Annotated in this window: 92 protein-coding genes and 1 tRNA gene (1 of these 93 running past the window's edge); 40 read left to right on the top strand and 53 right to left on the bottom strand. The window is 60.0% G+C overall.

The annotated features are described in order from the left end of the window. Window positions 1-305: 305 nt before the first annotated feature. The 4 genes from ABD903_RS02925 to ABD903_RS02940 form a co-directional block, all read right to left on the bottom strand. On the bottom strand, window positions 306-1,577 hold the full coding sequence (locus tag ABD903_RS02925) for an adenylosuccinate synthase (RefSeq protein ID WP_345221241.1): 1,272 nt from the start codon (window positions 1,575-1,577) through the stop codon (window positions 306-308). Next, the gene (locus ABD903_RS02930; RefSeq protein ID WP_345221243.1) at window positions 1,578-1,928 is read right to left on the bottom strand and encodes an STAS domain-containing protein; all 351 of its coding nucleotides are present in this window, start codon (window positions 1,926-1,928) and stop codon (window positions 1,578-1,580) included. Further along, a complete protein-coding gene (locus ABD903_RS02935; RefSeq protein ID WP_345221245.1) occupies window positions 1,925-2,395 on the bottom strand; it encodes a Fur family transcriptional regulator in 471 nt (156 codons plus the stop codon). Before ABD903_RS02935 ends, ABD903_RS02930 begins: the two co-directional genes overlap by 4 nt. Before the next feature lie 77 nt (window positions 2,396-2,472). Continuing rightward, the gene (locus ABD903_RS02940; RefSeq protein ID WP_345221247.1) at window positions 2,473-4,680 is read right to left on the bottom strand and encodes a RelA/SpoT family protein; all 2,208 of its coding nucleotides are present in this window, start codon (window positions 4,678-4,680) and stop codon (window positions 2,473-2,475) included. Between the two features lie 248 nt (window positions 4,681-4,928). Between ABD903_RS02940 and ABD903_RS02945 the strand changes: the two genes are divergently transcribed. From ABD903_RS02945 to clpX, 4 genes are all read left to right on the top strand, one after another. After that, window positions 4,929-5,013 (top strand) — tRNA-Leu (locus tag ABD903_RS02945). A gap of 134 nt (window positions 5,014-5,147) precedes the next feature. Then, the gene (gene tig, locus ABD903_RS02950) at window positions 5,148-6,473 is read left to right on the top strand and encodes a trigger factor (protein WP_345221249.1); all 1,326 of its coding nucleotides are present in this window, start codon (window positions 5,148-5,150) and stop codon (window positions 6,471-6,473) included. Window positions 6,474-6,604: 131 nt separating this feature from the next. Next, entirely contained in the window at window positions 6,605-7,309 is a 705-nt protein-coding gene (locus tag ABD903_RS02955) for an ATP-dependent Clp protease proteolytic subunit (RefSeq protein ID WP_345221250.1), read from the top strand. A gap of 208 nt (window positions 7,310-7,517) precedes the next feature. Continuing rightward, window positions 7,518-8,744 carry an ATP-dependent Clp protease ATP-binding subunit ClpX gene (clpX, locus tag ABD903_RS02960; protein ID WP_345221252.1) on the top strand — a complete coding sequence of 409 codons (1,227 nt, stop codon included), beginning with the start codon at window positions 7,518-7,520 and terminating at the stop codon, window positions 8,742-8,744. Between the two features lie 74 nt (window positions 8,745-8,818). Here clpX and lpxB read toward each other — a convergent pair whose 3' ends face one another. The 4 genes from lpxB to ABD903_RS02980 form a co-directional block, all read right to left on the bottom strand. Then, window positions 8,819-9,931, bottom strand: coding sequence for a lipid-A-disaccharide synthase (lpxB, locus tag ABD903_RS02965; protein WP_345221254.1), 1,113 nt, complete (start codon window positions 9,929-9,931; stop codon window positions 8,819-8,821). 92 nt (window positions 9,932-10,023) lie between these two features. Beyond that, on the bottom strand, window positions 10,024-10,440 hold the full coding sequence (locus ABD903_RS02970) for a 6-pyruvoyl trahydropterin synthase family protein (protein ID WP_345221256.1): 417 nt from the start codon (window positions 10,438-10,440) through the stop codon (window positions 10,024-10,026). A gap of 135 nt (window positions 10,441-10,575) precedes the next feature. Beyond that, window positions 10,576-11,577: a FecCD family ABC transporter permease gene (locus ABD903_RS02975; protein ID WP_345221258.1), complete on the bottom strand. Its 1,002-nt coding sequence runs from the start codon at window positions 11,575-11,577 to the stop codon at window positions 10,576-10,578. Next, window positions 11,574-12,476, bottom strand: a complete 903-nt coding sequence (locus ABD903_RS02980; protein ID WP_345221260.1) for an ABC transporter substrate-binding protein — start codon at window positions 12,474-12,476, stop codon at window positions 11,574-11,576. The genes ABD903_RS02975 and ABD903_RS02980 overlap by 4 nt, the downstream gene beginning before the upstream one ends. 145 nt (window positions 12,477-12,621) lie before the next feature. Between ABD903_RS02980 and rfaD the strand changes: the two genes are divergently transcribed. Both rfaD and ABD903_RS02990 read left to right on the top strand, forming a co-directional pair. Further along, window positions 12,622-13,587: an ADP-glyceromanno-heptose 6-epimerase gene (gene rfaD, locus ABD903_RS02985; RefSeq protein ID WP_345221262.1), complete on the top strand. Its 966-nt coding sequence runs from the start codon at window positions 12,622-12,624 to the stop codon at window positions 13,585-13,587. A gap of 105 nt (window positions 13,588-13,692) precedes the next feature. Beyond that, a complete protein-coding gene (locus ABD903_RS02990; protein ID WP_345221265.1) occupies window positions 13,693-15,093 on the top strand; it encodes an FAD/NAD(P)-binding protein in 1,401 nt (466 codons plus the stop codon). Between the two features lie 87 nt (window positions 15,094-15,180). Here ABD903_RS02990 and ABD903_RS02995 read toward each other — a convergent pair whose 3' ends face one another. Then, complete coding sequence (locus ABD903_RS02995; RefSeq protein WP_345221267.1) at window positions 15,181-15,417, bottom strand: hypothetical protein; 237 nt, start codon at window positions 15,415-15,417, stop codon at window positions 15,181-15,183. Window positions 15,418-15,624: 207 nt separating this feature from the next. Continuing rightward, window positions 15,625-16,623: a zinc-binding dehydrogenase gene (locus ABD903_RS03000; RefSeq protein WP_345221268.1), complete on the bottom strand. Its 999-nt coding sequence runs from the start codon at window positions 16,621-16,623 to the stop codon at window positions 15,625-15,627. 139 nt (window positions 16,624-16,762) lie between these two features. Here ABD903_RS03000 and ABD903_RS03005 point away from each other — a divergent pair, with 139 nt between their 5' ends. Continuing rightward, the gene (locus ABD903_RS03005) at window positions 16,763-17,236 is read left to right on the top strand and encodes a MarR family winged helix-turn-helix transcriptional regulator (RefSeq protein WP_345221270.1); all 474 of its coding nucleotides are present in this window, start codon (window positions 16,763-16,765) and stop codon (window positions 17,234-17,236) included. 161 nt (window positions 17,237-17,397) lie between these two features. Here the strand turns inward: ABD903_RS03005 and ABD903_RS03010 are convergent, their stop codons facing one another. Next, window positions 17,398-17,808 carry a thiol-disulfide oxidoreductase DCC family protein gene (locus ABD903_RS03010; RefSeq protein WP_345221272.1) on the bottom strand — a complete coding sequence of 137 codons (411 nt, stop codon included), beginning with the start codon at window positions 17,806-17,808 and terminating at the stop codon, window positions 17,398-17,400. A 239-nt stretch (window positions 17,809-18,047) separates the two neighbouring features. On the opposite strand from ABD903_RS03010, the gene ABD903_RS03015 reads away from it, so the two are divergent. Beyond that, window positions 18,048-18,392, top strand: a complete 345-nt coding sequence (locus ABD903_RS03015) for a hypothetical protein (RefSeq protein ID WP_345221274.1) — start codon at window positions 18,048-18,050, stop codon at window positions 18,390-18,392. A gap of 146 nt (window positions 18,393-18,538) precedes the next feature. Here the strand turns inward: ABD903_RS03015 and ABD903_RS03020 are convergent, their stop codons facing one another. Continuing rightward, window positions 18,539-18,739, bottom strand: a complete 201-nt coding sequence (locus ABD903_RS03020) for a hypothetical protein (RefSeq protein ID WP_345221275.1) — start codon at window positions 18,737-18,739, stop codon at window positions 18,539-18,541. Between the two features lie 24 nt (window positions 18,740-18,763). Further along, complete coding sequence (locus ABD903_RS03025) at window positions 18,764-19,150, bottom strand: hypothetical protein (RefSeq protein WP_345221277.1); 387 nt, start codon at window positions 19,148-19,150, stop codon at window positions 18,764-18,766. An 81-nt stretch (window positions 19,151-19,231) separates the two neighbouring features. Here ABD903_RS03025 and ABD903_RS03030 point away from each other — a divergent pair, with 81 nt between their 5' ends. Both ABD903_RS03030 and ABD903_RS03035 read left to right on the top strand, forming a co-directional pair. Further along, a complete protein-coding gene (locus ABD903_RS03030; RefSeq protein ID WP_345221279.1) occupies window positions 19,232-20,770 on the top strand; it encodes an HTTM domain-containing protein in 1,539 nt (512 codons plus the stop codon). A gap of 50 nt (window positions 20,771-20,820) precedes the next feature. Then, a complete protein-coding gene (locus ABD903_RS03035) occupies window positions 20,821-21,930 on the top strand; it encodes an MBL fold metallo-hydrolase (protein WP_345221280.1) in 1,110 nt (369 codons plus the stop codon). 109 nt (window positions 21,931-22,039) lie between these two features. Here ABD903_RS03035 and ABD903_RS03040 read toward each other — a convergent pair whose 3' ends face one another. After that, window positions 22,040-22,798 (bottom strand): Dph6-related ATP pyrophosphatase, encoded by a 759-nt coding sequence (locus ABD903_RS03040; protein ID WP_345221282.1) that lies wholly within the window; start codon window positions 22,796-22,798, stop codon window positions 22,040-22,042. A 191-nt stretch (window positions 22,799-22,989) separates the two neighbouring features. Between ABD903_RS03040 and ABD903_RS03045 the strand changes: the two genes are divergently transcribed. Beyond that, window positions 22,990-23,529, top strand: a complete 540-nt coding sequence (locus tag ABD903_RS03045) for a hypothetical protein (RefSeq protein WP_345221284.1) — start codon at window positions 22,990-22,992, stop codon at window positions 23,527-23,529. 73 nt (window positions 23,530-23,602) lie between these two features. Here the strand turns inward: ABD903_RS03045 and ABD903_RS03050 are convergent, their stop codons facing one another. The 5 genes from ABD903_RS03050 to ABD903_RS03070 all read right to left on the bottom strand — a co-directional run bounded on the left by ABD903_RS03050 (window position 23,603) and on the right by ABD903_RS03070 (window position 30,230). Continuing rightward, entirely contained in the window at window positions 23,603-24,238 is a 636-nt protein-coding gene (locus tag ABD903_RS03050) for a flavin reductase family protein (RefSeq protein WP_345221286.1), read from the bottom strand. Window positions 24,239-24,380: 142 nt separating this feature from the next. Next, a complete protein-coding gene (locus tag ABD903_RS03055) occupies window positions 24,381-24,626 on the bottom strand; it encodes a hypothetical protein (protein ID WP_345221288.1) in 246 nt (81 codons plus the stop codon). Window positions 24,627-24,861: 235 nt separating this feature from the next. After that, window positions 24,862-26,676 (bottom strand): DUF885 domain-containing protein, encoded by a 1,815-nt coding sequence (locus ABD903_RS03060; RefSeq protein WP_345221290.1) that lies wholly within the window; start codon window positions 26,674-26,676, stop codon window positions 24,862-24,864. A 171-nt stretch (window positions 26,677-26,847) separates the two neighbouring features. Then, entirely contained in the window at window positions 26,848-28,152 is a 1,305-nt protein-coding gene (locus ABD903_RS03065; RefSeq protein WP_345221292.1) for a T9SS type A sorting domain-containing protein, read from the bottom strand. An 800-nt stretch (window positions 28,153-28,952) separates the two neighbouring features. Continuing rightward, window positions 28,953-30,230, bottom strand: a complete 1,278-nt coding sequence (locus tag ABD903_RS03070) for a tol-pal system protein YbgF (protein ID WP_345221293.1) — start codon at window positions 30,228-30,230, stop codon at window positions 28,953-28,955. 273 nt (window positions 30,231-30,503) lie between these two features. On the opposite strand from ABD903_RS03070, the gene ABD903_RS03075 reads away from it, so the two are divergent. Continuing rightward, window positions 30,504-31,220 carry a 3-ketoacyl-ACP reductase gene (locus ABD903_RS03075; RefSeq protein WP_345221295.1) on the top strand — a complete coding sequence of 239 codons (717 nt, stop codon included), beginning with the start codon at window positions 30,504-30,506 and terminating at the stop codon, window positions 31,218-31,220. Between the two features lie 206 nt (window positions 31,221-31,426). Then, window positions 31,427-31,603, top strand: coding sequence for a hypothetical protein (locus ABD903_RS03080; RefSeq protein ID WP_345221297.1), 177 nt, complete (start codon window positions 31,427-31,429; stop codon window positions 31,601-31,603). A gap of 142 nt (window positions 31,604-31,745) precedes the next feature. Here ABD903_RS03080 and ABD903_RS03085 read toward each other — a convergent pair whose 3' ends face one another. Genes ABD903_RS03085 through ABD903_RS03100 form a run of 4 tightly spaced genes read right to left on the bottom strand, consistent with a single transcriptional unit; the run spans window position 31,746 to window position 38,949 of the window. Beyond that, on the bottom strand, window positions 31,746-34,205 hold the full coding sequence (locus tag ABD903_RS03085) for a hypothetical protein (RefSeq protein ID WP_345221298.1): 2,460 nt from the start codon (window positions 34,203-34,205) through the stop codon (window positions 31,746-31,748). Window positions 34,206-34,212: 7 nt separating this feature from the next. After that, window positions 34,213-35,373 carry a DUF4249 domain-containing protein gene (locus tag ABD903_RS03090; RefSeq protein WP_345221300.1) on the bottom strand — a complete coding sequence of 387 codons (1,161 nt, stop codon included), beginning with the start codon at window positions 35,371-35,373 and terminating at the stop codon, window positions 34,213-34,215. 1 nt (window position 35,374) lies between these two features. Further along, on the bottom strand, window positions 35,375-38,179 hold the full coding sequence (locus tag ABD903_RS03095; protein WP_345221301.1) for a TonB-dependent receptor: 2,805 nt from the start codon (window positions 38,177-38,179) through the stop codon (window positions 35,375-35,377). Window positions 38,180-38,181: 2 nt separating this feature from the next. Continuing rightward, on the bottom strand, window positions 38,182-38,949 hold the full coding sequence (locus tag ABD903_RS03100) for a hypothetical protein (RefSeq protein ID WP_345221302.1): 768 nt from the start codon (window positions 38,947-38,949) through the stop codon (window positions 38,182-38,184). Between the two features lie 547 nt (window positions 38,950-39,496). Here ABD903_RS03100 and ABD903_RS03105 point away from each other — a divergent pair. The 4 genes from ABD903_RS03105 (at window position 39,497) to ABD903_RS03120 (ending at window position 45,609) form a co-directional block, all read left to right on the top strand. After that, on the top strand, window positions 39,497-39,919 hold the full coding sequence (locus tag ABD903_RS03105; RefSeq protein WP_345221304.1) for a BLUF domain-containing protein: 423 nt from the start codon (window positions 39,497-39,499) through the stop codon (window positions 39,917-39,919). A 357-nt stretch (window positions 39,920-40,276) separates the two neighbouring features. After that, on the top strand, window positions 40,277-41,278 hold the full coding sequence (locus ABD903_RS03110; protein WP_345221305.1) for a glycosyltransferase family 2 protein: 1,002 nt from the start codon (window positions 40,277-40,279) through the stop codon (window positions 41,276-41,278). 293 nt (window positions 41,279-41,571) lie between these two features. Next, the gene (locus ABD903_RS03115; protein ID WP_345221307.1) at window positions 41,572-44,706 is read left to right on the top strand and encodes a serine hydrolase domain-containing protein; all 3,135 of its coding nucleotides are present in this window, start codon (window positions 41,572-41,574) and stop codon (window positions 44,704-44,706) included. A gap of 219 nt (window positions 44,707-44,925) precedes the next feature. Continuing rightward, the gene (locus ABD903_RS03120) at window positions 44,926-45,609 is read left to right on the top strand and encodes a hypothetical protein (protein WP_345221309.1); all 684 of its coding nucleotides are present in this window, start codon (window positions 44,926-44,928) and stop codon (window positions 45,607-45,609) included. Between the two features lie 153 nt (window positions 45,610-45,762). On the opposite strand, the gene ABD903_RS03125 is transcribed toward ABD903_RS03120, so the two are convergent. The 4 genes from ABD903_RS03125 to nagB form a co-directional block, all read right to left on the bottom strand. Next, a complete protein-coding gene (locus tag ABD903_RS03125; RefSeq protein ID WP_345221311.1) occupies window positions 45,763-46,944 on the bottom strand; it encodes an acyltransferase family protein in 1,182 nt (393 codons plus the stop codon). Window positions 46,945-47,014: 70 nt separating this feature from the next. Continuing rightward, complete coding sequence (locus tag ABD903_RS03130; RefSeq protein WP_345221313.1) at window positions 47,015-48,337, bottom strand: RagB/SusD family nutrient uptake outer membrane protein; 1,323 nt, start codon at window positions 48,335-48,337, stop codon at window positions 47,015-47,017. A gap of 33 nt (window positions 48,338-48,370) precedes the next feature. Beyond that, the gene (locus tag ABD903_RS03135) at window positions 48,371-51,571 is read right to left on the bottom strand and encodes a SusC/RagA family TonB-linked outer membrane protein (protein WP_345221315.1); all 3,201 of its coding nucleotides are present in this window, start codon (window positions 51,569-51,571) and stop codon (window positions 48,371-48,373) included. 341 nt (window positions 51,572-51,912) lie between these two features. Then, window positions 51,913-53,829 (bottom strand): glucosamine-6-phosphate deaminase, encoded by a 1,917-nt coding sequence (gene nagB / locus ABD903_RS03140; protein ID WP_345221317.1) that lies wholly within the window; start codon window positions 53,827-53,829, stop codon window positions 51,913-51,915. A 335-nt stretch (window positions 53,830-54,164) separates the two neighbouring features. On the opposite strand from nagB, the gene ABD903_RS03145 reads away from it, so the two are divergent. The 3 genes from ABD903_RS03145 to ABD903_RS03155 all read left to right on the top strand — a co-directional run bounded on the left by ABD903_RS03145 (window position 54,165) and on the right by ABD903_RS03155 (window position 60,293). Beyond that, window positions 54,165-57,290 (top strand): SusC/RagA family TonB-linked outer membrane protein, encoded by a 3,126-nt coding sequence (locus ABD903_RS03145; RefSeq protein WP_345221319.1) that lies wholly within the window; start codon window positions 54,165-54,167, stop codon window positions 57,288-57,290. A 99-nt stretch (window positions 57,291-57,389) separates the two neighbouring features. Then, complete coding sequence (locus ABD903_RS03150; protein WP_345221320.1) at window positions 57,390-58,949, top strand: SusD/RagB family nutrient-binding outer membrane lipoprotein; 1,560 nt, start codon at window positions 57,390-57,392, stop codon at window positions 58,947-58,949. Between the two features lie 45 nt (window positions 58,950-58,994). Continuing rightward, a complete protein-coding gene (locus ABD903_RS03155) occupies window positions 58,995-60,293 on the top strand; it encodes a hypothetical protein (RefSeq protein WP_345221322.1) in 1,299 nt (432 codons plus the stop codon). Between the two features lie 78 nt (window positions 60,294-60,371). Here ABD903_RS03155 and ABD903_RS03160 read toward each other — a convergent pair whose 3' ends face one another. The 6 genes from ABD903_RS03160 to ABD903_RS03185 all read right to left on the bottom strand — a co-directional run bounded on the left by ABD903_RS03160 (window position 60,372) and on the right by ABD903_RS03185 (window position 65,213). Beyond that, window positions 60,372-62,165: a family 10 glycosylhydrolase gene (locus tag ABD903_RS03160; protein WP_345221324.1), complete on the bottom strand. Its 1,794-nt coding sequence runs from the start codon at window positions 62,163-62,165 to the stop codon at window positions 60,372-60,374. 80 nt (window positions 62,166-62,245) lie between these two features. After that, on the bottom strand, window positions 62,246-62,893 hold the full coding sequence (locus ABD903_RS03165; RefSeq protein WP_345221326.1) for a M15 family metallopeptidase: 648 nt from the start codon (window positions 62,891-62,893) through the stop codon (window positions 62,246-62,248). Next, window positions 62,890-64,179: a serine hydrolase gene (locus tag ABD903_RS03170; RefSeq protein WP_345221328.1), complete on the bottom strand. Its 1,290-nt coding sequence runs from the start codon at window positions 64,177-64,179 to the stop codon at window positions 62,890-62,892. Before ABD903_RS03170 ends, ABD903_RS03165 begins: the two co-directional genes overlap by 4 nt. Before the next feature lie 70 nt (window positions 64,180-64,249). Further along, window positions 64,250-64,519: a hypothetical protein gene (locus ABD903_RS03175; protein ID WP_345221330.1), complete on the bottom strand. Its 270-nt coding sequence runs from the start codon at window positions 64,517-64,519 to the stop codon at window positions 64,250-64,252. 12 nt (window positions 64,520-64,531) lie between these two features. Continuing rightward, window positions 64,532-64,762 (bottom strand): hypothetical protein, encoded by a 231-nt coding sequence (locus ABD903_RS03180; RefSeq protein WP_345221331.1) that lies wholly within the window; start codon window positions 64,760-64,762, stop codon window positions 64,532-64,534. Window positions 64,763-64,853: 91 nt separating this feature from the next. Continuing rightward, window positions 64,854-65,213, bottom strand: a complete 360-nt coding sequence (locus tag ABD903_RS03185) for a hypothetical protein (protein WP_345221333.1) — start codon at window positions 65,211-65,213, stop codon at window positions 64,854-64,856. A gap of 99 nt (window positions 65,214-65,312) precedes the next feature. Between ABD903_RS03185 and ABD903_RS03190 the strand changes: the two genes are divergently transcribed. From ABD903_RS03190 to ABD903_RS03200, 3 genes are all read left to right on the top strand, one after another. Beyond that, window positions 65,313-66,110 carry a rhomboid family intramembrane serine protease gene (locus tag ABD903_RS03190; RefSeq protein ID WP_345221335.1) on the top strand — a complete coding sequence of 266 codons (798 nt, stop codon included), beginning with the start codon at window positions 65,313-65,315 and terminating at the stop codon, window positions 66,108-66,110. A 113-nt stretch (window positions 66,111-66,223) separates the two neighbouring features. After that, window positions 66,224-67,153, top strand: a complete 930-nt coding sequence (locus ABD903_RS03195) for a T9SS type A sorting domain-containing protein (RefSeq protein ID WP_345221337.1) — start codon at window positions 66,224-66,226, stop codon at window positions 67,151-67,153. Window positions 67,154-67,315: 162 nt separating this feature from the next. Next, window positions 67,316-68,461, top strand: a complete 1,146-nt coding sequence (locus ABD903_RS03200; RefSeq protein WP_345221339.1) for an esterase/lipase family protein — start codon at window positions 67,316-67,318, stop codon at window positions 68,459-68,461. A gap of 316 nt (window positions 68,462-68,777) precedes the next feature. Here ABD903_RS03200 and ABD903_RS03205 read toward each other — a convergent pair whose 3' ends face one another. The 4 genes from ABD903_RS03205 to ABD903_RS03220 all read right to left on the bottom strand — a co-directional run bounded on the left by ABD903_RS03205 (window position 68,778) and on the right by ABD903_RS03220 (window position 74,044). Then, window positions 68,778-69,443 carry a hypothetical protein gene (locus ABD903_RS03205; RefSeq protein WP_345221342.1) on the bottom strand — a complete coding sequence of 222 codons (666 nt, stop codon included), beginning with the start codon at window positions 69,441-69,443 and terminating at the stop codon, window positions 68,778-68,780. 34 nt (window positions 69,444-69,477) lie between these two features. After that, window positions 69,478-69,756 (bottom strand): hypothetical protein, encoded by a 279-nt coding sequence (locus ABD903_RS03210; protein ID WP_345221344.1) that lies wholly within the window; start codon window positions 69,754-69,756, stop codon window positions 69,478-69,480. A 354-nt stretch (window positions 69,757-70,110) separates the two neighbouring features. Further along, entirely contained in the window at window positions 70,111-70,983 is an 873-nt protein-coding gene (locus ABD903_RS03215; RefSeq protein WP_345221346.1) for a hypothetical protein, read from the bottom strand. 610 nt (window positions 70,984-71,593) lie between these two features. Then, a complete protein-coding gene (locus ABD903_RS03220) occupies window positions 71,594-74,044 on the bottom strand; it encodes a glycoside hydrolase family 31 protein (RefSeq protein WP_345221348.1) in 2,451 nt (816 codons plus the stop codon). Between the two features lie 149 nt (window positions 74,045-74,193). Here ABD903_RS03220 and ABD903_RS03225 point away from each other — a divergent pair, with 149 nt between their 5' ends. After that, window positions 74,194-75,213: a glycosyltransferase gene (locus ABD903_RS03225; protein WP_345221350.1), complete on the top strand. Its 1,020-nt coding sequence runs from the start codon at window positions 74,194-74,196 to the stop codon at window positions 75,211-75,213. 30 nt (window positions 75,214-75,243) lie between these two features. After that, window positions 75,244-75,735 carry a YdeI/OmpD-associated family protein gene (locus tag ABD903_RS03230; protein WP_345221352.1) on the top strand — a complete coding sequence of 164 codons (492 nt, stop codon included), beginning with the start codon at window positions 75,244-75,246 and terminating at the stop codon, window positions 75,733-75,735. A 116-nt stretch (window positions 75,736-75,851) separates the two neighbouring features. On the opposite strand, the gene ABD903_RS03235 is transcribed toward ABD903_RS03230, so the two are convergent. Beyond that, window positions 75,852-77,927 (bottom strand): alpha amylase C-terminal domain-containing protein, encoded by a 2,076-nt coding sequence (locus ABD903_RS03235; protein ID WP_345221354.1) that lies wholly within the window; start codon window positions 77,925-77,927, stop codon window positions 75,852-75,854. Between the two features lie 128 nt (window positions 77,928-78,055). Here ABD903_RS03235 and ggt point away from each other — a divergent pair, with 128 nt between their 5' ends. The 4 genes from ggt (at window position 78,056) to ABD903_RS03255 (ending at window position 84,757) form a co-directional block, all read left to right on the top strand. Then, window positions 78,056-79,831, top strand: coding sequence for a gamma-glutamyltransferase (gene ggt / locus ABD903_RS03240; RefSeq protein WP_345221356.1), 1,776 nt, complete (start codon window positions 78,056-78,058; stop codon window positions 79,829-79,831). 112 nt (window positions 79,832-79,943) lie between these two features. Beyond that, window positions 79,944-82,979 (top strand): TIM-barrel domain-containing protein, encoded by a 3,036-nt coding sequence (locus tag ABD903_RS03245; protein WP_345221358.1) that lies wholly within the window; start codon window positions 79,944-79,946, stop codon window positions 82,977-82,979. Window positions 82,980-83,084: 105 nt separating this feature from the next. After that, complete coding sequence (locus ABD903_RS03250; protein ID WP_345221360.1) at window positions 83,085-83,540, top strand: hypothetical protein; 456 nt, start codon at window positions 83,085-83,087, stop codon at window positions 83,538-83,540. Between the two features lie 98 nt (window positions 83,541-83,638). Continuing rightward, window positions 83,639-84,757, top strand: coding sequence for an acyltransferase family protein (locus ABD903_RS03255; RefSeq protein ID WP_345221362.1), 1,119 nt, complete (start codon window positions 83,639-83,641; stop codon window positions 84,755-84,757). A gap of 18 nt (window positions 84,758-84,775) precedes the next feature. Here the strand turns inward: ABD903_RS03255 and ABD903_RS03260 are convergent, their stop codons facing one another. Continuing rightward, on the bottom strand, window positions 84,776-85,303 hold the full coding sequence (locus ABD903_RS03260) for a GNAT family N-acetyltransferase (protein ID WP_345221364.1): 528 nt from the start codon (window positions 85,301-85,303) through the stop codon (window positions 84,776-84,778). A gap of 85 nt (window positions 85,304-85,388) precedes the next feature. Between ABD903_RS03260 and ABD903_RS03265 the strand changes: the two genes are divergently transcribed. Continuing rightward, window positions 85,389-86,792: an alpha-amylase family glycosyl hydrolase gene (locus ABD903_RS03265; protein WP_345221366.1), complete on the top strand. Its 1,404-nt coding sequence runs from the start codon at window positions 85,389-85,391 to the stop codon at window positions 86,790-86,792. Between the two features lie 58 nt (window positions 86,793-86,850). Here ABD903_RS03265 and ABD903_RS03270 read toward each other — a convergent pair whose 3' ends face one another. Continuing rightward, window positions 86,851-88,455: an N-acyl-D-amino-acid deacylase family protein gene (locus tag ABD903_RS03270; RefSeq protein ID WP_345221368.1), complete on the bottom strand. Its 1,605-nt coding sequence runs from the start codon at window positions 88,453-88,455 to the stop codon at window positions 86,851-86,853. 238 nt (window positions 88,456-88,693) lie between these two features. On the opposite strand from ABD903_RS03270, the gene ABD903_RS03275 reads away from it, so the two are divergent. Then, on the top strand, window positions 88,694-89,644 hold the full coding sequence (locus ABD903_RS03275; protein ID WP_345221370.1) for an aldo/keto reductase: 951 nt from the start codon (window positions 88,694-88,696) through the stop codon (window positions 89,642-89,644). Between the two features lie 108 nt (window positions 89,645-89,752). On the opposite strand, the gene ABD903_RS03280 is transcribed toward ABD903_RS03275, so the two are convergent. The 3 genes from ABD903_RS03280 to ABD903_RS03290 all read right to left on the bottom strand — a co-directional run bounded on the left by ABD903_RS03280 (window position 89,753) and on the right by ABD903_RS03290 (window position 92,770). Continuing rightward, window positions 89,753-91,522, bottom strand: a complete 1,770-nt coding sequence (locus tag ABD903_RS03280) for a T9SS type A sorting domain-containing protein (RefSeq protein ID WP_345221372.1) — start codon at window positions 91,520-91,522, stop codon at window positions 89,753-89,755. A 269-nt stretch (window positions 91,523-91,791) separates the two neighbouring features. Further along, window positions 91,792-92,187 carry a hypothetical protein gene (locus ABD903_RS03285; RefSeq protein ID WP_345221374.1) on the bottom strand — a complete coding sequence of 132 codons (396 nt, stop codon included), beginning with the start codon at window positions 92,185-92,187 and terminating at the stop codon, window positions 91,792-91,794. Window positions 92,188-92,257: 70 nt separating this feature from the next. After that, window positions 92,258-92,770: a carboxypeptidase regulatory-like domain-containing protein gene (locus ABD903_RS03290; protein WP_345221376.1), complete on the bottom strand. Its 513-nt coding sequence runs from the start codon at window positions 92,768-92,770 to the stop codon at window positions 92,258-92,260. Window positions 92,771-93,049: 279 nt separating this feature from the next. Between ABD903_RS03290 and ABD903_RS03295 the strand changes: the two genes are divergently transcribed. Further along, a complete protein-coding gene (locus ABD903_RS03295; RefSeq protein ID WP_345221378.1) occupies window positions 93,050-93,781 on the top strand; it encodes a LytR/AlgR family response regulator transcription factor in 732 nt (243 codons plus the stop codon). Between the two features lie 103 nt (window positions 93,782-93,884). Here ABD903_RS03295 and ABD903_RS03300 read toward each other — a convergent pair whose 3' ends face one another. Continuing rightward, window positions 93,885-96,944 carry an ATP-binding protein gene (locus ABD903_RS03300; protein WP_345221380.1) on the bottom strand — a complete coding sequence of 1,020 codons (3,060 nt, stop codon included), beginning with the start codon at window positions 96,942-96,944 and terminating at the stop codon, window positions 93,885-93,887. 255 nt (window positions 96,945-97,199) lie between these two features. Here ABD903_RS03300 and ABD903_RS03305 point away from each other — a divergent pair, with 255 nt between their 5' ends. Further along, on the top strand, window positions 97,200-99,902 hold the full coding sequence (locus ABD903_RS03305) for a PAS domain-containing sensor histidine kinase (protein ID WP_345221382.1): 2,703 nt from the start codon (window positions 97,200-97,202) through the stop codon (window positions 99,900-99,902). Window positions 99,903-99,933: 31 nt separating this feature from the next. On the opposite strand, the gene ABD903_RS03310 is transcribed toward ABD903_RS03305, so the two are convergent. The 3 genes from ABD903_RS03310 to ABD903_RS03320 all read right to left on the bottom strand — a co-directional run bounded on the left by ABD903_RS03310 (window position 99,934) and on the right by ABD903_RS03320 (window position 104,068). Next, window positions 99,934-101,313 (bottom strand): DUF885 domain-containing protein, encoded by a 1,380-nt coding sequence (locus ABD903_RS03310; protein WP_345221384.1) that lies wholly within the window; start codon window positions 101,311-101,313, stop codon window positions 99,934-99,936. Window positions 101,314-101,414: 101 nt separating this feature from the next. After that, window positions 101,415-101,813, bottom strand: coding sequence for a DUF3224 domain-containing protein (locus ABD903_RS03315; protein WP_345221385.1), 399 nt, complete (start codon window positions 101,811-101,813; stop codon window positions 101,415-101,417). 104 nt (window positions 101,814-101,917) lie between these two features. After that, window positions 101,918-104,068 carry an FUSC family membrane protein gene (locus ABD903_RS03320; protein ID WP_345221387.1) on the bottom strand — a complete coding sequence of 717 codons (2,151 nt, stop codon included), beginning with the start codon at window positions 104,066-104,068 and terminating at the stop codon, window positions 101,918-101,920. A gap of 178 nt (window positions 104,069-104,246) precedes the next feature. On the opposite strand from ABD903_RS03320, the gene ABD903_RS03325 reads away from it, so the two are divergent. After that, window positions 104,247-105,137, top strand: a complete 891-nt coding sequence (locus ABD903_RS03325) for a helix-turn-helix transcriptional regulator (protein WP_345221388.1) — start codon at window positions 104,247-104,249, stop codon at window positions 105,135-105,137. A gap of 155 nt (window positions 105,138-105,292) precedes the next feature. Continuing rightward, the gene (locus ABD903_RS03330; RefSeq protein ID WP_345221390.1) at window positions 105,293-105,694 is read left to right on the top strand and encodes a DUF983 domain-containing protein; all 402 of its coding nucleotides are present in this window, start codon (window positions 105,293-105,295) and stop codon (window positions 105,692-105,694) included. Between the two features lie 86 nt (window positions 105,695-105,780). Here the strand turns inward: ABD903_RS03330 and ABD903_RS03335 are convergent, their stop codons facing one another. From ABD903_RS03335 to ABD903_RS03350, 4 genes are all read right to left on the bottom strand, one after another. Further along, window positions 105,781-106,830 carry a transglutaminase-like domain-containing protein gene (locus ABD903_RS03335; RefSeq protein ID WP_345221392.1) on the bottom strand — a complete coding sequence of 350 codons (1,050 nt, stop codon included), beginning with the start codon at window positions 106,828-106,830 and terminating at the stop codon, window positions 105,781-105,783. A gap of 117 nt (window positions 106,831-106,947) precedes the next feature. Continuing rightward, window positions 106,948-107,559 carry a YceI family protein gene (locus ABD903_RS03340; RefSeq protein WP_345221394.1) on the bottom strand — a complete coding sequence of 204 codons (612 nt, stop codon included), beginning with the start codon at window positions 107,557-107,559 and terminating at the stop codon, window positions 106,948-106,950. Between the two features lie 39 nt (window positions 107,560-107,598). Continuing rightward, a complete protein-coding gene (locus ABD903_RS03345; RefSeq protein ID WP_345221396.1) occupies window positions 107,599-108,129 on the bottom strand; it encodes a hypothetical protein in 531 nt (176 codons plus the stop codon). Window positions 108,130-108,309: 180 nt separating this feature from the next. Further along, window positions 108,310-109,503: a helix-turn-helix domain-containing protein gene (locus ABD903_RS03350; protein ID WP_345221398.1), complete on the bottom strand. Its 1,194-nt coding sequence runs from the start codon at window positions 109,501-109,503 to the stop codon at window positions 108,310-108,312. Window positions 109,504-109,751: 248 nt separating this feature from the next. Between ABD903_RS03350 and ABD903_RS03355 the strand changes: the two genes are divergently transcribed. Continuing rightward, window positions 109,752-110,465: a DUF421 domain-containing protein gene (locus ABD903_RS03355; RefSeq protein ID WP_345221400.1), complete on the top strand. Its 714-nt coding sequence runs from the start codon at window positions 109,752-109,754 to the stop codon at window positions 110,463-110,465. A 92-nt stretch (window positions 110,466-110,557) separates the two neighbouring features. Continuing rightward, window positions 110,558-110,851, top strand: coding sequence for a hypothetical protein (locus tag ABD903_RS03360; RefSeq protein ID WP_345221402.1), 294 nt, complete (start codon window positions 110,558-110,560; stop codon window positions 110,849-110,851). A gap of 125 nt (window positions 110,852-110,976) precedes the next feature. Here the strand turns inward: ABD903_RS03360 and ABD903_RS03365 are convergent, their stop codons facing one another. Then, window positions 110,977-111,384: a GlcG/HbpS family heme-binding protein gene (locus ABD903_RS03365; RefSeq protein WP_345221404.1), complete on the bottom strand. Its 408-nt coding sequence runs from the start codon at window positions 111,382-111,384 to the stop codon at window positions 110,977-110,979. A gap of 200 nt (window positions 111,385-111,584) precedes the next feature. Here ABD903_RS03365 and serA point away from each other — a divergent pair, with 200 nt between their 5' ends. The 3 genes from serA to ABD903_RS03380 all read left to right on the top strand — a co-directional run bounded on the left by serA (window position 111,585) and on the right by ABD903_RS03380 (window position 114,847). After that, window positions 111,585-113,492 carry a phosphoglycerate dehydrogenase gene (serA, locus tag ABD903_RS03370; protein ID WP_345221406.1) on the top strand — a complete coding sequence of 636 codons (1,908 nt, stop codon included), beginning with the start codon at window positions 111,585-111,587 and terminating at the stop codon, window positions 113,490-113,492. Window positions 113,493-113,505: 13 nt separating this feature from the next. Beyond that, on the top strand, window positions 113,506-114,021 hold the full coding sequence (locus ABD903_RS03375) for a hypothetical protein (protein WP_345221407.1): 516 nt from the start codon (window positions 113,506-113,508) through the stop codon (window positions 114,019-114,021). A 121-nt stretch (window positions 114,022-114,142) separates the two neighbouring features. Continuing rightward, a complete protein-coding gene (locus ABD903_RS03380; RefSeq protein WP_345221408.1) occupies window positions 114,143-114,847 on the top strand; it encodes a hypothetical protein in 705 nt (234 codons plus the stop codon). Window positions 114,848-114,944: 97 nt separating this feature from the next. Here ABD903_RS03380 and ABD903_RS03385 read toward each other — a convergent pair whose 3' ends face one another. After that, on the bottom strand, window positions 114,945-115,343 hold the final stretch of the coding sequence (locus ABD903_RS03385) for a PA14 domain-containing protein (RefSeq protein WP_345221410.1). The gene runs 1,350 nt beyond the window's last position; only the last 399 of its 1,749 coding nucleotides appear in the window; the start codon falls outside the window, past its right edge — the gene reads right to left on this strand; its stop codon occupies window positions 114,945-114,947.

The raw sequence follows: 115,343 nt of genomic DNA on the forward strand, positions 1-115,343 counted from the left end.
ACCCGCCGCGGAGCACCCCGCTTTGCTCCTCCTTTCCCGCCTCCGACCGAAGCGGGCTGCAAAGGTAGGAAAAGCCGGAGAAAAAAGAACAGCAAGAGCAAAAAATCTCGAGCTTTCTTTTGCTTCCACTGAAGAAGGCCACAAAGATAATGAGCCTTTTTAGTAGTAAGCAAAAGCCTAGCAACTTTTCCTCAACACTTCCTCACTTGAGGAAATCCACCAGCCGTTTGCTGTAGCGGGATGACAAAGGTAAGGGCCGCTTGTGTATTTGCAAGCGGCCCTTGACAGAAAAATGATTGGGCGTATCAGTTCATGTGAAGTGTACTCACCCGATCGGGCCCTATACTAACTATGGTTACGGGCACTTTCAGTTGTTCTTCAAGGAATTGCACGTAAGTTCTTACTTCTCCGGGCAGGCCAGAAGCTAACATTACATTGTCCAAAGAAACTTGCCAGCCGGGAAGAGTAATGTACTCGGGTGCTAATTGCTCTAGTTCACCAAGATCTGGAAGCTGCTCGGTTAGAGTGCCGTCGGCCCGCTTGTAGTGGGTGCAGACCCGGATTTCATCGAAGTCGGAAAGGACGTCGGCTTTCATCAGGTGTAGCTCGGTCACACCATTTAGCATGATGGCGTAACGCAGGGCCGGCAGATCGATCCAACCGCAACGGCGGGGACGACCGGTGGTTGAGCCGAACTCGCGACCCGCCTGGCGGATCTTCTCCCCTACTTCGTCGTGAAGCTCGGTGGGGAAAGGACCGCTGCCTACCCGGGTACAGTAGGCTTTGCTGATGCCGTACACCTTATCTATATGCTTGGGCGCAATGCCAAGCCCCGTACAAGCGCCGGCTACGATGGTGCTGGACGATGTAACGTAGGGATAGGTACCGAAGTCGATATCGAGCAAGGAGCCTTGGGCGCCTTCGGCCAGAATGCGCTTACCTTGGTTCAGCAAGTCATTTAGTAGGTACTCCGTATCGACGAGGCGGAGTTGGCGGAGGTCTTCGACGGCATCGAAAAAGGCCGCTTCTTCGGCGTCGATATCCAAATCGCGCTGATGAAAGTTGGCGAGCTGGCGGTGGCGCTCTACTGTTTGCTGGTACCGCTCCCGGAAGTTGGCGTGCAGGATGTCGCCTACGCGCAGGCCGGTACGACCTACTTTATCCTGGTACGTAGGGCCGATGCCTTTCAGGGTGGAACCGATGCGGCTGCCTCCACGAGCTTCTTCCCAAATGCGGTCTAGAGCGCGGTGCGAGGGAAGAATGAGCTGGGCCTTTCGCGAGATGTAAAGGTTGGCCGTGCCGTCGACGCCACGGGCGGTGAGCTTGCGCAACTCCTCGCGAAAGACAACGGGGTCGAGGACGACGCCGTTGCCGACTACATTAATGATATGCGGGTGAAAGATACCCGACGGTACCTGGTGCAACACGTGCTTAGTCCCGTTAAAGGTAAGCGTGTGACCGGCATTCGGCCCGCCCTGGAAGCGAGCAACGACGTCGTACGTGGGGGCAAGCACGTCGACGATTTTTCCTTTCCCTTCGTCTCCCCACTGTAGCCCAACAAGTACGTCTACTGGCATCTAGTTAGCGCTTTTAAGGAGGCTAGTGGCGGCGGTTTCGTCGTCGGCGATGGTGAAGATGGACGTGAGCTTGGTTAAGGCCAGCATCTTCCGTGGGTGCTCGGCGGGGTTGATGAGCACCAACTCGCCGCCGCGGCTACGGAACTTGGTCAGCAGCGAGACGAGCACGCCAATGCCGGAGCTGTTAACGTACCGAACATTGGAGAGGTCGACGGAGCAGAGGGTGACGGAATCGTCGCCGAGGTGCTGATCAACGGTTTGGAGAAGGGACTGAGAATCGGGGCTGCCGATCAGGTCGCCGGTGAGGCGGACCGAGAGGATGCCGTCGTGGACGGTGGCGTCAGTTTTCATTCAGTAATGGTACGAGCGGCTTTGGCGCGGCAGTCGCCGCAAATGCCGTAAAGATTCAAGGAGTGGTGCAAGATATGGAAGTTCAATAACTCCCCGACCATGGTTTGGATGCCGTGGATACGGGGGTCGCAGAACTCCACTACTTTATGGCATTCGGTGCAAATGACGTGGTCGTGCTGACGGTAGCCGTAAGACTTCTCGTACTGCGCAAGATTTCGCCCAAACTGGTGTTTGCTGACGAGGTGATGCTCCACCAGCAGATCGAGCGTGTTGTATACGGTGGCACGGCTTACCTGCACTCCGCGGTCTTTCATGCCGGCGTAGAGTTCTTCCACGTCGAAATGACCAGTGCGGGAGTAGATTTCTTCCAGAATAGCGTAGCGCTCCGACGTTTTGCGCAGGCCTTTGCTTTCCAAATACGCGGTGAAGATCTTTTTGACCTCTTCGTACTTCTCGGGGTCGAGCATTTTGTGCTGCTATATATACTAAGGTGTACTACACTTGAACTCGGACATACCAACCAGTCAGCTTGACTTCTGGTTTCTTAGGAACTGAACCGTTCTACCGACAGCACACCGCGCACTTTGCTGAGGCGGTGGATGAGTTTATCGAGGTGAGCGGTATCGTTTACAAACACCATAATCTGGCCTTCGAACATGCCGTCGTCGGAATCAATGGTGATGGAGCGCATGTTTACCTTGAGGCTGTTGCTGATGATTTTGGTGACGTCGTTCACCAGCCCCACGCGGTCGGAGCCTTTGATGCGCAAACCGGCCAGGAAGGCCAATTCCAGCTGATCGGTCCATTTCGCACGCACCACGCGGTTGCCGAAGCTCGACATGAGTTCCACGGCTTTGGGGCAGGAGGTGCGGTGAATATCGATGTTGTCGTCGGTTTCGAAACCGAACACATCGTCGCCGGGAATGGGGTTGCAGCAGGTAGCAATGGTGTACTGAATCTTGGCGGTGTTTTCGCCAATCACCAGCATATCGGGCCGCACGCCCCGCAATTTCTGCACTTCCGCGTCGAAAGCCTTGGGCTCCAGCATGGAAGGAAGCTTGGGCACCGGCACCGTGGGGTCGAATAGACTTTCCTTGATTTCACGTCCATCGACCTGCCCAATGGCAATGCGGTAGTAGAACTCGTGGGCATTGTGCACATTAAAATGCGCAAGCAAGCGGTTCACGTTGTCGGGATTCAACTCCACACCCAACAACTCAAGCCTTTTTTCCACCAAGTAGCGTCCGTCTTCCGCTTTGGCGCGTTTCTCGTCGCGCAAAAAGTCCCGAATTTTGCTTTTGGCCTTGGAGGTAGTGACGTATTTCAGCCATTCCTCGGTGGGCTTTTGCTTCTGCGAGGTCAGTATTTCGACTTGGTCGCCGTTGCGGAGGCGGTAGCTGAGCGGTTCCAGCTTTTGGTTGACCTTGGCCCCAAGGCACTGCATGCCAATGTGCGTGTGAATTTCGAATGCGAAGTCGAGCGTGGTAGCACCGTCGGGCAGGATAATAAGCTTGCCTTTGGGCGTAAACACGTAGACTTCCTTTACAAATAGGTTTTGGCGGAACTCGTCCATGAACTCCAGCGCATTGGAGTTATTGGTTTCGAGCATCTCGCGCACCTTGTTAATCCACGTTTCCAAGGTCGACTCGGGCTGAACGGCGCCGGTGTCTTTGTACTTCCAATGCGCGGCGTAGCCCTTCTCGGCAATGTCGTCCATGCGCTTGGAGCGAATCTGCACCTCCACCCACTGGCCGGGGCTCGACATGACAGTGGTGTGCAGCGACTCGTAGCCGTTGGCTTTGGGCGTGCTCACCCAGTCGCGTAGGCGGTCGGGGTTGGGCTGGTAGAAGTCCGTTACAATGGAGTACACGCGCCAACAGGCGGCTTTTTCCTGCTCGGGCGGTACGTTCAGGATGATACGAATGGCAAACAGATCGTAAACTTCCTCGAAGGGAATGTTCTGCTTGCGCATCTTCCGTAATATAGAGTAGATGCTTTTGGGCCGGCCCTTGATTTCAAAGCCGAACCCTTGGCGGTGCAGCTCCTCATCAATAGGAGCCACAAATTCCTTGATAAAGCGGTTCCGGGCGCTGCGGCTCTGGCGCACCTTGTTCACGAGCTCGTTGTACGTCTCGGTGTCGGTGTACTTCAGGTGCAGATCTTCCAGCTCGCTCTTAATGGCGTACAAGCCCAAACGGTGGGCCAGCGGCGCGTAGAGGTAAATGGTTTCGGAGGCAATTTTGAGCTGCTTGTGCCGCGGCATCGAGTCGAGCGTCCGCATGTTGTGCAGTCGGTCGGCGATTTTGATGAGGATAACGCGCACGTCCTCGCTCAGCGTGAGCAGCATTTTGCGGAAGTTCTCCGCCTGCTCGCTCGTGCCGTACTCGAACACGCCGGAAATCTTGGTGAGGCCGTCCACAATCTGGGCTACGCGCGGGCCGAACTCGCGCTCCACGTCGGAAATCTCCCAGTTGGTATCCTCTACCACGTCGTGCAGCAGGGCGGCCACAATGCTGGTGGTGCCCAAGCCAATTTCCTCTACCGCAATTTGGGCTACGGCCAGCGGATGCAGAATGTACGGCTCGCCGGATTTGCGGCGCATGTCCTTATGCGCATCCAGCGAGGTATTAAAAGCCTTCTTAATGAGCTTGGCGTCGCCGTCTTTCAGGTAGGGCTTGGCCGTGCGCAGCAGGCGGCGGTAATGACGCAGGATTTCCTGGCGTTCTACTTCGGGGTCAATTAAGGTAGCCATCGGCAAAAGGGCACTACCACGAAGGCAGCATACGAAGGTACGGAGGAAACCGCAGGCCTTGCCTCTCTCCTACTTTTAAAGGGTGGGACTTCTCGGCTAATCTCAAGCCTAAATAGAACGGGCTTATTCATGCGGTTCCTGCTCTTATAACTCCTAAAAGACACCATACGTTGCTAAAGAGACAGAGGCATTTGATATTCCGCCGTGCTTCCGTAGCTTTGCGCCCCCGAGGCAGCCGGCCTCGTACTGCGGATGTGGCGAAATTGGTAGACGTGCCAGACTTAGGATCTGGTGCCGCAAGGCGTGTGGGTTCGAGTCCCTCCATCCGCACCAATGGCCTGCCTTTTTAGGCAGGTGCTCATACAAACCTCTAGCGAAGCCCTCAACTACCCGGCGACGGCGCGTTGGGGGTTTGCTATTCCCGGCCTTTTGGCTTTTCTCACGTTACCCTTAACCTCCGACTCGTTTTGGACATTACCCTCGACAAGAAAGACGACCAGCAGAGCGCCCTGCTGACCGTGCGCCTCACGGAAGCTGACTACTCGGAAGCAGTAGAAAAGCAAATCAAAGACCTCTCGAAAAAGGCGCAGATTAAGGGCTTCCGCCCCGGCAAGGTACCCGCCGGGCTGGTGCGCAAAATGTACGGCAAGGGTGTATTGGTAGACGAAATCAACCGTTTGCTGCAATCCAACGTCGATACGTACATCAAGGAAAACAACCTGCGCATTCTGGGCGAACCGCTGCCGGTGCCGTCGGATGTGAACTTCGATACCCAAAAGGAGTTCGAATTTCAGTTTGAGCTGGGCCTGCTGCCCGAGTTTGAGCTGCCCGTAGAGAACCTGGAAGTAGACCGCCCCGCCGTGGAGCTGGACGAAAACACGCTCAACGAAACCTACGAGCAGATTGGCATGCAATTCGGCGAGAACACCACGCCGGAAACCTCGGAGGCAGGCGACTACCTCTCTGGCCAGCTGACGCAGGAAACCACCGAGTTTTCGCAGAAGGTAATGCTGCCGACTAACAAGGTGAAGAGCGGTGCCGATAAGTTTGTGGGACTGAAGGCCGGTGACAAAGTGTCGTTCGATCTGAAGGAAATTTTCGGTGGCGACATCACGGCGGTAGCCAACTTCACGGGCATCTCGAAGGAGCTGGCGGCCGGTGTAGAAGGCGAATACACGCTGGAAATCGAGAAAATCAACCGCTCGAGCAAGGCTGAATACAACCAAGAGCTGTTCGACAAAGTGTTCGGCAAAGACGCTGTGACGACGAAGGAAGACTTTGACGCCAAGGTGCGCGAAACCATTCAGGAGAACTACAACCGCGAGTCGGATGGTCTGCTGAATCGTCGGATGATCGACAAGCTGGTGGAAAGCACCACCATCGAGCTGCCGAAGGAGTTCTTCAAGAAGTGGCTGGTGGTGGCTAACAAAGGCCAGCTGACCGCCGAGCAGGTAGAAGAGCACTTCTCGGACTACGAGAAGGAATTGAAGTGGTCGATGATCCGCAACAAAGTGGTTGAGGAGCAGGGCCTGAAGGTGTCGAACGACGAAATCGTGGACCGCACCATGACCAAGATCATGGCCCAGTTCAACCTGCCTGAGGTATCGGACGAGCTGCGCGAATCGGTTCGCGGCTTTGCCGACAACTACCTGCGCCAGGAGAACGGCAAAAACTACGTGCAGGAGTACGAAGCCATTCTGGCAGAGAAAGTACTCGACAACCTGCGCGGCCGGATTGTTGTTAAAGATCAGCCGATGACGGCCGAGGACTTCCGGAACCAAGCCAGCGCGTAATTTGCGCCTGGGGTTGGTTCCCTACAAAAAAGCCCTTACTTCGTCGGAGTAAGGGCTTTTTTGCGTCCTTACCACGGCGTTGCCCGTTTAATTCGTCTCAACCAATCCTCTCTCCTACCTCAGTCAGTCACATGCTGAACAAACAGGAATTCCGCAAATTTGCCGTTAAAGGCCAGGGCCTGAACGGCCTGGGCGTCGACCAGTACCTGCACCACGTCGAAGGCCAGAGCCGCCATTTCGTCACGGGCATGACGCGCTCCGTGATTGAGGAGCGCCCCACGCGCTTCGCCGAAATCGACGTGTTTTCCCGCCTGATCATGGACCGTATCGTGTTCCTGGGCACGCCCGTCGACGATTACATTGCCAACATCATCACGGCTCAGCTGCTCTTCCTCGAGTCGGCCGACGCCAAGAAGGACATCCTGCTCTACATCAACTCGCCCGGCGGCTCGGTGTACGCCGGCCTGGGCATTTACGACACCATGCAGTACGTGGGGCCCGACGTGGCCACCATCTGCACCGGCCTGGCCGCCTCCATGGGGGCGGTATTGCTGGCTGGCGGTGCCAAAAACAAGCGTTCGGCCCTGCCCCACGCCCGCGTCATGATTCACCAGCCCTCGGGTGGTGCCCAAGGCCAGTCGTCGGACATCGAAATTACGGCCCGCGAAATTCTGAAGCTCAAGAAAGAGCTGTACGATATTCTCGCCCTGCACACGGGTAAAACCTACCAGGAGGTGCACGATAACTCCGACCGTGACTACTGGATGCGCGCCGACGAAGCCAAAGAATACGGCATCATCGACGAGGTATTGGAGCGCCACAACTTGGAGAAGTAATTCCCGGAAGAAGTCGGAGTTTTAACTGCCTCCGCATGCAACCGTCTCATACTGAATTGCAACTTCAGTGTGAGACGGTTGTTCTTTTTATAGAAGCCCGGTCTTTCGGCACTTTTCCGTGTACGGGGGGCGTTGGCGTTTTCGTACCTTTGAGGCCGCGGGAATTTTTCCACCGGCGAATTACCCCTTGAATTCCGACCCTTCGACAATGGCAGATATCACCTGCTCGTTTTGCGGCAAAAGCAAGCGCGAGGTTTCCATCATGATTTCCGGCATCAACGCGCACATTTGTGAGCGTTGTGTTGGGCAGGCGCAGCAAATTTTGAACGAGGAGAATAAGATTCGCTCAAATACCAAGACGCCAAAATTTAACCTCGTAAAGCCGCGGGAAATGAAGGACTACCTCGACCAGTACGTGGTAGGCCAAGACGAAGCGAAGAAAGTATTGAGCGTGGCGGTGTACAACCACTACAAGCGCCTGATGCAGAAACCCACTACCAAAGACGAGGTGACGATTGAAAAATCGAACATCATTATGGTGGGCGAAACCGGCACCGGCAAAACCTTTTTGGCCAAAATGCTGGCCTCGGTGCTGCAAGTACCCTTCTGTATTGCCGACGCTACCGTGCTAACCGAAGCCGGCTACGTGGGCGAAGACGTGGAAAGTATTCTGACGCGCCTGCTGCAAGCCGCCGACTACAACGTGGAAGCGGCCGAGCGCGGCATTGTGTACATCGACGAAGTAGACAAGATTGCCCGCAAGAGCGACAACCCCAGCATAACTCGTGACGTGAGCGGCGAAGGCGTGCAGCAGGCCATGCTGAAGCTGCTGGAAGGCACCACGGTAAACGTACCGCCCCACGGCGGCCGCAAGCACCCCGAGCAGAAGATGATTACGGTAAACACTGAAAACATCCTGTTCATCTGCGGCGGCGCGTTCGTGGGCATTGAGCGCATCATCAAGAGCCGTTTGAACACCAAGCCGCTGGGCTTTGCCAAAACGCTGCTCGAGGATAAAGTGGACACCAACAACTTCCTGCGCTACATCACGGCCCAGGATTTAAAGCAGTTTGGCTTGATTCCCGAATTGATTGGCCGCCTGCCCGTGCTGACGCACCTGAACCCGCTGGACAAGGAAACCTTGCGCCTGATACTGACGGAGCCGAAAAACTCCATCCTGAAGCAGTACAACCGTTTGTTTGAGATGGAAGGCATCGAGCTTTCGTTCTCCGACGCCGCTTTGGACTACATCGTAGACAAAGCCGACGAGTACCGCCTTGGTGCCCGCGGGCTGCGTAGCATCTGCGAAAGTATCATGACCGACGCCATGTTCGATATGCCTTCGGCTACGGACGTAACGGAGCTAATTATTGATCTGGAGTACGCACGCGAGAAGTTCGAGAAGTCACCGCTGAAGCAGTTACGTGCTGCATAATCCCATATTTATTGAAACAAAAAGCCCCGCTGGATTCGTCCAGCGGGGCTTTTTGTTTCAATAAATATTCCAGTCTATTTTTTCTGTAAGTAGCCTACCATCAGTTCAGCCGCTTTTTCGGCTGCGTTGCTGCGGCCCAGCTTCTCGCGGATTTCGGCGTAGCCCGCTTTTACCTTGCCGATGTATTCCTCGTTGTCGAGTACGCGCTGCAACTCTGTAACGAGGTTACGGGCGGTGAATTCGCCCTGGATCAGCTCCTTCACCACTTCGCGGCCGGCAATGAGGTTGACGAGCGAGATGAACGGCACCTTGATTACGGCCTTGCCGATGCGGTAAGAAATGGCGCTGGTGCGGTAGCACACCACCTGCGGCACGTCGAAGAGGGCGGTTTCGAGGGTAGCGGTGCCGCTGGTTACCAGAGCTGCCTTGGCATGGCGTAGCAGGTCGTAGGTCTGCTCGAAAATGATGCGCACGTTGTTACGCTCGAAGTGGGCGTAGTAGCCCGCATCGAGGTTTTTCACGCCGGCTACCACAAACTGGTAATCGAAGAATGGCGGCAGAATCCGCAGCATTTCGAAGAGCATTTCCTCGATTTCCTGCTTGCGGGAACCGGGCAGCACCGCAATAATGGGCTTGTCGGGGTCGAGGTTGTTGCGGTGGTGGAAGTCGTCGGTGGGTTCGTGCTCGTACACGGCATCGGCAGTGGGGTTGCCGATGTAGTCTACATCGTAGCCGAAACGCTGGTAGAACTCCTTCTCGAAAGGTAAGATGACGAACATCTTATCGACCAAAGCCTTGATTTTGTGCACGCGGCCTTGGTTCCAAGCCCAGATTTTGGGCGAGATGTAATAAAAAACCTTCAGGCCTTTCTCCTTGGCAAACTTGGCCACGCGCATGTTAAAGCCGGCGTAGTCGACCAGAATCAGCACATCGGGCTGGTAGGCCAGCAAATCCTGCTGACATTCCTTCAGGAAGCCCCGAAACCGGAAGATGCTGGTGGCAGCCTCCACGAAACCCATAATGGCCATTTCTTGGTAATGGTGTACCAGCGTGCTGCCTTCGGCCTGCATCAGGTCGCCGCCCCAGCAGCGGAACTCGGCCTGGGTGTCTTGCTGCTTGAGGGCACGCATGAGCCGGGCGGCGTGGAAGTCTCCGGACCGTTCGCCGGCAATGAGGTAGTATTTCACGTGGTGGAATTCTGAATTATGAATTCTGAATTATAAATACCGGCCTCGCCGAGTGGCATGCGCAGCGTTTGGAATTCAGTATTCAGAATTGGTTACTCGCCGTAATATTCGACGAAGTTGCGAGGCGTTTCGTAAATCTTGACGCAATGGAGCTGCGCGGTGGTAATGGCCGGCAGTTCGCGCTGCAGAATTTCCCAGAAAGCCATCGATAGGTTCTCGGTGCTGGCCAGCTTGCCGGCCATGAAGGGCACGTCGAGATTGAGGTTCTTGTGGTCGACGTGGTCGACGATATGCTCGCGGATGAGCGTGCTGAGGGCTTTCAGATCGACCACAAAGCCGGTTTCGGGATCGGGCAAGCCCTTTACCGTTACAATGAGGTCGTAATTATGGCCGTGCCAGTTGGCATTGGCACAAGGCCCGAACACTTCTTTGTTACGCTCGTCGCTCCACGCGGGGTTGTGCAACTTGTGCGCAGCGTTAAAGTGTTCCTGGCGGCTGATGTAAATCATGCTGTTGTTTGCTTGTCAACGGGCAGTTGCTGAAGCGCTGATTGGCTGGTTTGCAGTGAAGCCAAGCCATTTATAAAAAGCGGCCGCTTCTTGACTGTCTGCGGGTTAACGCATTCAATCGGCGGCCTTCGGCAATTATCCCTTTTTCCGCAGCAAATATACAAAGAACGGTACGCCGAACAGGGCTGTGATAAGCCCCACAGGCAGGCCAGCCGGCGGCAGTAGCCAGCGCGCCAGCAAGTCGCAAGCCAGCAGGAAGGTACCACCGAGCAGGGCACAAAACGCTACGTTCAGCCGTCCGGTAACCCCCAGCAAACCACGCGTTACATGCGGCACAATAAGTCCCACAAAACCCAATGGCCCGCACAAAGCCACGACGCCCGCCGTAATTCCCGACGAGGCCAGTAGCAGCAGCCAACGCGTGCGGCCTACATCGAGCCCCAGCGTAGCAGCCCGCTCCTCGCCTAACAATAGCACGTCGAGATGCCGGCGCAGCAGCCAAGCAGCCACCATGCCCAGCAATACGGCCACGGCAGGACCACCCAGCAACGGCCAGCCGGCGCGTTCCAAACTGCCCAAGCCCCAGGAAAGCGCGGCCCGAAGTTGCGAATCGGTTTGAGCCCGAAACGTGATGAGGCCGCCCAGCGCATTGAGCAACGACGACATGGCCACGCCCGCCAGCAACAACTGCGTGGGAATTAGCCGACCTTGCCGCGTACCAATTCCGATAACCAACAGCGTAGCTCCCACGGCCCCGGCCAGGCAACCGATGGGCACCACCCAGGGGGTAATGGCGCTGGCCGTGGGCAACAAAATATTCATGACCAGCGCCCCCAACGAAGCTCCGGAAGCAGTGCTGAGCAGGTACGGATCGGCCAGCGGGTTGTTTACCATGGCCTGCATGAGGTAGCCGCTCAGGGCCAGACCGCCACCGGCCAGCAACGCCAGCAGCAGCCGCGGCAAACGCAGTTCAATGAGCACGACGTGCACGGAATTGGTGGCGTCGTAATGGCGGAGGGCTTGCCAGAACGTGCTGTAATCGGCGCCGGCTACGCTGCCTACGCGCAGCCCAACCAGCAGCAAAACGGCAGCGGTGAGGCCTAGCAACAGGAACAGGAGTGGCGCCCGGCTGCTCATGAGGCAGGGTGCAGCAAGCGGTACAGTTCGCGCACCGACTCCACCACACGCGGGCTCGGCCGGTCCATTAAGTCGCCGGTTACCCGGAATACCCGGCGCGACTGGTACGCCCCGATACGACGCAGCTCGGGGTACATGCGGAAGAAGGTGCTGTCCATTTGCCCAAAGCGGCCACCGATGAGCACGTCGGGGTTCAGTTTAAGAATGTATTCGCGGCTGAGGACCGGGTACGGCTGGGGGAAGTCTTCAGTAAGGGCGTTCAGCCCGCCCGCTAAGCGAATTTTATCGGTAAACACAGTATTGTGGCCGAATGCGTAAATGGGGTCGGGGGAAATAACGACCAAGGTGCGCGGGCGCGGGCCCGAGGTATCGGCGGCAATGGTGGCCAGCTGCTGCGCCAGAGAATCGGTGAGGTGCCGGGCTTGTGGCTCGCGGCCCAGCAGCCGCCCCAAGTCATTCAGGCCCCGGAAAATGTCCTGCACCTTCCGGTAGCGTTGGTAATACACCGGAATGCCGAGCTCCTGCAGCCGGGCCGCATCGGAGGGACTGGTGATGCCCTCCACGGTAAACACCACATCGGGGCGCAGGCTCACAAGCGTCTCAAAATCCAGCGGATAGCTGTTTACCACCGGCTTGCGGAGCACGGCGGCCGGGTAGTCGCATACCTGGGTGCGCCCCACAATGGTGGCGGTATCGGCCACGGCGTAGAGCATTTCAGTCATCGACGCGGCCAAGGACATGATGCGTTTGGGCGGCGCATTGAAGGTAACGCTGCGGCCGAGGTCGTCCTGCACGGTTACGACCCGAGGCGCCTGACTTTTCTGGGCCGAATCGGAGGATTGCGAGCAGGACCCAAGCAGCCCTAGCGCGCCGCATAGCAGAAAATAGAATCGTTGCATGGCGGGCAAAGGTAGAGGGCGGCCGGTAATGGCGCGGCTTGGCTACAATCGGCTTCTGAACCATAGCGGCTGCAAAAAAATACGCCTTGTGCACCGGCCACCGAGAAACTGCGTACTTCGCACCACAGAACCCAACTCTGAGCATATGATAATCGTGACGGGCGCAGCGGGCTTTATTGGCAGCTGCATGGTGAGCCGGCTGAACGCCGATGGCTTTAACGACGTGGTGGTGGTCGACAACTTCTCGGAAGAGCGGAAGCTGATCAACCTGAAAGGCAAGCACCTGCGCGAGTACGTTGACCGCCACGAGTTTTTCGACTGGCTCGACCAGCACCACGAGCAGGTAGAGTTCATTTTTCACCTGGGGGCCCGCACCGATACCGCCGAGCAGGATAAAGCCATTTTCGACCTGCTGAACCTGAATTACTCCAAGCAAATGTGGCAGGCCTGCGTGCGTTACCACATTCCGCTGGTGTATGCTTCCTCGGCCGCCACTTACGGCTCGGGCAGCCTGGGCTACTCCGACGACGAAGTACTGCTGCCCCTGCTGCGCCCGCTCAACCCCTACGGCGACTCGAAAAACGACTTCGATAACTGGGCCGTGCAGCAGGAGGAGAAACCGTTTTTCTGGGCCGGACTGAAGTTTTTTAACGTGTACGGGCCGAACGAATACCATAAGGGCCGCATGGCCTCGGTGATATTCCACACCTTTCAGCAGGTACAGCGAACGGGCTCCATGGAGCTATTCCGCTCCCATAACCCCGATTTTGCCGACGGCGAGCAGAAGCGTGACTTTATTTACGTGCGCGACTTGGTAGATGTGTGCATGTTTCTGATGCACCACCGCCGCAACTCCGGCATTTACAATCTGGGCACCGGCGAGGCCCGCACTTTCCTCGATCTGGCCCTGAACACCTTTGCCGCGCTCGACAAAACAGCGGACATCAAGTTCAAGGACACACCCGAAGACATCCGCGACACCTACCAATATTTCACGCAGGCCGACATGCAGAAGCTGCGCAGCATTGGTTACACCCGGCCGTTTACCCGTCTCGAAGACGGAATTGCCGAATACGTGCGCGACTTTTTAGTGCCGGGTGCGTATCTGTAGCCCGGATTAGCCGCCGAGCACCGCTTGAGGCTGGCATTGTCCGAAATTTTGTTTTTTACCGGACGAAAAGCCTCACCGGCCCGCGCAAGGGCCTTAGTGCCTTGTATGACGCGCCGAAGCATCGTAATTATTGGGGGAGGAGTAGCGGGCAGCTTGCTGGCCCTGCACCTTACGCGCCTGCCCGGCGGCCCCTGGCCGCTCGATGTGGTGCTGGTGGAGCCCCGAGCTGCGCCCGGCCCCGGCACCGCTTACAGCACCGAGCGCCCCGAATGGCTGCTGAACGTGCGCAGTACCGGTCTGAGCGCCTTCAACGACGAGCCGAACCACTTTGCCGACTGGCTCGCGGCCAACCACATTCCCACGTGCCCGCAGGGCTTTTGCCCGCGGCAGGTTTTCGGGCGCTATGTAAGCGAGCTAACCGCAGCGGTCCTGCAGCATCCCGCGCCGAATGGCGTGCGCGTGGAATGGCGCCAACAGCGCGCCATCGGTACGGACCTGAAGTTAGCTGACGGCGCTAGCGTGACCTTAGCCGATGGCACTTCGCTGCCAGCTGATGCCGTGGTGCTGGCCCTGGGAAATTTCCCCCCGGCTTCGCCTACCAAACCCGATACCGAGTACCGCAACCATCCGAACTATCACGGCAACCCATGGGCCCCCAACGCACTGCGCTCCATCGGTCCTAACGACTCGGTGTTGCTGATTGGGACGGGACTAACGGCGGTTGATGTGTTGATGGCGCTGCACACCGATGGCCACCGCGGGGCTATTACAGCCGTGTCGCGCCACGGGCACTGGCCTGTTACCCACCTGCAAGCACCGGCCCGCCCCTACCCCAATTATTATGCTACCGATGTAGCTCACCTGCGCAGCGTAACCCAAGTGCTGAGTGCGGTGCGCCGCCGTGTGGCATCGGCTGCCGCCGAAGGTTATGATTGGCGGTCGGTGCTGGACGCCCTACGCCCCGATTTAGGCCGGATTTGGGCCGCCTGGCCACTAGTGGAGCAACAACGGTTCATGCGGCATTTAGCGGCCATGTGGTCGGTGCGGCGCCACCGCAACCCACCGCAAAATGCCGCCACGCTAGCCGAGTTGCTCCAATCGGGCCGGCTTACAGTGCAGAAGGGTCGGGTACGCCACATCGAACCGCGCGGAGCCGAGGCCTTGGCGGTGCAGCTGCGCCACAACCACGACCACACCTGGCTCACCGCGAACCACGTGGTGCTATGCACCGGCCCGCTCATGGATTATCAGCAACTCGCCGACCCACTGGTGGCCAGCCTGCGGCAATCCGGCCATCTGGTGCCGGATAACATGCGTCTGGGTATTTGCACCGACGAGCACGGCGCCCTGTTAAACCAAACCGGCACGCCTTCAAACGTGCTCTTTACGCTGGGCCCAAGCATGCGCCCCATGTGGTTTGAATCGACGGCGGTGCCGGAGTTGCGGAACCAAGCCGCTACGCTGGCCGAGCTATTGGCGAATCGACTTACTACCTCCGCTGGTTAATTCAGCTGGACACGGTATACGGTGCTTGAAAACGGCAACGGCAGCCGAAGCTGCCGTTGGGTTTATTCGTATGAAAATCGACGTGCACTAAGCCGCCATGCCGGAGTAAAAGGGCCGGATTTCGGCCTCGGAAACACCTTCGGGCATGGAGCGGCGCAGGGCGCGCATGAGCAGGTACTTATATTTCTCAGCGTCGGCCAAAGCCGATTCCACGGCGTGCAGGGCGTCATCATAGGTCACCACGGGCACTTGCTCGGCCTCTTCGCCCGTCGGATACGTCAGGTAAAGAACCGGTACGTTGAGGTATTCAGCGGGAGTTTTCATCGGTTGCAGTCGTTGATGTTGTCGTTCTGATGTAGAACAGAAAACCACATGCCCGCATTCCATTTTCGCTACCTAAAACACAAAATAAAACCACTGAAAATCAACTACTTACAATGAATTTAACTCGTTGATTTTCAGCCTCAAAAGCAGCAGACAGTGGCTTGCTATTTACTGCTTTTTTTGGCCGGCAAATCTTCTCCACTAGGCTTATATCTCGAGTACGAGCTTACCGAACTGCTCCCCATTATCCATGCGGCGCATGGCTTGCTCTCCTTCTGCCAGGGGCAGAACCGAATCGATAACGGGCAGCATACGGGTACGCTCTACCAGGGCCAGCAGTTCGGTGAAGTCTTGGGCAGTACCCATGGTGGAACCCAGCAGGCTGAGCTGCTTCCAGAAAACCCGGGCTGGCGGAACATTGGTCATGGCGCCGGCAGTACCGCCGTAAAACACAATGCGCCCACCAGGAGCCGCTGCTTCCACCAGCTGCGCCACACCAGGCCCAGCGGCGCTGTCGATAATGACGTCGAATCCGCCGCCTACCTGCTTGGCTAGCTCAGTACCCCATTTTTCCTGCCGGTAGCTGATGCCGCCCCGCGCACCCAATTGCTGGGCCCGCTCTATTTTGTCGGGCGTGCCGGAGGTAACCCACACCTCGGCGCCCGCGGCCAGAGCCAGCTGCATGGCCAGCAGAGCTACCCCGCCGCCAATGCCGCTAATAAGCACTTTCTCGCCGGCCTGCAGGCCTCCGCGGGTAAACAGCGCCCGGTAGGCCGTTACGCCGCCCAACGGGAGAGCCGCAGCCTGTGCCGGACTTAGGTGACCAGGATAAGCGTGCACGTTTGCGGCGGGCACGCACACGTACTCGGCGAAGGTACCGTCGCGGGGCAGGCCCAAAATATTGAAAGCACGGCCCTGGGCTTTGGGATTATTGCCCCAGTCGAAACCGGGGTCGATGAGAACGGGCTGGTTTTGCCAACGGTTTTCTACGCCTTCACCTACCGCAGCCACGGTACCGGCACCGTCGGAGCCCAGGGTGATGGGGAAACGCAGGCCGGCGTACTGCCCTTTTTGAATCCAGACGTCGCGGTGGTTGAGCGCGGCTGCCTGCAATTTAATCAACACCTCCCCTGCTTGCGGCTGAGGTGTGGGCACGTCGCGCAACTGCAGGGGCTGGTCAATGCCATCGAGAACAAGTGCTTTCATAAACACAAAAAGCCGCTGTGGGCGGCCATTACGATTTTTTTCATTAGTAAACACACATACAGTAAACCCATTTACCAAAAGCACGTTTACGATTTTGCGGCCGCCATTTGGCACCGTAGCGCAACCTAGTAAAAATCCGATGCCACTCCCAGCTGATCCGCTATTCACCTTCGAAGGTCCCGATGAAAACCCGGGTTTTTTATTGGCCCAAGCCACTGCCCATTGGCACCGCCAGCTTGCCACCGTGCTAACGCCGCTGAACCTTTCGCCCACACAATTTCTGCTACTGGCGGCGGTGCAGCGCCTCAGTCAAAACGAGGGTGCCGTTACCCAAGCGGCAGTGGCCCAGCACGCCCGCACCGATAAAATGACCACCAGCAAAACTGTACGGGCCCTGGAAGAGAAGGGAATGCTCATGCGCCCGGCCCACGAGCAGGACGCCCGCGCCCGTAGCCTCACCCTCACTCCGGTAGGCCTAAAGGCCGTGGTACGTGCCGCCTGGGCCGTGGAGGAATTCGATCAGAACTTCTTCGGGGCCGACGCCGGCAAGCTGGTGCAGACGTGGCGCGCTTTGTTGCCGCGTACGGCTGACGCTAATCAGGCCAACGAGTAGCATTTTCACACCGGTGCAGCACGTGCCCGGGGTCAGCCTCTCTTAATCTTAGGCTCCTTCTTCGGAGCGAATGGCCACTTGGGGCGCTTGAAAACCGCTGGGGCTTTAGCCTTAGCTGCGTTCCTCCTGGCTTGTGCAAAACTTAACGCAGCCCTGGTTTTTTATTGATCCAGAAAACGGGCTTTAAGATCGGGAGTGGGCATCCAGCAACTCTCCTGCTTGCCGAACCAGCGGTAGCGGTTACGGGCCACGAAGCGGTAGGCGGCATCGCGCAAGAAACGGGGCAATACCATGCCGGCGGCCAGCCAGCTCCACAGGCCGGGTAGGTGCCGCATAATGCGCAAAATGGCCGTGGAATGCGTGTACACCTGGCCGTTCTCCACCAGCACCACGGAATCGGGATTGGCCGGATCGGGATTAATGCCGCTAGGAGCTAGCCGCTGACCAGCTTCCGATTGCAAGGAGGCAAACTTAAAACGGCCGGTCGGGTCACGCTCAATAATGAACTGCACCAGCCCGTGGCAAAGGTTGCACACGCCGTCGAAGAGGATGATGGAGGGGACTGGGGTCATGGCATAAACAGGAGTAGCCGACCCATACGAAACCGGCACCGCGCGGTTAGGTTTTGGGCAGATTGCCGGGCAAAACACGCCTTTTGCGGGTGATTCTGTGCGTTATAAGAACCTCCACTACGTATTCCACGCACTATATTCAGTAAAAAACATTGATTAATACCGTGGCACAAAATTAACCAAGCGCGTATAAAACGGTCGGGCTAAAGCTCCGATCCTACAACCAAAGCACCCTGTATATGAAGTACACACGAATGATAGGCTTGTCGAGCGCGTTTTGTGCCCTGCTGGCCCTGGGCGCCTGCGGAGGCAGCGGCAACTCTAATGATGTTTCCGGCATGGGTTCCGATGGCACCAACTCGGTGGGCAATGACAACGCCGCAGCGACGGACGGCAGCACCGGCATGGCGAGTGACACAATGAGCAGCGGCAGTGGAACCGGCAGTGGCATGGGCACGAGTGGTGCAGGAACCACGGCTGGTGCATCGACCAACGGCACCACGGGCTCGACGGGCACTACTTCCGGGGTTGGCGGCGCCACCACCAACGAAGCAACCACTGGCGGTACCACCGGCAGTCGGTAGCCGCCGAACGCCTCTGGCAATAGAAATACAACCCAAAGGGCCGCCACCTACGTGGCGACCCTTTTTGATCAAAAATGCCGCTTCAACCTGCTCATCAGCGTATAAGCGTTTTTTGGATTTCCTTGCTCCACCGCCCCTTTCTACCCTCAACCATTCACCTTTCCAGCTATGAAAAAGCACCCTTTTGCCCCGCTGTCGTTTTTCTCCGTTGCTGCCTTGAGCGCCGCATTGGTTCTTTCGGCCTGTAACCGGGAGGCTTCTTCGGGAGCCACTACCTCGGGCTCAACCTCGGGCACCACGTCTTCGTCGTCGGACATGAACAGCACCTCGGGCTCAACTTCGGGCATGAGCACTTCGGGTACTACTTCGGGCTATGGTACCACCAGCGGCTCTACGGCCGGCTCTACTACATCGTACGGTACCACTTCGGGCTCTACAACCACGGGCACAACGTCGGGCACGAGCACTTCGGGTTCGACCACCACAGGAACGACTTCCGGCACTACCAGCGGCTCGAGCACCATGGGCACTACGTCGGGGTCGACTACCATGGGCAGCACTTCGGGCAGCACCAGCGGTACTACTTCCGGCACTACGTCGGGCACTACCATGGGCAGCACCAGCGGATCGGGTACTACCTCGGGCTCAACTACGGGCTCCAGAACCACCAGCACCACGGGTAGCACTACGCGTGGCACCACCACCAGCGGTACCACTACCGGCGGTACCACCAGCGGCACTACAGGCGGTACCACCACACGCTAACGACTGTGGCGGCTCCGTTTCAGCCATTTGTACAGCCACAAGGGCAACCTCCAGCATCGGAGGTTGCCCTTTCTGTGCATTCATCCGGCATCCAGGTGCTTACGCAGCTAGCAGCGGTGCTGCGGCGGCCGTTTGTGCTGGATGTACGGGCCATGGCGCTGTTGCGCATGGCTGTAGCCGTCATTTTGCTGACCGATTTAGCCATTCGCAGCACCGACCTCGAGGCTCACTACACCAACCTGGGAGTACTGCCGCTGCACGTGCTGTTTGAGCGGGCCTGGAATCCATACCAATTCTCACTGCACACCAGCAGTGGAATATGGGAAATTCAGGCGCTGCTGTTTCTGTTGGCGGCCGCGCTGGCCGTAGGGCTGCTGCTGGGCTGGCGCACCCGCTGGATGACCGTAGGCTCGTGGCTCATGCTGGTGTCGTTGCAAAACCGCAACCCCATGATTGCCCAGGGCGGCGACGATTTACTGCGCATGCTGCTGTTCTGGGGCATTTTTTTACCGTGGGGCCGGGTCTGGTCAGCTGATGCCCAGGGACAACCGGCGCTGCGGCAATACAGCCATTTTAGCGTGGCCACGGTTGCGTTTGTGGTGCAAATTGCACTGGTGTACGTGTGCACCGCCTTCCTGAAAAACGCTCCGGAATGGACCACCGAAGGCACGGCTATTTACTATGCTCTCAGCCTCGACCAAGTGCTAATGCCGGTCGGCCGCCTGCTGTACCCGCATTACGAACTGATGCGCTGGCTCACCCACCTCACGTACTACACCGAGCTGCTGCTGCCGGTGCTGCTGTTTATTCCGGTAGCTACTAACTTTTTCCGGCTGGTATTCGTGGTGGTGATGTTCGGTTTCCACATCGGCATCAGTCTTACGCTGTTTGTAGGCTTGTTTTTTCTGATCAGCTTCGCTGCGCTGGTGGGCCTGCTGCCTACACCGGCTATGAACTGGCTGGGCACAAAGTTTGGACCGGGGGTGCGGCGCGTGGCGGCGTACCTGCGGGAATGGGGGCAGCGGCTGCCGGGCTGGCTGGTACCGCTGCAGGTGCAAATGCAAGTGCAGTGGCATCCGCGCATTCCGGCGCACCCGCAATTTCGCCTGCTACCGGTCCTGCGCAACACCGTGCTGCTGGTGTTGCTGGCCTATACCGTGTGGTGGAACCTCGACGGCATTGTGACGCCGCGCTACACCATGCACCAGCCGCTACGCTGGTTTGGTTACCTGTTTCGCACCGATCAACACTGGGGCATGTTTGCGCCGGCCGTATTCAAAGACGACGGTTGGTACATTCTGGAGGGCCGCACCAACGACGGCCGCCTCGTGGACCTTTACCGCGGCGGCCGGCCGGTTACTTATGCCAAACCGGCCTCGGTAATGGCCCTGCACAAGAACGACCGGTGGCGCAAGTACTCCGAGAACTACCTGTTTATCGACAATGAATGGATGCGGCCGTACTACTGTAATTACATGCGGCGCATTTGGGAAAAAGACCCCAGCCACAAACCCCTGCGCCACCTCGATGTGGTCTACATGAAAGAAGTTTCTCTGCCCAACTACCAGGTGGAAGGTCCTACCCGGCAGGTGCTATGCGGCTGCGAACCATAAGCTCGAACACCTATTCTCCTGATTTTCGCTCCTCAACCCCCTTTCCTGCTATGACCGACAAAACCAACCTTCTCACGCCGCGCCCCACCCGCGCCTCTACCCCCGAGCTGCAGTTTGTGGCACCCGGCGTGTGGGGCCTGCGCAACGTGTTTGTGAACCTGTATTTCGTACGTCAGCAACCCAACAGCGGCTCCTGGGTGCTTATCGATGCCGGGCTACCGGGTGCAGCCGGTAAAATCCGGCACACGGCTGAAACTCTCTTCGGGGCCAATTTCCCGCCGGCCTCCATTCTGATGACGCACGGCCACTTTGACCACGCCGGCGCCCTGGAAACTTTGGCCGAATCCTGGGATGTGCCCGTGTACGCACACCCCCTGGAAATGCCTTACCTCACCGGTCGCTCCTCCTACCCCCCACCCGACCCCACTGTGGGCGGCGGAGCCATGGCAGCTTTGTCGTTTTTGTACCCCAAAAGTCCCTATAACCTCGGCAACCGAGTACAGGTGCTGCCCGCCGACGGCTCGGTGCCCGATTTGCCGGGCTGGCGCTGGTTGCACACGCCCGGTCACACGCCCGGTCACGTATCGTTTTTCCGCGAGCAAGACCGACTGCTGATTGTTGGCGACGCGTTTTGCACGGTGAAGCAGGAGTCGGCCATGGCCGTGTGGGAGCAGGAACAGGAGGTGCACGGGCCGCCCAAGTATTTCACCTGCGACTGGCACCAGGCGCGCCGCTCGGTGGAGCTTTTGGCTGGCCTGAAACCGGCGGTGGCAGCTACCGGGCACGGCATTCCCATGCGCGGTGCAGCCCTAGAAAAAGAGCTTGATGAACTTGCCCGGCACTTCGATGAGCTGGCGGTTCCCGCGCACGGTCGCTACGTGCCGCAGCCCGCCGTAGCAAACGAAGAAGGTGTAGTAACTGTGCCACCACCCGTTTTCGATGCCACCAACCCATGGCTGATTGGGGCGGCCACGGCCGCCGTGGGCCTAGCCGCTGCTGTGGTATACACGCAGCGCCGTAGCCGCTCGAATGGCACCAAGGCCCGCTACCGCCATTTGCAGCAGCGCAATCAGAACTCGATGGCCAGCAGTCAGCACGCCGTAGACGACCCGTTCGTACCCGACACCAACCCGCGGTATAGTTCTGACACAACGCTGTAACGGCAGCTTAAGCCTACAAGCCGGGCACTGCTCACCTGAAGCTAGGTGAGCAGTGCCCGGCTTGTCTTTTTAAATTTCCTCGCAAGCTTATAAAGTTACTCTGCCGGCATTAGACTGGGTCGGCATCGGGACCGAGCAGCAGGTCGCAGTACCAAAAGCCGGCTGCGAAAGGATCGGGCTGGGAGCGGTAACAGTCGTCCTTATCGGTGGAGGTGGCGTTGCCGGCGGGCTGGTACACGCGGCGCACCTTTTCGCTGCGCACTACCGGAATGGGCCGGCTGAAATACGGTGCGTCGTACACAAAGCTGTGGTACTCGCCGTTTTCGCCGCAGGCGTCAACTCCCGGCGGCAAGTCCCGCAGGAAGTCGCGGTCCAGCTCGCGGCCGCAAAAACTGGCGTCGAGGTGCTGCTCGTTGGTGCACACCACCACGGCCCGAAACCCGAGGTCGAAGAATTCGGCCAGCAGTTCTGCGGCGGGTTTGTGCCAAATAGGAAACGCGGCTTCCAGCCCCTGTTGGGTGAGTTGCTGCTCGCGGTAAGCGCGCAGGTCCTGTAGGTGCAGGTCGCCAAAAACCGACACCGTTACGTCGGCTTGCTGCTGCAAGGAGTGTAGCGAGGCCGCCATGCGCTGCTCGTATTCCGCCATCGAGGGCATTTCGGGCAGCCAAAGCGGCTGCAAGGGCAGCCCAATGCGTGCGGCCTGGGCGTGCAGCAGCTCGGGCCGCACGCCGTGCATGGCCACGCGCTGGTAATGCTCGTTGAGAGTGGTGAGCAGATGCGTAACCCGCAGCTGAGGGTTGCGGCGGGCGTGGTACAGGCAGAGGGCAGAATCTTTGCCTCCGCTCCAATGCTGAACGGCGTTTTTCAACGGGAATAACGAAGAAGTACACCGCAAATATGCTCCTGCGCAGGCAAAGAACTTGAGCTTCCTACCGCATCGTGGAGTAACCGTTAGCTGCTGCTGGGTAAGTATGCTTGATTCGGCTTCAGCCATAAACCGCCCGAAACGCGTATACCCCTCACGCTTCTACCATCACGCACCCAAACACTGTTTTTATTATGTCCCGATCTACCCGCGCGCTGTGGACGGCCGTGCTGCTGCTTCCCCTCATTGCCTGCGACCGTAACGCAAGCCCCGGCCTCGACACGATTAACGACGACTCTTTTGCCGAGGCCCCCCGCGCCAACCGCACCGACACCGACCGCGACAGTATTTCCGGCGGCGACGAGGCGTACGAGCCCGTAGGCACCACTTCGGGGGCGCGCTCTACTGCCGAAGCCGTTAGCTCGCAGCCCGGCGGCGACCCAAATACCTCCAAATACACCGAAACCGGCACCACCGACGGCACTTCCACCACCAGTGGCCGCAGCCTGACTCGGGAGAATACCACCGCCGGTGCCCAAGCCATTACCTCCGGCGACGGCACCACCGCCGGCAGCGGCAAAGCCCAGGGCCCCGGCCAAACCACTAGCGGCCGTGGTACGCTTAACAACGTACCGCGCGAAACCACAACCAACAACGCCCAGCGCGGCACCATGAATGGCCCGGGCCAAGGCACGCAAAACAACCAGAACAACAACCAAAACCAGACCGACTAACCGCTACCGGCGGCTCGTTCTACCAGCTCCGGCCCCCACGGCCGGAGCTTTTTTTGGGTCGTAGCCCGAGCCTTTAGCTCTTCGGCTGGGGCCCCTGCCCGGCGCGGGCGTAGGCAAACTCCGCCAGCGGCGTCACGCGGTGGTAGGCATCGAGGCCGGAAATGCAGGCGGCATCGGTAGCCGGCAGGTTCAGGGTGCCATCGGGGTTCAGAGCCGCTTCGGGAAGGTACACGTGGGCCACTTCGCCGATGAGCAGCACGGTGCCATTGCGCTCAATGGGCAGTTCGTCCACCAAACGCAGGCCAATACTAATGGGGCTTTCGGCTACGTAGGGCGCCGGAAAATTATGGCGGTAGCTGGCAGTAAAACCGCACTGCGCAAACTCCGACTCTTCTCGGGCAAAGTTAGCCGAGGTGTAGTGGGCCTCACCTACCAAACTGGCCGGCACGTGGTTGATGGTGAAGCAGCCCGTGGCCCGGATGTTTTCGTAAGTGTGGCGCGGCACGGTGGTGGGCCGGGTAACCATGCCCAGCAGGGCTGGGTCGGAGCCGAGGTGCAACACCGAGCTGAAAATGGCCAGGTTGGTGGCCCCATCCGGGGCAGCAGTACCAATGAGGTTGGCTGGTTTATAGCCCGGCAGCCCGTTTACCAGGTTTAGGCGAAACAGCTTATCGAAGGCCTTGATATCGGCGGCAGTAATGTGGCGCATGGCGTGAGGTTAAATAACGGTACAGGGACCGGGAAGCCGCTGTTTTGTTCAGTTGGAAATCAATGCTGCGCACGGTATTGGGCGTGAAGCGCCTTGGCTGTAACCCCAAAGGCTAACCGCGCTTTAATCTCTCAACGCCCTCTTAATCAATCAACAAATCAGAAAGTCGAATCCATAGAGAGTTCTTGACAGGATTATGGTTTTCTAATCCGTAATCATCTAAGCTGCGCTCAAACAACACCAGTACCCTTCCATCGAAATTCTCATTCGCATCAATGGCTTTTCCACTTTCGCCTATTAGTTGCCAGTAGTTTTCCCGTGCATCTACATCTGGATCAGCCACTAGTGTCCCCAGAAAAGACATCATTCTCACCCTTACTTCCTTCATGATATTCCGGCTTTACCGTTGTTCTACAGTATAAATACGGTGTTTAACCCGCAAGATTTCGACTCCACTTTACCCAGCGAATTCGCACGTCTTGGAAATATTTCAGGAAATCCAACCACGCTCTTATTCACAGGCCATCAGTATAGATCCGTGTTTTTAATTCCGGATACGCAAAAAAGCCTTTCGGGCGGCCATAAGCTGGCTTTCCGAAAGGCTTTTCCGTGCTACGTAGTTACTACTGTTTGGCGGCCCAGGCGTCCATTTTACGCTCCAGCACGGCCAGCGGCATTACCCCGTCTTTCAGCAGCTCGTCGTGAAAGTTGCTGATGTTAAACTTGGTGCCCAGTTGTTGCTCGTACTTGCGGCGTAGCTCCTGAATTTTCAGAGCGCCGGTTTTGTACGACAATGCCTGGCCGGGTATGGCCATGTACCGCTCAATTTCAGCCGTGGCGCCCTGCTCGCTGATGGCCTCGTTATCCATCATGTACTTGATGGCTTGTTCGCGGGTCATGTTGCGGGAGTGCATGCCGGTATCCACCACCAAACGAATGGCGCGGTGAATCTCGTCGCCGAGGGCACCCATGTACTGGTAGGGGTCGGTGTAAAGGCCGAGCTCCTTGCCCAGGCTTTCGGTATACAAAGCCCATCCTTCGCCCATGGCGCCGTACCACGCAAACCGGCGGAACTTGGGCAGGCTCTCGTTTTCCTGCTGCAGCGAAATTTGGTAATGGTGGCCGGGAATGGCTTCGTGCAGGAACAGCGACTCCATGCCCGAGGTGGTGTTAAACGTTTTGGCGTCGAGAATGGGCACGTAGAAAATGCCCGGGCGCGAGCCGTCGGGGCTGCCCTGGTTGTATTCGGCCGACGCGGAAGCGGCCCGGAACGCCTCGGTCTGGCGAATCTCGAACGGCGTTTTGGGTGTGCGCCCGAACATCTTCTTCAGGTTCGGATCAATCTTCGTTTGAATAGCCCGGAACGCGCTCAACACCTGCTCGGGTGTTTTGTAGGGCATGAACTTCTTGTCGTTCTTCAAGTAGGTGAAAAACGCGTTCAAGTCACCTTTAAAGCCTACGGAGTTCTTCACGCGCTCCATTTCGGTGCGAATGCGCTTCACCTCGGCCAGGCCGGTTTGGTAAATCTCGTCGGGGGTTTTGTCGGTGGTGGTCCAGCTCTTTACGTAGTAGCGGTAAATTTCTGGGCCGCCGGGTACAGCGGCAATGCCGGTACTAGGGCGCGCTTTCGGCAGATACTCGGTTTGCAGGAACTGGCCCAGGCGGCGGTACGTGGGCACCAGTTCGTTCATGATGGCCGTTTTGTAGGCTTCCGTCAGGCGTTTCTTATCGGCCTCGGCCATGCCCGCCGGAAACTTGTTGATGGGGCCATAGAACAAGCTCTTCGTGGGGTCCGTCACCACCAAGTCGTTCATCTGGGGAATCATTTTCTGGACCAGCGGACGAGGCAGCACCACCCCAGCGCGCATGCCGCGGCGCATGTTGCTGATGGCCGTATCGGCCCACACCGAAAAGCCGCGTACCCGGCCCAGCCAGTTGTCGTAATCCTCGGCAGTTTTAAAGGGCTGAATACCCTCGCCCGAGCCGTATTGGCCCATGCTGATGGGCAGGCCCCAGAACTGCTGGTAGGGTATCATCCACGTGTTCAGCTTCAGGCCTTCCAGCTTGCTTTGCAAGTCGTACTGAAAGATGTCGTAGCTAATCTTGTCGTTGTCGGAAAGCGTTGAGCGGTCGAAACGCTGAAGCTGATCCAGGTACTTCTGGTAGTACTGCTGCAGGCCCTGGCGGAAAGCCTGGGTTTGGTCGTTGGGCAGTTGGTCGTTGTAGCGGTTGTCGCCCTGGGCGGTGGCTTCCAGCGGGAATAGCTTGCTGTTTTCTTCCCAATACGCCTCAAACACGCCCGACAGGTTTTGGGCCGGGGCGGCTTCGGCGGTGGCACTGGTTTTCGCGTCGGAATTCGCTTCGGTTTGGGCAGACTGCGAGCAGCTCACCAGCAGAGTCGCAGCCAGCGCACCGGCCGCGAGGGTTCGTTTTTTCATGGAACGGGAAAGAGTAAGGGCGTTGCTGTGCCGCTAAAACTAGCAGGTTTAAGCGTGGAAGAACAATGCTATTGTTCCGAAAGCTGCATGCCTGTGCGGCGCGGCACAAAAAAGCCCGCCCGATGGGTATCGGGCGGGCTTTTGCAAGGCGTTTGGCGCCAAACGCTTCGGTTATTCAAGCATCATGAACTTGCGGCTCACGGTACCTTCGGTGGTAATGGCCTGCACAATGTACACGCCGTTACCGGTGCGCTGCAGCGGAATCTGACGAACAAAGGAGCCGGTGTTGTCTTCGTTAATGTTTTCGGTGTAAAGCACGCGGCCCATGCTGTCCATTACCCGCAGGGCTTTGCACGGGGCGCTGGCCTGCATTTCCACGTTCAGCTGCCCGTTACGGCCGTAGGCCTGCAGTTCGTTGCTGGTGATGCGGCCGGCCTGCACCGCTAATACAGCCGAGTGGGTAAAGGTACCGTCGCGGTCGATCTGCTTGAGGCGGTAGTAGCTGGTGCCCCCTACCGGGCGACGGTCGGCAAAGGTGTAGTTACGGCGGCTGCTCGATTCACCAGCGGCTTCTACCGTGGAAATGGTTTCGAAGGCTTTGCCATCGGCCGAACGCTCTACGTTAAACGAGGCCGAGTTTTTCTCCTGCGCGGTAGCCCAGTTCAGCAGCACCTGCTGGTCGGCGTAACGAGCGGTAAAGCTGATCAGCTCCACGGGCAGCGGGGCGCGGCAGCCGTTTACCGTAATGGCTTCCTGAACGCGGGTGTTGCACTCCAGGCGGCTATCTTCGGGGTCGGTCGAGCAGTTAGAAACGGGGTTACCTTCTACGCACACCCGCAGGCCGGGGCCAAACAAGCCGTTCAACGAACCGTTGCCCTGGGTGAGCACGCAACCACTGATGCTGAGCGTACCCGTACCAATGAGGCTGGGGTTGCCCTGGCGCACCACCAAGTTGCCATCCACGTCTACCACGGCGCCAGCTTCCACCTCAATGTTCGACTGGTTGGCCAACGAAAGGTTACAAGCCGTGCGCAGCACGCCGCTGCTGGCTACGTCCACATCGGCTTTGTAAAAGCTGGCAGTGGTTACCTGCAAAAGACCGTTTACTTCGAGGCGCACCTCATCGGCACCTTGCTGCTGACCGAAGGCCAGCGCGCGGCCTGCTTGATCTTCCACCAGCGAAGCGCCGGCGTTGATAACCAACCGGCCCTGGTTGCCGGCTACGGAGTAGTTACGGTCGAGGCGCACGGCCGAGGCAATAACTACGATGCTGTTGTTGTCGTCCTGTCCGTTGCGCTGCACGCGGTTGGTGGGTGTCATGAAGCCGCCATGGTTGCCGGTAACCACCCACGTGTTTGGGTCGCTCCAGTTACCGCCCCCAGGCTTGGAGGTGTAGGTGGCCTGGGCCTGTACCGAAGACATGCCGCAGAAACCGAATACGAAAATTAGGACGAAAGAAAGTAGCGTGGTTTTCATGGAAGTAGTCGTTTGGAAAAACATTTAATGCAAATGCTGGCTTTTCTTACGATTACTTATAAATTGCGGACGAGCCATTCGGCCTTAAAACCGAATAGCTTATATTTATGTATATAATTATTATATTATTTGACTTTCTTCACTAGCTGAAGTCCAAACTCGATCAGTGTCGTTTAAAAACAGTATTAAATTGAACTATAACAAGTGGCTTTAGCCATATATTCGCCATTATTTTCTTTCTAGGCCGCTGCATTTTTTTTCTCGAAGGGTACTTCATTCCCTTGCTGGTGCTGTGGTGAAGTCTGTACTGGTGGTGCAACTTTCCTGCGAAAACGCAATAAATGCACCCGCTTGAGGCTTAAAACACCTTCCAAATTGGCTGCTCAACGGAGGTTCTGGCTACGCACCGCTACTCCTGTTTTAGCACTTGAACCAGCTTTTACCAGCGCGTAACCACGCCGGTTAGCTCATCACTTTCGGCCTCAATACCGAGTGGCCAGGCTGATACCAAGTCTGCAGCCGCGGGCCCGCTGCCCGCCCACACTCCAGCCCTGTTTCGCCAGACCAACTCCAGCCTTACTGCCCTTGCAGGTTGAACTGGTTCATTTCGCTACGGATACGCAGCTACGGGCCGCTCCACTGTTGCGCGGTGGGTCCAGTCGGCACCTGCGGGCACAGCACCAACCCGTGGCTGGTTACCACCGGTGCGCACGATGTGTCACAAGCTGATAGTTAGCTGCTCCAAACGCGGTAAACAGCCATGTGAGCTTCGGGGCAAGCACCGGTTACCAACTCTTAGCTCAGGATTTCTTCTTGTGGTCTTTCAAGTAAACCTTGGCTTCCCGGTATTCAATGGCTTTGCGGTCTTCCCACTTGTCTTCCACCACGGCATAATAACGCGCCGCCGTTGCCGGGTCTTTCTCCTTGTCGGCTATGCGGGCCAGGTTCAGGTGAGCGTAGAGGTAGAAACCGGTGCTGGTTTCGCCGGTGGCTTCGGCAAACACGATGCTGCGCTGGTAATACTCTTTGGCGCGGGCCAGGTCTTCGTACTTACGGTGCATGAGCGAGCCGAGAAAGTACGTGGCGTATTTACCGCTGATGCTTTCGTAGCCGGGGTACCCGCGGTTGAGCTTGTCGAGGATTTCGCGGCTTACCCGCTCGCACTCGTTGAAGTTGCCGAGGTTGTAGGAAACCAGGGCGTAAAAGCGCTGGAAGAAGCCATTATCGGGGTAGCGGTTAGCGAGGTATTGCGCCATGGGCAGGGCCTCGGCCGGCTTTTCCTCGGTGTTCATGTAAATTTTCATCAGGAACACCCTTGCCTCATTGCCGGTGTAAAACCCGTTGTCGGCCACGCTTTTGAGCTGCTTCAGGCCCAGTTCGCGGTTACCCCTGGGAAAGAACAGCAGCACGGGGCGCAGCAACGGGTAATTGTCGCTGATCCAGGGCGCGTAGTAGTTCATGAGGGCCTGCCCGAAAAGGAACTCGGGGCTGAGGCCGTTGGCTTCCTGGCTTTTCTCGAGGTAAGCCAGCGCCCGTTTGCTGCTGACGGTGGCCTTGCGCCAGTCTTTACGCTCGGCGTGCAGGCGGGCGTCGAACCCGTAGGCGGCCGAAAGGAAAAAACAGGCCTCGTAGTTGCGGTTATCGAGGCGGTACTGGGCCTCGCCTTTGGTAATGGCCGAGTCCATGTAGGCAAAGAAGACTTTGTCGTACTGCCGACTGTTGATGTTGCTGGGCATGATTTTCCACCACTGGCTCAGGCCCAGCAAAAAGTAAGGCATGGGGTGGTTGGGGTAGCGCCGCTTCAGGGACCGAAATTGCTTTTCGGCCTTGTCGTACTTGAAGTTGTAAAGGTTCTGCACCGCTCCGTCGAGCTCCAACTGAATGTCCTTGTCGAGCAACAGCCAGCCCTTGGTATCGGCGGCCTGGGGGGCTACGTCTACGTTATCGAGCTGAATGTTACGAATGGGCGCCGCCTTCCGGGTGGTATCGGGCTGTTGGGCGTAGGCCCGGCCCGGAAAGATCAGGCTCAGGGAAATTCCCCACAGGAACAGCAAAAGGTAGCGCAAGTGGCAGATCATGTATCGTTCAGCTAGAGAAACAAGACGCTGTTTGTCACTGGTTTGTTGCCAACGGGTTAGAACCGATTGAACAATAACCTTAAACATAGAGGTTCAGATTTTCACGGCGGCCGTTTTGCCCAAAGCAACAATAGGCTTGTACCACGGGTTTAACGGCATTCTGCGCGGCAACGTGTGCTCTACCGTCAGCACCGGCCGCTGCCCGAAATTTCCGGTACGGCGGCTTGCGTCCACCGGCCGTATGCGTTTACTACTTCTTCTTTCCTCTTACTCATGCAAGATCTAACCAACAAAGTGGCCCTAGTAACCGGGGCCGGAAAAGGCATTGGCCGCGCTGTAGCCCTAGCTCTGGCGGCCGAAGGCGTACACGTGGGCCTGCTGGCCCGCACCGAAGAGCAGCTGCGCGAAGTAGCCGCCGCGGTAACAGCCCTGGGCGTGAAAGCCGCCGTGGTTACGGCCGACGTGGCCGATATGTCGGCCGTTACTGACGCCGTGGAGCAGGTGCGGCAGCAGCTTGGCCCCATTGATATTCTTATCAACAACGCCGGCACCGCCGCGTTCGGTAAGTTTCTGGAGTTGGAGCCCGCCGTCTGGGAAAACATCATTCGGGTGAACCTGATGGGCACGTACTACGCCACGCGGGCCGTACTGCCCGGCATGATAGAGCGGCAAACCGGCGACATCATCAACATTAGCTCCACGGCAGGTAAAACCGGGGCGGCCGTTACCAGCGCCTACAGCGCCTCGAAGTTTGCCGTGCTGGGACTCACCGAGTCGTTGATGCAGGAAGTGCGCAAGCACAACATTCGCGTGTCGGCGCTTACGCCCAGCACCGTGGCCACGCCCTTAGCCGCCGAGCTGAAGCTCACCGACGGCAACCCCGAGAAAGTAATGCAGCCCGAGGATCTGGCCGAACTGATTATTGCCCAGCTGAAGCTTAACCGCCGCGTGTTTCTGAAGGAAGCCGGTTTGTGGAGCACGAACCCCTAGTTCCTGGCCAAGGAGTTGGGTAGGGCTGCAGGCTCAGCAGTAATGAAGGTAGTAGACCGGAAGCAGTGCCGATAAATACGGAGCAAATTCAGTAGTTGCGCGCCTCATTTTCAGGGCTGAACGTGTATACCTAACCTCAACGGTTCCGTATACGACCCAGCCCGCGGCTTTTGCGGCGCGGGTACTACGCTCTATCCCTCTTTTCCATGACCAAAAACATCCCTCAACCCATTACTGCCGCACCGCAGGGCTTGCCCCCGGCCCGGCCCAACGACCCACTTCGCTCGCCTCGCCCGCGCAAGGCCCACCAGCCCGGCCACGGCGAGGAAGCCCCGGCTCCCGAACGCAGCCAGCCCGCCTTTGCGGCCGGCCGCTGGTGCTAACTCCTGCTAGTTGATATTAGCCAGGTAGCAAAACAGGTTCCCGGGTTACCAACCCACTTACTATGCAAGCCATAACAGGCGGCCGCCCACCCGGCAACACGCTAGTTCTTCAAAGCCCGGCCTCATGGCCGGGCTTTTTTTGTTATCGGCCCTGGGCAACGGCAGACTGGGTTACCTCAAACGTAAAACGGCAATTACCGGATAGGCCCGTATTGGCTAGTCCCTGAATCAAAACCACGTATTTACCGGCCTCGTCACTCGTGTAAAAATCCACTTGCTGAGTTGTACTGGCAGCAGTTATTACTGCCGGATTCCAGTAGAGCAGTTGCCGCAAGTCTGGCAGGCGGCTTTGCATTTGCTGCTCCGTCTCGTAGCGCGGGGCATAGAACTCTCGTTCTTGTTGTAAGCCCTCATACGCCTGCATCAAAGCCCGTGGGTCGGGTACTTGGCCGGCCATGTCGCCTTGGTAGGAGACGTAGCTAACGAGCCCGTTGAACATCAGGCCGTGATGCAGGTATCGGCCCGTTAATACCTCCAGTCTCTGCACTTTCAGCGGATCGGTTTTCATCACCACATTGGTATCGAAAAAAGGTACGCCGTCGATCAGCACTATCGGGTCATCGTTGAAAAACGCCCGGTTAACTGGGTCGGCTACCATAAAATGAAACCCATCTTTCCGGATGCGAACCTGCACACCGGGTACGTACTCGCGCATTACTTCTTCCATCACCTTGAACCTCGTGAAATCATCGAGTCGGTACCGTTCGTTAGGCTGGCCGAAGAAAGCGGTGCTCTCAGTGGCGGAAGACGGCGATATGCCTCGCTGCGGCCGGAGGTAGGCGTTCTGGATTTGCATGCGCAAATGGCGTTGCGTCAGATCCGGTCGGTATTGTTCGGTCATCTGCCACGCTCCAGGCCATGGCCGGGCGTACTCGGTTGAGAAAGGGTTAATGATATCGAAGCGATACGTGCTGTCGCGTCGGGTATTGGTTTGCAGCACGATTTGCTTGGGACCGTAAAAATTTCGGGTTTCAAACCCAATAGTTCCATCGGGCTTGCTGACGGCGCTATACAAATTCACCGCCCGGCCAGGCGAAGCCAAAAACGCAGCTATGCCTGCCGCAGGCACGCCCGAGTCTTTCAGCACCCGGCCCTGAATAAGATGACCGTTCAGTTCCGCCACGTGCATTGGCGGGGCAACGTTGGCCAGGATCTTTTCCCAACTGAACCGGCGCCAACCTTGCGTAAGCATGAGGTTGTCGGCAGCTTCGCGGGTTTGCTCGTCTTCGCTTTGCAGGTAGTAGCTGGGGTTTTCGACTAAGCCTCGCAAGTCGGAAGTAAGCCAGAGGTAGCTGCCGATGTCGGGTGGCGAAGCAGCGTCCAGCGAGTCCAATCGGTACACCGCCACGGAGAGGTGGGCAGGAGCAGCCGGGCCAAGCATACCGGCGGCACTCACGTTCAGTCTTACCTTCTCACGGGTGCTGTACCGCGCTTTGTCAGTCGCAGCGGTAATTACCAGCTGATTTTGAGGCCGCCGGAAGTATAGCCGTTCACACACGGGCCGCTGCTGCCCATTGAAAAGCGTGAAATGCAAAATTCCCTCCGGCAAGCTGGTGCGCTGTAGCACTAGTTGCCCCCGTCCTTCAGCCAGTTGTATGCTTTTGGCCACTACAACTTGTTGCCCGGCGTGCCCCAGCACGTACACTTCCTCGTTGGTTGCGTCAGACGTATTAGCGGCGATAGTCAAGCGCAACTCCGAAGGGTTGGGCTGATCTGCGCTTAGCACGTACCCATGCTCGTACACTGCCGGCGCACGGCGGGTAAGCGTTTCTTGGTTGGGCAGCTTCACAACAGCCGTGTAGCCGTTACCTACTGTTGTAGGCGTGAAAGTAAACCGGCCCATACCAAACCTTAGCGTTTTGAACCGCGCCACTACTTGTCCTTGCGCGTCCAGCAAAGTTCCTTCAGCAGGCAGCCCGCGGCCATCTTTGCCGGTTATTTTGAATGCTACCGTAGCCGGAAGCCCCCGCACCAGGTTCCCGCCTTCAGGAAAGAACTGCACATCGACTGCCGCCGAATCGGCGGGTGCTGCGGGTAGGGTTGCCGCGAACGTGTTGACCACCGCCACGCTGCTGTGGTAGTAATATTCGGGGCCGAAGTTCTTCATCCAGTTCGTGTAGGCCCGCAGTGTGTACTTGCCCGAGGGCAACGTAGCCGGCAACTGAAGAGAACCGTACCCCATGGCATTCCGAAGCTCAATTTTAGCCTGCAGCACCGGGGTTTGTTTGCCGTCGAGCAATTCTACGTAGGCCACTTTGCTCAGTGGTATCGGCTTGTGGCGCGTTCCTATGGCGGCGTACAGTTTAAACCACAGTTGGTCGCCGCTTACGTACTGGCTGCGGTCTATGTGCATAAACAGCTTTTCGTGAACGTCACGCTTGGCGTATTGTTCAAATGCCTTGTGAATGCCAGGCGCAGCCGGTTCCTGGGCCTGAGCGGGCGAAACAGCCCCCAGAGCCACGAGCGCAGCAATCCAGCAACCTCGCAACTTCCAGCTGCCCGAACCCGACAGTGCCGAGGCTACCTGTTGATTGATTTTCATGCCGATGCTAAAAAGGCCAGAATAGCGGGCGTACGTTGGTGCCGCGCAGGCGGCAATCCACGCATATGGGCGTTCCGGCAATAGCAAAAACGGGGCTTCCATCTGTAGCCTGTAGAACATCAACCGGGATGTAGCCCGATGCTAGGCCGGAAAAGCCCCCGGCACCATTCGCCATAATGGTGTCAGTGGTGCAATTTGTGTATTCAGTGTCCTCGGGGCGGAAGTCCAGGCCAAGCTCGGGCTTGGCAATAAAGAGGCGTTTCTCGGTTACTGAGTGGGCTCCGACGAAGCCCAACGCTACTGCGCCCGGCTCGGAAAGGCAGCGGATATTGCCTTGCACCTGAGCAGGTAGCGGGTCGAAGAGCGTGCCCAGATTTTCGGTCGAATTGCGCAGCTGTTCCCAGTAAGCGTACTCTTCGGGCGTCTGCGCGTACTGACGTACCAAGATGCTGTAGCGGTAGCGTAGCTTGATTGAGTTGAAAGGCAATTCTAGGAGCGTGAAATTGGACACCACGTCCTCGGCCAGGCGGGTGGTGTTAGTCAGCCGAATACTAGCGTTGCTCTGTGTGCGCCAGCACCGCCAGATGTTGTCGCGCCGCCGCCGCACCTGGCCATTTACGTACTCCCACTGCGAGAAGTATGCCGAGGTAAACTCCCATGTCTCATCGGCGCTCCAGCGGTAATAGCGGGTTTGGTTGCTCGCGTCGCGGGAACTGATGTTGATTTCCAGGCCCTGTTCGTTGCGCCTCCAAGTCAAGGCCTCTATCTCGGGCGTGGTTTTGACGGGCACGTATTCTGAGGCGTAGATACGGCCCGCACGCGTGACCATGTGCAGCCGGTAGCGCCGGTCCGCGTTCAGGCGCAACGCGGCCGATTCGTAGATGCCGGACATGCCTTCGGTCAGCGGGTATCGCACCCCACCCTCCTGCTCGATATGCAAGCGCGCGCCTGCCTCAACAGGCGGTGCCCCTTGCGTGCGCAGGCCGAGCGTCCGGCTGAGCCGAATCTTGCTCACGCCCTGACTGTTGATGAAGCCGTCGACCACCAGCAAGTCCGTGGCAGCCTCCTCTACCTCCGGTTCAAACGGCTCAATGCAGCCGCTCAGCACCAGCATCAGCATCCACGCCAGCGCTTTGCTCCAGATCAAGAAGTATTGCTTGCAGTTCATATCAGAACTTGAAGTTGTATGTGATGGTCGGAATCGGCCGACCGAAAACGGACAGCTTATACCCCCGAATGACGCCGCCCTCGGCTCGGTAGTAAATCGAAAACGGGTTGCGGCGGCCCGTCAGGTTGTACACGCCTACGGTCCAGGAGCTATGAGCTAGCTTTTTCACTTTATGATTACCCTCGATGTTCAGGGCCAGATCGGCGCGGTAGTAATCCGGAACTCGGTAGGCATTGCGGTCAGAATAAAGCACGCGCATGGAGTTGCCCACGTAGTACCGGGCCAAGGGCAGCGTGATGGGCCGGCCGGTACTGTAAGTCAAGTTCAGCGAAGTGCTGAAACGGCGGCTGAAGCGGTAGTTGCCCACCATCGTCGCGTCGTGTGGCTTGTCGAAATTGCTGGGGTAGTACTGCCCGCCATTGATCATCTCAGAGGTTGTGCCACTGTTCACGCGCACCAGCGAGCGGGAATATGTGTAGCTCAGCCAGCCGTTGAGCTTGCCGGTGGTCTTACGCAACATTACTTCCGCGCCGTAAGCCTTGCCCTCGGCGTTTACGAGGTCGGTTTCGATGTGGCGATTAAGCACCAGCTGGGCACCGCCTTTGTAGTCGACGAAGTCTTTCAGGTCTTTGTAGTACACCTCCACCGACGTCTCGATGACATTGTTGCGGAAGTTGCGGTAGAAGCCCAGCGCTACCTGGTCGCCCAGCTGCGGACGAATATGCGTGTCGCTCAGCTTCCAAACATCCGTTGGCGACATGGAGGCCGTGTTGGAAAGCATGTGGATGTACTGCCGCGTGCGGTTGTAGCTGGCCTTTACCGATGCGTTGTCGGTTAAGGCATATTTCACCGAAGCCCGGTACTCTGGGCCACCGTATGTAGCCTGTACCTGCCCGTTGCCATAGCGCACGGTATCAACAACGGTGGCTTCGGAGCGAGGGCCGCCGGGTGCGTAGCGCCGCACGTCGCCGGGCCCAAGTGCGTGGTAGAAGGAATAGCGCAAGCCCAGGGCCACCGACAGGCGAGGCGTGAGGTCGATGCGGTCGGAAAGATAAACCGCGCTTTCCAGGCCCTGCTCGCGGCTCAGCACCTCCCGCTTGATTAGCGACTCATCCCCAACGGGGAGCAGACTGCCGGGCTCGATGCGGTAACGCACCGTGCTGAGACCAAACTCCAAAGAATTCTTGGGGTTGAGGTAGTAGTTAAAATCGAGTTGCGCGTTAGCCTGATTCAGGCCAAAACCAAGCACGGAGGCATTTACCGGGTTTTTCTCACTGCTAATATCATAGGCGTAATGGCTGTAGGCTGCCGTTGCTACGCCGTAGAACCGGTTGTTGAAGATGTGCTTCCACTTCATGCTCGCGTTCCGATTTACGTAACCGTAGGTTGTATCGGAAGCCAGTTTAAACTTGTCGCGACTGACGTAGCCCGTCAGGAACAAGGTATTTTGGGCGTTTAGCTCGCTGCTGGCGTGCCCGCTCAAATCATAAAACGAGGCGGAGCTTTCGCGGAAGCTACCGTTGGGCAACCGGTGCAAAATCCAGTCGGAGTACGATGAGCGTCCGCTAACAATAAACGATGCCTTATCGGCCACAATGGGGCCTTCCAGCGTCAGGCGGCTGGTGAGCGGCCCGATGCCTCCTGTGGCCTCAAACTTTTTCCGATTGCCTTCGCGGGTGGCAATGTCCAGCACCGACGAGAGGCGGCCGCCGTACTTGGCCGGGATGGCACTCTTGTAGAGTTCCACCGATTTGAGCATGTCGGGGTTAAAGGCCGTAAAGAAGCCAAACAAGTGCGCCGGGTTGTATACCGTTGCGTCGTTGAAGAGGATCAGGTTCTGATCGGTAGCCCCGCCGCGCACGTTCAGGCCGGTACTACCCTCCCCCACCGACTTCACGCCCGGCAGCGTGAGCACCACGCGTAGCAGATCGGCTTCGCCAAAGGCAGTGGGCACTTGTCGGATGGTTTTGATGTCTAGCCTTTCCAAGCCCATTTGCATCCCGGACACGTTCCGGTCCTTCTCGGCTTCAATTATGACTTCCCTCAGCGGGGTAACGTCTTCCTCCACCTCAATCTCCAGCTTGCCATCGTTGTGCAGCAGCACGGTGCGTTTGGTATTCTTGACCCCAATGCCGCGCACCAACACCACGTGGCGGCCTAGCGGCAATGTGAGCGAGTAATAGCCAAACTGATCGGTGGCGGCTCCTACGGCCGGCGACTCCACGTACACAGTGACTCCGGTTACGGGCTCTCCGGTTTTGCTGTCGCGTACATGGCCGGCCACGGTAGCTTTGCCGCTGCTGTTAGCCCCTCGTCCAATTTCATAGACTTGGCTATCGGGGGGGCGGCGGGTTTTAGGCCGATTGAGGCCGTCGAGCGGGTCATCATTGGTAGCAACGGAGACGTTACCCTCCGGCCTGAAAAATGCCGCAGGCAGTTCCGTCTGAATGGCTCGGCCGGTGGTGATGAACACGCGCAGATCGGCATCGATGGCGTAGTAAAGCCCGCTTTGTCCGAACACGGTCGTCAGCACGGCCGGCAACGGCTGCCGGTCGGCCACGAGGGTTACCCGAATGCTGTCCACGGTAGCAGGCTCGAAGTAAAAGCGATAGGGCGTTTGGCTTTCCACCGCGCGTGCAAACTGCTCGAATGTGACGCCGTTGAACTGCCCGCTAATCAGCGGCGGGTTGCCTTGTTGCTGCGCTAATGCCAGCCGTGCACTACCGAGCAGGAGCCATATCCACAGCCAGTGCCATACTGTTCCTCGGCGCTTAACGCCGGTGTTTGTATTGTCTGTCAGCCTCATTGTTACCGTGCACTAGCTTTGGCCAAACCGGTGTAGTACACGGCTAGATGAAAGGCGGCAATGGCCCGTCCTTGTGAATTGAATTTGAGGTTGTGTTCCTTGATGTAGTTTTTCAACTCCTGCCGGTAGTCACCGAACGCGGCTAGTACTGAGCTTTTGCTGGTTATGGGATGATACGTTCCGTTCTTAAGCAGATAATAAGAGTCCACATTTCGGAAGTCAATTCGGGTCACCTCACGCCCAACTATTTTTTGACTCAACTTAGTACGCCTGGCCAGCACCTGCAGCTTGTCGTTATTTGCGAAAAGCAGTTCATAGAAGCCAGTACGCAGGTTGTTGCTAGCCGCAGTATCTGGCACTACCACCCGCACGAAATGGCGTCCATTAATAGTAAAACGGCTAACCTTTTCACCGACTAAGGCGAACTTGGTTGCGTCACCATAATTACTGGTTACCAGCACATCATACCGAATGTCGTAGAGCAGCGGCACGTCAGCAAAGTAGTACCCATCGTACTCCACGTTCCCCATCACCTCTTTGGCATCAATAAAGAACGGATGCGTTGGGTTGGTGGGGGGTACGTAGCTTAGATACTGCGGCCCGTTATAGAGGGCAATGCTGGCACCTAGTTTGCCGCTGTAGTGCTGGCGAACATACTGGACGGCTTCGGCCAACAGGCTGGAATCGGCGGGTAGAGCTTGCGCCGCTGCGCGGTTGCCAAGCGCCATCATTGGCAATAGCACACAACCAGTAAGTAAACGTTTATTCATGTGTAGCTATTACAAACCCATTCATCAATTGGAATCTTTGATTGCCGCAGGGCGGCCTGGCAAGCAGAACAGTGCGCAAAGTAGCCTTGTTATCCAGAACCAAACAGCTCCGGGGCGTAAACCTCACCAAAGAGAACCATCTGCAATTTAGGGTTGCTTTTCCTGCAATAGTTTGTCTTGTATGTATCGTGCCGTTACCTGGTAAGCTTACCACCCAGTTATGGCGGAGGGAATTGCGTTACCGTATTCCGACGAAAACGACTTCCTATATCATTAAAAAATTTGGTCTAGCAATCAGGATGCCCGCTGCGGCCTGCGCAACGCTCCAAACGGAGCCAAGCTGGTGGCCTTGCCCAAGCACAACCTCGACCGAACCGCATACCACACGCCCTAACAGGCGGCTGCCCACCCTCGGCGCGCCAGTTCTGCAAAGCCCGGCCTCATGGCCGGGCTTTTTGTTTGCGCTGAGGCGTTTAGCGGCGCCCGTTGCCGAAGGCGCTAACCTCTGTCGTTAGTGCCCGTACCTGTGCACGGTATTACCCCATTCATGCACCACCTCATTTACGTTAGCACCGCCGCCCAGCCGTTATCGGCCGAGGAGTTGCAGGCTATTTTGCTGCACGCCCGCCATAAAAACGCTCGTTACCACATTACCGGCGTTATGCTTTACCACGAAGGGCGCATTATGCAGCTGCTGGAAGGCGAGGAAGCAGCCGTGCGCTACCTCTATGCCCAAATTGAGCAGGACCCGCGCCACGTGGGCGTGGTAAAGCTGGCCGACGAAGCCATTCCGGCGCGCAACTTTGCGCAGTGGCACATGGCTTACTGGGAAGTAACCGCCACCGATTTTGCTTACGCTGCCGGCTACATTCCGCTGCAGGAGTGGGCGCCACCGCCCGGCCGTCTCAGCGAACAGGACACCTTGCTTCTTGAAGCATTGCGGGCATTTGTGCTGCCGGAAATGGTGTAAGTAGCTGTTTGTGTTTTGCCCAAGGAGCTACCAGCCTTTTGCTGAGCGAACCGCAGGCCGCCGTTATGCCTGATCGAAGCGTAGAACTCGAGTATGCTCTGAGGAGCAGCAGGCCTAATTTCCACCGCTGTGTACACTTAAAGGAAAAGCGAAGACTGCGCCCCTCGGAAATAGAAATTAAGTGTAATGGGCAGCAGATATATCCATAAATTAATATTTAAAATAATTTTAATTACATTAATCATTCTTTAATTCACAATCCTTGCTTACTTTCCCTTACGCTTACAGTCGTTTGTTCGACTCACTGTTGCTCTCGTTCCCTGCCGCCAATACTTCCCGCTACTACCTGCTTATGCTATGGCTGCTTCCATCCACCCATCTGCTGTTTTGCCCTGCTCCGACGCCACCCGGAATAATGAGTTTCTGCTAAGCGTTTGTGTGCCTACCTATCACAGACCTCAATTGTTGGCGCGTGCCTTAAAATCCATTGGCCCCTTACCACCCGAGGTGGAGGTAGTAATATCCGATAACTCCACCAACGACTTAAGCGGGGAGGTAACCCAACTGGTTATGGACGAACAGCCAACTCAACGCTGGCGCTATTTCCACAACCCGCCAGGCGGTACCCTCATTGGCAACTGGAATGCCTGCGTGGAACGTGCCAGGGGGCATTACGTGCTCATGCTGCACGATGACGACTACCTTTTGCCCGGTGCTATAAGCAAACTCGTAAGCACGCTGCAGGCCGCACGGTCCCGGTACGAAGCGGTACTGTTTGGGGTACAGGTGGTAAACGAACACGAACGCGTGCAGCACCGGCAAACCGTGTCTACGGCCCATTTCCTTCACCGCAGCTTAGCAACTCAAAAACTACTCACGAATTCCTCCTTCGTGCGCATGCCAGCTATGGTTGTAAGCCGGCGGGCATACGTGGAGGCCGGCATGCTCGATCCGGTGCAAGATGGCACCGGCGACCTGGACATTTGGCTGCGCGTGTGCTCTAAGCACGGCCTGTACCGGGTACCCATTACCACGGCAGCCTATACGGTGCACAATGGCGCGGTAACGGCCGGCATGTTTCAGGCCCAAACCATCAGCCAGCTGCTTCGCATTTTTAACCGTGCGGCCGAGCAGCAGCTGTTGTCGCCGCCGGAGCTGGAAACAGCCAGGGCCCGTTTTTTCCACCAGTTTGTACTAGCTGGAACGCTGCGCTCCATGCGCAACCGCAACCTTAAGCGTGCCCGCCAGGTACTCGATCTGTTGAAACATCCGGAGTTGAGCCATTTAGGCCTGTCGCTGCGCTGGTTACCGCTGCGCCTGTGCTTCTTTGTGCTTACGCGTTTTGTGCAGGACGAGTAGACCAAATTTACAGCTCAGCAGCCTGGTATTTAAGAACAGCCTATCAGCATTGGCACGGCTACTTAAGAGGCTGTTGGCAGCGGTTAGAAGTCGTTAAAGCGCATGAAGTTCAGTAGCAGCAACGCGCTGCCATGGAGCTGCTATGGTTTATTACCGTGGAGTGGCAATCAACCGCTTGGGTAATCCAAAGCTGGCAGCTGTTCGGTGCCTTGAACCACCGATGCCTTGCGAGGCGGCGAAGGACACATGGCACATTCGCGTTAAATTCGCACCGTACCACTCCCCACCCTGCTTTGCGTTTCCCCAAGCTCCTGTTGTTGCTGCTGTTGCTATGTGGGCCCTTGCTGGCCCCGGCACAGCGCCGTAAGCCGGCCCGTTCCGTGCCCAAAGCCGTTAAGGCTAAACCAACGCCACCCAAAGCGAAGAAGCCGGCCGCAGCAGCCGTTAAACCGGCCAAAACAATTAACACCCCTCCGCCCTTCACCAAGTACCTGAACTCGCCCTGGGTCGATTCGGTGATGAAGACGCTTACGCCCGACCAGCGCGTGGCGCAGCTGTTCATGGTGGCCGCGTACTCCAACCGCAAGCGCATCGACGAAGACTCCGTGTCGCGACTGGTGCAGCAGTACGGCGTGGGTGGGCTTATCTTCTTCCAGGGCGGCCCCGTACGGCAGGCCAAGCTGCTAAACCGCTACCAAGCGCAGGCCAAAGTACCGTTGCTGGTGGCCATGGACGCCGAATACGGCCTGGGCATGCGCCTCGACAGCACCGTGCGTCTGCCTTACCAGATGGCCATGGGCGGCATTCGGGATAATTCCCTGATTTACGACATGGGCCAGGAGCTGGCGCGGCAGTTCAAGCGCATTGGCATGCACGTAAACTTCGCGCCGGTGGTCGATGTAAACAACAATGCCAATAACCCCGTTATCGGCAACCGCTCGTGGGGTGAGAACCGCGAAAACGTAGTCGAGAAAAGCTACCAGTACATGCAGGGCATGCAGGACGCGGGCATTTTGGCTGTGGCCAAGCACTTCCCCGGCCACGGCGACACCGACGCCGATTCGCACCTCGACTTGCCCCTGATACGCGTAGATAAGCGCCGGCTCGATACCCTGGAGCTGGTGCCGTTCCGCTCACTCATGCGCCGTGGCTTGGGCGGCGTAATGATTGCCCACCTCAACATTCCGGCCCTCGATACCACCGGCACGCCCTCTACCCTTTCGAAGCCAATTGTTACCGACCTCGTGAAGAATGGCTTGGGCTACGACGGCGTTATTTTCACCGACGCCATGAACATGAAGGGCGTACTGAAAATATACCCGCCCGGCGAAGCGGACCTGCGCGCCATTATAGCGGGAAACGACATCCTGGAATTCTCGAAGAACATTCCGCTGGCGCTGAAAATGATTCGCGCCGCCATCGACAGCGGCCAGGTCAAGCAGGCCGACATCGACCAGCGTTGCCGCAAGGTGCTGGCCCTAAAACAATGGGCAGGCCTAAACAAGTACCGCCCCATTGAGCTGCGCAACCTCTACCAGGACCTAAACACCCCGCATGGCCTGTACCTAAACCAGCGCCTGCAGGAGTTGAGCACCACGGTGCTGCGCAACCAGCGCAACCTCCTGCCCCTGCAGCGCCTCGATACGCTGCGCATTGCGGCCATTAGCATCGGCACCAAAGACACCACGGCTTTCCAGCGCATGGTGGGCGACTACGCTCCCGCCGGCTATTTCTCCATGCCCGCCACACCGTCAATGGATGAGCTGGCCAAGCTTCGCGAGCAGCTGAAAGGCTACAACATGCTGCTCATTGGCATTCAAAGCCTGGGACGCCTGCCCGCCACCAATTTTAACGTGACGGCCGAAACCAACGTGCTGCTACGCGAGCTGGCCGTACTGAAGAAGAAGATGGTGGTAACCGTGTTTGGCGACGCTTACGCCGTGGCCAAAGTGCGCGACATCAATGCTGCCGACGCCATTATTCTGGGGTACCAGGAAGGCAAAAACGCACAGGAGCTGGCCGCGCAGGTTATTTTCGGTGGCGTGGGCGCCTCAGGCAAGTTATCGGTAACGGTGAGCCCGCAGTATGGCTACGGCTACGGGTTGACAACCAAAGGCGGCATGCGCCTGCGCTACGCTTACCCCGAAGCCGTGGGCATGAGCAACAACCTGGAATCCCGCGTCGATTCGCTGATGAACCAGGCGCTGGCGGCCCAGGCTTTCCCCGGCGGTGAAGTGCTCATTGCCCGTCGCGGCACGGTGGTATTGCGCAAAAGCTACGGTGCCCATAACTACGGCCCGGGCGCCCGCCCCGTGCGCAGCACCGACCTCTACGACCTGGCTTCGGTAACCAAAGTAGCCGCTGCCACGCCGGCCCTCATGAAGCTGCAGGACCAAGGCAAGTTCAGCCCCGACCAAACGCTGGGCACCCACTTCGACTTCCTGAAAGGCACCAACAAACAAGACCTGAAGCTGCGCGACGTCCTCACCCACCAGGCCCGCCTGAAAGCCTGGATTCCGTTTTGGCAGAACTACACCCAACCCAAAGGTCTGTTTGCGCGCTTGTTCGCCAAGTACCCGCACGACCCCATCAAGACCAAGCCCGGCGAAGTGCTGCCCATGAGCCGCCGCTTTTTCCGGCCCGATTCGTCGGCACGGTTTCCGCTGCAGGCGGCTAACGGCCTGTGGGCTCGCAAAGACTTCCCGGAACGCATTTACAAGACCATTGGCGAGTCGCCGCTGAACGAGAAGCCGGGTTACGTGTACTCCGATTTGTCGTTTATCATGTACCCGTATCTGGTGCAGAAAGCTTCGGGCAAGAGCATTGGCAAATTTGTGGAGGATGAAATCTACCGCCCGTTGGGCGCCAGCACACTCGGCTACAACCCCACCAACCGCTTTCCGCTCAGCCGCATTGCCCCCACCGAGTACGACTCCTTGTTCCGCAAGCAGCAGCTGCACGGCACTGTGCACGACGAAGGCGCGGCCTTGCTCGGCGGCCTTTCCGGCCATGCCGGTTTGTTCGGCAACGCCAACGACCTGGCTAAAGTAGTGCAGATGTACGCCTGGAACGGCAAGTACGGCGGCCAGCAAATTCTGAAGGCCGAAACCGTGCAGGAGTACACCAAATGCCAGTTTTGCCCCGATAACCGCCGCGCCCTCGGCTTCGACCGGCCCGCGGCAAACCCGTCGGTGAATTCGGCGAAAAACGCCAGTCAGCTCAGCTTCGGGCACACTGGCTACACCGGCACTTATTTCTGGGTCGATCCGCAGTACGATGTAATGGTCATTTTCTTGTCGAACCGCGTGAACCCCACGCGCCGCAACAACAAAATCAGCGACTTGAGCGTGCGCAGCCACCTCTTGCAGCTCGCCATTGATGCGGTGCAATCGGAGCGTCCGAAGGTGGAAACCACGGTGGAGGAATAGGCCGAACGGCATCACATATAATGCACCTGGCGGGCGGCTCAGCAATGGGCCGCCCGCTTTGTTTGCAGCCGTAGTGCCTTTTTCAGGCAGGCAACTCTTTGGTGGCTAAGCTCATCTTTGGTTTGCTCACATGCTTATGCGGTTTACAAGCGCCGTGAGTTTGCCGAGGTTTGCATTGTCGACGCCCCGCTACTGCCGCGTTGTTTCTGCCTGTTTCCCATGACGTTACTCCTACCCTTTCTGCGAAAGTTGATCATCCTGCTGAGCACGACTGCCAGTCTTGTGCTGAGCGGCTGCGGCAACGGCTTCTTCCCGGAAATGGACGACAAAGAACTGCCGCACTACAAGCTAGCCGCCACGGAGCAAGCCTGGGTAACGCCTTACCAAGTGGGCACCGAATGGCGCTTCCGCAACGCTGCGGGCTACGTGCGTCGGTACCAGGTGAAAGGCTTTTCCGACCGGGTGCTGCCGGGCATTCCCACGAACTCGTTCAGCGTGCAGTATTACCAGCAGGAAGCCGGCGCCCGCCTCGAACGCGTGGATTCCGCTTTCTACCAACGCCCCGACGGTTACAAGCACGCGGCTACGTTTACCATTAGCGCCGCTGCTGATTTTCAGAACCAGCCACTCCCCCTTACCGCCCGGCTGGAGTGGGGCTTAGCTAAGCTACCGCTCCCAATTGCCGAAGTAAACAGCCGCCAAACTCTGCCCACCGGTGTGCTGCTCCTGCCCGAAGCCGTCTTTGCCGGGCGCACCCACCAGAACGTTCTGGTGTATCCCAATCTGCAAGCGCAACCGGGCGAAAAGCTCGAGGCCTGGATGGTCACCTCGATTTACTACACCAAGGAACTGGGCGTAGTGCGGTTTGTGGAAGCGAATGGAACTGTGTGGGACCGGGAATGAGCCCAAAAACAAAAAGTGAATTGAGTGAAAAAGGTGAGAAGCTGGCGGTTCCGTTTGGGGCCGCCCGCTCTGCTTTTGGGCCAATGTCGAACGCTATTGGAACGGGTCAATTGCCGATGGTTTCCGGATTTTTGCGTTTTGCGCCAGCTACCATCACACCTTGATGATGATGCGCCGGGCGTACATTCCCCACAGTACAACCAGCCAGATAAGCACGCAGGCTAAAGCGCCGGCCAGGGAAGCGTCGCGCGGATCGGAGAAGTAAGGCACGAAAAACTGCTGGTAGAGCAGCGTTTTTACGCTAACGGGAGTGCCGTTTGGCCCGGCGACTTTCCAGGTATTCAGCCCCCGCGCCAGCAGCCCCGACAGGAAAAACACGGTAATGGCATTTACGCCATACACCAAGAAAGGCTTGGTCCAGCGGCGCCAGCCCTGCACGTCGCACAGCCAGTACAGGGTAGCCAAACCAGCCACGGCCATGCCGCCGGTATAGAGCACGTACGAGCTGGTCCAGAGGCTTTTGTTGACTGGAAACCAGCTGTTCCAGATTAGCCCCAGCACAATCAGTAACACGGCATCCACCATCAGCCATACCACTTTCTCAGCCGGCGCTATGTTTGGGCGGCGCAGCCACTGGCCCGTAAGTACGCCCAGCAGTCCGGTGCCAATAGCGGGTAAAGTCCCCAGCAAGCCTTCCGGGTCCCACGTGCGGGAACTGGCCCACAGGTGGTTTTCACCCAGCACGGTGCGGTCGAGCCAGGCCCCGAAGTCTTTGCCCGGCAGCAGCACGGCCTCGGTGGCGCCGGGAGCCGGCACCAGTTGTTCGAGCAGGTTGTAGCCGATGAGCAAGCTTGCCAATAGCCACAATTGCGTCCGCCAGCTGGTGGTCAGAAACACTGTGCCGCAGGCAATGAACACCAAGCCGATGCGCTGGAGTACACCCGGCAAGCGCAGCGTGGCCAGGTCCCACTTCAGAAAGTAAGCCATGAACAGGCCCAACCCGATAAGCACCGCACCGCGCCGCACCACCCGCCACAGCACCGGGCCCAGGGGTTCGGCGCGACGCTTTACGCCGTCCAGCGCGTACACGCACGACACCCCTACGATGAACAGGAAGAAGGGAAATATCAGGTCAGTGGGGGTGCAGCCGTGCCACTCGGCGTGTTCTAGCGGCGCGTAAATATGGCCCCAGTCGCCGGGGTTATTCACCAGAATCATGGCCATGACGGTGATGCCCCGAAAGACATCGAGCGACACCAACCGGCCCGGCTGCGAGGCCTCGGCCAAGGGCAGCGTGTGGGTGGTTTCAACGGCAGCCTGGGTAGTACTTTGCATAAGGTAAAGAACGCAAAAAGCTCCCCTCCTTTTGCAGGCAGGGGAGTTTTCCGAGTCCTGTTTGCGTGCTTTAAATCACCGGATCGGGGGGAGTTGCGGTGTTATTTTCACGTTCAGAGCGCGGATAGGGAAAGAAGTTGCGGTTGCGTTCAGCCCCCGGGGTACCGGCACCGGGGCGGCCAAAGCGGCGGTTATCTTCCAAACGAAAGCCCTGGAAGGCCAACTCCACCTGCCGGTTGCGGTAGATGTCGAACAGAATGGCTTCCTGGGTAATGGGGCCCGCGTATGGCCCCAAATTGGCGCCGGGAGGAGCCGTGGGGAAGGCTGCGCTGCCAGCAGTAGTGGCCGCGGCAGTGCTGGTGCGCACCCGGTTCAGCTCTGTTACGGCATTGGCTAAGTCGTTTTTACGGGCGTAGGCTTCGGCCCGAATCAGCAGCATTTCACCCGGCACGTATACCGGAATGGGCGCGGCACTGGCCGTGTAAAAGCCGGTGCCGCGGTTTTGGGTGGCCGTGGGGTTGGCGCGGGTGTAAAACGGAATGCGCCGGTCGCCGGCTTCGGGTGCCAGGGCGCCGGTCAGGCCCAGGTTCACGTCGAATGGCTCAAACACGTTGCGGTTACCAAAGGCTACTTCAAACAGCGGGTTGCGGGCCAGCTCATCAAAGTTGAATACTGATCGGCTGGTCAGGTCCACCCGGCCGGCAGCGGCAATGGCTTTGTCGTAGTCGCCGGCAAAGAGGCTGTAGCGGGCAATGAGGGCCTGCACCGTATTCGGCAGGTTGATGCCCCCAATGATTTTGTTGGTAAAGTCAGCCGAAACGGGCGTTTGGGCGAGTTGGGTAGCTGCGGCCTCCAGTTGCGTCACGGCCGATTGCAACGCCACCGTCCGGGAAACGAAGGGCGCGTTGGCCTCTGTGGTGATGGGCAGTTGCTCGAAATACTGCGCCAATGTACCGATGGCCAGCGCCCGAAAAATGCTGGCATAGGCCACAATGCCACTGCGCGTGCCGGGGTCGGCGGCGTTGTTGGCGTTGGCCAGCACCAGGTCGGCGTTGGCGCGCACCAGCTGGCACTGGGTCCAGAGGTTGCGCACCACCCCGTTAATGTTGGTGACGTTGCCGGCGCCCAGGCTCACGTTGAATTCCTCGATGTTGCCTTGGTTGATGATGAGCAACTCGCGGGTGGTCAGCCCCCCGGCGGCCACCGTGTTGTAGAGCGGGCTGAGGGCCCCGCCCGTGGTGAAGCGCGACTGCAGCCCGTTGCACACGGCAATGAGGCCGTCGGCGTTGGTGAGCACCTGCACGTCGCTGGCGGTGCTGGGGTTCAGGTATTCTTTGTCGCAGCCGCTCATCGTCGTCGACAGCACGGCCAGCAAAAGGAGTATCTTTTTCATGTTATAACAGCGGTTAGAAAATGGACGACCGAACTAAAAGCTGGCCGCTAGCCGCAGCTGGAAAGTGCGCGGAATGGGCACGTTGCCGAAGTCCACGGCCCGCAGCAAATCCGACGAGCCGCCCGCGCTGGTTTCGGGGTCGAAACCCTTGTAATCGTCCCAGGAGTAGAGGTTGCGGCCAATCAGCGACACGGTCAGGTCCCGGATACGCGGGGTAAACGAGGGCAGCGTGTAGCTCAGCGCGGCCTCGCGCAGCTTTACAAACGAGCCGTCGTCGATGCGAAATTCCTGGGTGTTATACACGGCGAAAATGTAGCCGCGCGGCAGCTCACCCCGCAGTTCCTGCTCGGCCAACTCGCCCAGGCCCACGCCTTGGCGGGTGCGGTAGTCGGCGTTAAACACGTCTACGCCCTGCACGGCATCAAAGAGCACCCGCAGGCTGAGCTTTTTGTAGGTAAAGCCGGAACTCAGTGAGCCGGTCCAATCGGGGTTGGGGTCGCCGATGACTACGTTGGCCACGCTGGTGCCGGGGCCGTAGCCAGGCTGGCCATCGGCGCCGCGGGCTGGCGTAAAACCTATTTCGCCGTTACCCTGCCCCAGGGCGCGCTCGTCCTGCGGGAAGCCTTGTGGGGTAAGCAGTAGGGAGCCGTCGGGGTTGCGGGCGTAGGCCGAGCCGTAGAACACGCCGGCCGGCTGGCCGTTGATCAGGTACACGGGCGCGCCCGCCACGTTGTCGATGAGAATGGCAGCCGAGCCTTCCAGGTCCACCACCTTGTTGCGGTTGCGGCTGTAAATGGCCGTCACGTCCCAGGTAAAATCGGCGGTTCTAACCGGCGTGGCGCTCAGCTGCACCTCCACACCCCGGTTGCGCAGCCGGGCCACGTTCTCCACAATGGTGGAGCCGCCCCGCGACGGGGCAATGGAGCGGTCCACCACCAGGTCGGTGGTGTTTTGGTTGTACACCGAGACACCCAGCCCAATCCGGTCGTTGAGAAAACCCAGGTCGGCGCCGGCTTCCACTTCCCGCACGCGCTCCGGCCGCACCCGCGGGTTAGCCAGCCGCGAGCCGGGCAAAAAGGTGTTGCGGCCCTGAAACCCAACGGGCACAAACTGGTAGAACCGGTCGTAGGAGTTGATGGCCGTGAGGCCGCCGGCCTCGCCGTAGCTGGCCCGCAGCTTCAGCGAGCTGAACGACTTGGCCAGGCCGCCGCTTTGCCAGAAGCCCAGATCCGATACCACCAACGAGCCGCTCAGCTTGGGGTAGTACTGGTTGGTTTCGGAGGGCGAGAACTTGGAGGACCGGTCGCGGCGGATGGCACCGGTGAGGAACGCCAGGTTGCGGAAACCCACGGTGGCCTGCCCAAAAATGCCGCTCAAATCAAACTGGTCCAGCTCGTACACCGAGGCCACCGTGTTGCTGGCCGACCCGCTGACGGTGGTAATAAACGGTGCTTGGCTTTGGCCTTGGGTGCGCACCAGCTCTCCGCGCAGGTATTGGTAGCTATAACCGGCCAGCAACGTGAGCTTGAAACTCTCCGAAAGCTGCCGGTCGTAGCCCAGGTTCACATCGGAGTTTAGCTGGAGCACGTTGTTGTTGCCGTTGGCGGCAAAGCCGTTGGGGAAACGCGCCAGCGGCAGGCCCGCCACGGCTTGGTATGGGTACGGCCGGATGTAGTTCTGGCCCGCCTGCGAGTAGGTGTCCACGCCCAGAATGTAATCGAGCGAGACGCCCTTAACCGGCGTCAAGTTCAGCTGCAGATCGGCAATGGTGCGGTTGATGCGCTGCGTGAACTTCATGTCCTCGATGGTGGACAAAGGGTTTACGCGGGTGGGCTCCACAGCCAGCAGGTTGCCGTTAGCGTCGCGGCGGTTGATGTCGTAGATGTTGTTGGTGATGTTAATGGAGTTGACGGGGCTGTAGAACACGTTGCCGTTAGCCTTTTCCTCGGCAAAGCTGTTGTTGTAGGCCACACCCACCGAGGCGCGGGCCCAGCTTACGAGGCGCTGGTCTACGCGGGCCCGTACGTTGTAGCGGGTGAAATCGGTGCCCTCAATAATGCCCTGGTTTTTCAGATACCCTACCGACACCAGGTACTGCGTGCCCTCGGAGCCGCCGGTAATGGAGGCGCCGTTGTCGGTGCCGTAGCCGGTGCGGAAAATGTCCTTGAAGTAGTCGTAGCGCTGCACGTCCACGAGGTTGGTGGCCAGCCGGGCGGTGGCGCCGGCGCGGGTAATGGGCGTGGTGGTTACGTTGGGGTTGGCCGCCAGCTGCTGGGCCGTGGGCACCCCAATGGTGTAGAGGCGCAAATCGGCAAAGCCAAACTGCTTGCCGTAGGTGTTGATTGGCACCGATTTGCGCAGCTCGTTCACGTTAAAGCTGGTGTACACCGATACCCGCGGGGCACCGGCCTGCCCGCGCTTGGTGGTAATAAGCACCACGCCGTTAGAGGCCCGCGAACCGTACTGCGCGGCCGCGGCAGCCCCGTTAATCACGTTAATGCTGGCAATGTCGTTGGGGTTGAGGTCGGCGAGGCGGTTCTGCCCGGGGTTGGCCGCCGAGCCGATGGCGTTGTCGGCGGCCGCGGCCAGCTGCGAGACGTTGGTGCTGGCGTTGCTCACAATCACGCCGTCTACCACGTACAGCGGGTCGGAGGAGCCGCGCAGCGAGTGAATACCGCGCAGCCGCACCGACATGGAGCCGGACGGGTCGCCGGAGTTCTGCACAATTTGGGCGCCGGGCAGCTTGCCCTGCAGGGCCGTGAGGGCTCCGCCCGTACCGCTTTGCACCAAATCCTGCGCCGTTACAGTACTAATGGCATTGCCCAGCTCGCGCTTGTTCACGCTAATGGTGGAGCCGATAACTACCACGTCGTCGAGGTTTTGCCGGGCTTCGCTCAACGTTACGTCGGTGGTAACGCTGCCGCTACTACCTAGTGTTACCGAGCGGGTTTGGGTTTTGAAGCCAATAGTGGTAAACGACAGGGAGTAAGTGCCCGGAGGCAGCTGGACCGTGAGGCTGTAGTTGCCCTCGCCGTTAGAGGCAGTGCCCAGCGTTGTGCCAACTATAAGGATGGTGGTGCCGGGTATGCCCTGTCCCCGCTCGTCGGTAACGCGACCCTGCAGGGTAAACGGCGCGCGGTTTCCCGTGTCTTGTGCCGCTAGTCGCAGCCCTACGCCAAAAGTCAGGCACGCCCACAATAGGGTCAGCCTCGCAAAGAAGTACGTGTTGCGCATAGTAGAAGTGGGGAATGTGAAAGTGGAAGAGAGTGGCAATACCCCGTTAATATATATTATTTTTAATTAGAATAATGCAAATTAATTGCCCTCTATTCCTACTCCTTGCAGTTATGCTTGGTGCTGGCCCGCAGACGTAAGTCCAAAGGCTGAAAGCTCACCTTTAGCACAGGCTTGTTAGCCTTTTGTAGCATTCAAATTGCTCCCTATAATGCTCGGGCTGCTTAGCAAAAAAGACCATCCGACTCTCATCCAAAACACACGGGTTCTGGCGAGAGGCGGACGGTCTTTTTCGTTATCGGCTCCTCCTGCGGAAGCGCTGCTTTACGGCACTTTAAGTGCTAATACTGCCAGCGCACGAAGGCTTCTATGCCCTCGTATTCGGGCAGCCCTAGCTGGTCGTAGATTTTGGCCGTGGTGCGGTTGCGCTCCTCGGCGCGCTGCCAGAACTCACGTTGGTCGGCGCCGGGAAATAGTGGCCGGTCCTTCTGGCTCTGGTGCTTGAAAATGGCGCGGCGCTTGCGCGTCAGCTCTTCGGGCGAGATGGGCACGGCCATTTCAATCTGGTCGATATCCCACTCCTGCCAGGCGCCGCGGTAGAGCCACACCCAGCAGTTTTGCAGCCACGCGGTGTTGGCGGCTTTCAGGCGCTGCACAGCCTGCATAATGGCCGACAGGCACACGCGGTGCGTGCCGTGCGGGTCACTTAGGTCGCCGGCGGCGTAAATCTGGTGGGGCTGAATGCGGTTCAGCAAATCCATGGTGAGCTGAATATCTTCTTCGCCGAGGGGCTTTTTGCGTACGCGGCCGGTTTCGTAGAACGGCAAATCCATGAAGTGCGCGTTGGCATCGGGCACGCCGGCCAGGCGGCAGGCACTCTTGGCTTCGCCGCGCCGGATGAGGCCTTTTATTTGCTGCACCTCATCGGAATCGACTTGGCCGGGGGCTTTGTTTTTCAGAAAGTCGGCGACGCGGTGGTAGAGGTTTTCGGCCGGCTGCTCACCCGAAAGTCGGAAGGCTTCGTCGTAATCGGCCACGAACTCGGCGAAGCGAATGGCCTCGTCGTCGAACACGGCAATGTTGCCGGAAGTCTGGTAGGCCACGTGTACTTCATGGCCCTGATCGACGAGGCGCAGCAGCGTGCCGCCCATACTGATAACGTCGTCGTCGGGATGGGGCGAAAAGATCAACACGCGCTTGGGGAAGGGCTCGGCGCGCTCGGGGCGGTAGGTATCGTCGGCATTGGGTTTGCCGCCGGGCCAGCCGGTAATGGTGTGCTGTAGCTGGTTAAATACCCGGATGTTAATGCTGTACGCCGGGCCCGATTCGGCCAGCAAATCCGACAAGCCGTTTTCGTTGTACTCGTTGTCGGTGAGCTTGAGAATGGGCTTTTGCAGGTTGCGGGCCAGCCAGGTCACGGCTTTGCGCACGGTAGCTTCATCCTGCCAATTACTGGGCAGGCCGGCCAGCCACGGGGTTTTGCGTTGCGTTAGTTCGGCACCGGCCGCGTCGTCTAGCACTACTTGCACGGCGGGGTGGCGCTGCAAATACGTGGCGGGCACGGTGTCGGTCGGTTCGCCTTCCACCATGCGTTTTACCACGGCCGCCTTTCCTTCACCCCAGGCCAGGAGCACAATCTTTTTGGCTTCGAGAATAGAGCCTACGCCCATGGTGAGGGCGCGGCGCGGCACGTTTTCCTCGCCGTAAAAATCGGAGGCCGCGTCGGTTCGCGTGATGTGGTCGAGGGTAATGATGCGGGTGCGCGAGGAGGCTCCCGAGCCCGGTTCGTTAAAGCCAATGTGGCCGGTGCGGCCAATGCCCAGCAACTGCAGCTCGATGCCGCCGGCCTCGCGAATTTGCTCCTCGTAACGGCGGCAGTAGTCGGCTACCTGCTCCTGCGGCACGGTGCCGTCGGGAATGTGCACGTTTTCGGGCCGGATGTCCACGTGGTCGAACAGGTACTCGTGCATGAAGCGCACGTAACTCTGCAAGGAGTCGGGCGCCATGGGGTAGTACTCGTCGAGGTTAAACGACACCACGTTCCGGAAGCTCAGGCCTTCTTCGCGGTGCAGGCGCACCAGCTCTTCGTACACCCGCGTGGGCGACGAGCCCGTGGCCAGGCCCAGCACGCAGTTGCGGCCTTCGGCGGCACGCTGCCGGATTAGGTCAGCTATCTGCCGGGCTACGGCGGCGGACGCTTGTTCGGAATCGGTGTAAACGCTGACGGGCAGCTTCTCGGATTGCGTGGGCGTGAGCATGGCGGGGAAGGGTTGGTGCGCGCCGAAATGTAACGGCTTTCTGTGCGGAGCGCAATGGCGCGCCTTCCGCCATTTCAATTCCCTATCTTGACTCGACAGCCCGATAACATTAGCTTTAATTCCGCCCCGGCCTGATAACGCCTACGCAGGCAGCCTGCCGGAAACCAGCGGATTCATCGAATGCGTGCCCACCCAGCGGCTTTTCGTTGTATGCCAGTTACTTGTAGAATCAATATCTGGCCAGACTGGCCCTGGGCATTGCGCTAACCGCGTGCGGCTATATAGCCGCACGCGGTTTGTTTTTTCCTGACTTTCCACTCCATTTCCCCACTCTCATGAAAAAACTTTTATGGTCTTTCGTGCTACCCGGCCTCGCGCTGGCGCAGCATGCGCAGGCCCAAACCCGCCCGGTGAGCGGCACCGTAACCGCCACCGCCGACCGCACGCCCCTGCCCGGCGTGAACGTGGTGGTAAAGGGCTCTACCATTGGCACCCAAACGGATTCCGAAGGGCGGTTTACGCTGCAGGCCGCACCCGGCTCTACCTTGGTGTTTAGCTTCATTGGCTACAACTCCGTGGAGCGCCCCGTTAGCGCCGACGGCAGCATTGACGTGGCCCTGGAAGCGGCTACCACTACCCTGCAGGAAGTTAAAATCACAACGGCTTATGGCATTCAGCAGGAACGCCGACAGATTAACTACGGCGCCCAACAGGTAACCAGCAAAGACATCATCGAGTCGCGTCAACCCAACATTGTGAATGCCTTGCAGGGCAAGGTGGCGGGCGTGCAGGTAACGAGTTCGGGTGGCGCCCCGGGCGAAGGTGCAGCCATCGTTATTCGGGGCGGTAACTCGCTCGACGGCGACAACCAGCCGCTGTTCGTGATAGACGGCATCATCATCGACAACTCTTCGTTCGTGGAGTCAACGGCCCCTGGTGGCGGCTCGGGTTTCAACGGCCTGCTGGGCCGGTCGGTGGCCTCGCCCAACCGGGCCGGCGACATTAACCCCGAGGACATTGAGAGCATGACGGTGCTGAAGGGGCCAGCCGCGGCGGCCCTGTACGGCCTGCGCGCCGCGAACGGAGCCGTTATCATCACCACGAAGAAGGGCAAAGCCGGCGCCGTCAGCATCGACTACCGCACGCAATTTTCAGTGGACGAGGTAAGCCGGCTGCCCAAGCTGCAAAGCACCTACAAGCAAGGTACCCTGGGCGTTTTCGACCCTACCACCCGCCTCTCGTGGGGGCCGCAATTCGCACCGGGCGAAACTGCATATGATAACCTGGGCGAGTTCTACCAGAAATCCTACGCCGTGCAGAACTACCTAACTATGTCGGGCGGCACCGAAAAAGGCTCTTTCCTGCTCTCCGCTTCGCACCTGGACCAGCGCGGCGTAGTACCGAACTCTGACTTCGACAAAGCCACCGTGCGCATGGCCGGCACGTTTCAGTTTTCCCCCAAGCTGCGCGGCCAAGCCTCGGCCCAATACCTGAACTCCGGCGGCCGCCGCGCCTTGCAGGGGCCCGGTTTGTTTGGCGGCTCGGGCGGCTACCTGGTGAGCCTGCTCACGTGGCCGCGCAACGACGACGCCCGCAACTACCTGAACCCCGACGGCACCCGTCGGCGCCTCATCGGCGGGGTGGGCACCTCCGACCCCGACAACCCCTATTTTACGGTGGAGCGCAACCCCGTTACGGACCGCACGAACCGCATCATCGGCAACGCCCAGCTCTCCTACGAACCCGTTAAGTGGGCCACCCTGAGCTATAACCTGGGCACCGACGTGTACAGCGAGCAGGTTCGCTCCGTTCGCTCCATTGGCACCTCGCAGCCGGGCAACCAGGACGGCGGCCTTTCGGAGACGACCACGCTCGTGCGCTTGCTTAACTCCAACTTCACGGCCCTGTTCAACCACCAGTTTAACGAGAACATCAGCGGCTCGCTGCTGCTGGGCAATACGGTGGAGCAGGGTCGCCGCGAAGCCACCGACATCATTGGCCTGGTGTTTCGCTCGCCCAATTTTTCGTCCATCAACAACACCGTAAACCGGGGTGCGCTGACCAATAACTCGTTGCGCCGCTTGGTGGGCAATTTCGCCCGCGTTAACCTGGATCTGTTTCGGCAGATAACCCTGGAAGTAAGCGCCCGCTACGACATGTCGTCTACGCTGCCGCGGCCGGAGAAAGGCAAGAACTTTGGCCGGGGCTTCCTGTACGGCTCGGCCACGGCCGGCTACGAATTCACCCGCACGCTGGGTCTGGACAACAACCCCATTTTAAACTACGGCAAGCTGCGCGTAGCCGTGGCCGAAGTGGGTAAAGACACCGGGCCTTACCGCGTGGAGTCGCCCCTGGCACAAAGCACCTACATCGGCCAAGGCTTCCGTCTGGGTTTTTTCGGCTCGAACGCCCAGCTGAAGCCCGAGCGCACCCGCTCTTACGAGGTTGGCGTGGACTTGCAGTTCCTGAAGGGGCGCCTGGGCCTCGACGCCGGCTACTACCACGCCGAAACCCGCGACCAGCTGATTGCACCACGGGTAAGCCAGGCCTCGGGCTTTATTCTGCAGTACATCAACGGCGGCACAGTGGTAAACAAGGGCGTGGAAATTGCGCTGTCAGGCAAGCCTTTGCAGCTCGACAACGGCTTTACGTGGGAAATACTGGCCAATTTCTTCCACAACGAGAACCGCGCCAAGGAACTGCCCAGCTTCCTTACGGAAGTAAACCAGTCGGATTCCTGGGTGATTGACGTGGCCCGCGGCAGCGCCTTCCCCAACCGCCCCATCACCTCCATCGGCGTTATCGACTACCAACGCGTAACGGACGTCAACTCGCCGGACTTCGGCAAGGTAATCATCAGCCCTACTACCGGCTTCCCTTCCGTGGTGGCCGGTACGTTCGTGTACGCCGGCGACCGGGCACCCGACTTCACCACTCAGGTTACCAATACGGTAAGCTACAAAGGGCTGTCGTTGGCTTTCCTGCTGGACTTCCGCAAAGGGGGTAAGGTGGTAAACGGCAACGAATGGGTAGCGGTGCGCAATGGCTTGAGTGAGAAAACGCTGGACCGCTACAAAACCGTTGTTATCGACGGGGTGGTACGCGGCGCCGACGGCTCTTACTCGCCCAACACCCGCCCGGTGGAACTCACCCAGGGATACTACATCAACCAATACGCTGGCACGGGATGGGCTTTTGTGGAGGACGGGTCCTGGACGCGCCTGCGCTATGCCACCCTGGCCTACCGCCTGCCTAAAGAGTGGCTGGGCACTTCCATTTTCAAAGGTGCTGAGTTGAGCGTGACCGGCCGCAACCTGCTGCTCTTCACGAAATACTCGGGTGCCGACCCGGAAACGGCTTCGGCCGGGGCCGGCGTGCGCGGCGGCGGTTCGGGGGGCTTCGACTACGGTAGCACCCCATCTACTCGCGGTGTAGACATGGCCCTGCGAGTCAATTTTTAATCAATAGTCAGATGGCTAAATGATCAAATGGCTGATTGTTCAGGGTTCCATCAGAACGACCAGCCATTTAGCAATCCAGCCATTTAACAGTCCAATTCCATGAAAAAATACCTTCTCATCCTGGGCTTGCTGCTGGGCGGTGGTGCGCTGACGTCGTGCGAGGATTTCCTCGACGTGAACACCGACCCCAACAACCCGGTTGCCTCTACCCCCAACTTCCTGCTGCCGGGCGGCATTTCGCAAGCCTTTCAGCAGCAGATGTTCACCTCGCTGACCACGGCCTATATCACCCAGCACGCGGTGCGGCGGGCGCCCGCCTCCAGTACCGACCAGTACTACTTCACAACGGGCAACAGCACCAACACCTTCAACTACTTCTACTTCTACTCTGCCGGCAACCTGCGGGCCACTATTGCCGCGGCCGAGGCCGAAGGCTCGCCGCACTACGTGGGCGCTGCCAAAATAATGCTGGCCATGGGGCTGGCCCACGCCACCGATATGCTGGGCGATGTGCCGTACAGCGAGGCTTTTCAGGGCGCGCAGAACTACACGCCCAAGTACGACCCGCAGGAGCAGATTTACCAAACCATTTTTCGTCTGCTCGACGAAGGGGTGGCGGAGCTGGAAAAACCTGCCTCGGCTAACCTACGCCCCTTGTACGTAACCGTGCCCAGCCCCAGCGGCGACATCCTCTACCGCGGCGACACGCAAAAATGGATTCGGTTGGCCAACGCCCTGCGGGCCCGCCAGCTCAACCACCTCACCAAAAAAGCCAGCTACAATCCGCAGGCAGTGCTGGCCGCCGTAACCGCCGGCTTCCAGAGCTCCGCCGACGACGCCCAACTGCAGTTTGAAGTAGCAGTACCGCCCGTAGGCGGCAGTACCAACATCTTCGGTACTACCCGTGCCAACTTCGGCACGGCCACGTATTCGCTGAACCTGATTCGCTACCTGAACGGCAATGCGGCCAATGCCACCTACCCCGGCGTGGTGGATCCGCGTTACCCCGTGCTGGCCACCGGCGTAAGCGTGGGCACTAACCCCGGCGTATCGGGTGGCACGCCCATTGCCCAAACCGGTAACGCATCCGACTTTTACTCCAGCTGGTACGCGCGCGACCTGGGCTATTTCGAGGTTATTACTTTCCACGAGCTGAAGTTTATTGAGGCTGAAGCGGCGTTTAAAGCCGGCAACCGGGCCCGCGCCTTCACGGCGTACCGGCAGGGCATCGAAGCCCATATTCGCAAACTAAGCGGCGGCGGCACCTTCGCCTCCCAGGGCCTGACCGTGACGTTTCCGCTTATCACCCAGGCACAAATCGACGCCTACCTAAACAGCGCCGCCGTAGCTCAAAGCCCCGCCGACTTAACGGAGCGACGGATTATGGAGCAGAAGTACATTGCCCTGTTCCTGAACCCGGAAGCGTGGTCGGATATGCGCCGCTACGACTTCCGCTCCGACATTTACGTGAACCTGGCTTACCCCGCCGGCGCTAATCCTGTCCTAAACCCCACGCCGGCCGACCCGGCCTCCCGGAAGTTCCCGCGGCGCCTGGCGCCCCCCCAAACCGAGACGCTTTACAACCCGCAGGCTGTGGCAGCCGCAGGTGGCAACGACCCCGCCTATGTAACCATTCCGGTGTGGTGGGATCAGCCGTAGGCTACGGGCGCGCTCTTTTTTCTTTTCCCTCTGATTTTCTTCCCCATGAAAATACTCACTCTTTCCCGGCTCCGCTTCCGTGCCTGGACGGTACTGCTGGCCGCTGCCGGTTTCAGCCTAATGGCTTGCGAAGACGAGTTGGAACCACCCTACCAAGTGGTAGATGAAGGTGGTTTTGCCACCATTGGCTCGCCGCCCGCCGGCCTGCAAACCAAGTACGCTCCCGGCGAGATGGTTGCCCTGGTGGTGGGCTTCAATGCCAATGACCGCGTCCGCGACTTCACCGTGTTTCAGGTTATCGGCCGCACCGACTCAGCCGTGGTGGCCACTGTGCCGCTAGGCACCACCATTTTTCAGCCGGCGGCCGGCCTGACGGCCCAAATCATTCCTTACAAGGTCCCGGATAATTTGGCTAATAAGACGGCGGTTCGCGTGGACGTTACCACCACATTTGAAAACGGGGCCACGCGTTTGCGCCGCTTTACTTACAATGTGGCGGCGGCTCCCACCCTGCGCTTCGGCACCACGGCCTCGCCCACGGCTATTACCGTTTTCCGCAACAACCTGGCGGCCACCGCCCAAACGGAAGGCGACATCGTCGGGTACAACCTGGTGCTTAACGAGGGCGGCATTGCCACGTTACCGACTCCGCCCGCCACCACCACGGCCACGCTGTTCAAAAACGTGGACAGCCTGACCACCTTTTACCGCATCGGCGCCGGCGCGCCGGTGCGCGCCGGCGTGATTCGCAACCCCAGCACCGGAGCCGCCAACGCGCGCACCGTGGACGTAACCGTGCCCAACGGCTCACGTGGGCAGACCGTTACCTTCTCCTTTACGGCTTACTCCGGCCCTTACACGGCTACCGTAACCGCTGCCCCCGTTGGCGTGGTGGCCCCAACCGTTTTCTCGCGGGTACGCACGGGCCGCGTTACGGCAGGCTCTAACTCCCCGCAAGACTCGGCTTCCTTCGACCTGCGCCTAGGCACCAACGTGGCTAACAGCGCCGCCGCTGCCACCAAAGACGTGTACGCCTATGTAACGACCACCAGCACCGGCGCCAACGCCGTGGGTTTGCGGGCCGAGAACACCACGGTGTTCTATCGTATTCCAGCGGCGCAGGCTGCGGCGGGCTACTACAACACGGCAACGGCCAACGCGGTGGGTACGCTGATGTTTCAGAACACGGCTTCGCTGAGTGGCAACCCTGGCGTAGTGGCGCCCGGCGACGTGTTTGCCGTGCGCGTGCGCGGTGCCGAGCCCATGCTGCTGCGCGTAGTGGGCACACGCCTAAGCACGGCGGGCTCAACGGCCCGCATTACGTTTGAGTACCGCGCCTTCTAAAGCCCTAAGCTCAACACCGAAAAAGGCCGCCTGGAAGCTTCCAGGCGGCCTTTATTCGTTGAAAGAACTTCATATAGACTACCGCCCAAACAAACGGCCGAAGAAGCCGCGCTTCTTCTTTTTCGTAACGACTTTGACTTTGGTAGTGCCAGCGGTAGTGGCCGGACGAGTTACCGCGGGGCGCCCCGGATTGGGCGCTGTGGTTACCGGTGGGGTAACGGCCGGAGCGGTGGCAGCAGGTTTCTCAACATCAGCCTTAGCTAGCACCGGACCACCCGCCGAGCCGAGCGTACTCACGTTCAGCGGGCGGCTTTCGTTGTGCAGGCGGTCGAGGGCGGTGAGGTAGTAGGCGTACTCGGTGCCGGGGCGGGCGGTGGTGTCCACGTAGGCGTGCTCCATGCGTGTGAGGCGCGGCTGAATGGCCAGAATGCGCGCGGGGTTATCGGGCGTGGGCTGCTCGCCGCGGGCGAAGCGGTAAATGACGAAGGAACGGGCAGAGTCGCCGTCGGCTGCGGCCGGGCCAGAGCGCCACGCCAGGGTTACCACCGAACCGGTGCGGGTCAGCATCAGGCGTTCGGGGGCGCGGGGTGGCACGGCGTCTTTCCACGGCATGGTGGGCAGCAGCGCCGGGTAGTTAAACAGGTTCAGGCGCAACGAATCGGTGGTGTGCAGAGGATTGGCCACTACCGATTTTGCGCTGAAAAACACGCTGCCGCTCACATCGGTGGGGTACGAGCGGTTCAGGCGCACTTGCTTGGGCAGTTCGCGTGGGTTGCGCCAGGTGGTATCGGAGCGGGTGCTTTCCAGCATGCGGTAGGCGCCTTGACCAATGTACAAGTGCCGTTCGAAGCGGTTACGGGACCACCACTCCAGCAACACGGGATACTGAGCCACGCGCAGATTGGAGCTCCAGTAGAGCTGCGGCAACACGTAATCGACCCAGCCTTGCCGCAGCCACTCGCGGGCATCGGCGTAGAGGCCGCTGTATCCTTGGAAAGCGTTGGTGGCCGAGCCCTCGGGGTGGCTGGCTTGGTTCATCCAGACGCCAAAGGGCGAAATGCCAAATTTCACCCAGCGTTTCGTGCTTTCGATGGAGTCGTGCACTTGTTGCACCAACTGGTTTACGTTGCGGCGGCGCCAATCGGGCAAGCTCAGCTGGTCGGGGTTGTACTGGGCGAAGGCCTGGGCGTCCTGAATGGTTTTGCCGGGCTCGGGGTACGGGTAAAAGTAGTCGTCGAAGTGCACGCCGTCGATGTCGTAGCGGCGCACCACGTCCTGAATAACGCGGGTTATGTAGCTGCGTACTTCGGGCAAACCGGGGTTGTAGAGCAGCTTGCCGCTGTAGCGCAAAAACCACTCGGGGTGCTGGCGGTACGGGTGATTGGGCGCCAACCGGCTCGTTACCGAGTCCATGGAGGCGCGGTAGGGATTAAACCAGGCGTGGAATTCCATGCCGCGCTGGTGGGCTTCGCTAATGAGAAAAGGCAGCGGGTCCCAGCCCGGGTCTTTGCCCTGCTTGCCGCTCAGCCACTTGCTCCAAGGCTCTATGTCGCTCTTGTAAAAGGCATCGGAAGCGGGCCGTACCTGCACAAACACGGCGTTTATGCCGGCGCGCTTCTCGGCATCGAGCAAACGGATGTATTCCTTGCGCTGCTGCTCGGGCGTGAGGTCGCGCCGCGAAGGCCAGTCGATATTCTCGACGGTAGCAATCCAGACGCCCCGCAGCTCGCGCTTGGGCGGCGCCGAGGGAATGGGCGTGGTAATTACCGAGGACCCACCCGACGAGCGGGCCGAATTTGGCGCGCCCATCTGGGCCAGGGAAACAAAGGGGGAAAGCAGCGCCACGGCGGCGCAAAGCAGGAATCGACGCATCAGAAACAACAAGCGGCCCGCCATCAACAGCGAACCTTACCACACACGAGGCTGCAAATTACGCACAACCCCGTCGGGCTTCAGCCTTTTAAAGCCGCAAAAGGCAAATCGAGCAGCGGATAATTGGCCCAGCTGGCGTGGTCGAAGTGCCACCACTCGGCGGGGTAATTCACGAAACCATGCCGGCTTAAGGCTCGGTGCAAAGCAGCCCGGTTACGCAGCACATCTGCCGGAAGGTTGGTATAGTCGGAATGTGCCTGGGGGCTGAGGTCGTCGAAAACGGTGGGCATTGGCAACTCCTGCCCGGTGTGCAGGTCCACGAGCGTGGCGTCGACGGAGCAGCCGCGGTTGTGGCGCGAGCCGCGCCAAGGCGGAGCGGCGTAGGTTTCGTTGGGCACTGCCTCAAACATGCGCACAGTTACGCTGTAAGGCCGGTAAGCATCCAGCACTTTCAAGCCAAAACCCAGGCCGTTTAATTCTGCCTGCGCGTCTTGCAAAGCTTCGGCGACCGGGCGGCGCAGATAGGCAGTAGCTTCGGTGTACAACTGCTGGCCGAAGAAGTTCTCCGGCGTGGCGTAGCGGACGTCAACGACCAAACCCGGAATGAAATCGGCTAGATTCACCAGCTCCTGCGCGGGGTCGTGGGCTACCTGCTGTCGGTACTGAGCAGCATCCGTTAGCACCGGCAGGCCGTGAGCATTCGGCGCTATTTCGCCGTGGCTGTTCATGGGGCAGCCTGCTCGTTTTTAGCCGACCAATACCCATTTATTTGCTGCGTGCGGGCCGGCGAGGTGCGGCGCAGCTCGTACTCGTATACCAACTGGCCGAGGCGGCACAGGAAGGGAAAACCCACGCTGTCGTACTCGTATTTATCGTCGTTCAGTACGCCATCCGCATTGGTGTACACCACGGCCGAGAGCATGAACTCCACGCCGCGCACCGAGTCCACGATGCAGGCGTTGTCGATCAGGAAGCCGTACGCCTGCCCGATTTTGTTGTAAACGCGCACGCCCTCGGGCAGCGGCGCCGGCGGGCCACCTGCCAGCAAAAACTTGGCGTAGTTATCGGGGTAGTCCTGCGGGTTGTACTTTGGAAACTGGCTTAGGCGCGGCGGCAAGCTCAGATACTTGCGCAGAAAGGCATAGTCGGCGGGCAGTAGTTCGAACCGCTGATTGGCGGGCACGAACTCCGGAAATAGCAGCGCCCGCAGCACCTGTTGCTGCTCGTTAAGCGGGAAGAAGTTCTTGACGCCAAAATTCATGGGCTTCTGCACCAGCTTGTCGTTTTCGAAGTAGGCGTTGCCCACGTCAATTCCTTTCAGCGTTAGCGGGGAAGGCCACAAATGGTCCGTCTTGAACTGGGCGCTCAACCGGTACGGCACCGAATGGCCGGCGCTGTCCAGGAAAAAGACGAACGGATTGGTTTGGCCCGAGGCGGGCGCTTTGTCGCCTACCGAGAGGCGGTGGACGATGCGGGTGCTGCCAAGCTGCCGACGGCCGAGCAAAGCCTGCAAATTATTGTAACCGATAAACTCATACAGCCGGTTAAAGGCGTCGTTGTCGCTCACCAACAACACCTTGCGGATGTATTGACCGATAGTGGGCTTGTTACCGAAAGCGGTGCTATCCGTCCGCACGGTGGTCTGGCCTGCATAAGCCGAATCGATTTGCAGCGGGGTCTCGCGGGTGGGCGGCGCGTAGCCTTTCGGCCAGGTTTGCGGAGGCCGTCCCCCGTTAATCAGTTCCAGCGCCAGGGCTGCCACGGGCAGCTTCACGGTGCTGGCTGGGTAGAAATATTCGTTCGGTTTAAGCCGGTACGCATAGCTTTTAAACGACGGCCGGCCCTGCGCATCGCGCTGAATCTGAGTGTACAGAATTTGAACGCGGTGCCCTGCAGCATCGGCCAGCACGCGGCGCACCACGGCGCTGGTGTCGCGGCGCAGCAGCTGTTTCAGCGGGTTGCCGAACTGCCCCTGCACCGTTAGTGGCAGGTTCAATCCGAGCAGTAGAAGCACAAAAAACCGGTTCATCACGCCGGAAGATACTCCCTGCGGTGATGAACCGGTTTCAAAAGGGCGCGAAATACTACTTCGCGTCGCGGTTATCGGCGTCGTCAATGGTGCCGCCGTCGTTGGCCGAGCTGGGGGCTGAGCCCGCGTTGCTGTACTCGGAGTTGTAAGCCGTGGTGTTCTTGGTTTGATTGGCTTTTTCCTGGTCCTGGCCGCCGCCTTGGTTGCGTTGGGAGGCCGAAGGCTGGTCGCCACGGTTGCTGCTGCCCTTGGCGTTTTCGCCGGAAGCAGCTTGCTGATTCCGGTTGCCGGAATCGTCGGACTGGTTCTTATTGGAATTGCTCATGGCGTATCGGGCTTATTGGTTGTTATCGAGGGTACCGGGGTCTACATTTTCGGCGCCCTGACGCGCCCGTGAGCCGGCACTGGGCATACCGCCTTTCTGCTTGGTATTCTGTTCGGCATCTTCGCGGGCCTCCTCTTTCAGCGGGAACTGGTTCTGGCCGCTGTTGGCTACGCCCACGCGGTTTGCGCCGCTGCTCTCGGAATTGGTAGGATTGGCCTTAACGTCTTTGGGTTGCTTGCTCATGATTGAAAGGTGGTTAGGTGAATGGTGTGGTAGGGTAAAAGTGCGGCAAGGCAGCGACCGGAACCGCTGCCGGGGGTAATTCAATCGGCTTTTACAGCCCGGTTACGGCCCCCGGCTGACCCGCCGAGGTGCCCGTACCAGCAGAGGTGGTGCTGCCGCCCACGTCGCCCTCGGCGGCGTTGCCGGGCGTGTCGTACTCGGTGCCGCGGCTAACGCTGCGGCCCTTGGTTTCGCGGCCGCCCACGTTGCCACCGCTGCCGGAGTTATCGTCGGCGTTTTCGCCGGTTTGCAGGTTCAGCCGGTCGCCCATGCCGTAGCGGCCCTGCGGGTCGCGTTCCTGCTCGCTCGGCGGCTGGCCCGAGGCCGTGGCTTTGGCTTCGTATTCACGGCCGGCTTCGCGGGCATTCATTTCCTGGTTGTATGGCTCTTGGTCGATGGGGTCTTGTTCCATGATGCGGTATCGTCTAATGGTACCTTACCCTATACGACCAGCCGGAAGCGCGGTTCGGCGGGTTGCCAAGTTGTCGGGTACGGGCAGCTTGGCAAGCTTGTGGAGGTCCGCGCCGGTATGGAACCCGGTTCGTCGCCCCTGGCCGAAGCATTTGCCCGCAAAACCGATGCGGAGCTGCTCTACCTCACGCAGCACCCGCAGCAGTTTGCGCCACCGCTAGTGGAAGCCGCCTGGGCCGAGCTGCGTAAGCGCGGGCAGGTTCCCGGCCGGGAAACGCACGCATTGCCGCAGCCTGCGGCCCCGCCTAAGCTGCTTAGCAGCATGGCCGTCACCCTGAGTCTGGCCGGCCTGAACCTGCTGGTCTACATAATGATGTGGGTAACCGGCGTCGACCCCATTTCCCCCAGCGGTGCCGACCTCATAGCCTGGGGCTCGAATTACTCGCCGCTGGTGTGGGCTGGGCAGTGGTGGCGGCTGCTCACCAGTTGCGCGCTGCACGGCGGCCTGGCACACTTGCTGCTGAACACCTACGCGCTGCTGTTCATTGGTACGGTGCTGGAGCCGCTGGCCGGCCGGAAACGCCTGTTGCTAGCCTACGCCCTAAGCGGTGTGGGCGGGGCGCTGGCCAGTTTGTGGTGGCACACGCAGGGCGTGAACAGCGTGGGCGCTTCCGGCGCCATTTTCGGGCTGTACGGCTTTATGCTGGCCTTTGCCGCGCGGGGCAGCAGCCGCCTTAGTCGCTCCGAGCGCAGCGCCCTGCTGGTCCACACGCTCTACATTGTGGGCGGCAACTTTGCCGTGGCCGCCATGCCCGGCATCGACCACGCGGCGCACGTGGGCGGGCTGGTTACGGGCTTGTTGCTGGGAGGCTTTATCGGCTTGAAACGCGCTCAGTAGCGGTTATCACCCAAAGATGTGAGCGAACAATGCTACGGCGCGCTCTAGCTTTGCAACCGTCTTCTAAAGGCACGCGCCTTCTCTCCGCAACAAACTTTACCTCTCACCCCAACATGAAAAAGTTACTACTTTCCCTGTTGACTTTTAGCCTGAGCTTCGCAGGCTTCGCGCAGCAAATTCCCAACGGCAATTTCGAAACCTGGGAAATGCGCAACGGGTTGGAAGCCCCGCGTAACTGGATCAACACCGATGAATTCCTGCGGGCCTTCGCTCCTATTCCCATACCAGTTGCCATTAATACGGTCACCAAAAGCACCGACGCCCGCAGTGGTTCCTTTGCAGCTCGGCTGGAAAATAAAAATATATCCTTCGGCGGTTTGCCGATTGGGGTAGCTCCAGGTATCATGATTTTAGGTACCCGCGTTAACTCCAACTCGTTAGGAGGGTTGCCTTTTACGGGCCGGCCCGCAGCGCTCCAGTTTTCGCATAAGCTTACCGGCCCCAATGCCGTGAACGACTCGGCTTCGGTACAGGTAATTCTGACGCGCACCCAAAACGGCCAGGTTATTCCTATTGCCGGCGCCGACTACCTGTTTACCCAAACCGCTGCCAATTTTACCCAGCTCACCATTCCGCTGGACTATGACTCGAACCTCGCTCCCGACTCCATCCAGATTTTCATCACCTCGGGCGATGCCGAAGACATTACCGCTGGTACCACGCTCATCATTGATGACATAACCATGGTAGGCACGGCCTTGTCTAGCCGCGACAAAGTAGCCGGCGCTTCGGCCCTCACTGTGTACCCCAACCCCAGCACCGACGGCCTGTTCACGCTCGGCGCCGCTCAGGAGCCCGCGCTGCTGAAATCGGCCCTTACCGTGACCGATGCCACCGGCCGCAAGGTGCTTACCCAGCCGGCTGCTTCCACGGTAGCGAACGGCGTGCGCACCCTCGATTTGCGCGGCCGCCCGGCCGGCGTGTACACGCTGCAGCTCACCACGCCCGAAGGCCCGGTGACGCGCCGCCTGGTGGTGCGCTAAGGCGTACCTGCCTCTCCACGCTCATGGCGTAGAGTCCTTCTTCCTTCTGCTTACCTTACCGCCCGGCCCAACAGCCGGGCGGTTTTGTTGTTGGTGAGTGCCGCAACTCCACCAACGCTGGCTGTTGCGGGCGCGTATTGCCTGAGCTTAGCCCAACCCACCGTGTCCGACGCCCTGCCTTCTTCCTCTTCCCATGCCTCCGCGAAATCGGATTCGCCGCGTTGGCAGCGCGTACTGAGCATTTTGCGCCGTACGGTAACGGTTCCGGCCGAAGGCATCGGCTACCTGTTTCAAACCGGCCGCAGCTACCGGCATTTCCTGCTGCCGGCCCTGAACGGTGCCATCGGCGACCAGCTGGAGGCCTCGGGCCACCGCCGCACCATTCGCATGAGCTTCCGGCAAAACGGCCGCGACGTAGCCGTGCCCGACCTGGTGTTTCCCGACGGCGGGCCGCGCCGCACGGTCGTCTTCGTGCACGGCCTTATGGGCGACGAGTACATTTGGCAGCAAGGACCGCCCGACGTGCCGCGCTACGGCCCCCAGCTGGCCCGCGAGGCCGATGTAAACTGCCTGTACCTGCGCTACAACACCGGCCGGCACATTTCCGAAAACGGCCGCGACTTCAGCCGCCTGCTCACCGAGCTGGTGCACACCTGGCCTGACCATGTAACCGATCTGGTACTAGTGGGCCACTCCATGGGTGGACTCGTGATTCGCTCGGCCGGGTATTACGGCACAGCACCACAGGCCGGGTCGGCTGTAACAGACGGCTTAAATCAGGAAGAGGATCATCCCATTCATCAACAGGAAAGCCAGCCGGCGCCCTGGGTTACGCGGGTGCGCAGCGTGTTTTTACTGGGTGTGCCCAACGAGGGCTCGTTCCTGGAGCAAAACAGCTTCCTTACGGCCCTGCTGCTGCGCAAGCTCAACCTGCGTCCCACGCGCTACGTGGCCAACATCATCGACCAACGCTCCAACGGCATCCGCGACTTGCGCCACGCCCGCCTCGTAGACGAGGACTGGCAAAGCCCCCACGCCGACGACCTGCTGCCCCCGCGTACGCCCGTGCCGCCGCTGCCGGGTGTGCAGTACCATGTGCTGGCCGGCTCGCTGCTGAAAAACGCCGAGTCCATTCTGGCCCGCTACTTCGGCGACGGGCTGGTAGGCGGCGGCAGCGCCACGGGCAGCGTTTTCGGACCGCGCACCACGTTTCAGGGGCAAGTACACGTGCGGGTTTTCGGGCGGCAGCACCACGGCACGCTGCTGGCCAACACGGAAGTATACGCCTACCTACGTGAACATCTGTAAGCGAAAAAACGGCCTCCACTTTTTAGTAGAGGCCGTTTTTATTAACTGAATCGAGACTTCAGCTAGGCGGGGTTTACTACCAGCTCGGTGAAGCCAGCCGGCACAATCACCTGCGGCAGCTTCAGGCCTTTCGAGTACGAATCGACCAGGGCAACACCTACGCTCACACCATCGGACAGGGCCGTGAGGCAGGTGGTAGGCAGATGTACAGCGCGCCAGGTCGGTAAGCACCCGTTCGCCCGCGTACTGTATTACGGGGTAGTGCGGGATAACCGCACCGGCTTTTACGTACAGCGGAATGCGCTCCGGCCTGGCGTCAGTCAGACCCGAGGTAGAGCATCAGACCCAGGTTGCTGGTGAAGTAGCCCGGGCGCCAAGGGTTGGGACCGTCGAACAGCCGCTGGTTCAGCCCCGCATCAGCCACAAGATCGAGTTGGCCAGCGAGGCGGTACCGGGCGCTCAGGCCGTACGTAAACTGCACTTCCGTAACGTTCTGGTTGATGACGTTTACAATACGGGGCTGGGTGCCGATGGCGTCTTCCACGTCGTGAAATCGGTAGCGGGCGCGCAGCAGCGCGGGCCCGCCAACGAGGTCGAACTGCAGCCGGTGTCCGGGCTGGCGCGTGAGGGTGTAGCGGGCCCACACGGGCAGGGCAAACAGGTCGCGGCGGTCGTCGGCCCATGTGGATTGGGTGGCCGTTTGCGTCAACTGCCGGGGCGTGGTGTAGCGGCGGTAGCTGGCGCTGGCCTGCAGGCGCAGGCGCCGGGAAAGCCCGTATCCCGCCCCCACCTGCACCGACGCCAACCCGACGGTTTCAAACCCCAACTCGGAGTAGCGCACCCGGTAGGCCTGAGCCGTGAGTTGCAGCTTCACGTCCCACTTTGGCGGCACGGGCAGGGCCTCGGTCATCTCAATGCGCCGCTGGGCGAAAACGGGGCTAGCCGCGGTCCACAGTACCAGGAGCAAAAGCAGGTGTTTCATGGCGTACAGAGAGGGTGCGTACCGGCCGCTTGGCTCAACGGCCACCAACGCGGAAGCGGTAGCGCAGGCCGACGTTGGCGGTGTAGAACTGCAGATTCGAGTTGAAAATAGCGCCCTTCACCCGCCGGTTCAGCGCCAGGTCGGTTACCGCCTCAAAGCGCTTGCCCAACCGGTTGCGCATGCTCACCCCGATGTTGAAGAACTCGTCCGACAGATGCTCTTGCTGCCACACCCACTGTTGCTCTTGCCCTGGTGGCGCCTCCAATGCCACATAGAACTGGTGCTGGTCGCGCAAAAAGGTGGCGCCGGCCACTGCATCAAACTGCGTGCGCCGCGTGGTACGGCGCGTAAGTGTATACCTTCCCCAAACTGGAACGCTCCACCTTCTGTTCATGTCTAATCCGCCCTGCTCTGAGCGGTAAGCCACGCTAATCTGAACACCAACTCTTCGGCTAATCTGATAACCGGCGCCTGCTTGAAGCGGCAGCAAGGAAATCTGATTATTGCCTGTAATTGGATAAACTACCCCATAGCGCTGCACTGTGGCTTGCAGGCGGATATCCCAGCGTAGCGGCTTTTCTTGAGAATTGCTTTGCGGCGCCTCGTTTTGCGCTAGCAGGGGGACGCCACTCAGCACCAAGCTTGTAATTAGCAGATGCTTTCTCATCTACCTGCTTTTTAATACGAAGTAGATGTAGTCCCCGCCGGCCCCCTCGTTGCGGTCTACACCCTCAGGGGCTTGCACGCCATCCACTTTCACCCACCCTGCAGGAGGGGTAATATTTGGACTGTTGCCCGCAATTACGCCCACCTCAATGGGACGTCCGCTGTATCGATGGTCCTTGCCTTGATAGCTCGCGATGAAGCGCCCCCCGGAACCATCATTCAGGTCCGGTTGAATCCAATCGTCAAAATTCGTTGGGCTAGGCGCCCAATTTGGAACAGAAAATCGGGGCCAGTTTTGAAAATCAGCTCCGGACCGCGCTGATTTCGAATAAATTGCCCGTACCGGGCCAATCACATACCGGCCGCTGCCAACGGCAAAGCCATCGGTATTTACTTGGTCTTTTTTGACTTCGTCGCCGTACTGCACCTTAGTCGGGTCCCGCGTGAACGTCAAATAAATGTACTGCCCGCCGGCGCCCTTGTTCAAATCCACCGGGATGATGGTGTACCCCGGCAGGGCCGTCAGATTTGCACTGGAGCCCTTCACAATTTTCAGATCCAGTATGTCGCCCTGGGGGTTACCAGGGCCACTAAAGGAGGCCTGCCCTTCACTTGTGCGGAAAGCCGATACCGTGGCGGGAACCGGGGGCTGGTACCCTCCTCCACCCGGACAGGGAAGATCCCCGCAGTCCAGGTCGTCGGTGGGGCCGCTGGTGGTATAAATCAAGTCGCCGGAAGGCTCCCGCACCAGCCACATGCGCCGCTGGCGGGCATCTATTTTGGGCCACGTGGCGGGGGGGTTAGCCTTGTTACCGCGCACGGCTCCCTTGCGCCAATACTGGCCCAGTGGGTCTTGCTTACGTCCGGTTTCCACGGCTTCCACCCAACGCAACCACGCCTGCTCCCCCTCCGCGGCGGTTACGGCGTTGTGCACATACTGCCCCGCGGCCGGCCGTGGACTTACTTCGGGCTGCGCCGCTTTCTCGCATCCCGTCAGAAGCCCCCCCCCCCAGCATAGCAGCTAGAAGAGTCAATGAGTGACGTTTATTGTACATAACAACAGAAAAAAATGAAACAAAACCGGCAGCCGGATGCCGCCGCGGAAAAAACAACAGGCCTGCCGCTAACAGGTGCGGCAGCTTAACTTAATAAACAGGTGTGTGGGAAAAGGGGCGCGTTGTCGGTGCCTGACCGACAACGCATTTTAGGCAGAAGCGGCCGGTGGTGCAAGTTGAAAGCGAAATTATTTCTACTTGCTGTTTCCCAGCGAAGAAAAGAGCCCGCCGATATTACCCCGCGAGCTTTTGGCCAAGTAGCACAACGGCCGGTTTGCTCAAGCGCCGCCTCGGCTTCAATACCCAGCACCACGGCACGCTGCTGGCCAACACGGAGGTGTATGCCTATCTGCGGGAGCATCTGTAAGCAAAAAAACGGCCTCCACTTTTCAGCGGAGGCCGTTTTTGTTACCTGAATCGAGACTTCAGCTAGGCGGGGTTTACGACCAGCTCGGTGAAGTTTGCCGGTACAATCACCTGCGGCAGCTTCAGGCCTTTCGAGTACGAATCAACTATGGCCACCTCTACGCTTACGCCATCGACCAAGGCTGTGAGGCTGCTGCCAGCGGGCAGGCCGTGCAGCACTACGCGGCAAGTTTGCCAAGTGGGCTGGTAGTCGCCTTCGGTTTGCTGCTGCAGCTTGAGGTCTTCAGCGGTGCCCTCCACGGTGTAGCGGCGCACGGTAGCTTGGCCGTTTTCGTAGCCGTAACCGTCGCCACCGTCGTCGTACAACGTGCTGGTTTCCTGGCCTTCTTTGTGGTACACGTGTAGCGTTAGCTCGGTAAGCTCCCGCTCGCCCACGTACTGCATTACGGGGTAGTGCGGGATAACCGCGCCGGCCTTCACATACAGCGGAATACGCTCCAGCGTGGCAGCGGCCCACACTTCGGCACCGCCTTCGCGCAGCTCATCGGTCCAGTAGTAATACCACTGGCCTTTGGGCAGGTACATCCAGCGGCCGTCTACGCCGGCCTGGGTTACGGGGCACACCAGCAGGTGGTCACCCACGCCAAACTCGGCCATGCGCTGGTAGGTTTCCAGGTCGCTCTGGTCGAGGTACGAGAGGGGACGCAGAATAGGCGTGCCGGCCTGCACGTACTGCCAGAAAGCGGTGTACATGTAGGGCAGCAGCTTGTAGCGCAGCTCAATGAAGCGCTTGGCCAGCAGGGCATATTCTTCGCCGAATGACCAGGGCTCCTGGTCGCCGTGGTCACCGGAGGAGTGGGTGCGGAAGAACGGGTGGAAGGCTGCCAGCGCCACCCAGCGGGCGTATAGCTCGCCGTCGGGGGTGTTGATGAAGCCGCCCACATCGGAGCCTACGAAGGAGAAACCCGAGATGCTCAGGCGCTGGCACTGGATGTTGGCCAGCCACAGATGCTCCCAGGAGGCCACGTTGTCGCCGGTCCAGCCGGAGGAGAAACGCTGTCCGCCCGAGTAAGTGCTGCGCGTAATGGTGAAAGGCCGGTTGGGGTAGCTGAACTGCTTCACGCCATTATTGGTGGCGCGGGCCATTTGCATGCCGTACACGTTGTGGGCTTTGGCGTGCGAGCAAGGGTTGCCGTCGTAATCGAAGCGCACGTCGTTCGGGAACGTGCCTTTCTCGAACACGGCCGGCTCGTTCATGTCGTTCCACACGCCGCGCACGCCCACTTCCTGGATGAGGCCTTTGAACAGGCCAGCCCACCATTCGCGCACGTCGGGGCGGGTGAAATCGGGGAAGTTGCAGAGGCCGGGCCACACAGAGCCCTTCATCAGCGGACCGTCGGCGCGACGGCAGAAATAGCCGTTTTCCAGGCCCTGCTGGTACACGTCGTACTCCGGGTCGATTTTGATGCCGGGGTCGATGATTACTACCGTCTTAAACCCATCGTCGGCTAGCTCGCGCACCATTTTGGCGGGCTCGGGAAAGTGCTCCTTGCTCCAGGTGAAGCAGCGGTAGCCTTCCATGTAGTCGATGTCGAGGTACAGCGCGTCGCAGGGAATCTGGCGCTTGCGGAACTCGGCCCCGATGCCGCGGAACAGCTTTTCGGGGTAGTAGCTCCACTTGCACTGGTGGTAGCCCAGGGCCCAAAGCGGGGGCAGCTCGGGCGTGCCGGTGAGCAGGGTATAATCCTGGCTGACTTCGGTGAGCGAGGGGCCGTAAATGAAGTAGAAGTTCATTTCGCCGCCGTGCGACCAGAAGCTGGTGACGTCGGCGCGCTCGGCCGCGAAGTCGAAGTAGCTCTTGAAGGAATTGTCGAAGAAGATGCCGTAGGCCAGCTTTTGGTGCAGCGCCAAGAAGAACGGAATGTTCTTATAGAGCGGGTCGGAGCCCTTTACGTAGCCGTAGGTGTCGGAGCCCCAGTTGCAGAAGCGCTGCCCGCGCAGGTTCATGTTGGCAGGTTTGTCGCCGAGGCCAAAGTAGTGTACGCCGGGCTGCACCTGCTGGCTCATCTTCACGATGTCGTTGCCGGTCTCGTAGTCGTACTCCCAGTGGAAGCCTTTCTCGTACTCGCAAAGCACCGCGCCCGAGCGGTTCAGCAGCCGCACGTGCAGGTTATCCTTGCCGATGGTGCAAATGACGCGGCCGGTGGTAAGTCGGTAATGGTCGTCTTTCTCCACGAACTCCAGCTGGGTGAGCGGCTGCCGCGCGGGCACATTGCCGTCGAAGGCGTAGCTGAAGTCGGGGGCAAACTGGCCGTCGGTGGCATACCGAAAGCGGAGGATTTTATCGTTGATGGCCTGCACGCGCAGGGCCACGCCGTTTTGGCAGGTGAAAAGAAATTCAGCGGCGGCCTCGTTGGCGTCGCAGCGGATTACCTGATCGGGAAAAAACTCGTGCTTGGCTTTTTCGGCCAAGTCGTTGATCATGTAATTGAGTTCCTGAATCGACTCGTCCATGGTAGCTCAGGTTCAGGGGGATGGAAGGTCAAACGAAAGCCCGTCGGCTGGGACGGGCTAAATTAAGTCCGCAAGTTAACCACGAAATCCAATGAATATATTCGAACCTAAATAGCAGTCCACGTCGGTTCCAATGCATATTGCAAGCTATGGCTACTTCCTCTACGTCTGTTGCGCTGGTTCTGGGCTGGGACGAAGCGGCCGAGGCGCTACCCACGGCGCAGGCCCTGGCCCCACGCACTCAGGTTCAGCTTTGGCTTCCTCAGCCGCTTGCCGCCGATGCCACACTAGGCGCGGTAGCAATTGAAGTGCTGGACGGCACCGGAGCCGCGCCCCGCTCCCGCCCGGCTGCTTCCCGTCAGGCGCCGGCTGCTCCGTACCTCGGCGCAAGTTCCCCGGCCGGTAGCTCGCAGCCCGTACGGGTACCTGCGGCACCGTATCTGGGTTCTGGCCTGCCCCCAACTCCATCCTACGCTGCCCCGCAACCGGCACTAACGGCTTCCCCGGCTTCGCTTCCGGCCGAGGCCATTTCCCTCGTGGGCGCTGCCGAAGCGGGTACCGAACCCGGCATTAAGGAGGCTGCCGAGCTGAGCAGCGACTTACCCACCCGCCGCCACGAACTACCAGCGGGCCTGCCTGCCGATGATGCGGAACCCGCCCGCACTACGGCCGAAACGGCCGAGTTATCGACCGAGCAGTCCGAGTTATTGGCCGAACAGCCCGTGCCGAGTGGCATGGCAGCCTCGGTATTCGATATGCTGCCCGGCAATGCTACCGATCAGCTGAACTACCGCATTATTCAGTACGCCCGCCACGCCGTGCGCCGTGCCCTGCAAATGCAGTTTGAGGTGATTGTGGCCGTGGAATGGCCTACGTGGCTGGCCGCCGTAGAAATTCGGCAGCAAACCCGCCGTACGCTGGTGCTGCGTGTGGGCGCTTCGTCTATTACAGAACACAGCGCCGCTGCCGACCGCGGCTGGATTGCCGAGTTGGAACGCCTGGCGCTGCGCCACGCCGATGTGTTGCTGGTGCCCGATGATGCTACCGCCCAACGCCTAACGGCGCAATACCACATTTCCGCCGGCCGTTTCCGCGTGCTACCTCCCAATGCAACGCCTGATTTCACGGCTGCACTGGTCCTCGACGCTCAGCTCGCCGGGCTTGGCTAACTTTGCGGGCTACTCCCCTTCTTTTATCGCATGAACACTCCTGCCTCTACCGCTTTCGAGCCCGAACATACTTTTGAAGCCGTCCTCGAACTCGACAGCGAACATGGCGGCGTGTTTATCATCGTGCCGTTCAGCGTGCCCGAGGTGTACGGCACCCGCGCTCAGCTGAAAGTGCAAGCCACCATCGACGGGTTTCCGTACCGCGGCAGCCTTGCGCCCATGGGCGACGGGCAGCACCTGCTTATTATTACCCGGCAGGTGCGCAACGCCATTGAGAAAACCTGGGGCCACACCGTAACCGTGGCACTGGCCAAAGACGTGAACCCGCGCGTGGCGGAAGTATCCGACGACTTCGCCAAGGCCATGACCAACGCCGGTGCGCGGCAAAAATTCGACGACCTTTCTTACACGCACCAAAAGGAATTCACCCGCTGGATTGAAGCCGCCAAGAACACCGAAACGCGCTACGAGCGAATGAAAAAGGCGGTAGAAATGATTTTAGCGGGCAAGAAACGCAGTTAGGAACCACACTGCCAAACGGCGCGAGTGGCGCGGAACCGGGCGGGGCCGGCAAGCTAAGCTTGCCGGCCCCGCGTCGTTGAACGGAATCGTTGCTGACGTCCGCTTCTCCCGCTTGGTTAGCCGCCTTTGCGTTTGGAGGGCGTGAGGTCCAGCACTTGGGCCGTGCGGCTGGGCAGGTACAAGCTCAGGAACGGGGTACCGTGCTCGTCGGGCTGCGTAAAGTGTTGAATGCTGGTACCAATGCGGTCGAAGCCGCCGAAGGCAGCACTGTCGGAATTGAGCACCGGCGTGTAGACCCCGGCCGTGCCAGCGAAGAACCGGTAGTCGGGCAGGCTGCGTTCGGGGTGAAAGTTGAAGGCGAAGATGAGGCCGCCGCGCTCAAAGCAGAGCACTTTGTTGTCGTCGTCGAGGTGGAGCAGGCGGGCCGGGCCGGCGTTCAGGAAGTGCGCACGGCGCTCCAGACCAATCATGGCTTGGTCAAATTGCAACCAGGCGTGAAAGTAGAGGTCGGGGTTATCGGCCAGGCTCCATTGCCGGCGGGCGTAGTGGTGGCTCCACTGGTTGCCTTCGCGGGGGAAGTCCACCCATTCGGGGTGACCAAACTCATTGCCAATAAAGTTCATGTAAGCCTCGCCGCCCGCGCCCAGCGTAACCAGCCGAATGAGCTTGTGCAGAGCTATGGCACGTCCGGTTTCGAGGTCGGGTGTGGCGGTGCGTTGCATGCCGGAGTAAATGCGGGCATCGAGTAGCCAGTGGGCCAGGGTTTTGTCGCCTACCAGAGCTTGGTCGTGCGACTCGCAGTAGGCCACGGTTTTCTCACCGGCGCGGCGGTTGGTCAGCTCGTGCCACAGGCCGCCGAGGCTCCAGTCTTCGTCGCGCTGGTGCTTGAGCTGCCGAATCCAGTAATCGGGCAAGCCCATGGCGAGGCGGTAGCCAAACCCCAGGCCGCCCTCGGCCACGGGCCGGGCCAAACCGGGCATGCCGCTCATGTCCTCGGCAATAAGCAAGGCCGATTTCTTGATGTCGCGCACCAGTGAAGTGGCCAGCTGCAGGTACAGCACCGCATCGTCGTCCACCTCAGGCCCAAAGTATTGGTCGTACGCGCCGAAGCCCACACCTTCGCCGTGGTGGTGGTAGAGCATGGACGTAACGCCATCGAAGCGGAAGCCGTCGAAGTGAAACTCTTCGAGCCAGTAGCGCAGGTTGCTGAGCAGAAACTGTTGCACCTCGGGCCGGCCGTAATCAAAGAGCAGCGAATCCCAACCGGGGTGCTGCCCACGCGGGCCGGGGTGGAAGTACAGGGCGCCAGAGCCGTCGTAGTTGCCGAGGCCTTCCGCTTCGTTTTTCACGCTGTGGGAGTGCACTACGTCCATTACCACGGCTAGGCCGCGGCGGTGCGCTTCGTTCACCAAGTATTTCAGGTCTTCGGGCGTACCAAAGCGGGCCGAGGGCGCGAAGAAATTGGCTACGTGGTACCCAAACGAGCCGTAGTACGGGTGCTCGGCCACGGCCATCAGCTGCACTACGTTGTAGCCTTCTTGCTGAATGCGGGGCAGAACGAGGTCGGCAAACTCCCGCCAGGAGCCCACGCGCCCTTCTTCCAGCGCCATGCCCACGTGGGCCTCGTAAATGAGCGGCTCCTTCACGAAGTTGTTTACCCGAAACTGCTGATCGGTCCAGGAAAAGGCTGCTTCGGGACGCCACACCTGGGCGGCGAAGTCCTTGGTGTATTCGTCCTGCACGGTGCGGCGCACGGTGGCGGGCAGCCGGTCGCGGTGGCCGTTGGCGGCGTGCACGTGCACTTTGTAGCGCGAGCCGTGCACGAGATTGGGGAAAGTTTTTTCGGCCAAAAACACTTCCCACACGCCGTCGGGCCGGCGGGTGAGCGGGGTGTAGCTTCGGTCCCACTGGTTAAAGTCGCCGGTCAGGAACAGGGCTTGGGCGGCGGGGGCCCACTCCCGGAACCAGTAGCCGCGGCGGCGGGCATCGTAGTGCAGGCCGAGCTGCTGGTGGCGGCAGGCGTAGCGCGTGAGCGAGCCGCATTCGGCCTCAATTTCCCGCAGGCGCTGGTGCAAACGGTCGAGGCGGCGCTGAAGAACGTCGGCGTAGGGGGCTAACCAGGGGTCTTGCTGCACCAGCGGCAACAAAGCGGAAGCAGCTGGCGAAGCAGTGGCGGAGGCAACGGTTTCCATCGGTGTAGGGGCAGTTGGGTTCGGGCAAAGCTAACAGCTTGGGCGAGGTAGCAGCGGCACGGCCGAACAGAGCGTGGGGGTTTCGCGGCGGCCCGGGCTGCGTATCTTGGTGGCTGATGCTCGTCCCAATGTACTCTTCCCGCTTCATTTGCATCGGTCTGGCTGCGTTCCTGGCGTGTGCTTCACCGGCCAATCAGCCGCACAGCAGCTCGAAAACCAATACGGCGGCCACGCCCCCGATTACCGCGGCGCCCGTTGCCGCGGCCCACGCCATGGTAGTTAGCGCCCACCCCGAGGCTACGCGCATCGGGCTGGACGTATTGCGCCGGGGCGGTAATGCCTACGATGCCACCGTGGCCGTGCAGTTTGCACTGGCCGTGTGCCTGCCGGTGGCAGGAAACATTGGCGGCGGCGGCTTTGTGGTGTATCGGGGAGCTGATGGCAGCGTGGGCGCCCTCGATTTCCGCGAAACGGCCCCGGCGGCGGCCTCGCGGGATATGTACCTCGATGCGCAGGGCAACGTGGTGCCCAACCTCAGCACCACCGGGCACCGGGCCGTGGGTGTGCCAGGCTCGGTGGCGGGCATGTGGGAGCTGCACCAGAAGCTGGGGAAGCTGCCGTGGCAGGAACTGGTAGAGCCCGCCCGGAACCTGGCTTTCGAGCTGCGGCTTACGGCCAAAGAGGCGGAGGGCCTGAACGGCCAGCGCGAAGCTTTCAAGCGGCTGAACCCCGATGGCACCGTGTACCTGCGCCCCGATGGCCATAGCGACGACCTAGGCGCCGGCACAGCGTGGCGGCCCTGGCAAGCCGGCGACGTACTCCGCAATCTGCCCTTGGCTCGTACCCTGGATTTGATTCAGAAGCAAGGCCGCGTGGGCTTCTACCAAGGCCGCACTGCCGAGTTGCTGCTGGCCGAAATGCGGCGCGGCCACGGCCTCATCACGCAGCAGGACCTCGATGCCTATCAGCCTAAGTGGCGCACGCCCCTGCGCGGCCGCTACCGCCAGTACGAAATCATTGGCATGCCCCCGCCCTCGTCCGGCGGCGTGGCGCTGCTGCAACTGCTGCAGATGCTGGAGCCCTACGATTTGCGCAAACTCGGCTGGCATTCGGCCGAAGCGGTGCACCTGATTACCGAAGCCCAGCGGCGCGTGTACGCCGACCGCGCCACCTACCTCGGCGACCCGGATTTTGGGCGCGTGCCGGTAAACGAGCTGCTCGATGCGGCTTACCTGAAGCAGCGCATGCAGGGCGTAACGCCCGCCGGCATGGCCACACCCTCGGCGCAGATGCAGGCCGGCGCCGGGTTGCCCGGCTACGAATCGGACCAGACGACGCACTACAGCATTGTGGATGCGCAGGGCAATGCCGTGAGCTGCACCACCACGCTCAACGGTTCTTACGGCAGCAAAGTGGTGGTAGCCGGCGCGGGCTTTCTGCTGAACAACGAAATGGATGATTTCAGCGCCAAAGCCGGCGTGCCGAACATGTACGGCGTGATTGGCGGCACGGCCAACGCCATCCGGCCCGGCAAGCGCATGCTCTCGTCGATGACGCCGACCATCATGACCGAAAAAGGCCAGCTGCGGCTGGTGGTGGGTACGCCGGGCGGCAGCACCATCATTACCTCGGTGCTGCAAGCCGTGCTGAACGTGCTCGATTACAGCCTCAGCCCCCAGCAGGCCGTGGCCGCGCCGCGCCTGCACCACCAGTGGCTGCCCGACCACATCGACGTGGAAGCCGGCGCCCTCACGCCCGCCGCCGAAACCGAGCTACAACGCCGCGGCCACCGCCTGAACCCGCGCAGCCCCTGGGGCCGCATCGACCTGATTGAGCGCCGCCCGAACGGCCAGCTGGAGGGCGGCGCCGACCCGCGCGGCGACGATACGGCAGCGGGGTATTAAGTTGCGTTGTTTATTTAGCTTGCTCAGCGTTTCCGTGCCTGTTTAGCCGGGGTCTGACACAAGCTAAACCAATCCTGATTCGTCGCGCCCGCGCGCCATCTGCTTTCCCGCTATGCCTTTCCGCTTTCGCCAGCTGCCGCTTGTCTGGATGTTCTTTACCGCTCTTCCGGCCCTGGCCCAGCGCGAAGGTGACCGGCCACCGGCGCAGGACCCGTTCACGCGCCCCGTGGCGCCGGTACGTGCTACGGCCGGCAACTACCAGAGTCACTCGTATCAGAACAACATCCTGACGATTAAAAGCACCAACGGCGCCACCTTGCGCGTGCGGCCTTGGGCTGAAAGCGTGGTGAAGGTGGAGTATTTTCCGCCCGGTCAACCCGTGCGGCCCGATTCGTCGGTGAGTGTGGTGCAGGCTCCCTCCCGTGCTTTTCCCAATAGCTGCAGCATCGGCTGCACCGGCCAGAAAACAGCCGCTATCAACCGCCGGACGAATAACTCCACTTTTTACTGCGCAGGCATTTCAGAGTCCAGCTCGCATTTCACCTGGAGTATTGGCTGTCCGGGCGAAATTGTCATCCAGAAAAAACCGCTGCGCATCAGCTACCAGCGCGACGGCGAAGCCTTGGTTTCGGAGGCTACGGGACCGTTTCAGCAAGTGGCAACCAGCAGCACCACACCCAGCGGCACCGGCGTATCCTTTCGCCTGAGTCCCGATGAACGCCTTTATGGCACCGGCTCCCGCGCCCTGCCTCTGGACCGGCGCGGCCGCAAGCTCACGCTCTACAACGAAGCCCATTACAGCTACCAAAACGGCGAGTCTACGCTGAACGTGACCTTGCCCACCGTAGTGAGCAGCCGCGGCTACATGCTGTTTTTCGACCACCACACGGCCGGAACCCTCGACCTCGGCGCTACCGACAAAAACACCCTTGAATACCGCGGCGAAGGCCTGAACAACCTCGCCTACTTCATTATTGCCGGTGATTCTTACGCCGAAATCCTGAACCGGTATACCGTCCTCACCGGCCGGCAGCCGTTGCCGCCGCGTTGGGGCATGGGCCTGATCCAAAGCCGCTTCGGCTACAAAACCGAGCAGGAAATGTACCAGGTGGCCGGCCGCATGCGCCGCGCCGGCTTCCCGCTCGATGCCTTGGTGCTCGACCTCTACTGGTTTGGCGGCATCAAGCAGCAGGGCGACTTCCGCTGGGTACCCCAGAACTTCCCCGACCCTAAACGCATGATGCGCCGCCTGGATTCGGCCGGCGTAAAAACCATTCTCATATCGGAGCCCTACGTGATGCGCACCTCGCGCAACGACTCGCTGGTGCGCACCCAGGGCTACGTGGGCCGGGGCCTGAATGGCAAGCCCTATACCGTGGAATCGTTTTGGGCCGGGCCGGCCACGCTGGTCGATATGTTTCGGCCGAAAGCCCGCCAGTGGATGTGGCAGCAGTACGACCGGCTGAAGCAGGACGGCGTGGGCGGCTGGTGGAGCGACCTGGGCGAACCGGAAAACCAACCCGCTGACATGGTCTACGACCTGGGCCCCACCCGGCGCATTCACAACGCGTACGGCCAGGCCTGGTCTACCATCCTCAGCGAGAATTACGCGAGGCAGTACCCGCAGGAGCGCCTGTTTAACCTCGCCCGCTCGGGCTGGGCCGGCATGCAGCGCAATTCGGTGTTCCCGTGGTCGGGCGACGTGAACCGGTCGTGGTCGGGTTACCAGGCGCAGGTGCCCATTATGCTGAGCATGGGTTTGGGTGGCGTGGGCTACATGCACTCCGATGCCGGCGGTTTCTGCGTGGGGCCCGTGGATGCGGAATTGTACACCCGCTGGCTGCAAATGGCGTCTCTCGGCCCCATTCTGCGCCCCCACGGCGAAGGTGTGCCGCCCGAGCCGTACTGGTACCCCGAGAAATACCAGCGCGTGGTGCGCGACTACACCCACCTGCGCTACCAGCTGCTGCCCTACCTCTACTCCCTGGCCTGGGAAAACAACCAAACCGGCACGCCGCTCACCCGGCCCATGAACTACGGCGACACCTATCTGCTGCCCGAGGCCGCGGAGCCCGCCGTAATGACCAAGGAAGAACGTGAAAACAGTTCGTTTAGCGGCGAATTTCACCCCACCTGGAATTGGAGCAACACCGATTACGAGCCTTGGAGAAATGATCCACGTCAGGTCAGCGCACAACAGAAACTAAAGGCCAGCAACGCGCCTCTAAACAACGTTAACGACCAGTTTTTCCTGGGCTCCAGCCTGCTGGTAGCGCCCGTGTTGCAGCCCGGCCAGCGGCGGCGTAACGTGGTGCTGCCCACTGGCAACTGGATTGACTTCTACACTCACGAAACCCTGCCCGGCGGCCGCACCGTAGGCCGCCCCGCGCCTCTGGAACGCCTGCCGCTGCTGGTGCGTGCCGGTGCTATTCTCCCAATGACGCGCTACGTTTCCAGCACCGCACAATACCGCCTCGACACCCTGCGCGTGCGCTACTACGCCGATTTCAGCGCGCCTCAATCGAGCTTCCAACTCTACGACGACGATGGCCGCTCTGCCCAGGTAGACCAAACGAAGGCCTTCCAGCTCATTTCCTTTGAGGGCAGCGCGAATGCCGAGCGCACCGAATTGCGCGTAGCCGTGCACGGCAAGGGCTACCCTGGCGTCCCCGCCCGCCGCACCGTGGAACTACGCATTCCACGCGTGGCCGCGGCACCGGCCTCAGTGCTGCTTAACAATGCCCCGTTAGAGGCCTCGGCATGGCAATACGAGGCGGCCACCCAGCACCTGCGCCTGCACTTTACCGTAGCAGAGCAGCCGGTAACTCTCTCCTTGCCCAATTTGCAGCTGAACACCGCGCCCGCTGCGCACACCGAGCCCGAAATTCTGACGCTGGAGGCCCCTGACAACCGCACGTTCGATAAGCGCGTGGAGCTGCGCTACACCTTGCACCAAGCTGGGCAACTCGGCCCGTTGCGCATTGTAGACAGCCGGGGGCAGCTGGTGCGTACTATTGCTCCTGCTACCGCCGTAGGCCCACACACGCTTACTTGGAATGCCACCAACGAGCAAGGCCAGGCTGTACCGGGCGGCGTGTACTGGGCCGAGCTAGCCGGGCAACGGCAACGGCTGGTGCTGCTGCGGTAACTAGTTACAAAGGCATTTTGTGCGTCCCGTTGTTTTGGCTTTGCGCCCTAACAGCGGGACGCACCGTTTAACCTACTTTACACCTGCTTCGTTTGGCTGCTCGTTATGAAGCAAAAAGTGCGCGAGTGGCTGCGCCGCTACCTTACGGCCGAAATCCTGTCGTTGCTCGCAACCATGGCCGGCGCGGCCCTGGCCCTGCAGCTCAGTGGTAGCCGCGTAACGGCGGCACTGACCGGCACCTGGGCCGGGAATGTATTGTACTTCGGGTACTTGCTACTGGCCGATGCGCTGCTGGCCCGGCGGGTGCGGCAGGCGCGCGGGCAGGACTACACCTGGCGCACGTTCGGGCAAAACCTGCGGGCTTTGTTCGTGGAGTTTGGCGTAGCCGAGCTGGCCGACAGCTTCCTGGTGCGCCCGGCGCTGATGTATTACCTGCCGCTGTGGCTGGGCAACTTCTCGCTGGGTATCCTCTTGGCCAAATTACTGGCCGATGTGACGTTTTACGTGCCGGCCATCATCAGTTACGAGCTCAGTAAAAAGCGTTTGCGGGACTTTCGCTAATCTTCCTTCGCTGCCGGATTTAACGCGTTTACCTTGGCGGAACCCCGGGCGGGTGGCTGGGGCCGCTTACCTTTCTACTTTCGTTTGCAGCTTCGTTCATGGTTTCTGCTCCTGCGCCAAGGCTGCTCACCGCACCCACGTACCTGCCGGCCTTAACCGGCATTCGGGCAGTGGCGGCGTACCTCGTGTACCTGCACCATTTCAACCCCTTCCCGCCCGATAGCGGCCACGGCCTCGTGCGCTTGCTGCACCGGGTGGCGGTGGAGCTGCACGTGGGCGTGCCGGTGTTTTTCGTGCTGAGCGGGTTTCTCATTACCCTGCGCTACTACGGCACGCAGCAGCCAGCGGGCCGGTGGTGGGGACGCTACCTGCGCAACCGCGCCGCCCGCATTTACCCGTTGTACTTCCTGCTCACTTGCCTCAGCTTTGCCGCCCTCTACCGCGCCCAGCACCGATTCGATTTAAGCGTGTGGTGGTACAACGTGACGTTTCTGCGCGGTTTTTTCGATGAATACAAGTTTACCGGCATCCGGCAGGGCTGGACGTTGACCGTGGAAGAATGTTTCTACCTGCTGGCGCCGCTCGTATTTGCCGTGGTTCAGCGCCAGCGCCGGGCACTGTGGCTGCTGCCGGTGCTGCTGCTGGGCGCGGGATTGGCCCTGGTGCTTGTGCTGGGCCCGCTACGTTACCACGGCCTGTTCGGCAATACGCCTTTTATGCTGCTGTACACGTTTTTCGGGCGGTCAACCGAGTTTTTTGTCGGTATACAGCTGGCCCTCTGGTACCGCAACGGTCAGCTTCGGGTGCCGGCTATGCGGCTCACGTATACGGCGGCCGGAGCGTTGGGGGCAGCGGCCGTAGTGGCTGGTTTGGTTGCGCTGCAGGGCGCACCGTACAGTTACGGCCAGCACCACCCGTTGGGTATCGTGCTCAATAACGTGGTGTTGCCCGGTGCCCTGGCGGTTGGATTTGCGGGTTTGCTAACCGAGGAAACCGGGTTTCGGCGTTTCCTGCGCACCGCTCCCATGCAAGTGCTGGGCAAAAGCTCTTACGCGTTTTACCTGGTGCATTTGGGCTTCGCGCAGGAAACGGTGCAAAACCGCCTAACCAGCCATCAACTGGGCCAATTTGTGGCGCTGAATGTACTGGCCGTGGGGTTGTACTACGGCCTGGAACAGCCGCTGCAGCGGAGGCTTCGTGCTCCTGCCGCGCCGTAACTGCCTGCGCGAATGTGTTCAGTTCAGCGGGTACTCAAACCAGCACTCGGCTTCGTGGTCGGTGGGGAGTGTTTGCCGGAAACCGGTACGCCGGAGCACCGCCATGGAGGTGGTATTGTCGGGATGGGTGTGGGCCACAATGCGCCGCACGCTGGGGTGCCAGGCCACGCGGGCCAGCAGCGCCCGCACAAACTCGGTGGCAAACCCCTGCCCTTGCCACTGCTTGGCTATGGAGTAGCCAATCTCTACGGTGCCGCTGGCATCGGGCGGGCCGCAATAGCCGCCGCAACCCACTAGTTTGGGCGGCGTGGACCCGTGCAGGGCGTACCAGCCGTACCAGCCAGCGGCTTCTGAACCGCCGGTTTCCAGCTTTTCCAAAAAATACCGGGCCGAGTCCAGGTCGTAGTCACCCAAGGGCCAATCGTCGGGCAGGTCGGCGTTCAGGTAAGCGCTTAACGCGCACGGAACGGCTAGTTCGGCCTGCAAAGAGGGTGGCGTTGCCGCAACCAAGCGCAGCCGTGGGGTTTGAATAAGTTGGGCAAGCATTGGGGTGGTACTGGGGGCTCCTGCATACGCAGCTTTCTGGGGAATAGCCGTAAGTTTCGGCATGTATCGGCGAAACGCTTTTCTGATGACCGGACTGTTGCTAACACTGGCGGCTTGCCAGTCGCGCACAAGCCCACCGGCTTGCCCGGCGCCACCGCCGGCCTTCACCATTAGGCACCCTGAGTGGGCAAAACAAGCCAGCATTTACGAGGTGAACATTCGGCAGTACACGCCCGAAGGCACCTTTCGGGCATTTGAGCGGCACCTGCCCCGCCTCGACAGCATGGGTGTGGGCATTTTGTGGCTGATGCCGGTGCACCCCATCGGCCAAGAAAAGCGCAAGGGCACGCTCGGCAGCTACTATTCCGTGCAGGATTACCGGGCCGTAAATCCCGAAATGGGCTCCATGGACGATTTACGCCACCTGGTAGACGCTGCCCACTCCCACGGCATGCACGTGATTCTGGACTGGGTGGCCAACCATACCAGTTGGGACAGTAAGCTGGTGCAGGAGCACCCCGAGTGGTTTACCCGCAACGCGCAAGGCCAATTTGTGCCGCCAGTGGCCGATTGGCAGGACGTCATCGACCTCGATTTCTCCAAGCCCGAACTGCGCCGCTACATGACCGAAAGCATGGCCTACTGGGTGCGGGAAGCCGGTGTAGACGGTTTCCGCGCCGACGTAGCCGGCCTGGTGCCCACCGATTTTTGGAACGACACGCGCCGGGAGCTGGAGAAAATCAAACCCGTGTTTCTGCTGGCGGAATGGGACGAGCTGCACGACCCACCCTTTCTGCAGCCCGGCGAGTTCAACCCCAACAGCCGCCTGCTCGAAAAAGCCTTCGATGCCACCTACGCCCTGCGCCTGCGGTACCTGCTCGACAGCATTGCCCGCGGCCAGCAGCCCGTAGCCGCCCTCGACGGTTACCTGCAAGCCGAACGCGCCAAGTACCCCGCCGGGGTGTACCTGATGAATTTCACCTCCAGCCACGACATTAACAGCTGGAGCGGCACCGAGTACGAACGCCTTGGGGCCAACGTGCTGCCGCAAGCGGTGCTGGCGGCCCTGCTGCCGGGCATTCCCATGGTGTACAGCGGTCAGGAAGCCGCTCTCAACAAACGCCTCAAGTTCTTCGACAAAGACCCCATTCCCTGGAACGGGTACCCGCTGCAAAGCTTCTATACCACCCTGCTGCAACTCAAAAAGCGCAACCCCGCCCTGGCCAACGGCGACGCCTGCGCCGAGTTCACGCGCCTGCCCACGCCCGCCTCGGCCTACGCTTTTGTGCGGCGCAGCGGTGCCAACCAGGTGCTGGTAGCCGTGAACATGGGCCCGGAGCCGCTGGATATAGCCATACCCCAAGCCTGGCGCGGCGCCTACCACGATGTGTTTGCCAACCAGCCCTACATGCTTGCGCCGGGCGCCTCCTTGCCCGTGGACGCGCACGGCTACCGGGTACTGGAGAAACCCTCAGAGCCGGTTCAATAGCTGTTTTTCAAGCGCGTTTCTGAAGGCTGCGCTGCCTTATTTCGACTACCGCAGCCGGTTATTGCCGGCCCGGGCCGTAGAGTACTTGGCCATTGCGGGCGCCGGTGTGCTGCCCGTTGCGCACCGTGAGGCGACCATTTACCAACACGTAGTGCATACCGGTGCTGTACTGGTGCGGTTGCGCGTAGGTGGAACGGTCCTGCACCGTGGCCGGGTCGAACACCACAATGTCGGCGGCCATGCCGGGGCGCAGCAGGCCGCGGTCGAGCAGGCCAAAGGTTTGCGCGGGCAGGGACGTCATGCGGCGCACGGCTTCCTCCAGGCTCAGCACTTGCAATTCGCGCACGTAGCGGCCCAGCACGCGGGCGTTGGAGCCGTATCCGCGCGGGTGCGGCACACCTTGCTGCCATACCCGAATGCTGGCATCGGAGGCCACCATGTTAAAGGGGTAGCGCATGATTTGCTGCACGTCGGCTTCGCTCATGCCGTGAAACACCATGCCCGCGTCGTACTGCAAGGCTAAGTCCACGATGGTGGTGGCCTCGGCGCGGGCAGAATGGCGGCGGCCCATGCGCTGGTTAATTTGCTCGATGCTCAAGCCGTTATAGGCGGGCTCGGGCGGGAAGTTGGCCACCACGGCATAGGCAAAATGCTTCTGCTTGCGGGCCCGCAGCCGCCGCACCAGGCTGGCTTCCACGGTCGTGCGCACGCCGGGGCGGCGCAAACGGGCACGCAGGGAGTCGCGGCCGTCGGCCTGCACGTCGTCGGGCAGCAGGGTGGTTAGCGAGGTGGAGCTGGCGGTGTAAGGGTATTGGTCGATGGTTACTTCTTGGCCGCTGCGACGGGCATCGGTTATCAGGCCCAGAATTTCCGACGTGCGGCCCCAGTTGCGCGGCCCGCCCAACTTGAGGTGCGAAATTTCCACCGGCAAACCGGCTTCCCGACCGATTTGCAGGGCCTCCTGGATGGCCTGCGCCACACTGTCGCTTTCGCTGCGCATGTGGGTGGCGTAGAGGCCGTGGTAGCGGGCGGCCACGCGGGCCAGGCGCACCAGCTCGGGCGTGCGGGTGTAGGTACCGGGAATGTAAATCAGGCCCGTAGACAGGCCCACGGCCCCGGCCTGCATGGCCTCGGCCACCAAGGTTTCCATGCGCTGCAGCTCGGCTTCGGTGGGGGCGCGGTTGGCGCGGCCCAACACGGCCTTGCGCACGTCGCCGTGGCCAATGAGCGAGGCGGCGTTAACCGATAACCGCAGGCTGTCGAGGGTGGCGAAGTAGCGCCGCAAATCGAGCCGGGAGGAGCCGCAGTTGCCGGTAATCACGGTGGTTACGCCGTCGTACAGGAAATTGTCGGCGGTGGGTTGCCGCACTTCGTCGTCTTCGATGTGGGTGTGCACGTCGATGAAGCCGGGGGCCACCACCAGGCCGCGGGCATCGAGCACGGTGTCGGCGGGGTAGTTGGCGGGCAGGCGGCCCACGGCCACAATGCGGCCGCCGGCCACGGCTACGTCGCCGTGAAACCAGGAGTTACCGGTGCCGTCGAGCACGCGGCCGTTGCGGATGAGCACCGTTGCGCGCGGCCCTTGCCCTTGGGCCACTACGACGTGCGCCAGCGCCCAGAACAGCAGCAAAAGAAAACCGCGCGTTACAATGCCAGAAGCCATACCAACGGAAGATAGGCAGCGGCCCGCACTTGCGCCGCAGGTTGCCGCACCGCTACTTTTCCCGGCGGGTTTGGCACCTTGAAAGTCAGCCGAAACCCAACCCGAAAAACCCGAACCTGATTTGCTTGTTGCAACCACTCGTATCAGGTTTAACACAGTTCGGGCAAACGCTTGCGCCGCGAGGCCAAAACCCGGTTTGTGCCGCTTCTGTAACTCCTTCTACCCTACTCTTTCTCTCATGCAACACCGAGAACTGGGCCGCTCCGGCCTGCACATTGCCCCGCTCGTGCTGGGCGCTAACGTGTTCGGCTGGACCGCCGACGAAGCCACGTCCTTTCAGGTGCTCGACGCGTTTGTGGCGGGCGGCGGCAACGCCATCGATACCGCCGACGGCTACTCTGTGTGGGTGCCGGGCCACCAGGGCGGCGAGTCGGAAACCATCATCGGCAAGTGGCTGAAAAAGCGCGGCCGCCGCGATGATGTCATTATTGCTACCAAAGTCGGCTGGGAAATTACGCCTACCCAGAAAGGCCTTTCCAAAGACTACATTCTGCGCACCGTGGAAGGCTCGCTGAAACGCCTGCAAACCGATTACATCGACCTCTACCAGTCGCACAAAGACGACCCCACCGTTTCGGTACAGGAGCCGCTGGAAGCCTACGCCCAACTCATTAAAGATGGCAAAGTACGCGCCATCGGGGCATCCAACTTTTCGGCCGAGCGCCTCACCCAGGCCCTGCAGGCCAGCGAGCAACACGGACTGCCGCGCTACGAAACCCTGCAGCCGCTCTACAACCTCTACGACCGCGCCGACTTCGAACAACAGCTTCTGCCCGTGGTGCAGCAGTACGGCCTGGGCGTAATTCCCTACTACGGCTTGGCGGCCGGCTTCCTCACGGGCAAGTACCGCTCCGCTGCCGACTTGCAAAAAAGCGCCCGCGGCGGCGGTGTGGGCCAGAAATACCTGAACGAAAAAGGCCTGCGCATTCTGCAGGCTCTCGATGCGGTGGCCGCAACCCACAACGTCACGCCCGCCCAGGTAGCCCTGGCCTGGATTATGGCCCAGCCCGGCCTCACGGCGCCTATTGCCAGCGCCACCAGCGTCGGGCAGCTGCAGGAGCTGCTGCCGGCCCTGCAGCTGCACTTGCCCCCCTCCGACGTGGAGCAGCTTAACCAAGCCAGCACCTAAACCTGCCCTCGGGCAACAACCTTAAACCGAAGCGCCCCGCAGCTGGCTAACTACCAGTTGCGGGGCGCTTCGGTTGTAATTTGAGTGCAGCCGGCGGTGCTTAAGCTGTTATTCCTTCACTAGTTTGAAGGTAAGGCGCTGGGTGGCGTCGGTGTACAGCAGCAGGTAGTTGCCGCTGGCTAGCCGGCTTACGTTAAGGCGCGTTTCCTGGGTGCCGGGGCGGGCCGTGAACGAAGCGGCTTTGCGGCCATCAAACGTGTACAGGGTGATGCTGGCGTGGCGGTCGGCGGCGGGGTGCGCCACGGTAAACTGCTCACGCCCCGGGTTGGGGTACACCTGCAGGACCGCCAGGTTGGTTTTAGCTTCCGAGGTAGAAGACATAACCACGGCCACAATGCCGTTCAGGTAGTTTTCGAGGTTGGTGTAGCCGTTGCTGGCGCGCAGGCCGCGGTCGGCGTCGCTGTTGGGGTTCAGGCCGTTGGCCAGCTCCCAGGCGTCGGGCATCCCGTCACGGTCAGCGTCAGCGGGTGCGGGCAAGGAGTTCAGCACCGGCCAGGCCACCTGCGAGGTACTGTACGGCGTACCGTGCGGAAATCCGCCTTGCACGTCGATGAGGCGACCGGTGCGGTTGCGCACGTCGTTTACAATGCGTTGATCCAGGGCGTCGCGCACGGGCAGCACCACACCGGCATTCCGCAGCACGGCCTCGTAAGCATCGAGGGCGGTTTGCGGCGGAGGCGCTGCCATGGCAAACGGCACCGCTGCTTTCGCCAGGACCGTATCGGCACGGGTGCCACCGCTCATCACCACGCCCAGCCAGTTGCGGGCCGTTACCGCGGGGGAGCTATCCACGTAGTTGCCGGCGAGGTAAAACCTGCCGTAGGGCAGCACCGGCGCAGATGTTTGCTTGTACGGGTTTAACACCTCCGTGCGAATGGATACGCCACCCGACGTACCGGTGGGGGTGCTGGGGCCGTACTTGTAGTAGTTGTTTACCACATTGTAGTTGCCGCCTTCGCCCCCGTTCACGTTGTAAGAGGCCCAGTTGTAAATCACGTTGTTGCGGAAGTCCACGTTTTCCTGGCCCGCCGTGTAGGGCGCCAGGTTGCGGCTGCCGTCGAAGCGGGGCATGCGGCCGCGCATGTGGGCCAGCAGATTGTGGTGCATGGACGCGGCCCGCCCGCCCCAAATGCCGCCGTAGGCGTGGCGCTGGTAGTCGGTGTCGCCGGCCTCAAAGTGGTAGGAGTAGTCGAGCGGCTCGCTGATGAGGTTCCACTGCAGGGTGGTGCTGTCGCCGCGGTACACGGTGCAGGCTTCGTCCGACGACCAGCTCATGGTGCAGTGGTCGATCATGAGCTTGCGGCGGCCCAGTGCCCCAAAGGCGTCGCCGTTGCCGCTGCCGTCCACCCTGCCCAGGTTCTGGTTTTTGTCGCCGAGGCGGAAGCGAATAAACCGGATGATGACGTTATCGGCACTCACGCTCACGGGGTAATCGGCCAGGCAAATACCGTCGCCGGGCGCAGTTTGGCCCGCAATGGTGGTGTTGGCCCGGGTAATGCGCAGCTCGGAGGTCAGCCGGATGGTGCCCGACACCCGGAACACCACCGTGCGGTGCGTGGCCGGCTGGGTTACAGCATACCGAAAACTACCCGGCAGGTTGTCGTCGTTGAGATTGGTTACCTCGAATACCGTAGTGGGTGTGGCCGCGGTTCCGCGCCCACCCGAGGTGTATTTGCCAGCCCCTTCGGCGCCCGGAAACGAAATGAGCTGGGCTTGTGCCGGCGCACCTGTCGCTGCAGTCAGCAGAAGGAACCCGGCGGCCAGTCGCGACGGAGAAACTGCCCGTAGAAGCCGGGCAAAAGAGTAACGAATGCGCATAATCATCAGGGAATCGGCAGAGAAAAACCGGGTGGGTTGCGGTGAGCTACAGCCGTTTGCAAGGCGTGGCCACAGGTTCACCCCAGGTTAATACTACCTCTGCCGGGCCCCTAAAGCGCGGCCCGGCAGGATATTAATTTGTGCAAACGATGTCGGGAACGTTGTCAGACGCTTAACGCTCTACCTGTTTGGTGGCGTGTACCGAACAAAACAAAGCCGGGCGCCCCGTGAGGCACCCGGCTTTGCGGGTTTTCTGGCTGGCAACGGGGCTACCGTACGGCCAACACGCGCGACACCGTGGCGGTTACCGCGGCCCGGCTTTCCAACCGCTGGAATGCCTTAAACTGACTGGGCGTTAAAATGCGGGACATCGATTCCTCATACTGCTGTACGGCTTGCAACCGGGCGTCGGGCGACGCATTTTCATCGGAGCTTATGGCCAGATTCTGCAGTTCGGTGCGGGTGCATTCGCGCACGGCCCAAGCCTGGGTTTGCGACAGGTGCAGGGCGTCGGTGAGGTACAGGGTGAGGGTAAGCGAGCTTTGGTTAGCCATGCCACTGGCCGTGGCAGAAAGTGCCGGGGTACCGATGCTGCGGCCAAAGGAGGCTGCGCTAATACCAATTAACACAACAAGAAGCGAGGAGCGAAAGGCGGCAAGTTTCATGGTTGGCAAGTTTACGCGTGACTAAGGTGTGGGGCAGTTCTGAGGCGAAAAATCAATGGAGTGTGGGCGGCTAGCGGTGCTTGGCCAGCGGTAGAGGATCCAGGCGAACCGACACGCTGGTTTGCGCTTTGGGCTGGCGCAGGGAAATTTGCTGGTTTTCGTAGCCAGCATAACCGCAGCTAAGGGCAATGGGCGCGTTCGAGGGCAAGGTGAGGGAGAACTGCCCGGCGGCATTGGTCACGGCCAGCACGTCGCGGCTTTTGCCGGTTACCCACACCGTGGCTCCGGGCAACGGAGCGCCGGCGGCGTTGGTCACATTGCCGCTCACCGTCACGGCGAAATGCTCGTTCAGTATGTCGTGGCTGGGGGCCACCAGCGTGGTTTTAATGGGCGCTACCACCGGGGCAAACTTTCCCTTTTTTGCGGCGGCAGATTTGGCGGCCGCCGGCTTGGCCGTTGGGCGCTTCACGGCTGCTTTAGCACCCGGTACATTGGCACCGGTGGCGGGAGTATCGGAGGCCTGGGCCGCCCCGATCAAGGCAATGTGCAAAAACAAGGCGGCAACGAGTGATGAGAAACGCATAAAGGCAGGTGTGAAGTGGGCAGTAAAGTGAGCGGCAGGTCAGGGGCTGAAGGTGTATCAGTAACCCTGTTTAAATTGGTTGCTGGTAAGCAGGCGCGTTTTATCGGGCAAAATCCGCAGCTGGTCGAAAACCTTGCTGCTGAAGTCGATTCAAACATACTTTCGTATATTCTGCCAGTGCATTGGATTTTTCCTAAGATTCATTTTCACCATGTGAAAGCGCTGCGTAGCCATGCTAATGATTACTCCTGCTGCCTTTACCACACCCTACTCCACCGTATGTCCACTCGTTCCCCCTTGCGCTGCGTCGTCGTCGACGACAATGAAATCAACCGGCTAACCCTGGAACATTACGTTGGACTCACCGAAGACCTGGAACTGGTTGCGTCCCTGCCCGATGCCCGCGCCGCCCTCGACCTGGTGCGCAGTGCCTCTCCGCCCGTTGACGTATTGTTCCTGGACATTGAAATGCCGCACCTAAGCGGCCTCGACCTGGTGCGCTTACTGCCCACGCCTGCCCCGGAAGTCGTACTGGTTACCTCCCACCCCAACTTTGCCGTTGATGCCTTCGAGCTTCACGTAGCCGATTACCTGGTGAAGCCCGTGGAGTACGCCCGTTTTCTAAAAGCGACTGAACGCGTTGGCTCGCAACTCCGAAGCGCTTCGTCGGCTGCCACCACGGCAACCGCCGGTACCGACAGCACCGATCTGTTCGTGAAAGTGAACAACAAGCTGGTGCGGCTTGACTTCAACGACGTGTTGTTTATTGAGGCCATGTCCACGTACTCCATGCTGGTCACCGAGAAGCAGAAGCACATCGTGTACATCACCTTAAAAGCCTTGGAAGAGCGTTTGCCCTTCGCGCACTTTAAGCGTGTGCACCGCTCCTACATCGTGAACACCCAACGCATCGACTCGGTACAAGATAACATGCTGCAGTTGGGCAGCTACGAAGTTCCCGTGGGCAAGTCCTACGTGGAAGACTTCATGAAGCAGCTACGTGGGTTGTAAGTCCAGCCCACGTAAAACCTTACTCTCCGCAACAAGCAAGGGCCGACTGGATCATTCCAGTCGGCCCTTGCTTGTTGCCCAATACTGGGTTTGCAGCGCCGCTTTACTCGGCGGTTGGCAGCTCGTTGGGCAGGATTTTTAGAGCCCGCTCTACGGCACGCACCAACTGCTGGCAGGCGGCTTGCAGACGTACTTCCTGGCCTGCCTGCGGTACTTCCTCGCGCAGGTTTTCCAGCCGGGCCACCACGTCGTCGATGCCGCTGATGCGCAACGACACCAGGTTGGGCTTGATGTGATGCACGGTGCGGGCAACCAGCGGCCAGTCGCTGGCGGCGGCGGCGGCTTGCAGGGTAACCAGGCTGCTGGGAATGTTTGCCAAAAACGAACGCACGATTTTGGTTACGAAAGCCTCCTGCCCACGCGACATCACGCGCAGCGCGGTCAGGTCGTAGGCCGGGGCCGCAGCCGCGGCGAGCGTGCGCACGAGCACTCCGTAAAGCTCGGCTTCTTCAAAGGGCTTGGCCAAACACGCGTTCATGCCCGCGGCCAGGTACTGCTCGTTGTCTTCCTTGAAAGCGTTGGCCGTGAGGGCCACCACGGGCGTGGCGGCGCGCTCGGCATCGGGGTGCTGGCGCAAACGGGCCGTTGCTTCCATGCCGTTGAGCTTAGGCATCTGAATGTCCATCAGCACCACGTCGTAATGGCGTTCGTGAAAGCGTTCCACGCCCTGCAAACCGTTTTCGGCTTCGTCTACCTCCACGCCCCAGCCCTCAAGCAGCAGGCGAGCCACGTCGCGGTTGATTTCGTTGTCTTCCACCAGCAACACGCGTACGCCCCGCAGCTGGCCGTTATCAAGTTCGGTGGTGGTGAGGGGTACCGCGGGGCGGGCTACTTTGGGCAAGGTGAGGGTGAAGGCGAAAGTGCTTCCTACTCCTTGCTCGCTGCTTACCGTAAGCTCACCGCCCAGCTGCTCTACCAACGCCCGGCTGATGGTGAGGCCCAAACCGGTACCTCCGTGCTTGCGCGAGGTATCGGCATAAGCCTGGGTAAAGCTGTCGAAAATGCGCTCCAGGCGGTCGGGCGGAATGCCGGGTCCGGTGTCGCGCACGCTGAACTCCACGGTTAGGGCAGCCTCGGTTTCGCTGATCTGGCGCCCAATAATTTCAATAGTGCCGCCAGTAGGCGTGAACTTCACGGCATTAGCGGTGAGGTTAATCAGAATTTGATTGAGGCGCTGCGGGTCACCCAGCACCCACGGATAAGCGCAGGTTTGGCGCAAGGGCGTACCCAGCACCGTCAGGCCTTTTTGGGTGGCCTGCAAAACCAGCGGCTGAATGGACTGCCCCATGGAGTCGCAGAGGTTAAAGGGCACGCTCTCGAACTCCACCTTACCCGAGGATATTTTAGCCATGTCCAGCACGTCGTTGATAACGCCCAGCAAGTGCTTTCCCGAAGAACGAATAACGTCCAGAAACTGCGTCTGACGCGTATCGAGTTGGGTTTTGGCCAGCAGGTTAGCCGTGCCCAGCACGCCGTTCAGCGGGGTCCGGATTTCGTGACTCATGTTGGCGAGGAAGTTTTCCCGCGCCCGGGCAGCCGCCTCGGCAGCCTCCTTGGCCTGCTTCATTTCGCGCTCGGCCTGCACCCGCTCGGTAATTTCCTGCCCGTACGCCACCACGTAGGGCAGCTCGCCCGGCTCGTTTACCAGGTAGCTATTGAAGAGAATGTAATGTACCTGCCGGGCCGGATCGAGGAGCTTCATAACGCCGGTTTGCTCGCCTTTGTCGCGCATGCCGCGCAGGTATTCCTCTACCATCGCGTGCCGCTCGTCGTCAAAAGCTTCTGACAAATGCCGGCCCAGCATCTGATCCACTTCTATGCCCAGCACGCGGCTCAGGGCCGGATTAGCCGAGAGCAGGCGCCCATCGAGGTTATGGGTCCAGATGAGGGCGTGCGCGTAGTGCATCAGGTCGCGGTAGCGCTTTTCGCTGCGCGCCAGGGTTTCCTGGGCCTGCTTGAGGTCGGTAATGTCGGTGGAAACCGTGAGCACGTTCTTGGTACCGTCGGGGCGCCGCAGCACCCGCTTTACGGCGTGCAGACAGCGCACGGAACCGTCGCGCAGGGGAACGGTTACGTCCAGCACCTGCTCCTGACCGGTGGCCAGCACCTGTTGCTCGGCCGCCCGAATGAGCTGCTGGGATTCCTCGTGCTCGGGCGTGGGGGCGTGGGTGCTGAAGCGGGTTTTCTGGGCCAGCTCGTGATACGCTTTGTTGGCAAACTCCACCTGCTCGTCGGGAGTACACACGGTTACCAGACTGGAAAGGGTATCGAGCACCTGCTGGGTAAACTGCTGCTGCTCGCGTACTTTGGCTTCGCTGGCGCGTATTTTCGCTTCGGCCGCGGTACGCTCCGTAATATCAAGCAGGTACAGGTTAATGTATTGCTCGGCCAGGAAAGGCACCACGTAGGCCACAAACTGCCGGTTTCCGATGGTTAGCTCTAATTCCCGGGTTTCGCCCAGGCGCAGAGCCTCCGAGGCAAGAGCAAAAAACTGTCCGCGTACCTGCTCTTGGTTTTTTTCGTGCAGCTGAGCCCGCAGGCGCCACGCCTCGGGGTTGGCGTACAGCAGCTCGCCATCGGCAGCGTAACGCACAATGGGATACGGGCATTGCTCGGGCATGCTGGCTGCGGCCAACATGCCTTGCCGAATATCTTCCTGCGTAACATCGCGCAGGTATTCTACCTGGGCCCCGCAATCCAGCGTTACCCAGTGCTGCTCGAGTACCCGGCCGTTGGGCAGTTCCAGGCAGGCCGGGTGCAGGTTTGCCGGGGCGTGCCCGGGAACCACCGCGGCTGCTTCGGGCAGCTCTTGCCGAATGAGGTCGGTGAGGGCCGTAGCGGGGCGCCCATACCACAGGGCGGGGTCCTCCTCGAGGCCCAGCAGCTCGAAGTACTGCTGGCTAACGCTTCCGATTTCTCCGCTGGGTTCAATGCGCAGCGTGCCCACCGCCAGTTGTTTGGTAAGGGCTGCTAGCTGCTGTGTGGCATCGGCAGCGGCGTTGGTGGCTTGATTTAAGGCGTGGGTGAGTTCAGCGTTACGAGCCTCGGCCTGGCTCAGGGCAGCGTGTAATTCCGCGTAAGCGGCGGCAGAAGGAATAGACATTGGAAGGCAGGCGACTGGCAGACTAGCTAAAGTAGCTTAGCCGGGCAGGGCGGTGCCATTATTTTCGCTCAACGGCACATTCTTCTAGGTCAAAGTCATCATTCTCCATGTAAACCCGCGGCCGCTCCTCGGCAGTTGGCAGGAGCCGTTACCCCAGGGCTAGTGCGGGCTTAATTTGGGTATCTTTGACATGCCGCGTGTTCTTGTTCTTATGGTTGCCGCAGGCCCCGGCCTGCTTCGCGTTTTTACCGCTTTATGCACGCTTCAGCGCCGCTGCCCGATTACTTATTACTGTTTCGGCATTGGCCCGGTAACTACCTGCTGCTCTTACCCGACGCCACCGTTATCGACACCACCAACGCGCACGCGGCCGCGTCGTACAAAAGCCGGGAGGAAGTTGTGGGTCGGCCGCTTCTGGAGGTGTTCCCGGTAACCGACGCCGCCGAAGCCGCCGTGCTGCTGGCTTCACTGGCTTGGGTACGCCAAAACCTGGCACCGCATACCCTGCCCGTTCTGCGCTACCACTTGGAAAAACCGGCCGCCCAGGGCGGCGGCTTCGAGGAAATGTACTGGCAGGCCACCCACTTCCCCGTGCTCGACGAAGCCGGCCAGCTGCGCTACATTCTGCAGAAAACCGACGACGTAACCGCCCAGCACCGCCTCGAGCACCAAAACCAAGCGGCGCTAACCGAAAGCCAGGACCTGAACCGTTTCCTGCTGGAGGACCTGCCGGTAATGATTTGGCTTACCCAGCCCGACGGGCTGGCCACCTACCGCAACCCCCAGTGGCGGCGCTATACCGGCCGGTCCGAAGGGCCCGACAACGCCGTCGACTGGATTGAAGACCTGCACCCCGATGACCGGCAGCGCGTGGCGCAGGCCTGGCAGCAAGCCGTAGCCGCGGGCGCCACCTACGAAGTGGAATACCGCCTGCGCCGCTACGATGGCCAGTACCGCTGGCAGCTGGTGCGCGGCGTACCGCGCCGCAACGCCGCGGGCGAAATTCTGGCGTGGGCCGGCACGGCTACTGAAATCCACGACCAGAAACTCGCCCAACACAAAACCGAAGCCCGCGACGAACAGCTGCGGCAGATTTTGGGGCAGGTACCGGCCTTCATTGCCACCGTAAACGGGCCCGAGCACCGGTTCACGTTCTTCACACCCAGCTACAACGAACTGATGGGCGGCCGCGTCCAGCTGGGCTTGCCCGCCGCCGAGCTGTTGCCCGAAGTAGCCCAGCAAGGCTTTGTGGAGTTGCTGGAAACGGTATACCGCTCAAATACCCCGTACATAGGCCTGGAAACGCCGATTCACTTGCTGAACCCGGCCACTGGCACGCTGCAAGAGCACTACCTCGATTTTGTGTACCAGCCGCTTTCCAATGCCCAAGGCCAACCCGATGGCATAATGGCTTTTGGGGTAGAAGTAACCAAGCAGGTACGGGCCCGCCAGCAAGCCGAGGCCCTGCAGCTGGAAATGCAGCGCCGCGACGAGCAGTTGCGCATTCTGGCAGCCACCGTGCCTGTGTTCATTTCTACGCTGGACCTCGCCGGAGCCGTAACGTACATCAACGACTCGGCATTTGAGTACACGGGGGAGTCCCGTTCCGGTGCTGCGGCGGGCCTGTGGAACGCCATTCACCCCGACGACGTGGAAGCCCTGACCACTTCGCACGCCCTGGCCTTGGCATCATTGCGCCCCTGGCAAAGCCCGCCGTTCCGTTTCCGGCGCCACGACGGGCAATACCGCTGGTTCCTAACGCGGCAACAACCGTATTACGATGCCGACGGGCAGGTAGTGGGCTTTAGCGCGGCTACCGTTGAAATTCACGAGCAGCAAGAGTTACAGGCGCAGTTGCAGCAGAGCGAAGCGCATTTTCGCTTTCTGGCCGAAAGCGTACCCCAAATTATCTGGACGGCTACCGCCGATGGCCAGGTGGACTACTTTAACGAGCGGGTGCTGGAAGCCACCGGTTTGCGGCCCGACCAATGCCTTGGCAGCTCGGCTTGGGGTGCCCTCATTCACCCCGAAGACCAGCTGCGGACATTCGCGGTGTGGGAACAGGCCTACAGCTCGGGGCAGCGTTACGAAATCGAGTACCGGTTTATTACGCCTGCCGATGGCTACCGCTGGTACTTGGGCCGCGCCGAGCCCTTGCGGAACGAGGCCGGCGAAGTGGTGCGTTGGTTCGGCTCGTGCACCGACATTCACGATGTAAAACAGGCCCAGCAGCAACTGTTGCTGCAAAATGCTCAGCTCACCCAAACCACCCAAGCCCTCGACAATTTTGTGTACACGGCCTCGCACGACCTCAAGCAGCCGGTAAACAACATGGCCGGCATTTTTCAGGAGCTTATTCGTACGGCCCAGTTTCACGACCCCGAGACCGAGTTGCTCACGGGCATGTTTGAACGGGCGCTGCAACAAATTCACAGCACCATTCAGGACCTCACCGACGTGGTTCAGGTACAGCGCCACCACCAGCACTTGCAGACCGAGCCGGTGGAGCTGCGCCCTTTCATGCAGGAAGTAATTGGCAGCATGCAAAGCGAAGCCGACCGGCTGGGGGCTCTTTTCGAACTCGACTTCGACCAAGTGCCCACCCTGCTGTTCGTGCGGCCCAACCTGCAAAGCATCCTCTACAACCTGCTCTCGAACTCCCTGAAGTACGCCCACCCGGAACGCCCACCCCGCGTGCGCGTAAGCGCCCGCACCGCCCCGAACAGCGGAACCCTGCTGGTGTTCGAAGACAACGGCTTGGGCCTGGACCTGCCCCGTTACGGCCCGGAGCTGTTTCAGCTGTTCCGCCGCTTCCACGACCACGTGCCCGGCTCGGGAATGGGGCTGTATCTGGTGCAGCGCATTGTTCAACAGGCCGGTGGAAAGATTGAGGTCAGCAGCACGCCCGGGTTTGGCACCACGTTTCGCATTCTGCTGCCAGCCAACGAGCACGCTTGATGCGGGGCCTGCGTATTCTTCTAATCGGTGGTCAGGCTTTTTCTTTCACCAAACGCTCCAGCACGGGCAATGGCAGCTGACCCCGGCTAAGCACCAGCGCGTGGAAACGCCTGATGTCAAAGGCAGGCCCCTGTTTCCGGCGCAGCCACGCCTGCCATTCCAGCAGTTGCGCGGCACCCAGTTTGTAGCTAAGCGCCTGGCCCGGCCACGCGATGCAACGGTTTACTTCGCGCTCGGCAATGTCGTCGGCCCCCGGAATGTTGGCCCGCCAGTACGCCAGCGCCTGGGCCTTGGTCCAACCGTGGGCATGAATACCGGCATCGAGGGCTACCCGCACGGAGCGCACCAGGTCCCATTCCCATTTGCCCAACTCGCTGTACAGGTCCTGGTACAGACCAAGGTCGTGGCCGAGGTATTCTACGTAGGCGCTCCAGCCTTCGAAGTGGCCGTTGTAGAGAAATAGCCGCTTAAACTCGGGCAGCTGGGTTTGCCGGGCGGTAAGGCTGAACTGGTAATGGTGGCCCGGTACGGCTTCGTGCAGGAACGTCCACTCCATGGCCCGCAGATTGTGGCGCTGTTGGTAAAAGTTGAAATAGAACGTACCGCGGGTAGGTGCTGCCTCGCTCCCACCCGGCTCCTCGGGTATGTAGTAGCCCGGCGGCGTGGCCGGTCCCGAGTCGGCAATAACCCGAATGTTTACCCCGGGCACATCGGTATTCAGGAACAAGCGCGGCAGGCCGGCCAGGGCACGCTCGCGAATGGCGTTATAGCGCCGCAACACTTCCTGTTCGTCGGTTAGCACAAAGGCCGGGCTTTGGAGGTGGCGGTAAAAGCCCGCACTGTCGCGGCCATAGCCCAGGGCCTCACGCAGGCGGCGAATTTCACTCTGCACGCGCTTTACTTCGGCCTCACTGAAAGCCGTGAGCTGCTCGGGCGTGCGCTCCAGCGAGGTATAGCGCTGTACGTACAGCTGGTACCACGCGCGGGCATCGGGCAACGTGGCCAGGCCCGTAGCGGCGGCTTGGCGGTCGGGGCGGGCGCGCACGAACCGTTTTTCCAGCTCGGCCCGCCGCAGGTTAAAGGCCAGCTCAAAAGCCAGCTGGTCGTAGTCGTAGCGCGAATCGGGAGCGAGCTGCGGGCGGCGCAACCGGTTTAGCCGCTGCTGGTAGCTGAACAGCACCTGCTGGCGCCGCTGCAGCTCCTCCACCGAGGGAATCAGGCGGAGATTTTCCCGATAGTCAAGCTGAATGCCGCGAATGCCCAAGGCGCGGTAGTCGCGGGCGAAGTCGGTAAAAAGTACTTGCAGCCGAGCCTCGTCGGGATAAGCAACCGGCTGCTGAGCGGGTGCCTGGGCGTGCGTCAGCAACCACAGGATGCAGGTGGTAAGCAGGCAACGAAGTGGGTGGGGCATGGCGGGAACCGAGTGGCACGAGGTAGGCTACTGACCGCCAACTGCTGCCGGGGCTGCATGCCACTTGTTGGCAGCGGCCTTGTTCCGCCGCGCTGCCGGGCTTACACGAAATCGTAATGCAGCGTAATGGAACCACGCTGGCCGCGGGGACGCACAAACCAGCCGCTGCCACGCAGGCCGTCGAGCTCATGCGTGCCGGAGCCGGGCACCACGGAGAAATTGGCTTTGGCTACGCCGTCTTCCACAGTGCCGCTATGTTCGAGCACAAAGCTGCCGCTCCGGTCGCCTACCCTTCCCTCAATGTGCTCGAGGCCTACCGAGCTGGCCGAGCCGTCGGGGTGGTAAAACAGCAGTGCTTCCAGCCGGCCTTCGCCTTCAATATCGCCCCGCAACACCTGGGTGACGCACGCCCGCGCCAAGCTGGGTTTGCCAGCGTTTTCCTCCCGAAATTCTTCGGCCCAATCTTCTAACTCCAGCAGTCCTACGGCGCGTGCATTCATAACAAATGGTTGGTTAGTGCCTAGGGCTCAAATATACTATATACTAAAAACAACGGACAGATTTTACTAAAAAATTTAGCTAAAATCTTTACTCACAAACTGCCTCAGACCAGGACCGAATCGGTTACCTTGCCAATATCGTAGCTAACGGTCCGAATAAATATCAATTGTTCAGTAAGCTGCTGATCTTCTGCGGTTGGCACTGGTAATCCGGCAGCGGCGGCCGTTGCAGCGGGCACCACCGGCATCGTTTCAGCTGCTTCGGCGTCGAGCTTCTGCAGGCTGTGGCTTAGGGCGGCAATGGACTGTTGCACGGGTCGCAGCTGCTCGGGCGAGCGGGCGGGCCGGTTGGCCGCCGTTACGGCCGCGGTAAGGGTAGCAATGTTCGACGACAGGATGTGGTTCAGCACCACAAACTGCTGCACCTCTTCGCTGTTTCGCCGCTTGCTTTTGGGCTCAGACAACATGCGTTGAAAGGCCGCTGCCAGGTTAGCCGAACTCACGTAGACTTCCTTGCGTGCCAGTTTGTATTCGGTTAGCTCGCGGGGCTTGCCGGTTAAGTTATCAGCCAGTTGCTGCAGGTAGCGCAGGTTGGCTCGCACCACGTCGCGCATGTAGGTGCGCAGCTGGTCCGACTCCCAGGTGGGGAAAAGCAGGTAGCCCGCCGCCAGGGCAATAGAGCAGCCGATGAGCGTATCGATCAGGCGCTCTTGCAGCAGACTGCGGAACCCTATCCCCATGAGCCCGAACAGAATGAGAATGTAAGGCGTCATCAAGAACACCGACACGATGTAATTGCTGCGCTGAAAGCTAAATGCCCCGAGCATGAGCAGCACCATGAGGGCAAATTGAGCGTGGGTGTCCTGCACCAAGGAGAGGATGAGCACTCCAATAATACCGCCGCCTAGGGTGCCCATAATGCGCTGGTAGTTACGCTCCTTGGTCAGGCTGAACCCGGGCTTGAGCATGAATACGATGGTCATTACTATCCAGTAGCTATGTTCGCCCAGGCCCACAAACCGCGCAACCACGAAGCCAAACAAGCATACAATTCCCATGCGCACCGCGTGTTTGAACACCACCGATTTGGGCGAGAGGTTGTCGAGCAGCAGTTGCAGGGAAAGGTCTTGCCGAGTCACAAACCGCGAGTATTCCAGCTGGTCGGTGCTTTGGGTATAGGTGGGCGAGGCGGGGTCAAAGTAAGTGAGCAGGGCCTGTATTTCCTGCTGCATGTTGCGCAGGTTCACCAGCACTTTCTTGAGCACAATGGTGCTCAGGCCCAGCTCTTGGGCCGCCAGTGCATCTATGCGGGCTTTGAACGCCTCAAGCTGAGGGTTGAGGTCGAAACCGGCGGCGGCAAAGCGGCGGTTGGCGTGTACGGCCAGCCCAATGTCGTCGAGCTTCAAGGCCATGCGCTCGATGAGCGCCGCCACGTCGGTTAGCAGGCCGGTGTCCCCGAAGCGCTGATGCAGCGACTTGTAGTCGTAGTACGTGGCGGTAATGTGCTCGTAGAGGTCCACGGTTTCCACAAAGGCAAACACGAGGGCGCGGCCGGTGCCGGTGGTTTCTTCCACCAGCTGGCGGCTTTTAAAAAGGATTTGCCGCACGGCGTCCTGCTTCTCGTTTACCACCACTTGCTGGGCCACGAGGTTGCGGTACGCCTCGTCGAGGTTGGTACCGGTTTGGTAAAAGGCTGCCTTCAACCGCAAGAACTCGGCAATGGCGTGAATGCACTCGCCCAGGGCCCGTTGGGCCGGCCGGTAGGGCATCAGACGGTTGGCAATCAGGCTAAAAGCCAGGTACCAGAGGCCACCGCCGGTAAGCAGCGCCGAGTATTGCAGCACTTGTAACGGAGTAAGTGGCTGGTCCATGGTGAGAATCATCACCAGCAAGGCTGCCGAGCCCACGGCCCCGGCTCGGGCACCGTACACCATAAACAGGGTAAAAACGAAGCTAAACAGCAGCACTTCCAGCCCCATTATCACCGGATTCAGGCGCGCAAAGCCCGTAACCAAGGCCACGCCCAGCAGGCAAGCCACGCATACCAGCATGCCCACGCGGCGGTGGCGCAGCGGACCGGGCAAATCGGTTACGCTCACGCACAAAGCGCCCAGGGAAATAACGATGCCGGCTTCGGGCTGCCCGAGGTACAACAACAACAACGCAGGCACCAGCACCACCAGGGTGGTGCGCAGGCCATCGGCAAAATTCTGCCCGAAGAGAAAGTACTGTAGGCTGCTGGAACGAGAATTCATGGGTGACAAGGCACGGGGCACAGGTGGCGCCTCAAAGTCGGCTGATGTGCGATAGTACGGTTCTTTTACGCAGGGAGGAACGCCTTTTTTCTTTCTCCTGCTATTCCGGCCGTTGAACCGGGGCCGCCTTCCGGCCCGCGCCTGCGTATTTTGGCTGCTCCCGCTGCTCTTATTTCGCATGAAACCTGCCCGCCTGCCGGTACTCGCCCTCCATCAGTTTCCGCAGCCGCCGGCGCAGCAGGCGTACTACATCGAGCGGCTGGAAACGCACGTGGTTCGCTTTCCGCACGTAAACGAGCCCCACGCCCACGATTTTTACCTGCTGCTTTACATCACGCACGGCAGCGGCAGCCACACCGTGGACCTGGTTAGCTACGACTTGCGCCCGGGCAGCCTGTTTTTTGTAGCGCCGGGCCAAGTTCACCACTGGGTGCTTCAGCCCGATACCCAGGGCTACGTGGTGTTCTTCGACGCCGAGTTTTACCTGTTTCGCTACCCCGGCAACCGCCTCTACGAGTACCCGTTTTTTGCCCCGCAGCACGCCCCGGTCCTTTACCTGCTGAACACCACGGACGGAGCACCCACCAACGCCGATGCCGAAACAGAGCTGCGGCCGCTGCTGGCGCGCATGCACACCGAAACCCAAGCGGCGCACCCCAACACGGCTGAGGTAGTACGCTCTTACCTGCACCTGTGCCTGGAGCTGGCCACCCGCGCCTACCCGCCCGCCCCCGCCGCCGAAACCAAGCATGCCCTGCAACAAGTGCGCGAGTTTGGGACCTTGCTCAACCAGCACTACCGCACCAGGCGCACCGTGCAGGAATACGCCGATCTGCTGCACCTTACGCCCAACCACCTAAACGCCGTATGCCGGCGCACGCTCAACAAAACCGCCAGCGCGCTTATTCACGAGCGGGTGGTGGTGGAAGCCCAACGCCTGTTGCGGCATTCGGCGTTGTCGGTTGCCCAGGTGGCGTACGAGTTGGGGTTTGAAGACGCATCATACTTCACGCGCTACTTCCGCAAGTACACCGGCCGCACGCCCGAAGCGTTTCGGCAGCAGCCCTGATTTGTCCTGCACACGCCCGCATGTGGCCTGCTGCGTTGGGTACGCAAAGTCTACTTTTGCATTGGCTCCGGCCTGCCGGTCATTCACGGTAATGGAGCCAGGTCGGGTTTCTGCGTATACCGCCAGGAGGCCCATTTACCAGCCTTGCATTACCTATGTCTCGCATCCAATCCACTCCCCTGTCGCTGCTGGCGCTGCGCTGCCCCCGCTGCCACGAAGGACCCCTGTTTAAATCGTCGGCATTTAACCTGAGCAAGTTCACCGAAATGCCCGAGCACTGCCCGGTTTGCGGACAAACCTACGAGCCGGAGCCCGGGTTTTACTGGGGCGCCATGTTCATCAGCTACGCGTTTACGGTGGCCATTTTTGTTACGTCGGGCGTGCTGCTGTACTGGCTGGCCGGCGACCCGGCCCTGTGGGTATATATAGCCACCGTGAGCATTGCCGCCCTCCTCACCATGCCGCTGGTGCTGCGTTACTCGCGGGCCCTCATGCTTTACCTGTTCGGTGGCGTGCGCTACGAGCCCAACCGCGCCGCCGGCACTTCCCGCCCGTAGCGAAACGCGTTTTCACGCGAAACTGCCTGCTCTTTTTCTTCGGCTGAAGGAAAGAAGCGGGCGGTTTCGGTTTTCGGGACCGGCAACTATTTCTTCGTGCGGTCCTGGTACCTAAACTGATTTGTCAGGCCTGTGTAAGGCTGGCCGTCGAGTTCGGCGTAGGGGTAAATGAAGTAGTTGAGCGGGCCGGCCTGCTGGCGCGGAGCCAGCGTAAGGTCGCGGCCACGGGTAAACTCCACGCGGTTTTCGTCGTGGGCTCCGAAGAAGTACTCCCGCTGGGCGGGGTTCTTGGCCGCTTCGGAGGCATCGATGGGCACCCAGCCGGTGGCAGCGGTGTAGAACTCGGCCCAGCAGTGGTAACCTTTCACTTCGCCCTGGCCGCGCTCGGCGGGCAGCGGAAACCCTATGCTGAAGCGGGCCGGAATGCCCAAGGCGCGGCAGTAGCCAATGAACAAGGCGTGAAAATCGGTGCAGTTGCCGCGGCGTTCGTCGCAGGCGTAGTAGATGTCGCCCCGGCCCCAGCCCTGGCCCGTTTTGTCGTATTTCACGGTGGCCACCACGTGGTTGTAAATGGCGCGGGCTTTATCGAGCTCGGTTTGCGCTTTTGCCTCGGTCACCACCTGCCGTGCCCAGCGACGGATGCTGTCATCGAGAGGCACGAGGCCGTCGGCGGCCAGCCAGCGCTGCATGTTGGGGTCGAGGGGCTCGGTGGTGGCTTTGCGGGCGGTGGCATTACCGGCCGCTACGGCCGGGTTCAGGTGCTCCCGACGCGTTACCTGGAAACGCATGGCAACGGTGAAGCCCGCCGCTTGGGGCGCTTTCACTTTCAGGTGCAGCACGCGGTTGCCGTAGGGCGCGGCCAGCATTTCATAGGGCAGCGGCGAGTCAACCTCCAGCTCCCCGATTTCCTGCGACGGATCGGTATGGGGCACAGGCAGCCACACGTCCAGCTCGCGCGCAGTGGCGGGCAGGGCGGGCACCGTGGTTTGGTACTCGAAAGCAAAGCGGCGCACCCGGGGCGTACGCGCGGTTACATCGGTATTAGGAAGGGTGCTGGCCAGCATGGGCAACAACATAAGGGCGTAAATAGCCTTGCGCCAGCATGGCAGCCGCAGGAAAGAAACGGGAATCAGCAAAGCAGCAATAAGTAATGAAGCGCGGTAGTCGGCGGCCCCGCAAAGGTACATCCGCCCAAGTGCAACCGCCGTCGGGAGAAAACCGACCAGCCACAGCCCTAGCTAGCCGGGGCCGTTCTACCGTCCTTTCGGAAATTTACCAACGGCCGCGGGGCGGGGTTTTGCGGCCGCTTGCACGGGGCTGGCTACCACTACAAAGTCCAGCTGAAAATCGTTGCGGATGGCATGGTCGCCGAGGTTCTGAAAGAAGTTGGCCGAGTTAAACGTCACGCCAAATTGGGTGCGGTCGACGGTGGCCCGGCCGGCTACGCGCAGCTGCCCATTTACCATGCGGCTAACCTGCACCGGAAACTGCACAGGCTTGCCGATGCCTTTGAGCGTGAGCTGCCCGCGGGCGGTGGCGCCACTCACCTCGCGCAGCTCAAAAACGGCAATGGGGTGGCGTTCTGCATCGAAGAAATCGGCGCCGCGCAAGTGGCCTTGCAACTGCTCGTTATCGTGGGCAATGGTGCGCATGTCGAACTCGAAGCGGGCGGCGCGCAAGGTGAGGCCATCGGCTTCGATGCGGCCCTGAGCGAGGCGCAGGGTGCCGCTGGGGGCCCAGGTACCTACCTCGGCGTAACCGGTCCAGGTGAGCTGGCTGGCCGAGGCGTCGGCCCGGTACACTTGCGGGGCGTTCCGGAAGGAGCTGGCAATCAGAATCAGTAGCAGAAAGAAAGTAGCTTTCATGGCAAGAGAGGCTTGAAATGTGAGTAGGTGAAACAGTGGTTAGCGGGCCGCTGCTGGAGCAGGCTGCACGTCGGCTTCGGTTTCGATGAGGCCCATGCCTTTATAGAGCCGGCCGGCTTTGTCGCGGGCCAGGATGTACCAGAGGGCGTCGCCGCCGTAGAGTTGCTGGGCGCTGCTGGCGGTGCGCCAGTTTTTGGCGAAGGTGTACGTGCGGCCCTGCCGCAGGAGGCCACCGGGGCAGTTGAAGAGCTGGGCGAATTCAGCGGGCGTTTCTACCATGTTGGCCTGCCAGCCTTGGTCGCTGTACCAAATGAAGCTGCCGCACTCCACGATGTCCAAGTCGGTCACGTCGGCGCGCACCATGGTGCTGTGCTTCCACACGTAGCCGCCGGGCTGGGCGGGGTTGGGCTCGGGGTAGTTGGGGTTGGGCGTGTGCCAAAGCGAGAGGCCCACGGGTACGCGGCGGAGCTTGTCGGGCAGCACGCGGCGGTGGTCGGACCACACGGTGGATTGCGCCTGGAGCGGCAGCGCAGCCAGGGCAAATAAGGCGGCGAGCAGGAGGTGTTTCATGGCCGAAGTCTGAGCGTTAGGTTCGGCTCAAAAGTGGCAGCTCACACAACCGCAAGCGCCCCGAATGCGGATTCGGGGCGTACCAAATCGTGATATGGCACTTGCTTCAGTACTTTTAGCGGGTTTTTCCTGCCCCTCCGCCCAGGTGCCGCTGGATTTTGCTGCGGCAAGGGTTGGCCCCTACTCTACTCGGTATTCGCTGGGGGCCACGCCGGTGAATTGCTTGAAGATGCGGTTGAAAGTGGTCTTCGAATTAAAGCCCGATTCGAAGGCTATGCCGAGCAAGGTGAGGCGGGCCACGTCGGCAGGATTGGCGAGGCGGCGCTTGACTTCTGCCACCCGGTAGCCGTTTACCGCATCGTTAAAAGACTTGCCGAAACCCTGGTTAACGGTAAACGAAATGAGGCGCGGCGCCAAGCCCGTGTGCGCCGACAGTTCGGCCAGCGTGAGCGTGGGGTTCAGGTAAAGCTTGTCGTCCTCGAAAGCACGACGCAGGCGCTCCAGCACCGCGGGGTCTACGGCCGCTGCCGGGCGCTCGGCGGTGGAGGCCTCAGCGCCCGGGACCAATGACGGCGCAGCACCAGCTTCGTGCTGAGGGCCGGCAGTTATGGGCTCGGCTGCCGGCTCAGTAGTTTCGTCGGCATCGGGCCCGAACTCCACGGCTTGCATATCGGCCTGGCGCAGGCCCACCACGCCGATGAGCAGCACCACACCGCCCAGCAGCCAAGTAGAGAAGTCGTACTTGTAATAGAGGTCGTAGAACTCGCGCAGCACCACTTCCACCAGCCACTGGGCGCTTACCAGGGCCAGCACCAGCAGCAAAACCCGGAGCCAGTGCAGGCGCAGCTGCGAAGTTTCGGAGAAATGCTCGGGTAGCCAGCGCCGGTAGCGGCGCAGCAGGCCCAGGCAAAGCACCAGGTACACCATGAGCGACACCCAGGTGCCGATGAACTCTACCCGGTACGTGACGGGCTGGTGCACGTGCTCCCAAAACCACATGCGGGTACTGTAGGGCGTGAAGCGTAACACCCAGTACAACGCGGCTTGCCCCAACACGGGCACAAAATGCCAGACATGCTGGCCCCGTAGCCGAAACCGGTGGTTCAGCAGGCTTTGCACGTAAAAGTACAGCAGCGGCCCAAACGCAAACGAGTAGTAAATGGGCGAAAAGTACAGCTCGGGGTTCTGGCCGTAGAGGTTGGCCTCGCGCCCCAGCCCATCGAGCACCCACAGAGCCATGCTTAACAGCAGCAGGGCCAGAAAGCGGTTGGGCAGACGGTTGAGCGGCGCCGTCCAGAGCAGAGCGGCGGCAAACACGGCCTGAGCCAGCACCGCAAACAGCAGCACGACATTAACGGTAAGCGTAACCTGCATAGAGTGGCGGGCGGCCGCGAAAATGGCGAGCCGGTGCTAAAAGTAAACAGCCGTTCTTTTGTTCCTCCCTACTCCTTGTCTCTTGCACGCAACTGCCTGGACCGGCAAGGCATGCGGCCGGTTCGTCGCCCACCTGAACCAGGCCCTGAGGCGCGCAACTGCCCCCAACGGCAAGCTCCACTATTGCGTTAAGTTGCGCATGGCGCGTGGTTCTGGCCGCATCAGCACCGCAACAGCTCTATTGTTTCATGCCTTCTGAAATCATCAGCCCGTTTGATTGGCAGCGCCTGCTCTGGTCCGATAACATGCCACCCGCCTTCCTGGGTGAAGTCGTTTTGCGTTGTGTAGTCACGTACCTGCTCATCCTGGGCACGCTGCGCATCACCGGCCGGCGACAGGTAAAGCAGCTTTCGTTGTTCGAGCTAAGCATCATTCTGGCCCTAGGCTCGGCCGCCGGCGACGCCATGTTTTACCCCGATGTGCCCAAGCTGCACATTGTAACCGTGTTTGTGGCCGTAGTAAGCCTGTACTTGCTGTTTAACCACCTCACCGAGTGGTACCCGCGCTTCAGCGACTGGCTGGAGGGCAAACCGGAATGCTTGATTACCGATGGGGTTATCGATTTGCAGGTACTTAAAAAGCAGAACCTTACTCACAAGGAGCTATTCGGTGAGCTGCGCCAGATGCAGGTAGAGCACCTGGGCCAGGTGCGGAAGCTTTACTTTGAGGCCACCGGCGAAATCAGCGTGTTTTTTTACCCCACCGATGAGCCGACGCGGCCGGGCCTGCCCATTTGGCCCGAGTTGCTGGCGCAGGCCCAGGCTACCCCACAACCGGCCGGCACCTACGCCTGCAGAGAATGCGGCCACGTAACCGAGTTAACCACCGGGCAGGTTCACGCCTGCGCGCAGTGCCGCCAGAACCACTGGCTCCGGGCCTGCACTGCGCCACGTACCAGCTAAGCTTAACCTTTTCCCGACGAGCTTCGTTAAGGGCCTCCTGAAAGCCGCTTCTTCCGAAGCGGGGTATTTACTCACCGAAAATGTTGCTCCCAATGAAGAAGCTTCTCGTTTTGGCCGCCTTGCTCGCTACGGGTGCCTATTCGGCTAGTGCTCAAACCAGCACCACCACTACCACCAAGCAAACCACCACCACGCCGGCCAGTACCACTACTCCGGCTGAGCTAGCCCCGGCCCCGGCGCCTGCTTCCACCACCACCGTGGAATCAACGACGACCACCGTGGAGCCCGCCACCACGGCAAAACCGGCACCGGCTGTACAGGTGATGCCTGAGGACACCAAAGTGAAGAACAAGCGCAAGAAGGCGAAAGTAAAAACCGACGACTAAGCGCGTAAGCGCAACCGCTTCTCCAGCTGGTTCGCTACCCAAACAAGCCGCCCGCACGCAAAAGAGAGTAGCCGTTGCTACCTCCCTGCGTGCGGGCGGCTTGTTTGTATACGCTTGTGTCGCGCCTATTGGCCCTGCACAGCCGCTACGCCGGCTTCGGCTACGGCGTGGTCGTCTTCCACGGTGCTGCCCGACACGCCAATGGCGCCGATAACGCGGCCGCTACCGTCGGTGATGGGAATGCCGCCGGGAAACGTAATCAAGCCACCGTTCGAGTGCTCAATGTGGTACAGCGAGCCGCCGGGCTGGGAGAGTTTGCCGATTTCGCCGGTTGGCATATCGAAGAAGCGCGCCGTTTTGGCCTTCTTGATGGATATATCGAGGGAGCCGAGCCAGGCATCGTCCATGCGGGCAAAGGCCGTCAGGTTAGCGCCGGCATCTACCACCGCAATGTTCATTTTCACGCCCATTTGCAGGGCTTTCTGGTGCGCGGCCTGCACGGCGGCCTGGGCTTGTTCGAGGGTAATTCCCATGGTGTTGTTTGCGGGGGTTAGTGAATGAATGGAATCTACTACTAACCCGCAGCCCCCGGAATTGATTGGCCCACGGCTGTAATTGCGACGCTAGAATTTGCTTTATAACCATTAGGTCCTCGGGCCAGCACATCTGCAAAAACACCACGCCCGGCATATAATACCACTTGCACTTCGCGTTTCCGGCCGATATTGCCCCCATGCCCGCCCCCACTCCACCGCTTCCGTACTTGGTTATCGACTTCGACAGCACTTTCACCCAGGTGGAAGGCCTCGACGAGCTGGCCGACATTGCCCTGCGCAACCACCCCGACCGCCAACGCATTGTGGCCGAAATAAAGGCCCTGACCGACGGCGGCATGGACGGCTCGGTGTCATTCAGCGAGTCGTTGCGGCGGCGGGTAGCGCTGCTGCCGGCCCGCCGCGAGCATCTGCAGGAGCTGGTGGCGCACCTGCACACCAAGGTTTCCGAGAGCATTCGGCGCAACCAAAGCTTCTTCCAGCAGCACGCCGACCGCGTGTACATCGTCAGCAGCGGGTTTCGGGAGTTTATTGAGCCGGTGGTGGCCGAGTTTGGCATTCCGCCCCGGCAGGTGCTGGCCAACACGTTTCGGTTTGATGAAGCCGGCAACATCATCGGTTTCGACGAAGACAATCCGCTGAGTCGCGACGGCGGCAAAATTCAGCAATTGCGCGAGCTGGGCCTGGAAGGCGCCGAAGTATTCGTGCTCGGCGACGGGTACACCGATTACCAGATTCGCGAAGCCGGCCTGGCCGACCGCTTTTACGCCTTCACCGAAAACGTAAGCCGCACCGCTGTGGTGGACCGCGCCGATGAAGTAGCGCCCACTTTCGATGAGTTTCTCTACCAGAACAAGTTGCCGATGACCCTGAGCTACCCCAAAAACCGCATCCGCGTACTGCTGCTCGAAAACCCCGATGCCCGCGCCGCCGAACTGTTCAAAGAAGAAGGTTACCAGGTAGAAACCGTGCCCGGCGGCCTCGACGAGGACGAGCTGGTGCAACGCATCGAGGGCGTAAGCATCCTCGGCATCCGCTCGAAAACCCAGGTTACGCCGCGGGTGCTGGAAGCCGCTAACCGCCTGATTGCCGTGGGCGCGTTCTGCATCGGCACCAACCAAATTGACCTGACGGGCTGCATGCTGAAGGGCGTGGCCGTGTTCAACGCGCCGTTCTCGAACACGCGCTCGGTAGTGGAGCTGGCCCTGGGCGAAATCATCACGCTGGCCCGCCGCATTCCCGAAAAAAACGCCCGCATGCACCGCGGCGAGTGGGACAAATCGGCCCGCGGAGCGTTCGAAATTCGGGGCAAAAAGCTGGGCATTGTGGGCTACGGCAACATCGGTTCGCAGCTGTCGGTAGTAGCCGAGGCCGTGGGCATGCAGGTGCTGTACTTCGATATTCAGGAGAAGCTGCAGCTGGGCAACGCCCGCAAAATGCGCACCCTCGATGAGCTGCTGCAGGAAGCCGACGTGGTTACGCTGCACGTAGACGGCCGCCCCGACAACCTAAACCTCATTGGCCCACGCGAACTGGCCCTGATGAAGCCCGGCGCCCTACTGCTGAACAACAGCCGCGGCCACGTGGTGGATGTAACGGCCCTTGCCAACGCCCTTCACAGCGGCCACCTCGGCGGCGCGGCGGTGGATGTGTTTCCCTACGAGCCCAAAACCAATGACGAGAGTTTCGAAAGCGAATTGCGCAGCCTGCCCAACGTGCTGCTCACGCCCCACATCGGCGGCAGCACCGCCGAGGCCCAGCGCAACATCGCCGAGTTCGTGCCCGAGCGCATCATCGGCTACGTGAATTCGGGCAACACCCAGCAGAGCGTGAACCTGCCTAACATTCAACTGCCCGCCCAGCAGCAGGCCCACCGCCTCATTCACATTCACCAGAACGTGCCGGGCGTGCTGGCCCGCATTAACAACGTGCTGGCGGCCCACCAGGTGAACATTCTCGGTCAGTACCTGAAAACCAACGAGCACATCGGCTACGTGATTACCGACGTGAACCGCGAGTACGACCAGGAAGTAATCAAGGCCCTGCGCGAGGTGGAACACACGATTAAGTTTCGGGTGCTGTATTAACGCTCAGTCCACTATGTTATCAATCCTTTGGACTCTTTTGCTGGTAACAAGCAGTAACCAGCCGGTAATTAAGCCATTAGCCCCAATACCTACATGGGCGCAGGTCCGCTGGCAGGCTATAAATCTGGATGGAGCGTTTAGTCGCGCGGCTTATGCCCAACCCGGTTTTCTGCAGGCCGATTTCAATGGCGATGGTCAGCGCGACATTGCAATACTCATCACCCGGAAACAGAATAGGAGCCAAGGGTTAGTAATCCTGCACCGGGGTCAAACTGCTTACCACGTGTTGGGCGCGGGTTCACCGTACATCACCGATATGCTTTATTCCAGTTTCGGATGGGTTACATACTGGAAGTTGTATATCAACACCAGCACGTTCGAAGTGCTGTTCGACAAATCGGGAGAAATGAATGGCGAGCGAAACGTCCGTCTCCGGCATCCTGCTATCGAAATAGGGAAGGAAGAAGTGGGTGGTGGTATGATTTATTGGAATGGAAAGAAGTACGTCTGGCTGCATCAAAGTTGCTAGATACCCAGCTGCAAAAGCTGTTGCCCACATCATTATGTGAAGGCGCGCCATACGTAATGCTAGCGGCGCCAAGTATTTTTGTCGGAAGTGCTTACCCGATATTAGCCGCGCTTTCCACTTAATGAAGTCTTACTTTTTGCTGGGCTTGCTTGGGCTTGCTAGTGCCGCCGAAGCCCAAACCGATTCGGTGCGCATCACCGCTCAGCGCACCTTGGTGCTGAAAACTTCTCCCATCGACCTGCTAATTCCGCACAAAACCACGCTGTGGCTGAGCGCCGAAAAGCGGTTGAGCAACAAGTTCAGCTGGCAGACCGACGTGGGCTACATCTTCCGCGACGACGCCCTGTTCGACTTCTCGGAAGTTGTTAATGCCTCGTTTCCCAGCACCGACCGCCAGGCGTTAAACTTCAACCTGAAAACCGAAATACGCCGCTACCTCTCCAAGCGCGACATTGGTATGCGTGGGGCTTATGCTGCCGCCCAGCTGTTTTACAAGCAGGTGAACTACAACAGCAACCAGGCCCCGGAATACGATTGGTACGAGGAAACCGACCTTCTAATGGTCACTTCCTATTGGCGTGCTGCCCGCCGCGGCCCCGAGGACAACTATAAAATCAAGCTGCAGGAAAAAGGTGGGCACCTGAAAATGGGCTACCAGCACATCTTCCGCAACCGCTTCACCTTCGACAGTTTTGTGGGCCTCGGCGTCCGGCACTTCAAAGAGTCGCAGGACATCGGCGAGCAAAACCCGGACTCCAGCTTCTCGGGTAACGGCTCGGTTATTCCTTCCCTGGCTTTCGGCTTCAAGCTAGGGTACGCTTTCTGATCAACTACCCTCACTATTCACGCAAAACCGGCGGCCCCTATTCAGGAGCCGCCGGTTTTTGCGTTTTACACTCAGCCACTTGGGCTGCCTGCACTCATTAATTGCTGGTAGTGGTGGCAGGGGCAGCTGCTTCGGCGGCGGGCTTACGAATAAACAACGACTGCTTGGTGGTAGCAGTGCCCACGGTTAGGTGCAGATAATAGTCGCCGGCGGGCAAGCCGGTGAATTCCAGGGTTTGGTGGTGCCCCCCGGCAGGCCGGCGGCGGTAGTCCGATACGCGCACGGCCGAACCGCGCTGGTCGTACAGCACCCAGCCCACGGGCGTGGGTTCGGGCAGCTGGTACGAGAGCTGCACCACACCGTTGCTGGGGTTGGGGTAGAGGCTCATTTTGTGCAGTCCCAGGCCCGGCCGGCCTACGGAAGCCGCCAGCGGGGGAAGCTCTTCTTCCTGCACGGCCTCCAGCTTCCACTGCTGGTTGGCGTTGCCGTTATAGCG

It is taken from the genome of Hymenobacter koreensis (assembly GCF_039541855.1).
GTDB lineage: Bacteria > Bacteroidota > Bacteroidia > Cytophagales > Hymenobacteraceae > Solirubrum > Solirubrum koreensis.

Excerpts from the sequence above, each read along its gene's own strand:
- ABD903_RS02925 (WP_345221241.1), bottom strand. The coding sequence starts at position 1,577 with ATGCCAGTAGACGTACTTGTTGGGCTACAGTGGGGAGACGAAGGGAAA.
- ABD903_RS02930 (WP_345221243.1), bottom strand. The coding sequence starts at position 1,928 with ATGAAAACTGACGCCACCGTCCACGACGGCATCCTCTCGGTCCGCCTC.
- ABD903_RS02935 (WP_345221245.1), bottom strand. The coding sequence starts at position 2,395 with ATGCTCGACCCCGAGAAGTACGAAGAGGTCAAAAAGATCTTCACCGCG.
- ABD903_RS02940 (WP_345221247.1), bottom strand. The coding sequence starts at position 4,680 with ATGGCTACCTTAATTGACCCCGAAGTAGAACGCCAGGAAATCCTGCGT.
- ABD903_RS02955 (WP_345221250.1), top strand. The coding sequence starts at position 6,605 with ATGCTGAACAAACAGGAATTCCGCAAATTTGCCGTTAAAGGCCAGGGC.
- clpX (WP_345221252.1), top strand. The coding sequence starts at position 7,518 with ATGGCAGATATCACCTGCTCGTTTTGCGGCAAAAGCAAGCGCGAGGTT.
- ABD903_RS02970 (WP_345221256.1), bottom strand. The coding sequence starts at position 10,440 with ATGATTTACATCAGCCGCCAGGAACACTTTAACGCTGCGCACAAGTTG.
- ABD903_RS02975 (WP_345221258.1), bottom strand. The coding sequence starts at position 11,577 with ATGAGCAGCCGGGCGCCACTCCTGTTCCTGTTGCTAGGCCTCACCGCT.
- ABD903_RS02980 (WP_345221260.1), bottom strand. The coding sequence starts at position 12,476 with ATGCAACGATTCTATTTTCTGCTATGCGGCGCGCTAGGGCTGCTTGGG.
- rfaD (WP_345221262.1), top strand. The coding sequence starts at position 12,622 with ATGATAATCGTGACGGGCGCAGCGGGCTTTATTGGCAGCTGCATGGTG.
- ABD903_RS02990 (WP_345221265.1), top strand. The coding sequence starts at position 13,693 with ATGACGCGCCGAAGCATCGTAATTATTGGGGGAGGAGTAGCGGGCAGC.
- ABD903_RS02995 (WP_345221267.1), bottom strand. The coding sequence starts at position 15,417 with ATGAAAACTCCCGCTGAATACCTCAACGTACCGGTTCTTTACCTGACG.
- ABD903_RS03000 (WP_345221268.1), bottom strand. The coding sequence starts at position 16,623 with ATGAAAGCACTTGTTCTCGATGGCATTGACCAGCCCCTGCAGTTGCGC.
- ABD903_RS03005 (WP_345221270.1), top strand. The coding sequence starts at position 16,763 with ATGCCACTCCCAGCTGATCCGCTATTCACCTTCGAAGGTCCCGATGAA.
- ABD903_RS03010 (WP_345221272.1), bottom strand. The coding sequence starts at position 17,808 with ATGACCCCAGTCCCCTCCATCATCCTCTTCGACGGCGTGTGCAACCTT.
- ABD903_RS03015 (WP_345221274.1), top strand. The coding sequence starts at position 18,048 with ATGAAGTACACACGAATGATAGGCTTGTCGAGCGCGTTTTGTGCCCTG.
- ABD903_RS03020 (WP_345221275.1), bottom strand. The coding sequence starts at position 18,739 with ATGCCCGAAGTTGAGCCCGAGGTGCTGTTCATGTCCGACGACGAAGAC.
- ABD903_RS03035 (WP_345221280.1), top strand. The coding sequence starts at position 20,821 with ATGACCGACAAAACCAACCTTCTCACGCCGCGCCCCACCCGCGCCTCT.
- ABD903_RS03045 (WP_345221284.1), top strand. The coding sequence starts at position 22,990 with ATGTCCCGATCTACCCGCGCGCTGTGGACGGCCGTGCTGCTGCTTCCC.
- ABD903_RS03050 (WP_345221286.1), bottom strand. The coding sequence starts at position 24,238 with ATGCGCCACATTACTGCCGCCGATATCAAGGCCTTCGATAAGCTGTTT.
- ABD903_RS03055 (WP_345221288.1), bottom strand. The coding sequence starts at position 24,626 with ATGAAGGAAGTAAGGGTGAGAATGATGTCTTTTCTGGGGACACTAGTG.
- ABD903_RS03060 (WP_345221290.1), bottom strand. The coding sequence starts at position 26,676 with ATGAAAAAACGAACCCTCGCGGCCGGTGCGCTGGCTGCGACTCTGCTG.
- ABD903_RS03065 (WP_345221292.1), bottom strand. The coding sequence starts at position 28,152 with ATGAAAACCACGCTACTTTCTTTCGTCCTAATTTTCGTATTCGGTTTC.
- ABD903_RS03070 (WP_345221293.1), bottom strand. The coding sequence starts at position 30,230 with ATGATCTGCCACTTGCGCTACCTTTTGCTGTTCCTGTGGGGAATTTCC.
- ABD903_RS03075 (WP_345221295.1), top strand. The coding sequence starts at position 30,504 with ATGCAAGATCTAACCAACAAAGTGGCCCTAGTAACCGGGGCCGGAAAA.
- ABD903_RS03080 (WP_345221297.1), top strand. The coding sequence starts at position 31,427 with ATGACCAAAAACATCCCTCAACCCATTACTGCCGCACCGCAGGGCTTG.
- ABD903_RS03085 (WP_345221298.1), bottom strand. The coding sequence starts at position 34,205 with ATGAAAATCAATCAACAGGTAGCCTCGGCACTGTCGGGTTCGGGCAGC.
- ABD903_RS03090 (WP_345221300.1), bottom strand. The coding sequence starts at position 35,373 with ATGAACTGCAAGCAATACTTCTTGATCTGGAGCAAAGCGCTGGCGTGG.
- ABD903_RS03095 (WP_345221301.1), bottom strand. The coding sequence starts at position 38,179 with ATGAGGCTGACAGACAATACAAACACCGGCGTTAAGCGCCGAGGAACA.
- ABD903_RS03100 (WP_345221302.1), bottom strand. The coding sequence starts at position 38,949 with ATGAATAAACGTTTACTTACTGGTTGTGTGCTATTGCCAATGATGGCG.
- ABD903_RS03105 (WP_345221304.1), top strand. The coding sequence starts at position 39,497 with ATGCACCACCTCATTTACGTTAGCACCGCCGCCCAGCCGTTATCGGCC.
- ABD903_RS03110 (WP_345221305.1), top strand. The coding sequence starts at position 40,277 with ATGGCTGCTTCCATCCACCCATCTGCTGTTTTGCCCTGCTCCGACGCC.
- ABD903_RS03120 (WP_345221309.1), top strand. The coding sequence starts at position 44,926 with ATGACGTTACTCCTACCCTTTCTGCGAAAGTTGATCATCCTGCTGAGC.
- ABD903_RS03125 (WP_345221311.1), bottom strand. The coding sequence starts at position 46,944 with ATGCAAAGTACTACCCAGGCTGCCGTTGAAACCACCCACACGCTGCCC.
- ABD903_RS03130 (WP_345221313.1), bottom strand. The coding sequence starts at position 48,337 with ATGAAAAAGATACTCCTTTTGCTGGCCGTGCTGTCGACGACGATGAGC.
- ABD903_RS03135 (WP_345221315.1), bottom strand. The coding sequence starts at position 51,571 with ATGCGCAACACGTACTTCTTTGCGAGGCTGACCCTATTGTGGGCGTGC.
- nagB (WP_345221317.1), bottom strand. The coding sequence starts at position 53,829 with ATGCTCACGCCCACGCAATCCGAGAAGCTGCCCGTCAGCGTTTACACC.
- ABD903_RS03145 (WP_345221319.1), top strand. The coding sequence starts at position 54,165 with ATGAAAAAACTTTTATGGTCTTTCGTGCTACCCGGCCTCGCGCTGGCG.
- ABD903_RS03150 (WP_345221320.1), top strand. The coding sequence starts at position 57,390 with ATGAAAAAATACCTTCTCATCCTGGGCTTGCTGCTGGGCGGTGGTGCG.
- ABD903_RS03155 (WP_345221322.1), top strand. The coding sequence starts at position 58,995 with ATGAAAATACTCACTCTTTCCCGGCTCCGCTTCCGTGCCTGGACGGTA.
- ABD903_RS03160 (WP_345221324.1), bottom strand. The coding sequence starts at position 62,165 with ATGCGTCGATTCCTGCTTTGCGCCGCCGTGGCGCTGCTTTCCCCCTTT.
- ABD903_RS03165 (WP_345221326.1), bottom strand. The coding sequence starts at position 62,893 with ATGAACAGCCACGGCGAAATAGCGCCGAATGCTCACGGCCTGCCGGTG.
- ABD903_RS03175 (WP_345221330.1), bottom strand. The coding sequence starts at position 64,519 with ATGAGCAATTCCAATAAGAACCAGTCCGACGATTCCGGCAACCGGAAT.
- ABD903_RS03180 (WP_345221331.1), bottom strand. The coding sequence starts at position 64,762 with ATGAGCAAGCAACCCAAAGACGTTAAGGCCAATCCTACCAATTCCGAG.
- ABD903_RS03185 (WP_345221333.1), bottom strand. The coding sequence starts at position 65,213 with ATGGAACAAGACCCCATCGACCAAGAGCCATACAACCAGGAAATGAAT.
- ABD903_RS03195 (WP_345221337.1), top strand. The coding sequence starts at position 66,224 with ATGAAAAAGTTACTACTTTCCCTGTTGACTTTTAGCCTGAGCTTCGCA.
- ABD903_RS03205 (WP_345221342.1), bottom strand. The coding sequence starts at position 69,443 with ATGAAACACCTGCTTTTGCTCCTGGTACTGTGGACCGCGGCTAGCCCC.
- ABD903_RS03220 (WP_345221348.1), bottom strand. The coding sequence starts at position 74,044 with ATGGACGAGTCGATTCAGGAACTCAATTACATGATCAACGACTTGGCC.
- ABD903_RS03225 (WP_345221350.1), top strand. The coding sequence starts at position 74,194 with ATGGCTACTTCCTCTACGTCTGTTGCGCTGGTTCTGGGCTGGGACGAA.
- ABD903_RS03230 (WP_345221352.1), top strand. The coding sequence starts at position 75,244 with ATGAACACTCCTGCCTCTACCGCTTTCGAGCCCGAACATACTTTTGAA.
- ABD903_RS03235 (WP_345221354.1), bottom strand. The coding sequence starts at position 77,927 with ATGGAAACCGTTGCCTCCGCCACTGCTTCGCCAGCTGCTTCCGCTTTG.
- ggt (WP_345221356.1), top strand. The coding sequence starts at position 78,056 with ATGTACTCTTCCCGCTTCATTTGCATCGGTCTGGCTGCGTTCCTGGCG.
- ABD903_RS03245 (WP_345221358.1), top strand. The coding sequence starts at position 79,944 with ATGCCTTTCCGCTTTCGCCAGCTGCCGCTTGTCTGGATGTTCTTTACC.
- ABD903_RS03250 (WP_345221360.1), top strand. The coding sequence starts at position 83,085 with ATGAAGCAAAAAGTGCGCGAGTGGCTGCGCCGCTACCTTACGGCCGAA.
- ABD903_RS03255 (WP_345221362.1), top strand. The coding sequence starts at position 83,639 with ATGGTTTCTGCTCCTGCGCCAAGGCTGCTCACCGCACCCACGTACCTG.
- ABD903_RS03260 (WP_345221364.1), bottom strand. The coding sequence starts at position 85,303 with ATGCTTGCCCAACTTATTCAAACCCCACGGCTGCGCTTGGTTGCGGCA.
- ABD903_RS03265 (WP_345221366.1), top strand. The coding sequence starts at position 85,389 with ATGACCGGACTGTTGCTAACACTGGCGGCTTGCCAGTCGCGCACAAGC.
- ABD903_RS03270 (WP_345221368.1), bottom strand. The coding sequence starts at position 88,455 with ATGGCTTCTGGCATTGTAACGCGCGGTTTTCTTTTGCTGCTGTTCTGG.
- ABD903_RS03275 (WP_345221370.1), top strand. The coding sequence starts at position 88,694 with ATGCAACACCGAGAACTGGGCCGCTCCGGCCTGCACATTGCCCCGCTC.
- ABD903_RS03280 (WP_345221372.1), bottom strand. The coding sequence starts at position 91,522 with ATGCGCATTCGTTACTCTTTTGCCCGGCTTCTACGGGCAGTTTCTCCG.
- ABD903_RS03285 (WP_345221374.1), bottom strand. The coding sequence starts at position 92,187 with ATGAAACTTGCCGCCTTTCGCTCCTCGCTTCTTGTTGTGTTAATTGGT.
- ABD903_RS03290 (WP_345221376.1), bottom strand. The coding sequence starts at position 92,770 with ATGCGTTTCTCATCACTCGTTGCCGCCTTGTTTTTGCACATTGCCTTG.
- ABD903_RS03295 (WP_345221378.1), top strand. The coding sequence starts at position 93,050 with ATGTCCACTCGTTCCCCCTTGCGCTGCGTCGTCGTCGACGACAATGAA.
- ABD903_RS03300 (WP_345221380.1), bottom strand. The coding sequence starts at position 96,944 with ATGTCTATTCCTTCTGCCGCCGCTTACGCGGAATTACACGCTGCCCTG.
- ABD903_RS03305 (WP_345221382.1), top strand. The coding sequence starts at position 97,200 with ATGCACGCTTCAGCGCCGCTGCCCGATTACTTATTACTGTTTCGGCAT.
- ABD903_RS03310 (WP_345221384.1), bottom strand. The coding sequence starts at position 101,313 with ATGCCCCACCCACTTCGTTGCCTGCTTACCACCTGCATCCTGTGGTTG.
- ABD903_RS03315 (WP_345221385.1), bottom strand. The coding sequence starts at position 101,813 with ATGAATGCACGCGCCGTAGGACTGCTGGAGTTAGAAGATTGGGCCGAA.
- ABD903_RS03320 (WP_345221387.1), bottom strand. The coding sequence starts at position 104,068 with ATGAATTCTCGTTCCAGCAGCCTACAGTACTTTCTCTTCGGGCAGAAT.
- ABD903_RS03325 (WP_345221388.1), top strand. The coding sequence starts at position 104,247 with ATGAAACCTGCCCGCCTGCCGGTACTCGCCCTCCATCAGTTTCCGCAG.
- ABD903_RS03330 (WP_345221390.1), top strand. The coding sequence starts at position 105,293 with ATGTCTCGCATCCAATCCACTCCCCTGTCGCTGCTGGCGCTGCGCTGC.
- ABD903_RS03340 (WP_345221394.1), bottom strand. The coding sequence starts at position 107,559 with ATGAAAGCTACTTTCTTTCTGCTACTGATTCTGATTGCCAGCTCCTTC.
- ABD903_RS03345 (WP_345221396.1), bottom strand. The coding sequence starts at position 108,129 with ATGAAACACCTCCTGCTCGCCGCCTTATTTGCCCTGGCTGCGCTGCCG.
- ABD903_RS03350 (WP_345221398.1), bottom strand. The coding sequence starts at position 109,503 with ATGCAGGTTACGCTTACCGTTAATGTCGTGCTGCTGTTTGCGGTGCTG.
- ABD903_RS03355 (WP_345221400.1), top strand. The coding sequence starts at position 109,752 with ATGCCTTCTGAAATCATCAGCCCGTTTGATTGGCAGCGCCTGCTCTGG.
- ABD903_RS03360 (WP_345221402.1), top strand. The coding sequence starts at position 110,558 with ATGAAGAAGCTTCTCGTTTTGGCCGCCTTGCTCGCTACGGGTGCCTAT.
- ABD903_RS03365 (WP_345221404.1), bottom strand. The coding sequence starts at position 111,384 with ATGGGAATTACCCTCGAACAAGCCCAGGCCGCCGTGCAGGCCGCGCAC.
- serA (WP_345221406.1), top strand. The coding sequence starts at position 111,585 with ATGCCCGCCCCCACTCCACCGCTTCCGTACTTGGTTATCGACTTCGAC.
- ABD903_RS03375 (WP_345221407.1), top strand. The coding sequence starts at position 113,506 with ATGTTATCAATCCTTTGGACTCTTTTGCTGGTAACAAGCAGTAACCAG.
- ABD903_RS03380 (WP_345221408.1), top strand. The coding sequence starts at position 114,143 with ATGAAGTCTTACTTTTTGCTGGGCTTGCTTGGGCTTGCTAGTGCCGCC.